Consider the following 112,739-nt stretch of genomic DNA (forward strand, 5'->3'; position numbering starts at 1 on the left):
ACACACCAACGCCGAACACATCGCACATTTTCGCCAGCGTCTGCGTGTCGCGCACGCCGCCCCAGTAATGGTGGTCGGCGAGAACAATCTGCACGCTGTTCTGCGCGACACTGCGACGGAACTCGTCGAAGTCGGTGACCACCATGTTGGTCGCCAGCGGCAGACCCGTGCGTTTGTGCAGCTCAGCCATGCCGTCGAGACCCGGGGTCGGGTCTTCGTAATACTGCAGATCATCGCCGAGCAATTCAGCCATGCGAATCGAGGTTTCCAATGACCAGTTGCCATTCGGGTCGATGCGCAACGGGTAACCGGGGAAGGCTTTTTTCAGCGCCTTGATGCACGCCACTTCATGCTCTGGCGGCAACGTACCGGCCTTGAGCTTGATGCTCTTGAAGCCGTATGCCTCGATCATCCGCGCAGCCTGCGCAACGATCTGTTGCTCGCTGAGCGCCTCGCCCCAATTGTCCGGTTTGTACGGCGAATCGACATGCTGCGCGTACTTGAAGAACAGGTAAGCGCTGAACGGCACTTCATCGCGAATCGCGCCGCCGAGCAGGTCCACCAGCGGCACGTTCAGGTAATGCGCCTGCAGATCGAGAAACGCCACTTCGAACGCCGAGTAGGCATTGCTCACCGCTTTACTGGCGTGGGAACCGGGCGCCAGTTCAGCACCGGCGAGACTGGCAGGTTTATTCGCAGCGACGGTGGCCTGCACGATCGCGCGCAACTGGTTGAGGTTGAACGGATCGAGACCGATCAACTGCGCCTGCAACTGCTGCTGAATCGCCAGCGCCGGGGCATCGCCATAGCTTTCGCCGAGGCCGATGTAGCCGTTGTCGCTTTCGATCTCGATGATCGAACGCAGGGCAAAGGGTTCGTGGATGCCGCTGGCGTTGAGCAGCGGCGGATCGCGAAAGGCAATCGGAGTCACAGTTACGCGGGTGATTTTCAAGATAACGCTCCTGACAGATCGACAATCAATTCAATGGCTCGCGGCCGGGCTGGCCGTCGCAACAACGGCGGTGACCTCATGCGGCTTTGCGAGGTTTTTGCCTTTCGCGCCAGGCGCCGTGCGGGCAAAAAAGATCACCACCGCAGCGACCAGTGACGTCGCCGCCAAGCCATAAAGTCCGCCCTCGATGGAGCCGGTGGTTTCTTCGAGGATGCCGAACGCCGTCGGCGCAACGAAACCGCCGAGGTTGCCGATGGAGTTGATCAAAGCGATCACCGCAGCGGCGATGCGCGCATCCAGATAGCTTTGCGGGATCGGCCAGAACAACGCCGACGCAGCCTTGAAACCGATAGCGGCGAAGCAGATGGCGACGAAGGCGAAGATCGGCCCGCCAGTGGTCGACATGAACATGCCGATCGCTGCTATCACCAGCGTCAAGGCAACCCACGCTTGCTGGAATTTCCACTTGCCGGCCATGGCTGCGAAGCCGTACATGGCAACAATCGAAATGATCCACGGAATCGAATTGAGCAGGCCGACCTGGAAGTCACCGAGATTGCCCATCTTCTTGATCATGCTCGGCAGCCAGAACGTCGCGCCGTAAATGGTCAGGGCAATGGAGAAGTAGATGAAGCAGAACAGCGCAATCTGCCGGTCCGCCAACAGCTTGAACATCGACGGCTTGGCCACCTGCGAGGACTCACGAGCGCGCTGCTCTTCAGCAATCGCCGCCACCAGCGCTTCGCGTTCTTCTTCGCTCAGCCACTTGGCCTGACGCGGATGCGATTGCAGCCAGAACCATACGAATGCGCATAGCACCACCGACGCCGCGCCTTCGATCAGGAACATCCACTGCCAGCCGTGCAACCCCAAACCACTGATGTGCAGCAGCGCACCGGACACCGGGCCGGAGATCACCGAGGCAATCGCCGAGCCACTGAGAAACACCGCCATGGTCTTGCCGCGCTCGGAGGCCGGTAGCCATTGGGTGAAGTAGTAAATGATCCCCGGAAAGAACCCCGCCTCGGCCGCGCCGAGAATAAAGCGCAGCACATAGAAACTGGTTTCACCTCGGACGAACGCCATGGCCATGGCGGCGGCGCCCCAGGTGAACATGATCCGTGTCAGCCACACCCGTGCGCCATAACGCTGCAGAAGCATGTTGGACGGCACTTCGAACAGCGCGTAGCCCACAAAAAACAAACCGGCACCGAGGCCGTAAGCCGCCGCGCCGATGCCTAGATCGGTTTCCATGTGACTGCGCACGAAACCGATGTTGACCCGATCGATGTAGTTGACGATGAACATCACCACGAACAGCGGCAGCACGTGGCGCTTGACCTTGGCGGCGGCACGGGCGAGTACCGTGACGTCCAGCGAACTCTGGAGGGTTTTCAAGGGGCGACTCCGATCTTGTTTTTTTAGGGATGGCGTAAAGCGATGGACCGATCATGGACGGCGACTATTGATCCCGTCTAATCTAACTTGGCATTCGATTGATACCCGGATTAGATCAATGTTCGAACTGACCCAGCTGCGCTGCTTTACTACCGTCGCCACCGAACTCAACTTTCGCCGCGCCGCCGAACGGCTAAATATGACGCAGCCGCCGCTGAGCCGGCAGATTCAGTTGCTCGAGCATCACCTCGGTGTCGAGTTGTTTACCCGCAGCACTCGTAGCGTCGCGCTGACCGCTGCAGGCCGGGCGTTTTTCATCGAAGCACAGAACCTGCTGGAGCGTGCGCAGCAAGCGGCCGTCACCGCCAGGCGGTTTGCCGAGGGCGATATCGGTTCGGTAAACATCAGTTTTGTCGGCAGCGCGGTGTATGAGTTTCTGCCCAAGGTCATTGCCGAGGCACGCCTGAAACAGCCGCAGGTGAAAATCGATCTGTCGGAGATGAACACTTACCAGCAGCACGAAGCCCTGCGCGCCCGCCGCATTGATCTGGGCATCGCCCGTGCGCCATTACTGGAGCCGGGCTATGCGACTGAATGCCTGGTGCGTGAACCGTTTGTACTGGCAGTGCCGAGCGGTCATCCCTTGGCAACAGCGACTGAAGTGGCGGTCAGTGATCTGGATAAACAACCGTTCCTGATGTATTCCCACGCCGCGTATCCGCCGTTCAACGAACTGCTGACGGGGATGCTGCGCTCGGCCCGGGTTGCGCCGGATTATGTGCAGTGGCTGGGCTCGTCGCTGACGATTCTGGCACTGGTGAATGCGGGCATGGGCCTGGCGCTGGTACCGCGCTGCGCCACCAGTGTGGTGTTCAAAAATGTAGTGTTTCGCGATATCGATTTGGGCGAAGGGGTGCAGAGCGAGCTGCATCTGATCTGGCGGGAGAACAACGACAACCCGGCGTTTGCGATGTTACTGGAAGCGATTCGCCGGGCGGTGGCTGAGGGTTGGGGCTAAGGAAATACTAGCTCTTCAAGGGTGGCGGAGCGCTCGGTGCCTTGGGCTGCGCATTTGCCACTGGCTTGCCATCTTTCGTGTAGCGACGCGCTACCCATTCCGGCATTGGTTGCGGTGCTCTGGCTGTCATAAAGAAACCTCCGATTTCGGGCCGAATTCGACCCACTTGACCTTCCCAGAATCTATCAGCAAAAACTCAGCGCCAAAAGGCACTTCTGCCCCTTCCGCATCCAGCCAACAGGGATTCTGCATGACGAACTGGCCACTGCTGGATTCCGGTGGCCACTCCACGGGCCAGCCAAACACGCGCCTTTCATCGATCAAATGCAGTGTGACCAGACGATGGTGCTGGGCAAAAATGCTGAACCATTCGCTGGGGTAGGAAGTTTGTTTCGTGACATTTCGACTGCGTAACCAGCCATGCAATTTGTCATTCGTGGCCAGGTAGCAGGAAAGCAACCCGAGCGTCACCGACACAACGAATGCCCACATCGTTTCGGTCTTGGCATCCCAGCGCCCGACAGAAAGACCTTTCGAACCCACCCAAAGACACAGAGTGCCAATCCCCAATACCGCCCCATGAATCACAAACGTAAAAATCAATGCCTGCACAATCTGCCCAAACGTATCGGGTCGTTTGAAAGCCGTCAGCGAATAAAAAATCCACGCCGACAAAAAACCGGGAATCAGGTACTGCAACAGCGGAATAACTTCTTTGACCAGATCATCCATGATCCGAGGCTCCTTGAAAGACCGGCCGATCTGACTATCGACCGCCCAGCAAAAGCCTAGTGCACACGGAGGAAACCCTTCATGCGCAACTGTCACCGCTCATTTCGCGAATCAGATCCCACCTTATCAGTCTCCAGGCAGGCAAAAAAAAGCAGAAACCGACGATACGGCTTCTGCTTTTTTTGTCTCTGCAGGCGTCGTTACAGGCAGTCACGCACCGATTGGCGCAACGACCCGGACTTGGCCCACGGCGGCCCCTGATACAACGAAACCCGGCTGCCATCCTTGTACTTGACGATGTCGAGGATCTCGTCCGCCGTGATGATGCTTGGCGCCGTGATGCGGTAGCCGTTGGAAATCGATGTCTGCGAAGTCTTGGCCACATCCTTCTGCCACAACGGTAATAAACACGCAGCATAGTCCTTGGGCGACTTGGCGCTGGTCTTGCTGATATTCGGCTCACCCGGCACCAGCGATGCCGGCAACGAGCAACCCGCCAACAGGGTCAACGCCAGAGTCCCGATCCATATCCGCATGGTGTATTCCTGATCTGAAAAAGCTGAATGTAGCGCGTAACCGGGTGCACATCCATCGTGGCACCGCGCCCTTGGCGCAATCTGCACAACTTTTCACAACCGTTCAGCGTACTGACGAACAGGCTTTGCCCATCGACGAAAAATGCGACTACTCTTTTCTACCGAGAATGTTCTGGAGGTGATCATGCGGCTCAATGAATACGAACACGAACTTCAACGCGACCTGCAAAGCGTTGCATCGGACTTGAGATGGTCGGCGGTCGACCTGAAACGTATCGCAGAACAACTGCGCAAATCCGGCAATGAAGCAGATGCGCAAAGCGTGCTGAGATCCTGTGAGGTGCTGCAAAGCGATGAAGAACGGCTGCAACTCTATGCCAAGGAAGTGAAAGCCCGCGCCATCAGCCGAACCAAGGTCCACTGAGACCCACCCGCCTACCTCAAACAAAAGCCCCGACACATGCCGGGGTTCTTTCGTTACAGCCTGCCTGTCAGTGGGTTTTGTGACTTTGCGCGCGCGTCGAGCGTTTTTTGTAGCCAGGCAGTGCGGCGGCATAGGCCAGCGCTTCCTCCCGGCTGCCAAACGACGCCAGCCGATCGCCCTGGGTGCAAACCCGCCATGGGCCATTGTTCACGCTCAGCACGTCATAGCCGTTCATGTGCATCTTGTTCAACATCGGCATGCTCATGGACACCTCCATTTTTTGCTAACGGTCAGATCCCGCTTCACGATTTTACCTTACACCCTGACCCGCCCGAAATGCCGACCGGATGTCGCCAGCCGCAACAGTCAAGGATCTGGCACTTTTCAAAATAGCGAACGCTCCAAACTCCCATGAACCTTTGCCACAAGGCTCGGCTCAAATATTGCAGTTTTATTTCTATTTTGTGACAAGCAGTAAAAACAGGTAACAGATGAAAGTACGTGCAACCGTTATATGCGAACAGGATCGCCACATTCTCCTGGTACGCAAACCCCACTGCCGCTGGACATTGCCCGGCGGCAAGGTCGAGCACGGGGAAACCCGAGCGGAGGCTGCCGTGCGCGAACTCCAAGAAGAAACCGGCCTGGACGCCGACGATGTGTTGTACTTAATGGAATTGCAGAGCGGCAGCACGCGGCATCATGTCTACGAGGCGTCCGTGCTGGACTTCGAGCAAGTGCGTCCACAGAACGAGATCATCGATTGCATCTGGCATCCACTGGACGCAGTGCGCAATCTGAACACCAGCGAAGCGACGTTACGCATCGTTCAAGCGTTTCAACGGCGTTTATGAGGCGTTAGCCAGCGAACGCGCGGCGGCCCGCGCTCATTTCGGTACGCAACTCACCGATGAAGTTGGAAATGTCACGGATCGTGACGAGGTGTTCCGGGGAAACGCCATTGAGTAGCAATTCGACACGCCCGCTGTCTGGCTCATAAACCTTGATTTGCAGCAGGCCCTGCGTACTTGGTATGCAATCGCACTTGAACGCAGGAAAGCCGGATTCGACAATCCGGCAGATATCGTCAATGGCAAGCATGAGTGAACGCCTCACAGGCGATGAGTCGGTCGACCGGTTGAGCATAGATGAGCAATACCTGTCTTGCTCAAGACAAAAATGCCAACCGGATCACAACTTTCATCCACGCCCTCAGTGCGCGTCATGATCCCAGATCCAGTTCCACATCCCCGGCAAATTCACCGCCTCCGAGCTGCTCTCCACGGTGCGCGCCAGTGCGGCTTTCTCCAGCGCGGCGTGATCATCATAGAAAGGCTTGTCCGCCAGCTTCACGCCCGTGGCGGCGGCGCTATCGAGCAGAATCTGCAGGTATTCGCGCGTGTGCCGCGCGGTATAGCGATTCAGATCATGAAACGTCACTACTACCGGAATCACCCCGTCAACGGTCGGAAATTCGCCAAGGGCAATCCGTTCACGAACTTCTGATAATTGTCGCAGCATGTTTGCCCGACGCCTCGGGCTGGCATTGAAGCCCCAGATCTTGCCATCGTTGGCACTTAAATCCGTGAGCAACACATGCAAATCATGCTGTTGATAAGCGGCAAAGGTACGTTTGTCGTAATTCCAGAACGGCGGGCGCAGCAACTTCGGCGGCGCGCCAGTGATGGCAGCGATATCAGCCGTGCCGTTGGTCAGCGATTCTTCGAGTTCCTGCGGATCGAGCAAGCGATGATTGGTGTGCCAGTGGGTGGCCGTGTGAAACGCCAGTATGTGGCCTTCCTCATGCTCACGCCGCATGATGCCGCGACCGATGTCACTGTTGCCCGCTCGCGGCGCGCGCGTCTGCACGAAGAACACCGCTTTGATATTCGGCATCAGCGGATTGTCCTTGAGACTGTCGAGCACCGTGGCCGACGGATTCCACAAACTCGAAGCGCTGGGGCCGTCGTCGAACGTCAACAGAAAGCGCACCGGTGCCTGGGTTTTCAGGCGCGTTTCGGTTTGCGCGGTCATTTCGATCGGGGCGGCGATACAACCGGTCAGCCCGAGAGCAATCAGCGCGGCACAAAGAAGTTTGAATCCGGATGTCATGTTTTGCCTTGAGCACGGCGGCTGCCGTCATGTGATCGATTGGCAAAACTCCCTCGCCCTTATCCATCCCTGCGCTCGGATATTCGAGCCGAGGTTGGATAAGGTACACAGGGTTTGGTTCCGGCGCTCGCTCAGTGAGCCAATGCTTGTTGAAAAGACGTGTCGATAATCCCGGCGGTGGCCAACGGTGCCGGCAGCGCCTTCACTTTGAACAGGAAATCAGCGGTACTTTGCAGATCCGTCGCAGCCTGCTGATCTACCGGCCCAACCGTCATGTGCGCCTGACGCAACCAGTGGCGCGACACCTGCTGATCGAGATTGGCTTTCTTCGCCCACAGATCGGCGTATTCGTCCGTGTGGCTGTCGACCCACGCCCGAGCCTGTTTCAAACGACCGAGAAAATCCTCAATCGCTGCACGTTTGCTGTCGATCGACGGCGTTGACGCCGCGATTGCACTGAGCCCCGGCATCAGGTTTTTTGCGGTCAGGATAGGCCGCGCACCGGAGAACACGATCTGCTGGGAAATGTACGGCTCCCACACCGGGAAAGCGTCAATGCTGCCCTGTGGCAGGGCTGCGGCGGCATCGATTGGCATCAGTTTGACGAAGTCGACGTAGTTTTCCGGCAGACCGCCCTGCTCAAGTGCACGCAAGGTCAACTGCTGGCTCCAGGCGCCAGGCCAGTAAGCGACCTTTTTGCCTTTCAGATCGGCGATGGTTTTCACCGGCGAATCCTTGGGTACCAACAACGCGATGGTGTCCGGATTCTGCCGCGACACGCCAATCAGTTTCACCGGCGCCTGCTTGGCAGCCAGAAACAGAAAACCGGAATCGCCCAAAAAGCCCAGGTCCAGCGAACCGGTTTGCAACGCTTCCGCCAAAGGTGCGGCGGCCTGGAAGTGCTTCCAGTCGACCGTATAAGGCGCATCGTTCAACACACCGGACGCCTCTACCGAGGCACGGATGTTGTAATAGTTCTGATCACCGACGTGCAGGACCAAAGTCTCGGCTGCGTAGGAAAGTGGCGAAGTAAACAGTGCTGCGCTTAACGCACCGCGTAGGAAACGAGAAAGCTTCATGGCGAGTCCTGCAAAGGGAAATTGCATAGACCATAACGCTCTTGTTTCTTGGTTTTTAAATTCGATTAATGCATAAGCTCATCACTGTCGATTTCAACTGTTGGCGTAGCAACAGTGGCAAATCACAGTGTTGCCCAATCAACAGTCAAAACCCACCTTCGTGCCTTGAACCCCTTATAAGCCGGCACTTTCAAGCACATGGCACAGAGCCTGCAATATTCCAATCATGCAGGAAGCATTCGATAAAAATATCTTTTTGGACATAAGAAACCTGTGCCTTTGCCGGAGCGCCCCATGACATCGTTCTTTCCTCGACTAAAAACCCTGCTGGCCGCCAGCGCAGTGGCACTGAGCCTGCAACCGCTCGCCCACGCGGCTGAAACCGCGCCGGCAGAAGTGCATCTCGACTACGCTTATTACTCGCCGGTCAGTCTGGTGCTCAAGCACTTCGGCTTCCTCGAAAAAGCCTTGCCGCAGACCAAGGTCAGCTGGGTACTGAGCCAGGGCAGCAATCGCTCGCTGGAATACCTCAACAGCGGCGGCGTGGATTTCGCTTCCAGCGCCAGCCTTGCTGCAGTGCTGAGCCGCGCCAACGGCAGCCCGATCAAATCCGTCTATGTCTATAGCCGCGCCGAATGGACAGCGCTGGTGGTGCGCAAGGATTCTCCTTACCAGACCGTCGCCGACCTCAAGGGCAAAAAGATCGCCGCCACCAAGGGCACTGATCCGTATCTGTTCACCCTGCGCAGCCTGCAACAGGCCGGGCTGAAAAAAGACGATGTGGAACTGGTTCACCTGCAACATCCGGACGGCCGCACGGCGCTGGAAAAAGGCGATGTCGACGCCTGGGCCGGACTCGATCCGCACATGGCCGCCAGTCAGGTGCAGGCCGGTTCGCGCCTGCTCTATCGCAACCCGGCGTTCAACAGTTACGGCGTGGTCAGCGTCACCGAGCAGTACGCCAAAGAGCACCCGCAAACCATCGACACCGTGATCAAGGCCTACGAACAGGCCCGCGACTGGGCGCTGAAAAATCCCGATGAGTTCGCCGCCCTTCTCGCCAAGGAGTCCGGCTTACCGCTGGATGTGGCCAAGTTGCAACTGTCGCGCACTGACCTGAGCAGCCCGCAACTGAGCCAACAGGACATCAGCGCCTCCAAGGCTGCAGCGCCGATTCTGGTCTCCGAGGAACTGGTGCGCCGTGGGGTGAATGTCGATCAAGTCATCGATCAATTGCTCGACAGCGGTGTGCAGCAAGCCGTCGCCCACCAGTAACCGATCAGCCTCGCGACAAATCCGCGCCCGCCGCGGATTTGTCGTGAGCGGAGCCAAAACCATGACCACTCGCAGCAAAGACTTGCCCGCGCCACTTGCCGTACCGCGCCAGCGTCCTGCGCGTTTAAATCCGACGTGGCAGCGCCGCTGCAAAGGCCTGGCCCTGCCGTTGCTGATCATCGTGGCGCTGGAAATTATCGTCCGCATCGGTTGGCTACCGTCCTACCAGATGCCGGCGCCGAGCGAAATCGCCCTGACCCTCACTGACCTCGCTGAAGGTGCGCTATGGAAACACATCGGCGCCAGCCTGATGCGCGTGTTGCTGGGGTTTGCCATTGGCGCCAGTCTGGCGCTGGTGTTTGCCGCCTGGGTTGGCTTGAGCCGCGAAGCCGAGGCCTATCTGGAACCGACCTTTGCCGCCCTGCGTTCCATTCCGAGCCTGGCCTGGGTGCCACTGCTGCTGTTGTGGCTGGGCATCGACGAGACGTCGAAAATCGTCCTGATCGCCATTGGTGCGTTCTTTCCGGTGTACGTCAACGTGGTCGCAGCTATTCGCGACATTGATCGCAAACTGGTGGAAGTCGGCCGCATCTATGGCTTCAGCCGCTTGCAACTGGTACGGCGAATATTGCTGCCGGCCGCCCTCCCCGGCCTGTTCACCGGGCTGCGAAGTGGCATGAGCCTGGCGTGGATGTTTCTCGTCGCAGCGGAGTTGATCGCGGCCACCAAGGGTTTGGGCTATCTGCTCAGTGACGGCCGGGAAACCTCGCGGCCGGACATCGTGCTGGCCGCGATCATCGTGCTCGCCTTGCTCGGTAAATTCAGCGACGGCTTGCTGGCCATGCTCGAACGCCGCTGGCTGAGCTGGCGTGACACGTTCACCGGACAGGGCGCCAGCGACTAAGCTGAAATCTGCAACCGGAGATCGGACCATGTGCGGAAGACTTTCGCAGTACCGTGGCATTCACGACTTCGTCGCGGTGCTGAGCATTCCCGACGCGTTGATCAATCACGTCGGCGCAGCGCCGCTTGATCGCTATAACGCGGCGCCGACCACTGCGCTGGCCGTCCTGCATCAACAAGGGCAGCACCTGCATGCCGACAATCTGCGCTGGGGCTGGCGTCCGCATTGGGCCAAGGATCGCCCGCCACCGATCAATGCCCGGGTCGAGAAAGTCGCCCATGGCCCGTTCTTCCGGGCGATCTGGCGACATCGTTTGATCGTGCCCGTGGACAACTGGTTTGAATGGGTCGATAGCGAGGATAAAACCCGACAACCTTGGCTGATTCGTCGGGCGGACCACGGTGCAGTTTTCTGCGCGGCCATCGGACAATTTCCGACAGCCGAAACGCCGGCTCGGGATGACGACGGTTTCGTGATTGTCACCGCCGATGCCGTCGGCGGCATGCTCGATATCCATGATCGCCGACCAGTAGTGTTCCGCGCAGAGTTGGTGCCTGAGTGGCTGGATCCGGCGACGCCGGTTGAGCGCGCCGAACAAATGCTGCTGTTTGAAGCTGAAGGCAGTGAAGTATTCGAATGGTACAAAGTCGGCAAAGCTGTTGGTAACGTACGCAATCAGGGGGCCAGTTTGATTATTGAGCAGACTTAAACATTTGCCGACTTCACGCGTCTATCAATGTAGAAGCTGCCGAAGGCTGCGATCTTTTGACGCAGCGTTATAAGGAATAAAACTATTGCAAACTTTAGCAACTCATAAAGCGAATCACTGCCGTTACAAACCCTGTTTCATTTTTGAGACGGCGCACATAAAACACACGTTCGAATGAACTAACCGCCTGTCTGACATTTCAACCGTCATACATACATTTAGATGCACTACAGATAGCATGCGCGCCGCATTTCCATTTGGTATACCAGTTGACCAAAGAGTCAACAAACCAGGAACCCCTAACGTCTACAAGCCTTGCAGAGAAATAAGTTGCGCGACGATTTTGCAATCAAACAGGTCAGCGGCCTGGAGTGTATTTATCTGTCGATGACAGAACGCTTTGAACTCGACTGTTTTATCGGCCACTACATCAAGACCCGAAACCTGCGTGCCGTACCCGATATCGACCATATCCTGCGCACCACTCTTGAAGGGTATCCTGGCCACGCGCCGGTGATGGTCAACGAGCTGAATGCGTGGATTGATCGAACCTTGGGATATCGGGCCACACACCCCGATTTCACGCAGCTGGACGATCTTTGAAACCGTAAAAAAGCCCCGCACTTGCGGGGCTTTTTCGTAGAAGTCACTCAAAATTTGCGGTCAGGATCCGAAAGCTCTCGGCCATCATCGTGCTTCCAGGTCTGTTCCTTGTGCTTTTCACGCTCTATTTCTTCTTGCGTCGGTTCGTCCGTGTCTTCGTCATCCGTGTCTGGATGCTTTTGCTCAGTCGCCATGTGCACCTCCCGTTATCAGTCTTCATCCCTAAAGCGTAGAACAGACAACTTACAGCCACCAGCGCAGCAAAAAGAAGAACGCCATGCTCAACAGCATGCTGAGCAAAGTATTGCGCGTGTAGATGACAAGAGCGATCGCCACCAGCGAACTAAGCAGGTACGGATTATCCCACTGCAGATTCAGTTGTTTGTCGGGCATGAAGACAATCGGCCCGCAGATCGCGGTGAGCATCCCCGGTACCGCAAAACCGAGAAACTGCCGCGCGTTGCTGCTCAGCCGCAAGGGTAAGCGCGGTTCGAGAAACACGTAGCGATTGAGAAACACCAGAAGCCCCATGCCAAAAATCACCGCCCAAACCATCATGTGCGCTCCCGATACAGCTTGTTGCAGATAAACCCTGCGGTCATTCCGGCCAGTCCTGACAACACCAGCGCCGAACCCCATTGCCAATAACTGAACAACACCGAACAAAACAGCGACACCGCCACACACACTACGGTTGGTACGTTACGCACCACCGGCGTGATCAACGCGATAAACGTGGCGGCAATCGAGAAATCCAGCCCCAGGTGCTCAAGCCCCGGAATGCTGCTGCCGAGGACGATGCCGGCGAGGGTGAACAGATTCCACGCGATGTAGAACGTCAGGCCGACGCCCAGCGCATACCAGCGGTTGAACTGCTGGCGATCATGTTGACTGGTCAGCGCAAACAACTCATCGGTGAGCAAAAAGCCCAGTCCCATGCGCCAGCGCCCCGGCAGCGGCGAGATCACCGAACGCATGCTCATGCCATAGAGCAAGTGCTGCGAGGTCAATAGCAGCGTGGTCAGCAGAATCGAAAAAATCCCCGCGCCGCCCTTGAGCATGCCGATCGCCACCAATTGCGCCGCGCCGGCAAACACAATGCTCGACAAGCCCTGCCCTTGCAGCGGCGTGAGCTTGGCTTCGATCGCCATGGAGCCGGCCAGCAGCCCCCAAGGCGCGGTGGCCAGCGACAACGGCATGATCGCCGCAGCGCCGCGAAGGAACGCACTGCGCGGCATAAGTGAATCAGACATAAACGTTCTTCAACCAGGAAAACGGTTGGAGACTGTGCCAGCCATTTCGCCTTTTTGGCTTGAACAATCTTGCGCACTTGTGGGAATCGGCGGATGCGCGCGTAATCCGCTGACTTTCGCACTGACCTTCAATGCCCTGAGCGGCGTAACATAGCGCCATTCACAACCGCGTCAGGGAGACGACATGCTGTACCGAATCGCAGCCGACGGGCTGGTGCTGTTTCATTTGTGCTTCATTCTGTTTGTGCTGTTCGGCGGGCTGCTGGTGCTCAAATGGCCACGGGTGATGTGGCTGCATTTACCGGCCGCCGCCTGGGGCGTGGCGGTCGAGGTGCTGCACCTGACCTGCCCGCTGACCTACTGGGAAAACCTTATGCGCCACGCCGCCGGGCAGACCGAATATGCCGGCGGCTTCATCGAGCATTACATCTGGCCGATCATCTACCCGGCCGGGCTCACCCCGCAGATCCAACTGGCGCTCGGCAGCGTGGTGCTGGCGGTCAACCTGCTGGTGTATGGCCGCTTGATCCGTTTGTGGAAGCGGCGTCGAGCGCTGTGATCAGCGCGACGTCGGCTTCAACGCCTCCAGCCAGGCCGGATCCAGGCGCGTCTGCTCGGTGTCGAGTCCCTGCGCCTGCATCCGCTCTTTGTGTGCTTCGGCTTCGCGCCACAGCTGCCCGTGATCGCTGGAGTTGCCGTCCAGTTCGTGCATTTGCATCAAACCCAGATGATAGAAGCGCAAAACCTTCATCGCCGTCGGATCGTTTTGCTCCACCGCCGCAGTCACGTTATGCATCACATTGGTGATGCTCATAAGACTGCGCTTGAGTCGCCAGCTGTACACCGCCGGCGCCATCCAGCTCTGATTCCAGAAGCGCCCGCGCAATAACGCGGCGGTCAGCAAAAATGCGACAAACACCCCGCCGACATTGAAGCGCAGGTTATCGCCGCCGGGCTCGCCGAACAACGCCACCGCGACGCTGGAAAACAGCATCGCCAGCACCAGGAACAGCACGGCGATGATGACCGTGCTGCGTCGGGTCTGCTGGCGAAAGGTGGCGGCGTCCATCGGCTGAATCTCGAACATCACAAATGACTTCCTTGAGCGACAAAAGGGCTAACTGAAAAAACCGGCCGGCGCATTATCGCCTCTACCGCGGATTTAGCTATGCTGGGGCTCCTTTTCATCTTTTCAGCGTCCAACGGGGACATGGCGGTACAGCGCAGATCGTGCCATCTTCATTCATGGATACACACTATTCGGATGCCATCGCCTAGTCTTGAGATGACATCGTTTTAAGGATCATTGCATGACCCAACGACACGTAATCAATGCCTCGGTCAGCCCGAAAGGCAGTCTGGAAACCCTTTCTCAACGTGAAGTTCAGCAACTGAGCGAAGCCGGATCCGGCAGTACCTATACCCTCTTCCGCCAGTGCGCCCTGGCCATCCTCAACACCGGCGCCCATGTCGATAACGCCAAGACCATCCTCGAAGCCTACAAGGACTTCGAAATCCGCATTCACCAACAGGATCGCGGCGTACGCCTGGAACTGCTGAACGCTCCGGCCGACGCGTTTGTCGACGGCGAAATGATCGCCAGCACCCGCGAAATGCTCTTCAGCGCCCTGCGCGACATCGTCTACACCGAAAACGAACTCGACAGCCAACGCATCGACCTGACCACCTCGCAAGGCATCAGCGACTACGTCTTCCACCTGCTGCGCAACGCACGCACCCTGCGTCCGGGCGTCGAGCCGAAGATCGTGGTGTGCTGGGGCGGCCACTCGATCAACACCGAAGAATACAAATACACCAAGAAAGTCGGCCACGAACTGGGCCTGCGCAGCCTCGACATCTGCACCGGCTGTGGCCCCGGCGTAATGAAAGGCCCGATGAAAGGCGCGACCATCGCCCACGCCAAACAGCGCATTCACGGCGGTCGCTACCTGGGCCTGACCGAGCCGGGGATTATTGCGGCTGAAGCGCCAAACCCGATCGTCAACGAGCTGGTGATTCTGCCGGACATCGAGAAACGTCTGGAAGCCTTCGTGCGCGTTGGCCACGGCATCATTATTTTCCCGGGCGGCGCCGGTACGGCAGAAGAGTTCCTTTATCTGCTCGGCATCCTGATGCACCCGGACAACAAAGGGCTGCCGTTCCCGGTGATCCTCACCGGGCCGAAACATGCCGCGCCGTATCTGGAACAACTTGACGCCTTCGTCACCGCCACACTCGGTGAAGCGGCCAAGCAGCATTACGAAATCATCATCGACGACCCGGCCGAAGTGGCGCGGCAGATGACCCAAGGCCTGAAAGCGGTGAAGCAGTTCCGCCGCGAGCGCAACGATGCGTTCCACTTCAACTGGCTGCTGAAAATCGACGAGGGCTTCCAGCGCCCGTTCGATCCGACCCACGAAAACATGGCCAACCTGAAACTGCACCGCGACCAGCCACCGCACGAACTGGCGGCCAATCTGCGCCGGGCGTTCTCCGGGATCGTCGCCGGCAACGTCAAGGACAAGGGCATTCGCCTGATCGAAGAACACGGGCCGTACCAGATCCGTGGTGACGCCGCGATCATGCAACCGCTCGATGCCCTGCTCAAAGCCTTCGTCGCCCAGCACCGGATGAAACTGCCGGGTGGCGCGGCGTATGTGCCGTGCTATCGAGTGGTGGCTTAACTCTTTCGGTTACCACGCTACAAATGTAGGAGCGAGCCTGCTCGCGATAGCGGTATATCAGTCACTTTTGATTTCGACTGACACACCGATTTCGCGAGCAAGCTCGCTCCCACAAGGTCTGGATGTGTACACAAAATCTGCATTCACCCAATCAACTGTGGGAGCGAGCCTGCTCGCGAAGAGGCTGCCAAGCACACCTCAAATTTCTGACCTGTCCGCCAACCGCGCAGCCAACGCCTTGGCCTGCAACGCCACATCCGTCACCGCCGTACTCTCCCACCACATCCCGCGCAACGGTGGCCCCATGGCAAACAGTCGGCCAGCCGCGCGTCCCTCGGCATCCAGCACCGCGCCATCCCCGGCCGCCGCGATCCCCAACGCCAATGGCCCCGGTTGCACCAGACCACGCGCCAGCACCTGCTGCGGCAACGGTCGCGCCACCCGGCGCCAGTCGTATTCGATGCCACTGGAATTGATTAATGCAGCACCCTGCACCACGCAAGATTCAGACTCGCCGCGACGCCTTATACGAATCCGGACACCATCCTCCGGACTTGACTCAAGCCCTTTGAACGACGCTGCCTGAATCCGCAATCGCCCTTCGTTGTGCAATCGCTCAACCAGCTGCGCACTCAACGGCGGCGAACGGTGATGATGACTTTCCCACCACGGACGTACATGCCGTACGAATTGTCGCCGCTGCAGGTCAGTCGCCTGACTCCACAAACGAGCGATGTGCACCCGAACCGTGTCCAGCGGCGCCTGCCAATCGATGCCTTGTGCGATGGCGGCCAGGCATTGCCGACGCAATTCACCTAACAACTGTCGTGGTGTGCGCAGGCTGTGATCATCGCCAAGAAAATCCACCCAGGCCGGCGGCTGTCGGCGTACATGGGGCAACAAGCCGTGCCGGGAAAATACTTCGATCGGGCCTCGATGCCCGGCTTGCTCCAGCGACACCACGGCATCGACCATGGTCAGGCCGGAGCCGATGATCAGTACGGTCGATTGCGGATCGAGTTGACGCATCAACGTGACATTCCAAGGATCCAGAGCGGCCGCGTTAAGGCCACTGGAGGCTTTCTGCGGCGTTCGCGCAGCCGGAAACATTCCGGTCGCCAGTACCGCATAGCCACCGCGCAATGACTGACCATCGCTCAACGTCAGTTGCACTGAACCGGCATCAACTTGCAGGTCGACGACTTCCGCACGAATGTGTTCAACACTTGAACCATTCAGCGCCCCGACTCTGCGCGCCTCGGCCAGGCGCTGCTGCACATAGACGCCGAACAATCCACGCGGCGGAAACAGTTCGCTGACCGGCACATCCTGCTCGGCGGATTCAGGCCAGCCACCGCCGGCAATGTGCTCGGTCAGCCATTGCGTCAAATCATGAGGGTTATCCGGATCAACACTCATGCGCGCAGCGTTGCCGTTGAGCGTGTGACCCAGCTCGACCGCGCTGTAAGCTTCACCCCGCCCCAGTTCGGCACGCGGCTCGATTACCAGAATCTTGCGCCGGCCGGGTAGACGCAGCAATTGCACAGCCAGCATCGTGCCGCTGAGGCCGCCGCCGATAATCAGGATGTCTACGCTCTGACTCATTCAAATCACCACATTGCGAATAAACCGAGCCGCAATATCCCCATCGTTGCGATAGGAATGCGGCTGGTTGCTGGCAAACATGAAAAACTCACCTGTGCCAATGTGCTGAGGCTGATCACCGAGCATCAAGGTCAGGCAACCTTCAAAGACGAAAATCTGCTCGCTCCAGCCTTCCGAATCCGCTTGCGACGGATAGACCTCGCCCGGTTGCAGGCACCATTCCCATTGCTCGACTTCGCGAGTCGCCGTGGCTTTGGAGAGCAGCACGGCTTTGCTGCCCGGGTGGGTTCCTGCCCATGCCACCTCGTTGATGCGGCTCGAGTCGCGGGCATCCGGTGCCTGGATCAGATCGCTGAACGCCACATCGAGCGCTTCGGCAACGCGGTCGAGGGTGGTCAGGCTGACATTTTTGTCACCCGCCTCAATCGCCACCAGCATGCGCCGGCTGACCCCGGACTTTTCTGCCAGCGCGGTCTGGCTCATATCGGCGGCGTGCCGCAGACGCCGGACGTTCTGGCTGACGTGTTGCAAAACAGAGGCGCGTTGCGTTGAATCTTTGTGCACTATATTGCTCACTCGGTGAAGTTGGGCAGTATACTGCGCAACGTTGGGCGCATTGTGCGGCCTCCTTTTTATAGTGCGCAAGGTCATGACGTCGCAGAACAACTCCCCCGCCTCCCTCCGTTTCTCTCGCTTCAGCAAAGCCGAGTGCGTGCTGGTACTGATCACCATGGTCTGGGGCGGCACTTTCCTGCTGGTTCAGCACGCGATGACCGTCAGCGGCCCGATGTTTTTTGTCGGCCTGCGTTTTGCCGCAGCGGCGTGCATTGTCGCGTTGTTTTCCTGGCGACATCTACGTGAGCTGACCCTTTTCGAACTCAGGGCCGGTGCCTTCATCGGTGTGGCGATCATGCTCGGTTACGGCTTGCAGACGGTCGGGTTGCAAACGATTCCGAGCAGTCAATCGGCGTTCATCACCGCGCTGTACGTGCCGTTCGTGCCGTTGCTGCAATGGCTGGTGCTCGGCCGTCGGCCGGGACTGATGCCGAGCATCGGTATCATGCTGGCGTTTACCGGTTTGATGTTGCTGTCGGGTCCGTCCGGGGCGGCGCTGAATTTCAGTCCCGGTGAAATTGTCACGTTGATCAGCGCCATCGCCATAGCCGCCGAGATCATTCTGATCAGCACCTACGCCGGGCAAGTCGATGTGCGCCGGGTGACCGTGGTGCAACTGGCGGTGACGTCGGCACTGTCCTTTTTGATGGTTGTGCCGACCGGTGAACTGATTCCGGATTTCTCCTGGACCCTGCTGGTGACAGCGCTGGGGTTGGGCGCAGCGAGTGCGGCGATTCAGGTGGCGATGAACTGGGCGCAGAAGAGTGTTTCGCCGACTCGGGCCACGTTGATCTATGCCGGTGAGCCGGTGTGGGCGGGGATTGTCGGGCGGATTGCCGGGGAGCGGTTGCCGGCGATTGCACTGGTGGGCGCGGGGTTGATTGTGGCGGCGGTGATTGTCAGTGAGTTGAAGACCAAGGGTAAGGCCGCAGAAACCGATGTTGAGCTGCAGCGAGAAACGCAGGGCTGATCGGCAATACCTTCAGCGCCTGCGCCAACGCTTTCGCGAGCAAGCTCGCTCCCACACTGGAATGTATTTCAAAATGTGGGAGCGAGCTTGCTCGCGTAAGGGCCATCTGCCACACCTTCCCTTGGCCTGAAATAACGCCAAACACAAATTTTGAGACTACTTTGTAGGATTCTGAGACATCCTGGCGTTTGGTGATCAGGGAGCTGGCACGTATGATGCTTCACAAACTTCCGCAGATTAGAAGCCTATGTCCCTGATAGTTCTACTGCTTCTGCCATTCATTGGCAGCTGTCTGGCAGCGGTGCTGCCACACAACGCGCGTAATACCGAATCCCTCCTGGCAGGCCTGGTCGCTTTGATCGGCACCGTCCAGGTCGCGATGTTGTACCCGCAAATTGCCCACGGCGGCGTGATCCGCGAAGAGTTCATGTGGCTGCCGAGCCTGGGGCTGAACTTCGTTCTGCGCATGGATGGCTTCGCCTGGTTGTTCTCGATGCTGGTACTGGGCATCGGCACGCTCGTTTCTCTTTATGCCCGTTATTACATGTCGCCGGACGATCCGGTGCCGCGTTTCTTCGCGTTTTTCCTGGCGTTCATGGGCGCCATGCTTGGCCTGGTGATCTCCGGCAATCTGATTCAGATCGTGTTTTTCTGGGAACTGACCAGCCTCTTCTCGTTCCTCTTGATCGGCTATTGGCACCACCGCGCCGACGCCCGCCGCGGCGCCTACATGGCGCTGATGGTCACCGGCGCCGGCGGATTATGCCTGCTGGCGGGGGTCATGATTCTCGGCCATGTCGTCGGCAGCTATGACCTCGACAAGGTCCTGGCCGCCGGCGACATGATTCGTGCACACGCCCTCTACCCTATTCTTTTACCCCTGATTCTTATCGGTGCACTCAGCAAAAGTGCACAGTTCCCTTTCCACTTCTGGCTGCCCCACGCAATGGCGGCGCCGACCCCCGTCTCCGCATATCTGCACTCGGCCACGATGGTAAAGGCAGGAGTGTTCCTGCTTGCGCGGCTGTGGCCGTCGCTGTCCGGCAGCGAAGAATGGTTCTACATCGTCAGTGGCGCCGGCGCGTGTACGTTGTTGCTTGGCGCGTACTGCGCGATGTTCCAGAACGATCTCAAAGGTCTGCTCGCTTACTCGACCATCAGCCACCTCGGTCTGATCACGCTGTTGCTGGGTCTGAACAGTCCGCTGGCGGCGGTAGCAGCGGTGTTCCATATTCTCAACCACGCGACCTTCAAAGCCTCGCTGTTCATGGCCGCCGGCATCATCGACCACGAAAGCGGCACCCGTGATATCCGCAAACTCAGCGGCCTGATCAAACTGATTCCGTTCACCGCGACGCTGGCCATGGTTGCCAGCGCCTCGATGGCCGGTGTGCCATTGCTTAACGGTTTCCTGTCGAAAGAAATGTTCTTCGCCGAAACCGTGTTCATCAACGCCACGGCGTGGGTCGAAGCGGCGCTGCCGATTGTCGCGACCATCGCCGGTACATTCAGCGTTGCCTACTCGCTGCGTTTCACCGTCGATGTGTTCTTCGGTCCACCGGCCACCGACCTGCCGCACACCCCGCACGAGCCACCGCGCTGGATGCGTGCGCCGGTCGAGTTGCTGGTGTTCACTTGCTTGCTGGTGGGGATTTTCCCTGCGCAGATCGTCGGCCCGTTGCTCGCCGCCGCCGCGTTGCCCGTGGTAGGCGGCACGCTGCCGGAATACAGCTTGGCAATCTGGCACGGCCTGAATGCGCCGATGATCATGAGCCTGATCGCCATGTCCGGCGGTATCGTCGTCTATCTGTTGCTGCGTAATCAGCTCAAGCGCGGGCGCTTCAAATATCCGCCACTGGTGGGGCGCTTCAACGGCAAGCGCCTGTTCGAGCGCAGTCTGGTGGTGATGATGCGCATGGCCCGGCGCGTTGAACGGCGCCTCGGCACCAAGCGTCTGCAGATGCAATTATTCCTGATGGTATTGGCGGCGGTGCTAGCCGGCCTGATCCCGATGTTGCACAGCAGCTTGAGCTGGGGCGACCGGCCAAAGATTCCCGGCTCGATCGTTTTTGTGACCCTGTGGTTGCTGGCTATCACCTGCGCCCTCGGCGCCGCGTGGCAGGCCAAGTATCACCGTCTCGCCGCTTTGACCATGGTCAGCGTCTGCGGCCTGATGACCTGCGTAACTTTCGTCTGGTTCTCCGCGCCCGATCTGGCCCTGACACAACTAGCGGTCGAAGTGGTCACCACCGTGCTGATCCTGCTCGGCCTGCGCTGGTTGCCACGCCGTATCGAAGAAGTCTCGCCACTGCCAAGCAGCCTGCGCAAGGCGCGGATTCGGCGTCTGCGCGACTTGCTGCTGTCGATTGCCGTCGGCGGTGGCATGGCGCTGCTGTCCTACGCGATGCTGACGCGGCAGACGCCGAACGACATCTCCTCGTTCTACCTCAGCCGCGCCATGCCCGAGGGCGGTGGCAGCAACGTCGTCAACGTGATGCTGGTGGATTTCCGTGGCTTCGACACCCTCGGCGAAATCACCGTGCTGGTCGCCGTGGCGCTGACCGTGTTCGCATTGCTGCGGCGCTTCCGCCCGCCGAAAGAAAGCCTGCAACTGCCCGCCCAGCAACGTTTGCTGGCACCGGACGTGGTCACCGACCTGGTCAACCCGCGTTCGGCCAGCGACACCGCGCTCGGCTTCATGATGGTGCCGGCGGTGCTGGTACGTCTGCTGCTGCCGATTGCGCTGGTGGTGTCGTTCTACCTGTTCATGCGCGGACACAACCAACCGGGCGGCGGTTTCGTCGCCGGTCTGGTGATGTCGGTGGCGTTCATCCTTCAATACATGGTCGCCGGCACACAGTGGGTCGAGGCGCAAATGAGCCTGCGGCCATTGCGCTGGATGGGTACCGGGTTACTGTTTGCCACCGCCACCGGGCTGGGGGCAATGGTTGTCGGCTATCCGTTCCTGACCACCCACACCTGGCATTTCAGCTTGCCAGTACTGGGTGACATCCATGTCGCCAGCGCGCTGTTCTTCGACATTGGCGTGTATGGCGTGGTGGTCGGCTCGACGCTGTTGATCCTCACCGCCCTCGCCCACCAATCGGTGCGGGGTCACAAGACCGCATCGCTGCCCAAGTCCGTCGCCAGCAAAGGAGCCGTCTGATGGAAGAAGTCATCGCAATCGCCATCGGCGTGCTCGCCGCGTCCGGCGTCTGGCTGATCCTGCGACCACGGACGTTCCAGGTGGTCATGGGCCTGTGCCTGCTGTCGTACGGCGTCAACCTGTTCATCTTCAGCATGGGCAGCCTGTTCATCGGCAAGGAGCCGGTAATCAAGGATGGCGTGACCCAGGATTTGCTGCACTACACCGACCCGCTGCCACAGGCACTGGTGCTCACCGCGATCGTCATCAGCTTCGCCATGACCGCGTTGTTCCTCGTCGTTCTGCTCGCTTCACGCGGCCTGACCGGTACTGACCACGTCGACGGCCGGGAGCCTAAGGAATGATGGCGATGACTCACCTGATCGCCGCACCGATCCTGCTGCCGCTGCTGACCGCCGCCATCATGCTGATGCTCGGTGAACGGCACCGGCCGCTGAAGGCGAAAATCAACCTGTTCTCCAGCCTCGTCGGCCTGTTCATTTCGGTGATGCTGCTGCAATGGACGCAAACCACCGGCGTGCCCGGCTCCATCGGTGTGTACCTGCCGGGCAACTGGCAGGCGCCGTTTGGCATTGTGCTGGTAGTCGATCGTCTGTCGGCGCTTATGCTGGTGCTGACCGGGATCATCGGCGTCAGCGCCCTGCTGTTTGCCATGGCCCGTTGGGACGGTGCGGGTTCAAGCTTCCACGCGCTGTTCCAGATTCAGTTGATGGGCCTGTACGGCGCGTTCCTGACGGCGGATCTATTCAACCTGTTCGTGTTCTTCGAAGTCCTGCTGGCCGCGTCTTACGGCCTTTTGCTGCACGGCTCGGGTCGGGCGCGGGTGTCGTCGGGGCTGCATTACATCTCGATCAACCTGCTGGCCTCGTCGCTGTTTCTGATTGGCGCGGCACTGATCTACGGCGTCACCGGCACGCTGAACATGGCCGATCTGGCGCTGAAGATTCCGCTGGTGCCGGAAGCCGACCGTGGCTTGCTGCATGCCGGCGCCGGGATTCTTGCCGTCGCGTTTCTGGCCAAGGCCGGCATGTGGCCGCTGAACTTCTGGCTGGTACCGGCCTATTCATCGGCCAGTGCACCGGTGGCCGCGATGTTCGCGATCATGACCAAGGTTGGCGTCTACACGCTGCTGCGTCTGTGGACACTGTTGTTCTCAGGGCAGGCCGGAGCGTCGGCATTCTTCGGCGGCGACTGGCTCATTTATGGCGGCATGGCGACCATGGTCTGCGCCGGCCTGGCAATTCTCGCCGCGCAACGCCTGGAGCGCATGGCCAGCCTGAGCATTCTGGTCTCGGCGGGGATTCTGCTGTCCGCCGTTGGCTTTGCCCAGCCGAACCTGATCGGCGCGGCACTGTTCTATCTGGTCAGTTCGACCCTGGCGTTGAGCGCGCTGTTCCTGCTGGCCGAGTTGATCGAACGCTCGCGTTCGGCCAACGAGATCCCGCTGGAAGACGAAAGCGAACTGCTGCCACGTCCGCAGGAGTCCCTGCAACCGCCCAAAGGCATCAACCTCGATGACGAGCAGAAAGCCGTGGTCGGTCAGGTCATCCCGTGGACCATGGCGTTTCTCGGCCTGAGCTTCATTGCTTGCGCGCTGCTGATCATCGGCATGCCGCCGCTGTCGGGGTTCATCGGCAAACTCAGCCTGATCGGTGCTTTGCTCAATCCGCTGGGCCTGGGCACCGACGCGCCGATATCCAACGCTGCATGGGCGTTGCTGGCATTGCTGATTCTCACCGGGCTGGCATCGCTGATGGCGTTCTCGCGTCTCGGCATCCAGCGCTTCTGGACGCCGGAGGAGCGCCCTTCACCGCTACTGCGCAAACTCGAATGCGCGCCGATCTTCCTGTTGCTGGGGCTGAGCATCGTCCTGACTTTCAAGGCTGAACCCCTGTTGCGTTATACCCAGGCCACCGCCGAGGCGCTGAACAATCCGCAGCAATACGTGATGGCGGTGCTCGGCACCCGTGCCGTACCGAGCCCGGAAGCCAAATCGGCGATGCTGGAGGTGCAGCCATGAAGCGTGTGTTTCCTGCACCGTTGTTGTCGCTGGCGCTGTGCGCCTTGTGGCTGACCCTTAACCTGTCGGTCAGCCCGGGCAATCTGCTGCTCGGCGCAATATTGGGTTTTGCTGCACCGTTGATGATGCGCAAACTGCGCCCGAAACAAGTGCGCATTCGCCGTCCGGGAACGATTCTGCGCCTGTTTCTGCTCGTGGGCCGTGATGTGGTGATTTCCAACCTGATCGTTGCGTGGGGCGTGCTCAATGCTGGTCGGCGCCCTCCGCGCTCAGGCTTTGTCAAAGTCCCGCTGGACTTGCGCGATGCCCACGGCCTGGCGACCTTGGCGATGATCTGCACGGTGGTGCCCGGCACAGTTTGGTCGGAGCTGTCGCTGGATCGCAGCATTCTGTTGTTGCACGTCTGGGATCTGGATGATGAAACGCAATTCATCGAGCACTTCAAGAGCACCTACGAGCGGCCGTTGATGGAGATTTTCGAATGAGCCCATTACTGTCGAACGCAATCCTGCTGACGCTGTTCCTGTTCTCGCTGGCGATGGTGCTGACGCTGGTACGTCTGTTCAAAGGGCCGTCGGCGCAGGATCGGGTATTGGCGCTGGACTATCTGTACATCGTCGCCATGCTGATGATGCTGACCCTGGGCATTCGTTATTCCAGTGACACTTACTTCGAAGCGGCGCTGCTGATTGCGCTGTTCGGCTTCGTCGGCTCGTTTGCCCTGGCGAAATTCCTGCTGCGTGGCGAGGTGATCGAATGAATGCTGAATTATCGCTGTGGGTCGAGATTCCAGTGGCGATCCTGCTGGTGCTCAGCGGTCTGTTTGCGTTGATCGGTGCGATCGGATTATTGCGCATGAAGGATTACTTCCAGCGCATGCACCCGCCGGCACTGGCTTCGACGCTGGGCGCATGGTGTGTCGCACTGGCGTCGATCATCTGCTTTTCGGCGCTGAAATCCGGGCCGGTCATACATGCCTGGCTGATTCCGATTTTGCTGGCGATCACTGTGCCGGTGACCACGTTGCTGCTGGCGCGGGCGGCGTTGTTCCGTAAGCGTATGGCTGGGGATGATGTGCCGGCTGAGGTCAGTAGCCGGCGGACTGAAAGCGGTAGCTAGTCCAGAGTTTTCGGTGTCTGGACTGGCCCTTTCGCGAGCAAGCTCGCTCCCACATTTGGAATGCGTTCCTCTGTGGGAGCGAGCTTGCTCGCGAAGGGGCCAGCCAAGTCATCACAAATTTTAGATCAGTTTCAAACCCAAGCCACCGCCAACAGCCCCGCCCCCAACACCGCACACAACGGCGAATACACCCAGGTGTCCAGCCGCGCAAACCGCGAATCCTTCACCTCCTTGAAGAACCCGACCAGATTCGAATCACCAATCGCCCGGGCAAACATCAACAGCGCAATCGCACTGATCACCCATTGCAGTGCCTTGTGACTCACCGCCGGCATCCCCCAGCCAACCCGCATACACACCAACGCAGCAATCACCAGTAACGCCGCCGCCACGATCAATGTAAGCCAGCCTGACGGCTTGAACGCCGGCCGCACCGTTGCGACAAAACCGCGCACCGGCACCTGCGGCACCACCACCGCTGCCGCCCACTGCCCACCCAGCGCCCAATACACGTGCATCAAGGCGATCACCGCGAAAGTAGTCACCAGCCATTGAGCCAACACAAAGGTCATGGTTGAAATCCTTGGAAAGGGATTTGAACAAATCATCCTAGTCGGATTTTTTTCAAGTGCACGACCGATCAGCGGTACGGTAAAGTGCCGCCCCATGAAATTCTCCCGTTCCGATCGCTCACTGCTGGCCTGGATGCTCTATTGCTGCGTCCTGTTCAACGTGTTCGCCTGCAGCATCGGTCACGGACAAATGGTCGGTATGCAGCTGAACGGTATCGGCGGCCAGTTCTGTACAGTCGACCCGGCCACTCAAGCGCCGCTCGCCAGCAACCCCACCGAAGAACAACTGCCGACCCTGTCCAAGGCCTTCGGCTGCCCGCTGTGCTCGGTCGGCGGCGGCATGGGCCCGGCGTTCAACTCCAGCCTGACGCTGGCGATCCTGCCGGAACAACACAGCCCGCCGCTGGCGCCCATCGTCAGCGCCGACCTCCCTGCCCGCTTCACCTGGCCTTCGGCCAACCCTCGCGCCCCGCCGCTCGCCTGAATGTCCCTGCCTTTTTGATTTGTCAGCCCACTGCGCCAACGCGCGGCGTTCGCCTGTGCGCTGACTCCTAGACAAGCATTCAGGATTCAATGATGAAACAACTCACTCTACTGGCGAGCCTGTGCGGCTGCCTGTCCGTCAACGTCTGGGCGCAATCCACCGTGGATCTGGCGCCGATCACCATCGACGGCGAGTCCGGCGCGGAACCGGGCCTGAGCCTCGACCAATCCAGCGGCATGGCCTCGCGTCTGGGTTTGAGCGTGCGTGACACACCGGCTTCGGTGGCCATCGCCAATCGCAACGATATCGAACGCCACGGCGCGCAGAACTTCCAGGACGCCGCCAACACCTTGCCCGGTGTCAACGCCAGCGCGCCGCCGGGTTTCGGCGGGTTCGTTTCCTATCGTGGCTTTACCAGCAGTCAGATTACCCAGATGTTCAACGGCATCAACGTATCCGGCGGCCTCGCCCGCCCCGTCGATTCGTGGATCTATGACCGCGTTGAACTGGTCGGCGGCCCGTCATCGCTGATCAATGGTGCAGGCTCCGTCGGCGGCTCGCTGAACTATGTGACCAAACTGGCGACCCGCGATGAACAGGCCGTTGAAGGCCGGGTCAGCTACGGAACCTACGACACCACCGAAACCGCTTTCGGCCTCAATCATGCACTGACCGAGCCGAGCGCCGACGTGCAGCACTACGCGCGACTCGACGTCAGCCACAACACCAGCAACGGCTACATCGACCGCCAGGAGCGCGATGCCTGGAGCGTGGCGTTCTCGCTGCTCAGCGACCTGACGCCCGACCTGTCGCACACGTTGGCCCTGGAATATCAGGATGAACATGAAGACAGTCCGTACTGGGGCACGCCCGTGCTCAATCCCAAGGCTGGCGAGTTGAAGATCGATAAACACAACCGCTTCAACAACTACAACGTCGAGGACGGCCGGTACGAGCAGCGGACGATCTGGGTCCGTTCGATCATCGACTATCGGATCAACAACAGCACCACCCTGCGCAACACGCTGTATCACCTCGACAGCCAGCGCGATTACCGCAACCTCGAAACCTACCAGTACAACGCCGACAACACGGCGGTGAACCGTTCGACCGCCTATCAGGTACGCCATCAGGGCGAGCAGAACGGCAACCAGTTCGAACTGCGTCACGACAACACGCTTTTCGGTCTCGACACGACGTGGTCGGGGGGCTTCGAATACAAGGTCAACCAGACCACCAACTCGCCGCTGAACATCAAAGGTGCGAGCACGGTAGACCCGAACAACTACCCTCCGGGGCATTTCTACGACATTCCCGGCACCAACCCCAAACTGGTCAGCGACAAAACCAACGCGGTCACCACCAAGGCGTTGTTCGTGGAGAACCGTCTGGCGTTGACCGACAAACTGTCGCTGCTCACCGGCCTGCGCTATGACGACATTGATCTCGACGTGACCAATCATCGCACTGTCACCGCCGCCAATCCCAAGCACCTCAAGCGTAGTTGGGAGCCAGTCACCGGCCGCGCTGGTTTGACCTACCAGTTCATTCCCTCGGCCAACGTCTACGTGCAATACAGCACCGCCGCCGAGCAACCGAATGGTACGCAGGACTTCGACGTCTCTACCGGCAAGCAATGGGAAATCGGCAGCAAATTTGATTATCTGAACGGGCGCGGCTCGGCGACGATTGCGGCCTATACCATTGAGCGAAAGGACTTCGCCGTGACCGATCCGCTGGACCCGACCACCAGCATTCCGGTCGGCCAGCAGACATCGAAAGGCGTAGAAATCGCCAGCTCGCTGCGGATCACCGACAAGTTGTTGGCCGAGGGCAACTTCGCCTGGGTCGATGCGCAGTACGATGACTTCACCGAAAAGAATGCTGCCGGCGTGGTGGTGTCACGCAAAGGCAACACGCCGACCAACGTGCCGGATCGCGTTGGCAATCTGTGGCTGACTTATGATTTTTCGCCGCAGTGGCAAGGTGGAGTAGATGCGCGATATGTGGCGTCGGTGTATGCGGACACGGCCAACACCATGACCGTGCCGTCGTACACCTTGTTTGGCAGCTTCCTCAGCTACAAGGTCGATTCGCACACCACCGTCACCGGGCGCGTGCGTAACCTGACCAATGAGGTGTATGCCGAGTTTGCGCATGTTTCGCCGGCGTATTACCTCGGAACACCACGTACCTTCGAATTGGCGGTGATGACGAAATTTTAAGAGCTTCGCGAGCAAGCTCGCTCCCACAGTGTTGTGAACGACACATATCCATTGTGGGAGTGAGCCTGCTCGCGATGAGGCCAACCGCATCAACCCCTATTCAGATCAGCCGAAACCTTCTCCGCCACATCCTTCGGCAACCAGGCCTGCCACACGTCCGGGTGCGCCTTCATGAAGGCCACCGCCGCCTCCCGTGGCGCCGTGTGCTTCTCACTCATTTCCGCCAATGCCTTGTTCAATGGCTCAATCGGGAAATCCACCTTGCTGAAGAAATCGGCGATCTGCGGATACTGCTTCTGAAACGGCGTCGACACACCAATCGACAGCTTCGACGCCAGCGACCGGGTCGGTTTCGGATTGGGATTATCGGCATCGGTCAGCGTCTTCCACGCTTCGGCGTCAAACGGCGGCTCTTCCAGTTGCACCAATTTGAATTTGCCCAGCAGCGGCGTCGGCGACCAGTAGTAAAACAGCACAGGTTTGCCACGACGAATCGAAGAGCTGATCTCGGCATCCAGTGCCGCTCCCGAACCACTGCGGAAGTTGGTGTAATCGTCCTGCAGACCATAAGCCGTCAACTTCTGCTTATTGACCACTTCCGACGTCCAGCCGATCGGGCTGTTGAGAAACCGCCCCTTGCTCGGATTTTCTGCATCCTTGAACACGTCCTTGTACTTCTTGAGATCACTGACACTGCGCAGGTCCGGCGCCAGCGGCTTGATGCCTTTGGCCGGGTCGCCCTTGATCACGTACTCCGGCACCCACCAGCCTTCGGTAGCGCCCTTGACCGTGTCACCGAGGCTGACGACCTTTCCTTCGGCCTCAGCCTTGACCCATACCGGACTGCGCCCGGCCCACTCTTCGCCAATGACCTGAATGTCATTGTTGGCCAATGCGGTTTCCAGCGTGATGGTGGTGCCAGGCAAGGTGTCGGTTGGCAAGTCGTAGCCCTTCTCGACGATGATCCGCAACACATCAGTAATCAGGCTGCCGCTTTCCCAGTTCAGGTCGGCAAAATGGATCGGCGCCTGGGCGGCCATCACCGATGGCGCTGAAGCCAGCAAACCAAACGTGGCCACGCTGGCGGCCAATAACCGTCGAAATCCGTTCATGCATTGCACCTCGTGCTGTTCACAGCAATGGCAGGATGGCCTGACATAAGACCGCAAGCCTCTGAATACTCAGTCAACTGACTGTAGCCGAGGTTCCTGCTTTTTCCGGGTCATGCTGCGGACGAGGTTATGAATCAGACTTTTCCTGCAGGCTTTGCAGCTCGCGTCTGACCATGCTGGCGTATTCCGCGGGACGCAACTGATAGATCTGCGCAGCCAGCCAATTCAGCCAGGCGCCTTGCAGTCCAGCCTTGGCGGCGAATAAACGCCGAGCCTCCTCGCGTGCAGTGTCGAGGTTCTGCGCATGGAAATCCGCGCGGCTCACTCGCTGGCCTTGAAGGTCACCAGTTCACCCTTGCGCCACTTGGCGGCTTTGGCGGTGACGGCTTTCAGCGTTTTGGTCAGGCCTTCCTGCAATTGCTGATGGGCGGCGAACACGGTCACCACGCTGTGGCCTTCCTTGAACAGGATCGCGTGCCCGTCGGCGGTGTCGACAAAGGCGTAATCGCCCAGTCCATAGACCGTCAGTTTGATTTCGCGAAAACGGATATCCATCTTGCCGCCTTCGCGGCTGGGCAAGACCGATGCACTGAAATGGTCGCCGACCTTGAGCTTGAGCCCTGGTTTGTCATCGACCACCAATGCGCTTTCGGTGTCGATCTCGGCCACGTAAATGCCTTCGGCGTTTTGCTCGGTGATGTAAACAAAACGCGACTGAAACAGCTTGACCAGCTTTGCACGCAAATCACCCAACACGAACAAAGCATGCATATCGAGATTACTGACTGCCAAAGAAACATCCCCACATCTGAAAAAACCGCACGCGGAAAACGCGCACGGCAAATAAACGGCCAGGCCGATGTCACTGCAAATAAATCAATAAAGCCCGAATCGAGCAGAGTGCTCATTCAACGCGAGGTTGCCAAGACTACTGGATTGTCACTCGCGAAACTCATCCCGATGTCGCCAAAGCTTGAAGGAAAAATCTTCGTTAGCGGCGAGAGCAGTCTGACTACGAACTTTAGGGAAAATTCTCACGAAAAAAAGCACTTTTCCGACATATCGCAAGCGAAAAATTGCTTTAGATAAGCCCTGTCGTCAACAGGTACTGGCGATTCTAGAGCAGCGATGCTCATTACGACTACCCGCAACGGCCTTTAAATCCCGGCCGACTGATGAAAAGGACTTCATATGTGCACTCTGACTCACTTTGCCATGACTGCTGACGACCGGATCAAATCACCACTGATACTGAGTGCCACTGACTTCAACGACCATTGCCCACGTTTTCAGGTCGTGCCCGCCGGCAACGCGTTCTTTCACATAAAGGAAACATCGACCGGACGCGTAAGAGGTTTCCGCGAAGATCACAACGAGGCCTGCGCCCTTGCCCGCTCACTTGAGTCGAAGATCGAACTCCTGGCGAATGGCTGCCTCAGATAAAGAGAGAGATCGACCGCGCCATACCGGCGCCCACCGAAGGAGTAGACGATGGAACTGCCAGCATACGATCTGAAAACCCTGTTCGATCAACTGGGACTGCCTTCAGAAGGTAACGCAATCGACGATTTCATCGAAGCGCATCCACTGGCCCCCGAGACCAAACTGATCGACGCCGACTTCTGGTCGCCGCAACAGGCGCAATTGCTCAAGGAATGGTTGAGGGCCGACGGTGAAGAAGCGGTGATGGTCGATGAACTGAATGTGCGCCTGCATCGCGGCAAGTAATCCTGATCAGTGCAGGCTGTCACCCGGCTCGGCGTGCAACTGTGCGAGCCAGGCAGCCTTGCACTCCTCGGCCTCATCGCGGCTGGCAAACGCGGTGCCGCGACGCTCGCCATTGAGCAATACTACCCAGCAGACGCTTCGACCCATTGCGCGCAAACCGGCAGGCACGCCACTGCCGATCATCACGGCGACATCAACTCTGCACTGCATGCAGCCCTCCAAAAATCATTAGCAACCTAACTAAGTGGCCAGATTAATGGTTTCTTGCAGGCGGAAACAGCAAGCTCCGTGCACAGATTCATTGCATCAGAAGTAACAATCCCTCAACGCGGATTTTCCGGCTTATAGCCCAGACGCAATCCCCCCCAGTGCCGGCCCTTGATCATGATCGGCACCGACAGATCATGCATCAGCTCACCGGTGTCGCGGGTGTAGGTCTGCAACAACACCGGTTGCTGATGGCTGCCGCAGCGAATACCGGTGCGATCCGCGAACTTGCGTTTGGTGCGATTGTTCACCGCGTCGACCTGCGCATCGCCGGTCAACGGCTGACTGAACAATTGATTGTGCGTCGGCACATAACCCTGCTGCGTGCAGGCGATGGCAAACACCAACCCTTCGTGACGCGGCAACAATGGCTCCTGAATCGCCGGCAGCACCTGATCGGTGTAGCGGTCAAAACGGGTTTGAAACTTCGCCGGATGGGTATTCGGGATCGGCTGATACTGACGGTCGAACAAGTCCTCAAGGCTGATCCGCCCCTGCTCGACATCCGCCTCGAACCGCGCGGCAATCTGGCTCGCCCCTTCGCGGGCCAGATCGTAGATGCGCTGGTGATAGTCATCCAGTCCGACCTCGGCCAGACGCTCGCTGATGGTTTCCGCCTGCCCTTCCATCTGCACCGCCGCTTCAGCGAGGCGGCGAGTCTGTTGATCGCTGATCGCCAGGTCGCTGCGCATCTGTTCGATGGCCTTGAACAGGCTATCGAGTTGTTCGCGATTGGTTTCCGCGCCCTGGGCGATTTCACCGACCTGAGTTTCCACTCCGGCGGCCAGTCGCGCGATGTTCTGCAGATGCTGGCCGGTGTGTTCGACCTGCTCGACACCGATCTGCAGATCACTCGACAGCTGGCGAATCTGCTCCACCACCTGCGCCGTGCGTTGTTGAATGTCGGCGACCATCTCACCCACTTCACCGGTTGCCGACGCCGTGCGCGCCGCCAATCCGCGAACCTCATCCGCCACCACGGCAAAACCGCGGCCATGCTCACCGGCCCGCGCCGCTTCGATCGCCGCGTTCAATGCGAGCAGATTGGTCTGGCTGGCAATCGACTGAATCACCAAAGTCACGCGCTGAATATCGTCACTGCGCAGGCTCAAGGCTTCAATCAATTCACGGCTGGCATTGGCGCGCTGACTGAGCTGATGCATGCGCGCGATCGAATCCACCAGTTCCGTACGCCCCGCCGCGCTGCTGTGATGCGCCTGACTCGCTGCTTCAAGTGCGGCACGGCTAAGCTGCGAAGTCGCATGTTCGGTCGCGATCATCACCTCGGCATTGCTGACGATTTGCGCCGCCGCATCCAGTTGCGATTCGAGTTTGCTCGCCAGTTCCTTGACCGAAAACGCCACGCCTGCTGCCGACAACGCGTTATGACTGGTGGTGTAGGAAAGGTCGCGGGTCAGGTCGGACATTGCGCTGCCGGTATCGGCAGGCTGGGCATCGGGGATAGCGCGGGAGCGCAGGCGCGGCAGCCAGACAATCAGCACCGCCAGTGGCATGCCAATGTACAGCGACCATCCACCCAGCGTCATGCCGGCCAGCAACAGCATCAGGGCGATGCTTTGCAGGGTCGGAGCGATCCAGCGGTTTTTCGGCAAAAGCACTGGTGCAGGCAGAGCCCCAACCAGAGATCCATCTCTCGTCATATCAACACCCCACGCTTGTTCTCATTGTTGTGACTGCATTAAACGCCACTACAACGCCATTATCCATGGTCCGTTAGTCGCGGGGTCTGTGGCAGGTCAATGAAATCGCGCGGAAATATTGCGGACGATAAAAAGCTTCGCGGGCAAGCCCGGCTCCCACTGGTTCGGTGTTGAACCTGGTGGGGCGGACTTGCCCGCGATCACAGCGCCGAAAAAATCAGGCCTGACGCTGGTGCTTGTCGATCTGCTCGTGACGCTCTTGAGCTTCGATGCAGTATTTGGTGGTCGGGCTGATCAGCAGACGCTTCAGGCCAATGGCCTCGCCGCTGTCGTCGCACCAGCCAAAGCTGTCTTCCTTGATGCGCTCGAGGGCTTGTTCCAGTTGCGGCAGCATGCGCTGATCGCGATCGATCGCGTTCACCAGCCAAGTGCGCTCTTCTTCAACCGAAGCCGCGTCCGCCGGGTCAGCCGGGGTGTCCAGGCTTTCGATGGCGATACGATTTTGCTCAATGCGCTCGTGGGTTTCGACTTTCATGTTCTGCAGCAGCTCAGTGAAGAAAGCGTGCTGCTCTGCATTCATGTAGTCATCTGCCGGCATGGCCAGCAACTTGTCCTTTGTCATTGATATCTCTATAAAAAAACGTGCATTAAGGCGAATTAGGGAGCGTTTCGGCGAACCGCGTGCGGTCGGCGAAAAGGCATCGTTTATTGCAAATGCCACCCGGCACTCAATTTACGAGGGGCGGCAGTCTAAGGCCCGAATGAGGCCTCAGCAACTGTAAATACAGGGAATTTGTCCGACAACGTCCGGAAACTGCTCTGACACAGCGTTCACACGGCCATCGGAGTGCGTTTATAGCAAGAAATTCAGTCGAGCGGCTGTATATAGAAGACAAACGGCTAACCACCCAGCGTCCAGACGCAATTTTTTACCACGCACTGCATCGTTTCAGCAAAGCAGAACCGCAAAAGCCCCCCTACTATCAGGCTCACCGTGTGATCAAACAGCCTGAAGGATGACTTATGCCCCGCCCCGATCTGCCGGCCACCGACGAGGTTTCACTCGCCAGCCCCCCGATCAATGCCGAGCGCCTGCTGCAACTGATCACCGACGAATACGACGCCCTGCCGCGCCAGCTCAAACGCATCGCCAGCTACATCAGCCAACAGAGCGACCGGATCATGGTCGACCGCATCAGCGACATATCCCGCGAGTGCGAAGTGCACCCGTCCGCCATCGTGCGCTTCTCGCAACGCTTCGGTTTCAGCGGCTTCAGCGAAATGCAGGCGCTGTTCCGCAGCGCCTACACGCACAAAGCCTCGCCGGTGCAAAACTACCAGCAACGCATCCGCAGCATGATCGCCAACCAGTCGCAGCAAGCCAGCGCCGGCGACCTCGCCCGCGAATGCATCGACGCTACACGCTCCGGCATCGAACGCCTGGGCCGTGAACTCGACGACGCCGCGTTTGAAAAAGCCGTGGACCTGATCGTCAACGCCGACAACATTTATGTCGTCGGCGTGCGCCGCTCCTTCGCCGTCGCCGACTACCTCGTTTACAACTTGCAACACACTCAAAAAAAAATTCACCTGGTGTCCGGGCTAGGCGGTAGCTATCGAGAACAAATGCGCAGCGTGCGCGCGAACGATCTGGTCATCGCCATCAGCTTCGTACCCTACGCCAAGGAGACCCAACACTGCCTGCGTTTCGCCCGACAGCAGCAGGCCAACACCTTGATCCTCACCGACAGCCACCTCTCACCGCTGGCAAAACTCGCCGACAGCATATTGTTGATAAACGAAGGCAGCGCCCTCGCCTTTCGTTCGCTGAGTGCGACGTTGTGTTTGTGCCAGGCGTTGTTTGTGGCGGTGGCGTATCGGCTGGAACTGAATGTTGATGAGATTCACGAACAACCCGGCTTCGACGACTGACAATTGCCTCAGCGTCGGCTAGGTTATGCCTTCCCACCGGTTTGACTTGAAGGAACGCGTCATGAAACTGATCGGCATGCTGGACTCCCCTTACGTGCGCCGCGTGGCTATCTCCGCCAAACGCCTTGGCATCGACCTCGAACACGAGTCAGTCTCGGTGTTCCGCCACTTCGAGCAATTCCAGCAGATCAACCCGGTGGTCAAAGCCCCCACGCTGATCCTCGACGACGGCGTGGTCCTGATGGACTCGACCCTCATCCTCGACTACCTCGAAGCCAGCTCCGGCAAAAGCCTGCTGCCGACCGACCTGAAACAACGCGCCCAAGCCCTGCGCCTGATCAGCCTCAGCCTCGCTGCCTGCGAAAAAGCCGTGCAGCTCTATTACGAACGCAACCTGCGCCCGGCCGACATTCAGTACCAACCGTGGGTCGAACGCGTCGAAGGCCAACTCGCCGCTGCGTTCACCGCCCTCGAGCAAGAACTGGAAAAAACCGGCCTGCCCACCGACGGCACCCTCACCCAGGCCGGCATCAGCCTCGCGGTTGCTTGGAGCTTCACCGACCTCGTCGTCCCCGACCAGATCGACACCCGCCGCTACCCCCACATCGCCCAATACACCGCCTACGCCGAAACCCTCGAAGCGTTCGTCAGCACCCCGATGACCTGACCATGAGCACCACCGACACCGCCGCCCCGGCGTTAAAGGAAATCTTCAACGCCGAGCGCTTGCAACACATCGCCCGCGAAATGAGCGCCGTGTACCCGGCGTTCAAAGCCAAGGCGTTTCTCAAACACGCCCAGCACGGACTCGCTGAATTATCAGTGATGCAACGCATGGCGCGTGTCAGCGAAAGCCTGCACGCCGTGTTGCCGCTGGACTACGAAGATTCCCTCGAAGTGCTTTTCGAACTCGCACCAAGGCTGAACAGCGGATTCGTTAGCATGTGTTTGCCGCACTACGTCGCGAGCTACGGCGGGCATGCGTTCGACACCTCCATGGACGCCCTGAAGTACTTCACCACCTTCGGCTCCTCCGAATTCGCCATCCGCCACTTTCTGCGCAGCGATCTGGAACGCTCGCTGGAACGGATGCACGACTGGACCCGCGACGAGAACCACCACGTCCGACGACTCGCCAGCGAAGGCAGCCGCCCTCGCCTGCCTTGGTCGTTTCGGTTGGACGCGGTGCAGGCCGATCCGCAGTTGGCCGTCGGGATACTGGATCGGTTGAAGGCGGATGAGAGTTTGTACGTGCGCAAGTCCGTGGCGAATCATTTGAATGATGTGACGAAGGTGCATCCGGAGTGGGTGTTGGACACGATTGAAGGTTGGTCGCTGGAGAACAAGCACACGGCGTGGATTGCGAAGCATGCGTTGCGGAGTTTGATCAAGCAGGGGGACTTGCGGGCGCTGACGGTGATTGGTGCCGGGGCGAAGGCTGAGGTTGAGTTGTTGGATGTGCGGGTTGAGCCGGCGGTAGTGCGGTTGGGGGAAGCGATTACGTTGTCGTTTGTGGTGAAGTCCACGGTGGCGCATGAGCAGCGGTTGGTGATTGATTATGCGATTGACTATGTGAAGGCGAATGGCGGGGTTTCGGGGAAGGTTTTTAAGTTGAAGACGGTGGGGTTGGCGGGGTTTGGGAGTGAGGTTGTGGGGAGGCGGCAGGTGATTAAGGATTTTACGACGCGGAAGCATTTTGTGGGGCGGCATGGGGTACGGGTTATGGTTAATGGGGAGGTATTGGGGAGTGCCAAATTCGACATCGTCGCTGATTGTTACCGCTAATGGATTCCGCTGATCTGGCAGTACTCGGACTGATAGGAAATTACGGATGGGGCAGCTTTCGGCCAAAAGCGGTCATACGGCTTCATGGAACTCCGACAGGGAAAGACATGTAAGCTGCACTTTTGGTCTCTAGCCGGCGTAATCCAAGCAATAAGAAAAACAATCCGAAAACTTCAATTTACGCAGCGATGAAGGTTTGCGCGGATACCGCTTGGAGGATTAGGTATCTTGTACTGATATAGTGGACACTTAAAATTAATATGACAATGAGGAGCCTGCAGCCTACCTGCTCTCGTTACTTTGTTTTGGTGTTTTTGGTTGCTTTTATTAATAGGAACATCATTATAGGCTGGAAGTTTGACTGTTATTGCGCTGGGGTGCAACTCCGCAGATAAGTGACGAGCAGAGCATTCATGAGTCTAGCTGTGTCTGTCGCGGCAAGTATCGAAACAGGACAAGCAAAAATCTAAGCGTTTCGTTATTATCCGCTTTTACATGAGCTCAGTAGGAGTGGTAAAGGTGACGTTACGGCAAAGCTCAGGGAGCGGAAAGGATCAAAATGCTACCCATGTCGATGGTTTCGAGGTAGCTAACACGCAAGCTGGCCACGATGCTGCAATATCCACTTATAGTGAAGATTACCTTGGCCGCTGGCCGATCGCACATTCAATGTATAAAACCATTAAAGCAGCACATGGTGGATATTCTACGCGCATCGGGTTATACGGAGAGTGGGGCGCGGGCAAGACGAGTTTACTGAACCTTTTGCGTGATATCGCAGTGGCGCAAGGTGATGTGGTAATCCATGTTTCCGCCTGGCGTGCGGCTGAAGCTGACAGCTTTATGACTGCTCTTAGCCGTGAAATGAATGCAGAAATAAAAAAGCGTAATAAAAAAATCTCGCTGAGGTTTAAGCTCCAGCGACTTGTTCACAAGTTGTCGTTAGGTTATGTCAGCATTGCTGAAGCAACAGGACAGGCGGCAGGAAAGCTTGACGGTGAACTATCTCAGATGATCACAGCCGGTGCGGCGTTTACAGGTGCAATTGCTAAGTCTGTGGAGCAACGTTTGAGCTTAAGCTCAGAGACGGTTGAGCAACTCCGGGAATTACTGAAAGAGCATCAGATTATTGTATTTGTTGACGATCTGGATCGTGCAGACCCTAGAATACTTCCTAAAACCCTTATGACTCTACGCGAATACTTGGACTGGCCGGGATTTGCTTTCGTGCTGGCTTTTGATAAAGAAATAATTACTCGCTCTCTCGATGATTACTCTGCTGCATTTTCATCCGCCCGTCAGCCTTTTTTGGAAAAAATAATCGATGTGGCTTATGACCTGAAAGTACCACCAAAACATTTATCAGTACGCATGGCCGAACAGGTGCTGGAACAGTACTGCGAATTCATTCCATTAAATGCAAGGAATGCTGCCGCTCAGTGGTTCCCCGATAACCCAAGGCAAATAAAAAGCATTGCACGCGAATTGAGCGCTCTTAGACAATCAGCAGTGCGTCATGCAGAGGGTGAGTTGAGATGGGAGGCAATCATCGTTCAGACTTTGTTTAGGCGTGAATCTGAAGCGATGGTAGAGATTGTTGAGCGAACCATGCTGGGCAAGGGGAAGCCATCGTTAGGAATTGCGTTTGACCGGGAGAAAAAAACTGAAGCTGCTACTTTATTGAACAACGCTATGAGTGCATCGGGTTGCGAACAGGGTAGTCGAGAATATGATCGCTTGTATAAATTGATCGTTAAACTTCAAGGATTGCGATCGTTTCAAGACCCAGAACACATAACTTATGAGATGCAGTTGGGGACGCACGCACCTTGTTTTACACAACAAGAGATTGGCCAGTTAATTGAGAAATGGAGTGCAGATATTGATGACCAATGTTTGGTTGACGCATTAGAGCTATCCGCAGAGCGAGCGTTTGCGAGCTTGCTCGAAACTTCGCTTAAATTGTTAGACATGACACTAGATCAATACGTCATCTGTACTCGCCAGCTAACAATCCCAAAGGTAAAGGCGGACAGGGATAGCTCGCTTGATATGGCAGAGCGAATTGCTAAGTTTCTCATTAATCTGATTAAGCAAGACAAGATAGGTGAGCTCGTGCGTGCCTCTGGTAATTTAGAGTTTTGCAGTCGCGCACTCGAAGTAAGCATTGAGCTTTCAAAGCATTATAATGCTGATGAGGCACTACTGCGCGTACTAGAGGGGCAACTTGTGAGGCTCACGACGGAGCGCTGCTCAAATAAAGTATTATTGTTCTATCGGTGTTTTAGATATGATGGGCAGTCGGGGCTACCAGAGCTTGCCGTGATCGTTCAGCATCTAACGGCGGATGCAGCAGTGGATAATGCCTTGGAGTTATTCACGACAGCCAATGGTATTTATTTATCTCAGATGGAAGGAGAAGAAAATCAACGTGCAGCGTTGCTTCGCCATAAGGACTCATTGCTGTATTCTCACAGCCACAAATCGAAGCTTCTAGATGTATGGAGCGGTGTCGATTCTTCAGAACAACAAAGTATTCTTGCAAAAAACTCTTTGGATTATCTGAATATGTTAGCCAATCGGATGGTAGGGTTTTCATCGTTTCCCACTGAACACATGGATATAATCGAAGCATGCTGGGGGGCAGTTACACGAGAGCAATGGCTATCAAGCGGAATCGGAGATTTAGAATCATTGAGATATCAACTTCGAGTTTGGGGAGTTGATTTGAAAGAATTGCCGTTACCAGAAACTGAGGGCAAATTCTCAAACTTGAAAGATAATAAGTTTTCGGTCCGTTAACCGCCTCGGTTATTCTGGATCATTTGACGTTAGTGGCTCATGAAGCCTGATCTGAATATCCACTCCTGGCCGAAAGCAGCCTCTCAAGAACGACCGCTTTCGACCAGAAGCGGACGTAATGGCGTTTGTGTAGTATCTGCCTCTCTTCCCACCTATATGAGATGCCGATGTCTAGCCGACACTCCCCATCCCCTACAAGAGCTGTCCTAGATCTGCAAAACGCACGTTCGCTTTTGGGAAAACGGCTGAGCGTGCTGCTGCACGACCAGTACTATTTCAACGACGAGAAAGATCTGGGAGACATAGGTTCTCTAGAGTGGCGTTTTGGCGAAGGAGAAGTTCTATCCATGTATCTCTTGAGTGATGGCGAGAGGGTAGGTGCGGACTTGTTTCCTTCTGATACGCCGGCTCCCTTCGAGATAGAGCCAAACGTGACCTGCTCCTGGAAGAGGGAAAACCTGCTTGCGGATCTGTCAGCAACCCACCTTGAGAACACAAAAATTTGCGCAGTTGAGGGAATTCTTGACTCTTTCAACGGACAAGAGCCTTGGCTAGCCGGATTCAGAGTTACGCTCGAGACCGGTGACTCGTTGATCTACCTTAACCAGGGCGACGATGCCGTCGTATTGATTAATGTGCTACCGCCAGTAAGTGTAGGCCTCGAAACCCGCTTCGTTACCTCAATTTAATGACAGCTATGGGTCGACTGCGGACCTTCCCAAAGACAGCAATCGGCCATAAGCAGACTGTCAGCAATCGATTGCTAATGCTCATTGGCCGGTTCAGGCCTTTCTCGACCACAATAAAACGGCAAAAAAAGCCAATGCTTGATTATGAAGCAGTTAAATCCAGAACATTTACTAAAAGAAAATGTACATGAAGAAGCTGAGTAATGATTTCAGTGGAGCACTCCGAACGTTTGCGTACTACATGGCAAGTGGAAGCCACTACATGCTTGAAAACGTGGAGTACATCGACATTTATGGCTCTGAGCCGAGTGCAATTGAGATGGTCTTCGCGATATTCGCGAACGTCATAGAGATGGACGGTGAAGGCAACGTGCTCAATTTCACCTACGCCCAAAGGAGAGCGACTGACTACTTAAGGTCATACTGCGACCCATCTTTCAAAGTAAAGCCGCCTCTTGAAGACTGGGAAACTGAGTTATATGGGCCGCCCTCACTCGGACGCTAAGACATTGTTTTAGCTCGCAGACACGAGGGCCGAATGGCAGCTATTGGCCGAAAGCGGTCGCTTCGTGAACGGCTACTTTCGGCTAAAAGCAGTCACTACTAAACCTTTACCAATCCAGCTATAAGTAAGAACGGGATGACACAGTTAGTCCAGTCGTGACTCAATTAGCTTTCTCAACGGCATCAAATCGTCGCTGAATCCTTTTGAAATAACGCGGCACATTTGTTGCAATACCTGCTCTTTATCTAAGCCTATATGAGATGCTATCTCAAAAAATTCATCATGCTTTCCCGCCTGCAGGCCGTACTCAAGAACTTCTAGTACCCGGTCCTCTTCTAAGTCTAGGGCGGTAGAGACAACTGCAGGAACCTCCATACATTTTTGAATTATCCACGCTTCTGGCCATGTGCTTCCTGGCAAATATTCAATCCTGCTAGAAAACCACTCCGCAAACTCTTTGCTAGGATTTTCCGCCATCTTTCGAGCATGATTCAGATTATCTGATTGGAGCTTTCTTTGATCCCCATCAAATATCGCGATTGTTGGCCTTTCCTCTCCACGCACATTAAGTGCAGCGAGTTGTTTTGCTATTGCGGTAGCCGATCCAATTACAGATATTTTAAGTCGGGAACGAACATGAGATGGCAGACATGCCTGAACAAGCGTGCGCGCTACCTCATCCTCTACAAACACATCTAGCTCTTGATTTTCTTTTGCTCCAAGCTTCGAGAAGGCAAAATCAGGCGAGATTCCTGAAGTTAGTTTAGTTTTGCCCCTTATCGACTCTATGAAATATCTTGCGTCGTCGGGTAAGCATTGAAAGATTTCCTTTGAATGAGTGGTGCAAATAACTTGAGTACCAGTTTCTTTGCAAACTTCTTTAAGCTTAGTCATGAAATTTCGTTGCGCTTTTGCGTGCAATCCGAGTTCGATTTCGTCGAGAACTAGAAGGGTATTTCCTTGGCAAGAGTATATTATGGAAAAAATTTCAAATAGTGCATTTTCACCAGCGCCCATATTAAATCCAGAATAGATTATGTCGCCTACCGTTACCACTGGCAGACTATAGCGAGCATGCTCTAAGTGAAGATACTCATCGTATTTTTTTCCAAGAATAAACCCTACGGCATCTTTAACCTTTCCCTCCCAACCCTTGGCTGCAATATTTTTAAATGACTTTGAGTAAGATCTGGATTGACTTCTTTCAGCGTGCGGAACTATCCTTTCAATGCCTAAAAAAACTACATTTTTATGGACTCTTGAGTCATAGTTATTCCACTTTCCACCTTTGTTTTTCTTTCGGCTCTGATATCCAATCCCTTTTCCTTCAGGAGTACGTTCATCTTTTGAAAGAAAATCCAAGGCAAAAAAATAATGTAACTCTATTCCTTGCGGCGGGACCTCATTGGTGTGCTGCAAAAAAAAATCAGAGAATGTGTAGTAGCTGTTTTTTCTTTTCGCTAATTTAAACCCTTTTTTACTATTGTGATAAGCACAGCAAGCCAAGGCAAGAATAGTAGATTTTCCTGAACCATTCGCACCTGCAAATGCAGTTATAGGGTAGTCAAAACTAACGTCTAACGCGCTTATTCCGCGAATTGCACCTTCAACGATAGTTATTTTTCGCAATAGTCTCTTCGAGTAGTCATTGGCAAACCATTGCCGAAGCTCTTTATCCAATTTGCTTTCACGATATTTCACGCGGCTACTCTTCTAAGGAATTTTCGGCAGGCAGTTTGGCCATTAAAGATTACGCTAATGGTTTCGGCGTGGATTGTCTAGAGAGTGATTCGGTAGATCAAAAAACTAATTGATTGAGCTTGAGAATCGGCCCCTGACCAGCCCGATTTTGGCCGTTTTTTGCGTATCTCGACGTACAGAAAACGGCCAAAACTGTTGCTCACCCTGATTAAGGAGCTAGAGGCGATTCAGACGGGTTGTTGAGGAAATCCTGCATGACCACGTGGTGCTCAGATCACGAAAAAATGATACGGAGGAAATTGGATTTCTAGAAAAATTCTACTACAGTCAGTTCGCTATCATCACCAAAATAAAACAAGTGTAAAAGGAGAGCTATCTTGGGGGATTGTCAAATTACCTGTATCACGTTATCTGGAACTCGATCTCATGACCGTATAACTCAGATTGGTAACGCATCTGTACCTTGGTATCTCACAACCGCAGACGCAGTGCAGAGAATTGACGCAAAAACCGATACGTTTTATGTGATGGACGCATCGGGGAGACGGGCTAACGTGGGGGTTGTCCGCCCCTCTCAAGGATTACCCTATCTACGAACTTATGCTGATAGCGTTTGGACTGACAACCTATTGAGTCTAGGAGTCTGTTAATGGTTTAGTCCAATAGTTGCGCGACACGCTAAAATATTTAATCACGTGATCGTATTCTGTACGACTGCTTTTGGCCGAAAGCGGACCTTCGTTGAAACCAAATTTGACGCGGTAGCTGTCAAAGATGATTACTCAAAACAGCGCCACTGAAAGACAGGCAAGAGAAGTGTCTCCTGCCTGCTGCTACCAACTCCCGTACGGTATGCCGTGTTTCTCGATATACCGCTTGGACTTTTCGCTTACGGGATACGCATAGCGCCCTTGGTTCTTACCTTGACTAGGCCCTAGCGGTTCAACTTCTGCTTGTGCTCTGGCGACCTTGACAGGACGATGGCACTCGTCCCGGACAAAAACCTGTACAACGCCCCCTGGAGCCAATCCCAGATAAATAGATGCGCTATAGCTGGCCTGCTGCTCCGGTGTTTCCGGGCACCGCTGACTGACCGATTGCACCATCAGCTGCCTCGCCTCTTCAGGCACTTCTAACCAAACCTTATAGGTCTGCGGCTCGACAATGGATTGCCAGCGCACGTAAATGCGTTTGGGCAAGCCAGCGCCAATCACTGGTTTCGCAGCCGCGCCTACCGCATGCCAACCGCGCGCGGACTCTTTGCCATTTTCTGGCTCCCCACCAGCGGCCGTCCCTCCTCCTGTGCGCGTGAATAGCTTGCCGTTTATGTCTTCAACGGCACTGTCCTCAACCCAAACCTTCATGTAATAGGGTTCGGTGAACGCAAGCTCCCATGAGTCGGATTTCGGGTCGTTTTTTCCGGATAGAGGATAGGCAGACTGGCAGCTGCTCAGGAACAACACGCATACCGCAACAATGCATTGTTTCATTGGTTTACCGCTTACCAACTACCGTAAGGAATTCCGAATTTTTCGATATACCGCTTGGACTTTTCACTAATGGGATAAGCGTAACGACCTTGGGTTTTCCCCTGACTCGGCCCCAACGGTTCGATTTCGGCCTGCGCTTTCGCCACTTCGACCGGATGGTGACATGAGTCTCTTACCCAAACCTGGATGGCCCCGCCGGGAGCTAAACCCAGATAGACCGAAGATATATAGGTAGCTGTCTGGTCTGGAGTTTTCGCGCAGCGTTGATTCACCGATGTCAGCATCAGTTGTCTGGCCTCTTCGGGTATATCCACCCAGGCTCGATAGGTCTGAGGTTCTACGATGGACTGCCAGCGAACGAAGATCCGTTTCGGGAGATCAGCACCCACTACTGCTTTCGCGGAACTGCCCACACCGTGCCAGCCTCGCGCCGACTCTGTTCCATCTTCTGGCTGCCCACCCGATGCGGATCCCTTTCCCGTACGAAGAAACGTCTTTCCTTTGATGTCTTCAACGGCAGTGTCCTCAACCCAGACCTTCATGTAGCGAGGCTCGGTAAACCCGAGCTCCCACCATGGTGATTTGGGGTCGTTTTTTGCTGATAGCGGGTCAGCGTGACAACCGCTCACAAATAGGCTGCACAGCAGGGTTGCAAGTAACTTCATTACCAAAGCGTCCAGTCAGGTACGTGCGGATGTTTTACGCGTATTGCATCTGACGTGGGGGCGTTGATATATACCGCCTTCACGCCACTCCCGTCTCGTCGCCCAAGTGGGTGGTTCCAGTTGGCGGAGGTATGGATGTATTTGAGTCTTAGCATTTGCTCGTCTTGCTCCGTGGTGCTGTAGTCCCCTGAGACAAATCGATCGCATAAGGCTCGGAGTTCCGGTGGAACGGCAAACTCTTCAGTTTCAGGAATGTCGTTGAAGCGCACTCCTTTTGCTTTCGCCTGTTGATGCATCACCCGTAGACATACTCTCGACAGCATTCCGCTCACAGGACGCTTGAGCTGTACGGCAGCATAGACGCGCTTGACGCCCGGACTCAATCTGTCCTGCGGACTACTCGGTATCAGAAGTGCAGGAGGCGTAACGATTTCCAGCATTTCAGCGGGCCAGCCTTTGTCGAGCCACTGATTTCTGACATCTTCCGCGTCTCGGTAAATCGAGGTGCTGACGACATCTGTGTGAAGGGAGACTTCAAGAGTTTGCATCGGGCTGACGAGTACACACTCATTGGCCTCTTCAAGATAACCCCCACCAATATCGGAATGTACGCCAGGCAAAACAATTTCCTGGTGATCCATTGCTACTCGACTGAGGGCGAAATTACCTCTGCATTCATCTCGCGCGACCAATTGGACAACATCCGTGAAAAACCGCCTGTCCAGGTAAAGCTTGATACCTGTCGCGACAGCGCTTTTGATGTTCCCAAAATTCGACCAGCCAGCAATTGAAGGCACCGTATCGAACAGGCCTATAAAGCCCATGTTGATATCGCTTTTATATTGCTCGCTGAAGGTCGGACTGAAGCGATCAGAATCGCTGCGAAGGATCTCTCCTAATGGGCCTTGTTTGCCGCGTACGATTTCATTTGCGAAGTGTCGCGCGGCGGCTGCACCACGACTGAAGCCGAAAGTGTCGAAGGTAAGCGATGTAATTTCGCTGCCCGGATTTTCGTCCAATGCCTCCTTGATACGTTGCTTTATCAATACAAATGAAGATTGAACGCGGCCTGCAACACCCGTTTCGCCTCGCCCGGCGCCCGCTCCCAACGTACTGTCCTCTTCTCCTGCACGGGTGCCAATACCTTCGACATACACCATGCGGAAAGCTTGCTTGCGTGGTCCCACGCCTTCAGCTACTTCAGGCGTGTCGTACAGGTCACTCAGCTTTTTTACATTGCTGACATCATTGCCGTAGCTGCTGTCCGGATCACTCATATACGGCTTGCAGCTAGCATCGATATCTTTGGCGGCGATGGGGTGATGCGCACCGCAAAGTAAGCCTGCGGCAGCGTTATTCGCATTATTCCCAGTGCCATCAAAGAAAACCCCAATCCTCAACGCAATCCCGATTTTCTCAGGTTCGCGCGCAGGTTCTTTCCCGTGTTTCTCATATTCCGCCCAACGCTGGGCGTGAATATCGACGGGTTTGGCTTCTTCGTAGCGGTGGTTTTTCGGGGGGTTGGGTACGTAGCCACTCATCCGTGATTCCTGGTTCTGATCCTTGAGAACGGCCCGAAGGGTGACAGCCGAGGCTGGGGGGCGCAAGCCGTGGCCGTTTGCCAGCTGGGGTGTGGCTGCGGGGTTCGACGAGGGTTTCCCCTCGTCGAGATCGGGTTGGTTAGCTGGCTATTTCGACGTTATCCAGCACTTGGTTGACGGCGATTTCGCCGAGCATCACGACTTGGGCGATGCCCAGCGCGGTTTTGCGGTGGGGGGTGTCGAGCATGGCGGCGAAGTTGAGGAGCATTTCGCTGGCGGAGCCGAGGGTTTCGCTGGCGTTGGCGAGCAGGGATTCGCTGTCGTACTTCGGGTTGGCGAGGTACATGCGTTCGGGTTGTTGAGTGCTGGCCATGATTTGGCTGGCAGGTTTGAGGTAGTGGTCGAGGGCGCGTTCGGCTGCTTCGTGGAATCGCTTGGAATCGGGGGATTCGTAGGGGGATGTGGGGTCGGTTTCGGGTGGGTTGGGTGTTGGTTTGATCATTGATGAAGCTCCTACGTCAAAAAAAGGAGCCATCACTCTCGCTACCAAACGAGGGTGGCGGCCATGCGCAGGTTGGTAGACCGGGACGTAGAAAACCGGCGCGCCCGAAGACGCCCTGTGCATGACCACCATAAAAGCCGTGTCGAACAGACACTGCGAATCATGATGCTTATGCAATCTACGAAAACTCAGGGCTACCAAACCCGATCGCTGTTTTTCAGCGACCGACAGACGATAGAACCCGCGACCTAGACGCACAAGCCGGCGGATTCTGGCTTAGTCGTAGGTAACGGCGCAAGGCGTTGTAGGGTTTCGGTGGTTACTTGAGGATTCGTTTAAACAGTGGTGGTTTTAGTGTTTATTTCGGTCAGTGGTTGATGGGGTGACTGGGCTGGCGTCTTCGCGAGCAGGCTCGCTCCCACAGGTTTTGGTGTTGGGCTTGAGGTTCGCGGCGGCCGGGCTGGCGTCTTCGTGGGCAAGCCCGGCTCCCACAGGGATTGGGGGATGGTTAGGGTCGGTGGCGTGTCATGTTGATGAGGGCGGATCGTCCACCATTTGGCGCCGGGCGCTCTTCGATGGAGTACGGCACGAAGCCAAGTTTTGGGTAGAGCAACAAGCCTGCGGTGTTTTCGTTGAAGCAGGAGAGTTGCACTTCCTTGGCCTGGTATTTTTCGAAACCCAGCGCGGTCATGGTTTCGACGATGTATCGCGCAACCCCCTGACCTCGGGCGTATGGCGCGACGATGACGTTGCCGATGCAGCAGATGCCGTCGTGCTCAGCGCGGTAGAAGTTGGCGAAGCCGACGAACTCGCCGTTAGCCAGAAAAGCCGTGGAGTCGAAGCGCTGGCTGATTGCGCTGTGCATCTGCTCTTCCGTTAGCGGGAAGTTGGCTTTCGGGAACATGAAGAACAACTCTTGTTCGCCCTGGGGAAAGCTGCACAGGGTGTTGACGTCGTCGGCCGTCACTGGCCGGTGGGAGAGATTCATCGCTGCCCTGCCCTCACTTTTTACCCGCCAGATGATGCGCAACCAGGGCGTTGGCATGACCGTGGCCCATGCCGTGTTCTTCCTTGAGCCACGCCACCAGTTCCATGTGTTTCTTGTCGCTGATGCCGGCGAGCAGGATCAGCCAGTGATCGATGGTCTGGCCGTATTTTTTCTCGATGGAGGGGAAGTACGACGCCGGGCCTTTTACCTTGTTGTCTTCGCTCATGCTGCAAGCTCCCTGTGGTCACGACGGAGGGTCGGCGGACGCTCCTTGTCGGCAGGTCATAGAGTGGACGCGAGAGACTATTCCGGCAAGTGGCCCGGCCAGCTCAGTTCACGCCGACCTTGACCGGAAACTCTGATGACCAGGACTCCTGCCCAGCCTTCAAAATCGGCTGCGCCGGGTAACGGTATTCGCTGAGGGCCTTGACCACCGCTTGGTCCACGTCGTTGTTGCCGGAGCTTTCGACCAAGGTGATGTGCGGCACCAGCGAACCCGGTTTGCCTTTCGCCTCCAGCGTGACGGGTTTGCTCGCGGAGCCGGGTTTGATCTGTCTGTTCAACAGCAACTCGGTATCGTGTATCGCTGCTGCGAGGCTGTTGCCGACGCCGTCGTACCATTTTTCGTTGTAGCGCTGTGTCTGCTCGGTGGTCAGCGTCAACACCTGAGCGCGGACCCGCTGCACACCGGCCCATGCCTCGTCATCGATGCGCTGAGTGGCATTGAGGTAATGCGTCATCGCCCCGGACAGATCCTGTGGGCCACCTCGACCTTCCTCCATCAACCGTGCCACCGCGAACTCGCTGTAGGTGCTCTGACGATGCGTGAGCGCCAATTGATAAAGCCGTCGCGCTTCGACAGCATCGGGCGCCTGACCGCTGCCCTCATCGGCCATGCGCGCCAGTTGCTCATACCCGGCGCCATCCACGACAGCGACAGACTCATACAGGGCTCGGGCCTTGCGCACATCTGGTGATAAGCCGCCACGACCGAACTCATACAACACGCCAAGCGCAATCTTGCACTTGAGGTTGCCGTTGCTGCTGGCTTCGCGAACATAGTCGAGGTGTTCAGTGGAAAGGTCTTTCACACTCGAGAACACCATGCAGCGGGTGCCGGTGAGGCTTTCTTCCTGAGGATTGGGTGGAGTGGACTTGCAGCCTGCAACGAGGATCGCGATGGCCAGAAAAGCAACCGCCTTATTCATGTGATTCATCCGGAATTCGTCCTTGAATGGCACGCTTGGAAATGATTTTGGCAGGGTGGAGGCTTACTTGTTTCTGCTCTCGTTGAACCTCTGCAGCGGGCTCTTACCGTCCGTCCTGACAACCGGGATCGCCTGATAGCTCTTCTGGCCTGGTGGCAGGATCGGGTCGCCGGGAAAGCGATAGTCGCTAAAGGCTTGCATGACTCTCTGATCAAGGGCGATATCGCCCGAGCTTTGTCGTATCGAAACCACCGGTGCCAAGGCGCCGGGGGTGTACTCCAGTTGCACTTGCACCGATTTGCTCGCAGATGTCGAGTTGACGTTGTTCTCCAGAGATTTCTCTATGACTTCAACGCGTTTTCTGAGGCCGCTCTGCACACTGCCGACAAAAATTTTGTTGTAGCGCTGTTGCTGCTCGATCGTCAGAGCCAAGCCTTTGCCGCGCAGGCGTTCAATGCCTTGCCAGGAAGCATCGCCGAGGTATTGCGTGGCGTTGAAGTAATGCGTCAACGCGCCTTGCAGATCCTGCGGGCCGCCTCGCCCTTCCTCCATGTATTTGGCCAGTTTGGCTTCACTGCGCCGCTGTTCGGGCTTGCTCACAGCACGCTGATAATACTGCCGTGCATCAAAGTCATTGACCGGCCCGCCGATGCCTTCCTCGGCCATGCGCCCAAGTTGGCCGTAGGCGCCGGGGTCTTTATCGGCTACGGATTGATAGAGGGCTTTGGCTTTGGAAATGTCCTGGGGCACACCGCGCCCCTTCTCGTACAGATCGCCCAGCATGATCGTGCACGGTAGGTTACCGCTCTTACTCAGATCGCGGATGTAGCTGACTTCCAGCGAGCTAATGGATTTATCGTCCCAGTAAGCGAAGCAGCGCAGATTGGAGAGATCTGCGGTCTGGGTATAAGAACTGCTGCTTTTGCAGCCAGCAACGAGGGCAGTAAGCGCCAGTACAGCAACAACCTTGTTCATGAACGGCATCCGTTGAAATCGTGCAGATTTCATCGGCCGGCAGGCGCTAAACCTGAGGGCGTCGGTTACTCGACAACTTCAGAAAAGCCCGTTGGAGCAGGCTTGCTCGCGAAGACGTCGTGTCAGCCAAGATCATCAACACCATCGCCACGCAGTTGGGCGGGCGGATCACTTTGGTCAACCGCGCTGAGGGCGGCCCGCGTGCGACCTTGTCGATTACCGACGGGCAACCGCGCCCAGCATCGCAACGCAGCACCCGCGAGCCGCCGCAGAGTTGAGTCCGCCCTCCCTTGTCGAGGGACAGCCTTAAATCGAACGCTGATTCACCCGCGCCATCAATTGCTCGGCACTTTCCTTGCGCTCGGAGTAGCGGTCGACCAGATGCGCCTGTTGATCGCGCAGCAGCACGGTGAACTTCACCAGTTCTTCCATCACATCCACCACACGATCATAGAACGGCGACGGTTTCATCCGCCCGGTGTCGTCGAACTCCATGTAGGCCTTCGGCACCGAGGATTGATTAGGGATGGTGAACATGCGCATCCAGCGCCCCAACACGCGCAACTGGTTGACCACGTTGAACGACTGCGAACCGCCGCAGACCTGCATTACAGCCAAGGTCTTGCCCTGGGTCGGGCGCACCGCGCCGAGTTCCAGCGGGACCCAGTCGATCTGCGCCTTGAACACGGCAGACATCGCGCCATGACGTTCGGGCGAACACCAGACCTGGCCTTCCGACCACAGCACCAGATCGCGCAGTTCCTGCACTTTGGGATGGTCGACCGGGACGTCGTCGGGCAGTGGCAGACCGGACGGGTTGAAGATGCGCGTTTCGGCGCCGAAGTGTTCGAGCAGGCGCGCGGCCTCCTCTACCAGCAAACGGCTGAACGAGCGTTCGCGGGTCGAGCCGTAGAGCAGCAGGATGCGCGGTTTGTGCGCGTCCGCTTGCGACGGTTTGGCGTTATCGAACAGATTGAGATCGAGGTTGGGCAGTTCTGACATAAATCCTCCTTAAAGCGTGCCGATGCGGTCGAGCTCAGCCTTGAGTTGATCGCGGCTGAGCGAGTGGAAAGGCAGATCGAGGAAGGCCTGACAGCGTTGGCCGATGCGCATAAGGGTGGCGTGAAAAGCCGCGTCGACAGTGGCTTCGTCGCCCTTCACTTCGGACGGATCTTCCAGCCCCCAGTGGGATTTCAGCGCCGGGCCGAAGTACACCGGGCAGGTCTCGCCAGCGGCTTTGTCACATACGGTGATGACGATGTCTGGCGGGTTGCTTTCGAAGGCGTGGTTGCCCTTGCTGTGCAAACCATCAATGGCGATGCCATGCTTTTGCAGGGTCAACAGGCTGCGCGGCAAGACCTGGCCTTTGGGAAAGCTGCCGGCACTCACCGCTTCGAAACCTGGCGGCGCCAGATGATTGAACATGGCTTCAGAGAGGATGCTGCGGCAGCTGTTGGCCGTGCACATAAACAGGATTCGCATGGTTCTCCTTCCTCAGCAGCACGCGGTTTCACGGACAGGACGACCGTCCATATTCTGCAAACGGGCGGCGTTGTCCTTGAGCCAATCGGCATTGGCTTTGGAGGTGACTTGCAGGATTTCGCGCACCCACGCCGGCAGCTCCGGATTGAGCCGGTAATAGACCCACTGGCCCTGACGGCGATCGAGCAGCAAGCCATTGCTGCGCAGTTGCGCGAGGTGGCGGCTGATCTTCGGCTGGCTGTCGCCGAGTGCGCACATCAACTCGCAGACGCAGAGTTCACCTTGATCGGCGATGAGCAGCATGGCGCGGACGCGGGTTTCGTCAGCGAGGCTCTTGAAGACTTCGGTGGGGGTGATCATGGGACGGGCTCGATACATACGGAAATTCGAATATACGGATATCCATATGTAAATCAACCCGGAGATGACACACATATCGAGTGATATGCGCATACCCCCTGTGGGAGCGAGCCTGCTCGCGAAGGCGGTGGGTCAGGCGAGATTTGCGTATCAGATACACCGCTTTCGCGAGCAGGCTCGCTCCCACAGGGGGATTTGGATGCGCCTGGTTTAACCGCGTAAAAGCCCCTGCTCCGCCTCACACAACCCCACCACATAATCCCAGACCACCCGCAGCCGCACCGACTTGTGCAACTCGCGCCGCGTGCTGATCCAGTAACTGCGCTCAATACTTTCATCCGGCAGCAACGGCACCAGATCCGTATCCGACTCGGCCATGTAGCAAGGCAGCACGGCAATGCCCAATCCCGACCGCGCCGCTTCCTGCTGAGCAATGACGCTGGTGCTATGGAACACAACCCGAGGGCTGCGGCAGAAGCTGTTGAGAAACATCAGTTCCTGACTGAACAGCAAATCATCGACATAACCGATCCACGCATGCCGCCCGAGGTCTTCGCGGCTTTGCAGTGGTGGTGCTTTATCGAGATAGCGTTGGCTGGCGTACAACGCGAGTCGATAGTCCGTGAGTTTGCGCGTCACCAGCATGTCTGCCGCCGGGCGCTCCAGATGAATGCTGATTTCCGCCTCACGGTTAAGGATGCTGACAAAGCGCGGCACCGCGACCAGTTCCACCTCCAGCCCCGGATAGCGCTCGAACAAGCCGATCATGCGACTGGCGAGAAACTTGATGCCAAGCCCTTCGGTGACGCCGACACGAATCTTGCCCAGCGGCGCGGTGGATTGGGTGATCTCTTCCTGGGCCAGCAACGCAACGTTTTCCATCGCCTCAGCATGTTTAAGCAACGCCTCCCCCGCCGGGGTCATTTCGTAGCCTTGCGCGTGCTGGACGAACAGCGCAGTGCCGAGGCTTTTTTCGATGGCTTCGATATGGCGGGCGACGGTGGCGTGGGTGGTATTGAGGCGGCGCGCGGCGGTGAGCAGGCGACCGCTGCGTTGCAGTTCGAGAAAAAACCGCAGGTCGTTCCAGTCGAACATGGCGTGTCCTTGTCGGCTATGGTCTATGCAGGCTGTTTGAAAACGCACAGCGGCTGCGCAAAAACTAACATTCTTTTAACGAAAGCTAACAACTAGAGTGTCCGACAATAAAAACAAAAAGCGAGGTCAGGGAATGCAGACTTCCCTCGATGAATACGACTACATCGTGGTCGGCGCCGGCCCTGCCGGGTGCTTGCTGGCCAATCGGCTGTCGGTAGATCCGCAGCAGCGCGTGTTGTTGCTCGAAGCCGGTGGGCGCGACAACTATGCGTGGATTCACATTCCTGTCGGTTACCTGTTCTGCATCGGTAACCCGCGCACCGACTGGTGCTTCAAGACCGAAGAACAACCGGGCCTCAACGGCCGCGCGCTGAGTTATCCGCGCGGCAAAGTGCTGGGCGGCTGTTCGTCCATCAACGGCATGATCTACATGCGCGGCCAGGCCAACGACTATGACGGCTGGGCGGCCGAGGGCAATCCGGGCTGGGCCTGGAACGATGTGCTGCCGCTGTTCAAACAAAGCGAAAACCACTTTGCCGGTGCGGCTGAATTTCACGGCGCCAAGGGTGAATGGCGGGTCGAGCAGCAGCGTCTGTCGTGGCCGATTCTGGATGCCTTTCGCAGTGCGGCTGAGCAAAGCGGCATCGCCAGCATCGATGACTTCAATCAGGGCGATAACGAAGGTTGCGGCTACTTTCAGGTCAATCAGAAATCCGGCGTGCGCTGGAACGCGGCGAAGGCGTTTTTGAAACCGGTGCGCGACCGGGCGAATCTGACGGTGCTGACCGGGGTTGAGGTTGACCGGGTGTTGCTGGAGGACGGCCGCGCAACAAAAGTCAGTGCGCGTCATGAAGGTCAGACCAAGCAGTTCAAGGCGCGCAAGGAGATCGTCCTTTGCGCCGGCGCGGTCGGATCACCAAGCATTTTGCAGCGCTCCGGGATTGGTCCTCGGCCATTGCTCGAACGCTTGGGCATCGGCGTGATTCATGAACTGCCGGGCGTCGGCGGTAACTTGCAGGATCACCTGCAATTGCGCCTGATCTACCAACTGGAAAATGCGCGCACGCTGAACCAGATTGCCGGCAGCGTGTGGGGCAAGATGGGCATGGGCCTGCGTTATCTGTATGACCGCAGCGGGCCGCTGTCGATGGCGCCGAGTCAGTTGGGCGCGTTTGCGCGTTCGGGGCCGGAGCAGACCTCGGCGAATCTGGAATATCACGTGCAGCCCTTGTCGCTGGAGCGTTTTGGCGAGCCGCTGCACAGCTTTCCGGCGTTTACCGCTTCGGTGTGCGATCTGCGTCCGCAGAGTCGTGGACGCATCGATATTCGTTCGGCGGATCCGCAGGAGGCGCCACTGATTCAGCCCAACTATCTCAGTCATCCTGAAGATCTGCGCGTGGCGGCAGATGCGATTCGTCTGACCCGCCGCATCGTCAGCGCCCCTGCCCTGCAAGGGTTCAAACCAGTTGAGTACCTGCCGGGCGCCAACCTGCAAAGTGAAGAAGAGTTACAGGAAGCAGCAGCGAAAATCGGCACGACGATTTTCCATCCGGTCGGCACCTGCCGCATGGGCAATGACGGTGATGCGGTGGTCGACGCACAGCTGCGTGTACACGGCGTGCCCGGTTTGCGCATTGCCGATGCGTCGATCATGCCGCGCATCACCTCGGGTAACACCTGTTCGCCTACGCTGATGATTGCCGAGAAAGCGGCACAACTGATCCTCAGCCCCAACACCAGGAGCAGCACCGCGAAATTGGAGCTGGCCCAAACCCTGTAGGAGCTGCCGAAGGCTGCGATCTTTTGACTTTGGATTTTCCAGATCAAAAGCAAGATCAAAAGATCGCAGCCTGCGGCAGCTCCTACAAGGGACCGCGTTTAATTCAAGGCATCACCCGGACACGCAACACCAGTGGAACAACAAAAACAATCACTGTGAGGGATACCGATATGTCAGAACACGTTCAGCCGCTGGACGCCGTGCGCAGCGCCGAGACCAGCCCGGATACACGCAAAGTCATCTTCGCTTCCTCACTGGGGACGGTGTTCGAGTGGTATGACTTCTTCCTCTACGGCGCCCTCGCGGCGGTGATCAGCAAGCAGTTTTTCGCCGGGGTCAACGACACCACCGCGTTCATCTTTGCGCTGATGGCTTTCGCCGCAGGCTTTATCGTGCGGCCGTTCGGGGCGCTGGTGTTCGGTCGGTTGGGGGACATGATCGGGCGCAAATACACCTTTCTCGCGACGATCATTCTGATGGGCGTGGCGACGTTCTGCGTCGGTCTGCTGCCGACCTACGCCAGCATCGGCATCGCCGCGCCGATCATTCTGGTGGTGCTGCGCATGCTGCAGGGCCTGGCGCTCGGCGGTGAATACGGCGGCGCTGCAACCTATGTGGCCGAGCATGCGCCAATCGGCAAACGCGGTTTCCACACCAGCTGGATTCAGTCCACCGCGACCCTCGGCCTGCTGCTGTCGCTGCTGGTGGTGCTCGGTTGCCGCTACTTCACCGGCGATCAGTTTGAAGTCTGGGGCTGGCGCATTCCGTTCCTGCTGTCGATCGTGCTGCTGGGCATCTCCACCTGGATTCGCCTGAGCCTGCACGAGTCGCCGGCCTATCTGAAAATGAAAGAGGAAGGTAAAACCTCGAAAGCGCCGATCCGTGAATCCTTCGGCAAATGGGAGAACCTCAAAGTCGTGCTGATCGCCCTGTTCAGCATCAACGCCGGGCAAGCGGTGACCTTCTACGCGGCGCAGTTCTACGTGCTGTTCTTCCTCACCCAGTTCCTGAAAATGGACCCGGCGGTGGCCAACACTTTGTTGATCATCAGCGTGGTCATCGGCGCACCGTTCTTCATCTTTTTCGGCTGGCTGTCGGACAAGGTCGGACGCAAACCCGTGCTGATGCTGGGCTTGCTGCTGGCCACGGCGCTGTACTTCCCGATCTTCAAATCCCTCGCGCACTACGCCAACCCGGCGATCGATCAGGCCAGCCGTCAGGCACCGATCACCGTGCTGGCGGATCCAGCGACCTGCACCTTCCAGTTCGACCCGGTGGGCAAAGCCAAATTCGACAGCCCGTGCGACAAGGTCAAAACCTTCCTGGTCAAGCAAGGCCTGCCCTACTCCAGCGCCGCTGCGCCTGCAGGCAGCGCCGTGCAAGTGAGCGTCGGCGACGTCAAGCTCGATGGCTTCGATGAGGCCGCCCTGCGCGGCGCAATCACCCTCGCCGGCTACCCGCAACAGGCCGATCTTCAGCAGATCAACAAACCGATGATCGTCGCCCTGATCGTGGCGCTGATCATCATCTCGGCCATGTGCTACGGCCCGCTCGCGGCGCTGATGGTCGAACTGTTCCCGACGCGCATTCGCTACACCTCGATGTCGCTGCCGTACCACATTGGCAACGGCTGGTTTGGTGGATTTCTGCCGACGGTGTCGTTTGCGTTGGTGGTGTACACCGGGGACATCTTTTATGGGCTGTGGTATCCGGTGTTGATTACCGGGGTGAGTTTGGTGGTGGGTATGATCTGTTTGCGTGAGACGAAGAATATCGATCTCGACAAGAACTGAAACTCAACCAGACACATCAATCGGCGAGGGCTTTTACCCTCGCCGTTTTTTTTGCTCAGGCATCAGCCTTGATCACCTCGAACTTCACCTGATCGGGATAAAACGCCACGTAGTCCTTTATCGGCCCGACCGATATTTTCGGTTTCTCATAAGTCCACACCGCGTTCGCCCCTTCATGCCCCGGCACTTGCAGGCTGAAGTAATTGGCATCGCCCTTGTACGGGCAATAACTGGTGTGGTCGGTGCGGGCGAAGTACTTTTCGTCGATGTCTTCGCGAGGGACGTAATAGACCGGCGGGTAATTGGCTTCGTTGAGGATCAGTACGTGGGAGGACGCGGCGACCTGGATGCCGTGGAATTTCACTATCAGGCAGCCGGGAAGTTGTTCGAGGGCAATGACGGGACTGGGGCCGGAGGCTTTCATGGGGGTTCTCCTGAATACGGCGAAGAGACCGGTTCAGGTATAACCCATCGGCTCTGGTTGGGGTGGTTTTACAGCCGAACGGCCAATCAACTTCAAAAGCCCCTCACCCTAGCCCTCTCCCGGAGGGAGAGGGAACCGATTGGGGGATATTGGCGAGATTCACCGACTTGAACGATTGGCTTTGAATCCATAATCGACTCGATTTTTCAGGTCGATGGATTTCGCCAGACAACTCGGTCAGTCCCCTCTCCCACTGGGAGAGGGTTAGGGTGAGGGCCGCTTTCAGGCATCACGCAACAATATCAGTCGCCACCGCTTGCCCCACCACACCCACGGCAAAGTCCACCGAACCCTGCCCCGTCAGGTCAACCATCAGGCTGGTCTGATTGGTCTGCGCGAAGTAAGTCAGGATCGCATCGCCCGCATGCCCGGTGAAGCCGCTGACAAAGTTCAGCGACGCCGCGCCCGTGGCGAAACCGGCGATCCCCGACAGATCGATCTTGTCCAGGCCGCTGGTGAAATCCATGATCCAGTCCGGCGCGGTCATGGTTGAATCGCTGGCGGCACCGAACACGAAGGTGTCTGCGCCTGCACCGCCCCACAAGGTATCGCCACCGCCACCACCATAAATGATGTCGTTACCGGCACCGCCGACCAGTTCGTTGGCAACGGCGTTGCCGATCAGCAGGTCATTGCCTGAACCGCCGATGGCATTTTCCACGGTCACGCCGTGCGCGATGGACACGTTACCGACCAGACCGCCAACATCGGAGAACGAGCCTTCATTGAGGTTGATCTTCTGGTTCTGGCTGAAACCGGAGAAATCCAGCGTGTCATTACCGCCGCCATCCCACACCGAGAAAACCACCTTGGAGGACGCCGAAGTGGCGCTGTAGAAATCGCGCTCGGCGTTGGAATTGAAACCGTACGTGGTGTCATCGGCGCGGGTCGCGTAGTTGGCGCCATACAGCTTTTGCACCGCGACGATATCGTCGAGCAACGGCGCCGAGGCGTACGTGTCGCTGCCGTCCTTGCTGAAGTTCTGGTCGGTGTTGGCTTCGCTCCAGTAGCTCATCAGGCTGTAGCCACGGGTATCTTCAGCGTACTTGGCGTCGTTGTAAGTCGGATTGCCGTTACCGGCGTTGTAGGCGCCCGGGTGAGAAAGACCGAGGGTGTGGCCGATCTCGTGGGTCAGGGTCTGGCGCCCGTAGTTGTTGGTGTCGGGAGTTTTGTTGACCTGATACTGATCGTTGATCAGGTACCACGACTGGCCGTCATAACCGCCGCCGCTAGGCAGATAAGCGAACGCTGCTCCACCGGTGCTGACATCGTAGTTACCGAAGGTCATGTGGCCATCGCCACCCTTGCCTTCGGTGAAGGTGACATTGGCGACGTCGGCCCAGGATTGCATGGCCAGCACGGCCTGAGCCTTTTGCTGGGCGCTGAACTCGCTGAAGTTGCCCAGTTTGACGTTGTAGTTCGCCGGTTTCTCGGTCAGGAAGGTGTAACTGAGGTCGATCTTGCCGTCAGCGTTCTTGTCGCCCCACGACAGGCCTTTGCGCAGGATTTCATCCGCAGCCTGATCGGCAGTGAATGAGGGTTTGCCGTTGACCAGCCCGACGCCACGGTCATATAGATGGCTGAAGGTATCGATTTCGTCGAAGGCGCTGCTGGTTTTCGATTTGGCTTGAGCCATGATGGACGTCCTTGTTTCTGAGTAGTCAGTGTCGACAGACCACGGCGATCTTCTGGCGAGATCGTCCTGTCACTCGCATGTTTGAATCGGCGAAAAACCTGACACAGGCGCAAACCGGGCGCTAATCAATTTTTCGATAGCCCTGCCTGCGTCCCTGTATTACCCGTCACCTGCTGCAATGCTTTTTATCTGTATATCCATACAGATAAAAGTTGCCCCTGAGGCCAAGTCCGGCCATTCTGTGCACCTGTTCCGACCTTGATCGACGATGGTGGCTATGCGGCTGTACCTCTGTGAAAAACCTTCTCAGGCCAAAGACATTGCGGCCGTGCTCGGCGCCAGGCGTCGGGGCGACGGCTGCTGGCTGGGAACGGACGTCACGGTGACCTGGTGCATCGGCCACTTGCTCGAAACCGCACCGCCGGATTCCTATGACGCGCGCTACAAGCGCTGGGTTCTGGCCGATCTGCCGATCATCCCGGACAAGTGGAAAATGACCGTCAAGCCGCGCACCGCCAGCCAGTACAAAGCGGTCAAACGGCTGCTCGGCGAGGCCAGCGAGCTGATCATCGCCACTGACGCCGACCGTGAGGGCGAGATGATCGCCCGAGAACTGGTCGAGCATTGTCGTTATCGCGGGCCGATCCGCCGCTTGTGGCTGTCGGCGCTGGACGAAGCCTCGATCCGCAAGGCTCTGGCCGCCCTGAAACCCGGGGCAGAGACGTTCAGCCTGTATCACTCGGCGCTGGGCCGCTCGCGGGCGGACTGGCTGATCGGCATGAACATGAGTCGACTGTTCACCCTGCTCGGTCGACAATCGGGTTATCAAGGCGTGTTGCCAGTAGGCCGGGTGCAGACACCGACCTTGCGCCTGGTGGTCGATCGCGATCGCAGCATCGCCGATTTCGTGCCAGTGCCATTCTGGGCGATCGATGTCGATCTGCTGCACAACGGCATTCCGTTCACCGCACAGTGGCGCGCGCCGTCGGATGCCTGTGACGATCAGGATCGCTGTCTGAATCAGGCGTTGGCCCAACAAGCCGCGACTGCGATGAAAGGCGCTGCCAATGCCCGGGTGGTCAAGCTGAAAACCGAGCGCATGCGCGAAGTGGCGCCCCTGCCCTTCGATCTCGGCACCTTGCAGGAAGTCTGTTCGAAGAAACTCGGCCTCGGCGCGCAGGAAACCCTCGACATCGCCCAGGCACTCTACGAAACCTACAAAGTCATCACCTATCCGCGCAGTGATTGCGGCTTCTTGCCGCTGAGCCAGCACAGCGAGGCGCCGGGGATTCTCACTGCGCTACGTCAGGCCGATCCGGGTCTTGAGGCGCTGCAAGGCTTTCTCGAGCCCCAGCGCCGCTCCCGGGCATGGAACGACGCCAAGGTCAGTGCGCACCACGGCATCATCCCCACCGCTGCGGCGAAAAACCTCGAACGCCTGAGCGGCAAGCACCGCGCGGTCTACACGCTGATCCGTGCGCGCTACCTGGCGCAGTTCCTGCCCAATCACGAATACGATCGCACCCAGGCCGATTTCGATTGCGCCGGTGAAGCCCTGCGCGCAGTCGGCAAGCAGATCATCGAACCGGGGTGGAAACGCGCGCTGCCCGAGGCACTGGCGCCGGCCAAGGGCCGCGAGGCACCCGCGCCGCAAACCTTGCCGACACTTGCGCAAGGGGTTGAGTGCGCGGTGGCTGACGTCAAGTTCAAGGATCTGTGGACGCAACCGCCCAAGCCCTACACCGAGGGGGACCTGATCAAGGCGATGAAAAACGTCGCCAAACTGGTCGAGGATCCACTGCTCAAACAGAAACTCAAGGACACCACCGGGATCGGCACCGAAGCCACCCGCGCCTCGATCATCCAGGGTTTGCTGGACCGTGGTTATCTAGTGAAAAACGGCAAGGCCCTCGCCGCCACCCCGGCCGCGTTCAGCCTGATCGATGCGGTGCCCCGCGCGATTGCTGACCCCGGCACCACGGCAATCTGGGAACAGGCGCTGGACATGGTGCAGAGCGGCGAAATGAGTCTTGAAGAGTTCGTCACCAAACAAGCGGCATGGATGAGCAAACAGGTGACGCGCTGCTCCAGCCTCAGCCTGACCATCAGCGGCCCGCCACCGGCCGGTAAAGCGGCGGCCCCGTGGAAGAAAAAACGCAAATCGACCCGCAGCAAAACCACGGGTACGACAAAACGCACAGCGAAACCGTCAGGCAAATAAAACCCGCTAGTGTTTCTGCAAGGCTCAGCACTTTCAGGAACCCTGCGCATGGCCAATATCGAACTGCACCCCGCCCAGCGCGATGAGCTGGATATCATCGAAAACCTCATGCAGTTCTACATGTATGACTTCAGCGCATGGCTGCCGCTGAAGTTCGGCGAACACGGCTTCTTCTCCATCCAGCCAAAAATCGACTACTGGCGCCACCCGGCCACCCAACCCTTCCTGATCCGCGTCGATGGCGAACTCGCCGGTTTCGTGACCGTCGATAACGAAATCCACATCGCCGGGACCGAACACAACATTGGCTATTTTTTCGTCGCCCGACGCTTTCGTGGCCAAGGCGTCGCGCAGTTTGTCGTCTCTGCCCTCTTGAGCCACATCCCCGGTCAATGGCAGATTTTCCATATCGACGCCAACCTGCCGGCGCAGCGCTTCTGGGCCAGGCTGATCCCTGTATTGAGCGGTGGCGATTTCACCCGGCAGCAGCGTGAAGTGGACGGCTATCCGTGCACGTTCTACCGCCTGCACACGCCCTTTTCCGTTGCCTGAACGGATTCTTTCTCATTCCAAAACAGCTTTGTCCGACAATATGTAGTGAGCAAAAATAATCACTACAAAACCGTTGACGGCATCGTTTTGCTTTTGCATGATGAAGACGTTCCCCGATCGGGAACATCGGTAACACGCTTGAGCAAACTCGTCTGACCGCCGAGTTGTTTTTTCCGGATACACGCTGCCCACAAGGCAGATTGAAGAAGCTGACCTGGCCTGAACGTCCAGTACAAGGACGAGAAGCGCTGGCGAAAATTCTCAAGACGCTTGTGGTCGACACGGTAAATGTCGTCAAGGAGCCTCCCGGTTTTCGCTGCTTCTCCTCGTTGTGACGCTATTGCGTAGCAGTTATTCAACACGACTACATGCAACAGATGCACGACCCCGTACTTCACACGGGCGAGCGCTGACGTCCTGGTTTCGGTGCCAGGGATCAACTAACCGATGGGCTACCTGTATTAGCGAATCAACTTTGAAAGATCACCAGACTGGTCAAGGGGCAAAATCATGAATTTGAACAATCAACCAACTATCGAAGAACTGGCTCGTATGTTCGCTGCGCAAAAAGACAGCCACGACAGCCATATTCTGTGGATCAGCAAGTCGGGCCAAGTGCATATCGACTGCCTGGCGCCCCATGCTGGCGAAGAAGAGTTCGACCGCAACCATCAGAACTTGCTGGCCCGCCTGAAGATGTACCGTCGCGGCCACGGTTATGTTGGCAAGAAAGCCGCGGCCGACAAGGACTTCATCGGTAATGTTCTGCAAACGCTGAAACAGGCGTGGGATTCGATGCAGAACCACAATGAAGTTCGGGTGATTGATCGGTTCTGCTGAGTTAGTCATCAAATAATTGAAAGGCCTGCTTCCTTAAAGGAAGCAGGCCTTTTTTTGTTCGCTTGCATTGATTTGGCGTGACTGGAATTTTTGCCCCTCACCCCAGCCCTCTCCCGAGGGAGAGGGAGCCGATCGAGTTGTATAAAGTCATCCGTCAACCGGACACACCGAGTTGATTTTGGATTCAGCAGAGCACTTTCAGGTCGGCGTATTCGTCCAACATCCCTCGGTCAGTCCCCTCTCCCACTGGGAGAGGGTTAGGGTGAGGGGCTTCCCATGTCCAACACCAATTCCACAAACGCCACCGCCGCCGCACTGTGATAATTATTGCGCCGCCGCAACAACGCCGCTCCACGCTGCGGCGCTTCACTCTCCACGCGCAACCGGCGCAACGCCCGATCCTCCGTCGCAATAGCCTGCGGCAACATCGTCGCCAGCGGCGAATGCCGCACCACTTCCAGCAACGTACTCACCGAGTTCACCTCGATCCGCACCTGCGGCGTAATCCCGTGCTGCCGGAAATACTCATCAACCGATAACCGCGTAATAAAGTCCGGCGCCAGCAAGGCGAAATTCAGCGAAGCGATGTCTTCCGGCGTCAGCACCAACGTACTGTCATACAGCGGATGCTCACGCCCGACCATGATCCCCAAGGTTTCGGTAAACGCCGGAATGCACTCGATCTCCGGACTGCGCACCGGCGTAAACGCAATCGCAATATCCAGCGAGTCATCCGCCAGCCCCGCCTCGATGTCGTCCATCGACAGCTCGAAAATCTGCAAATGAATCCCCGGATACCGCGCGGCAAAATCGCGTACCAATGGCCCGACCAGATAGGCCATGAACGTCGGCGTCATCGCCAGACGTAACGTCCCGCGAGACAAATCCTTCACGTCATGCAACGCGCGTTTACCCGCCTCCAGCTCCACCAGCACCCGCCGCGCGCATTCGATATAGGCCTCGCCGGCATCGGTGGGTTTGACCGTACGCGAAGTGCGATCAAACAAGCTCACCCCAAGGGTTTCCTCCAGTTGGCGAATCTGCTGCGACAGGGTCGGCTGCGACACATGCAACGCCTCGGCGGCACGGGTAAAGCCGCCGTGATCGGCAACGGCCAGCAGATAACGCAAATGTCGCAGCAGCATGGGAATCACCTTCTATAGGCAGTACTTATGCCAAGCATTGTATATCGGTCTTGGACGCTATGGATCAATCGGCAGAAGATCAATCCCACACAGCAAGCCAACCCCTGAAAGGAGTGACACCATGCAACAGTCCCACGCCTACAACGACACCAGCCTGGCCCTGACCACCCGCGTTCTCGACGCCAAGGCACGCAAAGATCTGTCGTGGCAGGATCTGGCCGACGGCACTGGCCTCAGCCTGGCATACGTCACCGCCGCCCTGCTCGGCCAGCACCCGCTGCCGGAAAACGCCGCCCAAGTGGTCGGTGACAAGCTCGAACTGAGCGCTGAAGACGTCGCGGCGATGCAGATCATCCCGCTGCGTGGCAGCCTCAGCGGTGTGCCGACCGACCCGACCATCTACCGCTTCCACGAGATGATCCAGATCTACGGCACCACCCTCAAAGCCTTGGTTCACGAACAGTTCGGCGACGGCATCATCAGCGCGATCAACTTCAAACTCGACATCAAGAAAATCGAAGACCCGGAAGGCGGCTCCCGCGCCGTGGTCACCCTCGACGGCAAGTTCCTGCCCCTGCGTCCGTTCTGATCCGCACCGGCCCGCACCCTGCGTGCGGGCCAACCCACCTCGAATGGCTACCCGTCACCCAACACATCTGGAGGCTGCCCCATGCAAAAAATTCTGTTGATTCTGGCCCTGCTCGGCGGCGTTTGCGCCCAGGCATCTGCCGCTGACGAGGCCGTCGCCTACCGCTACGGCATGCAACTGGATATCGACCAAGTGCTGAGCATTACCCCGGTTGCCGACGTGTGTGGCGTGGTGCCGGTGGAGATGACGTATCTGGACAGCCACGGCGGCAAACACATTCTTCAATACAGCGAATTCGGCAGCGGTTGCTCGAACTGAGAGGACAACACCATGAAAAACCTGATTGATGGCTTCCTGAAATTCCAGAACGAAGCGTTTCCGCAACGCACCGAACTGTTCAAACACCTGGCGACCACGCAACAGCCCGGCACCTTGTTCATCACCTGTTCCGACAGCCGTGTCGTGCCGGAACTGCTGACCCAACAAGAACCCGGCGAGCTGTTCGTGATCCGTAACGCCGGCAATATCGTGCCGTCCTACAGCCCGCACCCGGGCGGGGTTTCAGCGACGGTGGAATACGCCGTGGCGGTGCTTGGCGTGACCGATATCGTGATTTGCGGGCATTCGGACTGCGGCGCGATGACCGCGATTGCTCAGTGCAAATGCATGGATCACCTACCTGCGGTCAGCGGCTGGTTGCAGCATGCCGAGTCGGCGAAAGTGGTTAACGAGGCGCGATCACATGCCAATGACGCGGCGAAATTGAGTTCGATGGTGCGGGAAAACGTGATCGCGCAACTGGCGAACATTCAGACCCACCCGAGTGTGCGTCTGGCTCAGGAGAAAGGCCTGCTGAACCTGCACGGCTGGGTGTATGACATCGAGACCGGCTCGATCGATGCACTGTCCTCGGACCGCCGCACGTTTGTGCCGCTGGCCGAGCAACCGGCGACTTGCGCGATCCATGCACAAACCACCCACGCCGCCTGAGCAACTGATCGTTCCCACGCTCTGCGCGGGAATGCCTCAGGGGCTGCGTTCCCACGCTGGAGCGTGGGAACGATCATTGTCCGCCAGATCAACGTTTTACCGTGAGATCGACCTGGGACATACGGCTACGAACAGTGAATACACCGTCACCGGAAAGAATCGCACTGCGCGCAAACAAGCGCCCACTCTCCCAGTTCGAAAGCCCCAGTTCCGGCTTGTTCAGCGCGTACTGCCCATCGACCCAACGGGTAATGCCATTGCCCACGAACGGCGCATTCACCGCGTTGTAAAAACGCTCTTGTACGGCGGCATCTTCACTGATCAACGACACGGTAAATTGCGGGCTGTAGCGGTTGAACAGCGCAATCGCCTGATCCAGATCGTCGACAATCATCAGGCTGACTTCCGGGGTTTCTTCCCATTCCCACTCGCGGCCCAGCGCCGACTCCGCCAAGGGCTCAGCCAGTGCTTCAGTCTGATAACCCTCAGCGCGATAAACCTCGACGGTCGCGTTTTGCCATTCACTTGGCAGGCAACTTTCACTGCCTTCAACGATGTGCAATTTACAGCCCTGGCCACGCGCGATGCCGGCCTGCTGCAGCGCATCGAGAAACAACGGCACCAGTTCCGCCGCGCGATCACGCTGGATCAGGCACACGTTCAACGTATTGCAGACCTTGCGGTCCAGCGAGTTGCGTACCACTGCGGCAAAGCGTTTGGCATCGGCATCACGATCGGCAATCAACCACGCGCCCCCCGTGCCGTGCAGGCTGACAGCGGTGCCGGCCTGCTGGGCAATACTGCCCAACTGACTGACCGCACGACCCGAGCCGCGCGCGACGGCCAGCGACAAACGCCGGTCAGCAAACATCGCCCAACCGGCGGCATGATTGACGCTTTCCACCAACGACACCGCACCGGCCGGCAGACCGGCATCGGCCAGCGCCGGATTCAGCGCGTGTGTGACGATGGCTTGCGCGGTGCCCAAGGCATCGCTGCCGATGCGCAGCACGGCGGTGTTGCCGGTGCGCAAGACACCGGCCGCATCGGCGAACACGTTCGGCCGACCTTCAAAGACAAACGCGACAATGCCCAGCGGCGAGACCACTTGTTCGACCTTCCAGCCGTCATGCTCGACGCTGCTGATGACTTTGCCGCGCGTGGCTGCGGCATCACGCCAGGCGCGCAGGCCGGCAATCATATCGCCGCGCATGCGCTCATCGGCAAGCAGTCGGGTGGTGGAGCGGCCACGCGCCTTGGCCCGTTGGATGTCGGCAAGATTGGCGGCTGCGATGTGCGCCCAGCACTCCGGGGTTTCCAGGCGTTGCGCAAACAGGTCGAAAAACTGGCTGATCGCCTCATCGGACACCGCCGACAACGCAGTGAATGCCGCTGCTGCGCGCTCGATCGCCACGGACGCCGCTTGCTGATCCGCTACGGGGATCAACAGCAACTCGCCACTCACCTGCTCCACCAGCAAATGGTCACCGGGCTGAAAACGCGCGGCCAGTTCGGGGCTGACCACGGTGACGCGGTTACCAGCGAAAGGGATCGGCGTGCCAGCGACTAGACGTTCGAGCGCGAGAGACATGAAGCGGATTCACCATGCAGGGAGCGGCCGGAAAATGTATAGGAACACAATCCTCCAAAGCAACCGCTAACCCTGTGGGAGCGAGCTTGCTCGCGAAAGCGGTGGATCTGATAGATCAATGTTGGCTGACCTGACGCCTTCGCGAGCAAGCTCGCTCCCACAGGGTTTTGTGGTGTTTGTGTGACCGGGTCAGAAGACTGACCAGCCAATCCGCGCGCTAAGCATCTCCAGCGCCGCCATGCCCGCCAGCGAATTCCCCGCCGCATTCAACTCCGGCGACCACACGCACACCGTGAACTGACCCGGCACCACCGCGACAATCCCGCCGCCGACGCCGCTCTTGCCCGGCAAGCCAACGCGATACGCGAAGTTGCCCGCCTCGTCATACAGCCCGCTGGTGGCCATGATCGAGTTGACCTGCTGGGTTTGCCGGCGCGTCAGGATCTGTTCGCCGCTGTGTTTGCAGAAACCGTCGTTGGCCAGAAAGCAGAACGCCCGCGCCAGATCGATGCAGTTCATCCGCAACGCGCAGTGGCTGAAATAGCTGCGCAGCACCGCTTCGACGTCGTTGTGAAAGTTGCCGAACGACTGCATCAGATACGCCATCGCCGCATTGCGCGCGCGGTGTTGGTATTCGGAGTCGGCGACTTTGCCGTCGATCATGATCTGCGGATTGCCTGACAGGCGCCGGACGAAATCACGCATCGACAGGGTCGGCGCGGCAAAGCGCGACTGGTTGATGTCGCAGATCACCAGCGCGCCGGCGTTGATGAACGGATTACGCGGCCGACCGCGCTCGAATTCCAGTTGCACCAGCGAGTTGAACGGCTGCCCGGACGGCTCGTGGCCGAGGCGTTCCCAGATCGCTTCGCCGGAATGATCGATCGCCTGCACCAGGCTGAACACCTTGGAAATACTCTGCACCGAGAACGGTGTCTCGGCGTCACCGGCGCAGTACATCTCGCCGTCGTTGCTGTACACGGCGATGCCCAGCTGATTGGCCGGCACGGTGCCGAGGGCGGGAATATAGTCAGCCACCTTGCCCTGCCCGATCAGTGGGCGGACAGCGTCAAGAATCTCGTTCAACAGCGCTTGCATGCCGGGTTCCGAAGTCTCGCCCCATGGGATTGCGGGGACACTGGGGCTAGACGCTGCGCCCGCCCGTCGAATCACACCGACCGCAATCGCGCGGAGTGTTCTAGGCTCAACCGCACATTCAAAACGGGAGAGCACCCCATGCATCTCGAAGGTTCCTGCCATTGCGGCGAGGTTACATTCAGCCTCACCAGCGCCCACCCCTACCCTTATCAACGCTGCTATTGCTCGATCTGCCGCAAGACTCAGGGCAGTGGCGGTTATGCGATCAACCTCGGCGGCGACGCGACCAGCCTCAAGGTACGCGGGAGCAAACACATCAGCATTTACCACGCGAAGATGAAAGACGCCGGCGACCAGCGCGCCCATCGCAGCACCGCCGAACGACATTTCTGTTCACTCTGCGGCAGCGGCTTATGGCTGTTCAGCCCGGAATGGCCGGAGCTGATCCACCCGTTTGCCTCGGCCATCGACACGCCGTTGCCAGTGCCGCCAGAACACACGCATTTGATGCTCGGCTCGAAAGCACCCTGGGTCGAAGTCGAGGCCAGAACCAAAGACAAACAATTCGACGTCTACCCCCAAGAGTCCATCGCCCAATGGCATGAGCGCCTCGGTTTGACCCGATAGATGCATGGCAAACCTATATCCCTGTGGGAGCGAGCTTGCTCGCGAAGGCGGCGTAACAGTCAGTATTTGCATCGACTGACACAGCGCCTTCGCGAGCAAGCTCGCTCCCACATTACCAACTCCATAGGGCTTTAAATCTTTGAGCTGTTCAGTTCCCTTTTCCCGCACTCGTTCGGTTAACCCCTCAGAAGCACTTCAACTACCGATCGATTCGATGCAAAGGGATCTCCATGTCGCACGTCCGTTTCGCCCTGTGCCCGTTGGCACTGGCCCTGCTGAGCATTTCTGCCAACGCCGCTGAAAAAACCGACCAGACCTTGCAACTGGGCGCCACCAACATTTCCGCCCAAGGCCTCGGCGCCACTACCGAAGACACCCGTTCTTACACCACCGGAGCTATGTCCTCGGCCACCGGCCTGCCGCTGTCGATCCGCGAAACCCCGCAATCTGTGACGGTGATCACTCGCCAGCAAATGGACGATCGCGGCGTGCAGAGTGTCGGTGATGCGCTGCGTAATACCCCCGGCATTTCCATGCAGAAGTACGACAGCGACCGTACCGAATTTTCCGCCCGCGGCCTGGCGATCACCAACTTCCAGTACGATGGCATCAACATTCCCTACGACGGCGTGTACGGCGAGAACCCGAACAACGGCGATGACGCCGCGAGCATCGATCGCATCGAAATCATCAAAGGCGCCACTGGCCTGATGACCGGTTCCGGCGACCCGTCGGCCACGGTCAACCTGATCCGCAAGAAGCCGACCAAAGAGTTCAAGGCTTCAATCAGCGGCACGGTCGGTTCGTGGGATGCCTACCGCACCGTGGGTGATATTTCCGGCTCGCTGACCGACACAGGCAACGTGCGCGGACGATTCGTCGGTGCCTATTCCGATCAGAATTCCTACCTCGATCACTACAGCCAGCGCAAAGACCTGTTCTACGGCATCCTCGAAGCCGACCTGAGCGACGACACCCTGCTGACCTTCGGCGTCGACAAATCCAGCACCACACCACGCGGTTCGTCGTGGACCGGCAACCCGGTGTATTTCGCCGATGGCGGGCGAACCGATTTCGGGCGCCACTTCAACTCCGCCGCTGACTGGAGCCGCCGCGATTTCGACAACATCACTTACTTCGCCTCCTTGGAACAGGCGCTGGCCAACGACTGGAGATTCAAGGTCAGCCTCGACCAGAAAACCACCGATCACGACACGCGCCTGGCCTCGGCCAGCGGCGGCAACCCGAACCGTGCCAGCGGTGAAGGGATGTTCATGTATTGGGGACGGTGGGAAGGTCATCGCGTGCAGAACACCGCTGACGTCAACGTCTCCGGCCCGTTCACCCTGGGTGGTCGCGAGCACGAACTGATCGCCGGCGTGATGACCTCGCACTCGCGCCAGACCGGTTCGACCTACGACACCAGTGCGTTTTCCGAAGTGCCGGGGAGCATCTACGACTGGGACGGCAATTTGCCGAAACAGGATTTCCCGAAGAACGGCAAGTACGAGCGCACTCAGAGCCAGAACGGCATTTATCTGGCCACGCGCCTGCGCCCGACCGACGATCTGTCGGTCATCCTTGGCAGCCGCTTGAGTACGTTCAAATACAACGAAGACTACCGCTACAACCCCGGCGCCGGCCTCGACGACACCCACACCAGTTACAAGGAACACGGTGTTGTTACACCGTACGCCGGGGTGATTTATGACCTCGACGACACCTACTCGCTGTATGCCAGCTACACCAGCATCTATCAGCCGCAAACCTACAAAGACGCCAACGGCTCGACCCTCGCGCCGGTCGAGGGCGACAGCTATGAAACCGGTTTGAAAGCGGCGTATTTCGACGGCCGCCTCAACGCCAGCCTGGCGTTCTTCCGCATCGAGCAGGACGGCGTTGCCGAGTCGATCGGCACCAACGCGGTGACCAACGAAGGCATCTACAAAGCCATCGATGGCGCCACCACCAAAGGCGTTGAGCTGGAACTGGCCGGCGAGCTGGCCGCAGGCTGGAACGTCTCCGCCGGGTACACCTTCGCGCGCACCCGTGATGCCGATGACCAGCGCATGTTCGGTTATCCGTTGTCGACCACCAAACCAGAGCACACGGTGCGCACCTTCACCACTTACCGTTTGCCCGGCGTGCTGGACAAGGTCACCGTCGGTGGCGGCGTGAGCTGGCAGAGCGCGTTCTACGGCAAGATCTACAGCGCCCCGGCCGGCGACTACACGCGGATCAAACAGGGCGGCTACACCCTCGTCGACCTGATGAGCCGCTATCAGTACAACGAGCACCTGAGCTTCACGGTCAACGCCAACAACGTGTTCGACAAGCGCTACCTGACGGGTCTGGGCAACTTCGACACGACGTTCTACGGTGAGCCGCGCAATTTGATGCTGACCACCAAGTGGGATTTCTGATTCCGGGCTGAAATAAACAGCGCCATGGATGGCGCCTTCGCGTGCAGGCTCGCTCCCACATTGGATTTGTGAACGCCGCAGATCACTGTGGGAGCGAGCTTGCTCGCGAAGAGGCCGGTGCAGGCCCCAGCATTAATCCAGATGCGCCCAGGTCATGCGAAACGACGCCCCGCCCCAAGGCGAATCGCCCACTTCAACCTGCCCGCCATGGGACTGCGATACCCGGCGCACCAACGCCAGCCCCAAACCAAACCCACCGGTGCGGCGATCCCGGCTGGCATCCAGTCGCGAAAACGGCTCAAAGATCTTCTCCCGCCCGTCTAGCGGCACGCCCGGCCCATCGTCGTTGACCCGCACTTCGTAATAATCACCGCTGCGCACCAGCGTCACTTCAACCCGTTGCTCGGCATAACGAATCGCATTGCGCAGCAGATTGATCACCGCCCGCGCCATGAATCGGGGCTCGATGCGCACGGTGTCGAGCCGGCAATCACCAATCAACAACTGCACACCGGCCGCTTCTGCCTCCAGCGCCACGCTGCCGACCACACTGTCGAGCCAATTGGCAGCCTGGATGTTTTCACGCTTGATCACCGTCGCGCCGCGCTCGAGGCTGGCGTAGGTCAGCAGTTCCGAAACCATTTCCTCCAGCTCGCCGAGGTCGGCGTACATGTCGGCAATCAGCTCGCGGTTCTGGCTGGGGTCCGATTGCTGTTTGAGCTGATCGAGTTCAAACGACAGCCGCGCAATCGGCGTGCGCAGCTCGTGGGAGACAGCGTTGGTCAGTTCGCGCTGATTGGCGATCAGCCCTTCGATGCGCGCTGCCATCAGGTTGAAGTGCTCGGCCAGATCGCGGATGTTCGAGCGCTTCGACAACTGGATGCGCACCGACAGATCGTTGTCGCCGAAACGCTCGGCGGCCAGGCGCAGTTTCTCCAGGTCACGCCAGTGCGGGCGCACCCAGAAAAACAGGACGAAGCCGATCAGCACGGCAATCATCAGGTAGGCGCCGGCGATGTAGAACGGCATCAGACTCGGTTCGGCCGGTAAGCGGATGCTGAGCAATTGCGGGCCATCGTCAATCGCGGAAATGTACTGGGTGTACTTGTCACGAATCACCAGCAGCCCTTGGGCCAGCTCGGCTTTTTCCTCGTCGCTCAGGGCCAGTTCACCCGCATCGACCAGCGTCAGGCCCAAGCCATAATGCGGGCGAATCGTTTCCAGCTGGTTTTCCCGGGCCGGGCCATCGAGGTCACGCAACTGCTGAGCCAATGTCCACGCTTGCCCTCGCACAGCCTCGCGGTTGTAGTCCTGCATCTGATAATCGAGCAAGGCATCAAAGGTGCGTTCGACCGTCTGCAACGCCAGCACCAGACCAATCGTCATGACCAGAAACAACCCGAGAAATAACCGCAGCATCTACAGCTCCCACGCGAACGGATTGAACAGATAACCCTTGCCCCACACGGTCTTGATACACATCGGCTCGCGGGGGTTGTCCTTGAGCTTGTTGCGCAACTTGCTGATGTACACGTCGACGCTGCGGTTGAGTCCGTCGAAGGCAATCCCGCGCATGCGATTGAGAATATCGTCGCGCGACAGCACTTTGCCGGCCGCGCTGGCCAGCAACCAGAGCAGCTCGAATTCCATGGTGGTCATTTCGATGATCTCGCCCGCCAGACGCACTTCACGACAACTGCGGTCGACGCTCAACTGGCCGAACTCCAGAAAACTGACCACATTGCTGTCCGGCACCTGTCGCCGTTGCAATGCTCGCAACCGGGCCAGCAATACGGGTGGCTTGATCGGCTTGATCACATAGTCATCCGCGCCGGATTCCAGGCCGAGAATGTGGTCGAGATCGTCCTCCTTGGCAGTCAGAATCACAATCGGCGTGTCCGATACACTGCGAATCTCGCGGCACACGTGCAAACCGCTCTGCCCTGGCAACATCAAGTCGAGCACCACGACGTTCGGCTTGAACTCGAGAAAGGCCGCCACGGCCAGATCGCCGCGCAGCACGGTGCGTACTTCGTAGCCGTGCTGTTCGAGAAAGTGTGCGATCAGCGCTGCCAGACGCTCATCGTCTTCCACCAGCAGGACTTTGCCAAAACCCAGGTTATCCATAACGTCCGTCTGCCGCTTATGTGTGAAGTGGTCGGCATTATGGCGGCTTTCGTGGCACAGGCGTTTGTTTCAAGCAGCAAAAACCGGCCACTGGGGCCGGCTTTGGGTGATGTTTCATACTCTTAAGAGTTTTTAACAATCTTATGCAGGGACGCCGCTGTGGAAGCGGAACTCGTCGTCCGGCGACTCGATCAGTTCCTGCTCGGCGGCACGGACCTTGTCGATGACCTGAGCAATATCCTTCGCGTCCCCATACTGGTAGGCGAGTTTCAGATAACCCTGAAAATGCCGCGCCTCGCTTTTCAGCAGACCAAAGTAGAACTTGCCAAGTTCTTCGTCCAGATGCGGTACCAGTGCTTCGAAACGCTCGCAACTGCGCGCTTCGATAAACGCGCCAACCACCAGCGTATCGACCAGTTTCACCGGTTCATGGCTGCGCACCACCTTGCGCAAGCCCGAGGCATAACGGCCGGCGTGGAGCTGGCGCAGTTCGATCTTGCGCCGTTTCATGATGCGCATGACCTGCTCGTGGTGCACCAGTTCTTCCCGGGCCAGACGCGACATCATGTTGATCAGGTCGACGTGGGAATGGTACTTGGCAATCAGGCTCAGGGCGGTGCTGGCAGCCTTGAACTCGCAGTTCTTGTGGTCGATCAGCAGGGTTTCCTGATCGGCCAGTGCGGCCTGAACCCAGGCGTCGGGGGTGCGGCAGCCAAGGAATTCGTGGATTTCGGGAAGGATCATGGGGCTCACGGTAAAAGGTGTTCGAGCGAAGGGCGCCGATTATACCGGCCTGTCCGCAGACCACCAGCCGCGCGCGTTGATATGCATCAAGTCGCGCACGATCGAGCAGCAACTATAGTTGTGCAACGCCGTGCCTTTTCTTTGCTGGAGACTCCGCTCATGCAAGCCATTCGCAGCATTCTGGTGGTCATCGAACCCGAACATTCGGAAAGCCTGGCGCTCAAGCGCGCCAAGTTGATCGCCGGCGTGACCCAGGCCCATCTACACCTGCTGGTGTGCGACAAGAAGCACGACCACGCAGGCATGCTCGGTGTGCTAAAAGCCGCGCTAGTGGCCGACGGCTACAGCGTGACCACCGAGCAGGCGTGGAACGAGAGCCTGCACGAAACCATCATCGATGTGCAGCAGGCCGAAGGCTGCGGGCTGGTGATCAAGCAGCACTTTCCTGACAGCTCACTGAAAAAAGCCCTGCTGACCCCGGCGGACTGGAAGCTCTTGCGCCACTGCCCTACCCCGGTGCTGCTGGTGAAAACCGCAGGTTCCTGGAAGGACAAGGTGATTCTGGCGGCGGTTGATGTGGGCAACGCCGACGGTGAGCACCGGCACCTGCACACGACGATCATTGATCATGGCTACGACATCGCCAGTCTGGCCAAGGCGCATCTGCACGTGATCGCTGCACATCCGTCGCCGATGCTGTCGGCGGCCGACCCGACGCTGCAACTTAGCGAAACCATCGAAGCGCGCTATCGCGAGCAGTGTCGGGCGTTTCAGGCGGAATTCGATGTCGATGATGAGCACCTGCACATCGAGGAAGGCCCGGCGGATGTGTTGATTCCGTTCATGGCGCACAAGCTGCAAGCGGCGGTGACGGTGATCGGCACGGTGGCGCGGACCGGGCTGTCCGGGGCGTTGATCGGCAATACGGCGGAAGTGGTGCTGGACGAGTTGGAGAGCGATGTGCTGGTGCTCAAGCCGCAGGAGGTTGAGGATCATCTGGTGGAGTTGGCGGTGAAACATTAAAGATCAAAAGATCGCAGCCTTCGGCAGCTCCTACAGGTAGAACGCATTCCCATGTAGGAGCTGCGGCACGCTGCGATCTTTTGACCTTCAGGCGCCGAAGGCGTCTTTCAAGAAGCCCGGGGCAATGTAGCGCTGGTAGTGCGCTTCCGACAGCAGGAAGAATTCCCGATCAATGGCATCGCGCAGTTCCGGCAGGTTCCAGTCGCGAAACTCCGGCAGCAACACCATCCCGTAGGCTTCCAGATTAATGATCACCCGCGCGCCACGGGCGATCAGCTGATACGCCCAGCAATATTCCGACTGATGCGGCACGAAGCGGATCTTGCGCTGTTCCAGCTGCTCGCGCAGGCGCGCCGAATCGAAAATCTCGACCTTGGCCGCCATCACTTGTGACAGCAATTGCTCCAGACGCAACCATACCGCGCGCTTTTCCTCCTCGTTGTACCCATTCCAGTGGATCACTTCGTGGTGGAAACGCTTGCAGCCACGGCACACCAGATCACCGTAAACAGTGGAGCAGAGGCCGACGCAGGGGGTCTTGATGGTCTGATTGGGCATAAGATAGGCAAAACACTGAAACGCGGAACAGGTCGGCATGTTAGCCCTTTGTCGGGCATTGATCACCCCTCAAACATCAGGGTCTCAGCCGCACAGCGCGTTTGCCCCGGCCGCGCGCATTGCCACGAAAGTCCAATAGAGCGCGACTTACCTTTAAATTTTTTTTGCCGTAGAATCAGCCAGCCTTTTAAGGCGCCAATGTCCGTTAGAAGCTGTTTTCAAAGCGTCACGAGCACAGTCGTTCCTTCAGAGCGGTGTTGGCGAGGGATTTTTCCAGCGGGGAAAAATCCAGCGCCAACCCTCATCAGCTCCCCGTTCTGCAGGCGTAAAACTTTGAAAGCAGCTTCTGTAAGGAATTGCCGGTAATTCTGGCCGAACGACCCACAACGTCGTGAGGAGCATGAGTACGGCAATTTCGGGATGAGCGTCCCGGACACCCATTTGGGACCACTGATGAGGGTAATAACTGTGCTTGAAGCCTACCGCAAACATATCGAAGAGCGTGCAGCCCTGGGTATCGTTCCCCAGCCGCTTAACGCCGAACAAACAGCAGGCCTGGTCGAGCTGCTGAAAAACCCTCCGGCTGGCGAAGAAGAATTTCTCGTTGACCTGATCACCAATCGCATTCCACCAGGCGTGGACGAGGCGGCCTATGTAAAAGCCGGCTTCCTGTCTGCACTGGCCAAGGGCGAAGTATCCTCCCCTCTGCTGGACAAAAAGCGCGCTGTAGAACTGCTCGGCACCATGCAGGGCGGCTACAACATCGTCACTCTGGTTGACCTGCTGGACGACGCCGAGCTGGCGCCAGTCGCTGCCGCGCAACTCAAGCACACCCTGCTGATGTTCGATGCGTTCCACGACGTCGCGGAAAAAGCCAAGAACGGCAACGTTCACGCTAAAGCCGTGCTGCAATCGTGGGCTGACGGCGAGTGGTTCAAGAACCGTCCGACCCTGGCCGACAAGATCAGCCTGCGCGTATTCAAGGTAACCGGCGAAACCAACACCGACGACCTCTCCCCTGCTCCTGATGCCTGGTCGCGTCCAGACATCCCGCTGCACGCCCTGGCCATGCTGAAAATGGCCCGTGACGGCATCGTTCCTGATCAGCAGGGCGCCATCGGCCCGATGAAGCAGATCGAAGAAATGCGCGGTCAAGGCTTCCCGATCGCCTACGTCGGTGACGTGGTCGGTACCGGTTCGTCGCGTAAATCGGCCACCAACTCGGTACTGTGGTTCTTCGGCGACGACGTTCCTTACGTGCCGAACAAGCGCGCTGGCGGTTTCTGCTTCGGCAGCAAAATCGCTCCGATCTTCTACAACACCATGGAAGATGCCGGCGCCCTGCCAATCGAGTTCGACGTTTCCAACATGAACATGGGCGACGTGATCGACCTGTACCCGCATGCTGGCAAAGTCTGCAAACACGGCACCGACGAAGTCCTGACCACCTTCGAAATGAAAACCCCGGTGCTGTTGGACGAAGTCCGCGCCGGCGGCCGTATCCCGCTGATCATCGGCCGTGGCCTGACCGAGAAGGCTCGCGCCGAACTGGGTCTGCCACCGTTCGACCTGTTCAAGAAGCCTGATGCACCGATCGAAAGCACCAAGGGTTACACCCTGGCGCAGAAGATGGTCGGCAAGGCCTGCGGTCTGGCAGAAGGCAAAGGCATCCGTCCTGGCACCTACTGCGAACCGAAGATGACCACCGTGGGTTCTCAGGACACCACTGGTCCGATGACCCGTGACGAACTGAAAGACCTGGCGTGCCTGGGCTTCTCGGCTGATCTGGTAATGCAGTCGTTCTGCCACACCGCGGCGTATCCAAAGCCGATCGACGTGACCACCCACCACACCCTGCCTGACTTCATCATGACCCGCGGCGGCGTTTCCCTGCGTCCGGGCGACGGCATCATCCACTCGTGGCTGAACCGCATGCTGCTGCCAGACACCGTCGGTACCGGTGGTGACTCGCACACCCGCTTCCCGATGGGCATTTCGTTCCCGGCCGGTTCCGGTCTGGTTGCGTTTGCCGCTGCCACCGGCGTTATGCCGCTGGACATGCCGGAATCGATCCTGGTGCGTTTCAAAGGCAAAATGAAGCCTGGCATCACCCTGCGTGACCTGGTTCATGCGATTCCGTACTTCGCCATCCAGAACGGTCTGCTGACCGTCGAGAAGAAAGGCAAGAAAAACGCCTTCTCCGGCCGCATCCTGGAAATCGAAGGTCTGGAAGGTCTGACCCTGGAGCAGGCGTTCGAACTGTCCGACGCCTCGGCCGAACGTTCGGCTGCCGGTTGCACCATCAAGCTGTCGAAAGAGTCGATCACCGAGTACCTGAACTCCAACATCACCCTGCTGCGCTGGATGATCGGCGAAGGTTACGGCGATGCGCGTACTCTGGAACGTCGCGCTCAAGCGATGGAAGCCTGGGTGGCCAACCCGGAACTGATGGAAGCCGATGCCGACGCCGAATACGCCGAAGTCATCGAAATCGATCTGGCCGACATCAGCGAGCCGGTACTGTGCGCGCCGAACGATCCGGACGACGCCCGTCTGCTGTCCAGCGTTGCTGGCGAGAAGATCGACGAAGTGTTCATCGGTTCGTGCATGACCAACATCGGTCACTTCCGCGCTGCCGGTAAACTGCTGGATCAGGTCAAGGGTCAGCTGCCAACCCGTCTGTGGCTGTCGCCGCCGACCAAAATGGACGCTCACCAACTGACCGAAGAAGGCTACTACGGCATCTACGGCAAGGCTGGCGCACGCATGGAAATGCCAGGCTGCTCGCTGTGCATGGGTAACCAGGCACGCGTTGAGCCGAACAGCACCGTGGTGTCGACGTCGACCCGTAACTTCCCGAACCGTCTGGGCGACGGCGCGAACGTCTACCTGGCTTCGGCCGAGCTGGCGTCCGTGGCTTCGATCCTGGGTCGCCTGCCGACCGTCGAGGAGTACATGGAATACGCTGGCAAGATCGACAGCATGGCGGCCGATATCTACCGCTACCTGTCCTTCGACCAGATCGCCGAGTTCCGTGAAGCTGCTGCGAACGCCAATATCCCGGTCGTTCAAGCCTAACGTTGCAACGCAATGAAAAAACGCCGCCCATCGTGAGATGAGCGGCGTTTTTTTATGCCTGATGGAGGGTGGTTGCCTGTTCAGGCCTCACCGCTTTCGCGAGCAGGCTCAGCTCCCGAGCCAAAAAAAACCGCTGTGCCCGGGCAGGCACAGCGGTTTTTATCGATTGAATCCGTGTTACATCGTCAGCTTGTAAACCAGTGCCGAAATCGCTACCAGACCTACCGCCGTAACAAACACGTTAGACGCTTGGCCACGATAGCGCGCCATCGCCGGAACCTTGCGAATCGCATACATCGGCATCAGGAACAGAATCGCCGCGATGACTGGGCCGCCGACGGTTTCGATCATGCCCAGAATGCTCGGGTTCAGGGTCGCCACGACCCAGCAAATCACCAACATGAACGCCGCCACAATGCGATCCAGTGCCTTGGCGCCTGGCCGTTTGCCGCTCTTGACGATCAGTCCTTTCAGGCCTTCGCTGGCACCGATGTAGTGGCCGAGGAACGACTTGGAGATCGCCACAAACGCAATCAACGGTGCCGCAAAGGCGATGGTCGGATTGCTGAAGTGGTTGGCCAGATAAGACAGGATCGACAGATTCTGCTCTTTGGCTTCCGCCAATTGCCCTGGCGACAACGTCAGTACGCAGCTGAACACGAAGAACAGCACCATCACCACCATCAACGCGTGTGCGCGGGACAGGATCTGCGAGCTGCGCTCTTCAGCGTGGACGCCATAACGACGTTTCTGATCAACCGCAAATGCCGAGATGATCGGCGAGTGGTTGAACGAGAAGACCATCACCGGAATCGCCAGCCACAGCGTATGCAGCAGTGCGGACGGCGCCGGCACCTGCGATGCCGTGGTCAGGATGCCGCCGTTCCAGTGCGGAATGAGGTAAACGGCGAGGAACAACAGCGCGACAATAAATGGATAGACCATCAGGCTCATGGCCTTGACGATCGCCTGCTCGCCGCAACGTACCACGGCCAGCAAGCCGAGGATCAACACGAACGACAGCAGCGCGCGCGGTGGTGGCGTGATGTGCAGTTGGTGTTCGAGGAAACTGGCGACCGTGTTGGTCAGACCGACGCTATAGATCAGCAGAATCGGGAAGATCGCGAAGAAGTACAGCAGCGTGATCAGTGCACCGGCCTTGATGCCGAAATGTTGCTCGACCACCTCAGTGATGTCGGCGCCCTCGCGACCGGACAGCACGAAGCGGGTCAAGCCACGGTGTGCAAAGAACGTCATAGGGAACGCGAGCAGCGCAAGGATCACCAGCGGCCAGAAGCCACCCAGACCTGCGTTGATCGGTAAAAACAGGGTACCGGCGCCGATGGCCGTCCCAAACAGTCCCAACATCCAGGTGGTGTCCTGGCGATTCCAGCTCGAAAGTTCAGCGGGTGCTGCTGCATCAAAGCGCTCTTCGACGCTATTGGCCTGATCATTCATCCGGTCGGATCTCCGCATTCCGGTCACTTGCCACTCGGTCAGGACGCGTCGGAAAAAACCGACAGACATGCTCCGGCCGAAACAGGGGCGCGATTCTCCGTGATAAATGAGCATAAGCAAAGACTTAGCTGAGGAATGGTTGTGCGGAGCAGATCAGTGGGGTGTCGTTTTCGGGAAAATAACTGTCGGTGACAGGTAGGTACTGTGTCGTTTTCTGGCAAGCTCCAATGTTTGATGCAATCGCGAGGACTTGATCAGATTGATCGTGCCAGGATGAATCCGAGCGACATGCAAAAAATGCCGAACGCCAGCATCCCCCAGATTGGATACATATCGTCCTTGTCCTTGATACGCATTCTTTCGACCGACTCATCGTACTCCCGGTCCGATAGTTCAATCATAGCCTTGCGGTCAAATGTGCTCATGTTGATTTCCTTTTTGGGTCATGGGTCTGACTGTTGTGAAGCGTGATCACTCAAACCTTGAAAAAAACGCCTACTACCGCAGTGATTGCGGTCACCACTCCAGCCAATACCGCGAGTGGATAAAAACTCGTCTCTCTCTTTAGCTTTTTTGCTTCCGCCAGAAGCTTTTGTCTTTCTGCCACGAGTTTCCGTGTTTCATTCAGGAGCCTTTGGAGCTCCAGGTTTTCGCGATCGTCCTGAAGCATGCGCCTTCCTTGGCTATTGGCAGTGACTGGCCGGACTGCTTTGTGCCCTCATGATTTCCTAATCATCTCGCGCCAGATAGCGGATGAATCCGGCGGTTTCGTAGGCAAAATCCGTGAGTAAAGTAGGCAGCCTCATACAGAGATCTTTTAGAAAACACCTCGCGATCAAGTACCCGTGCCTTTCAATTTGGCCCACATGATCTAGCGTGAGATGAGTCCCCTGCCCTGCGGAGCCTTCCCATGCCACTGGTTCGCGTCGACATCAAACAAAACCCCGACCCCGATTTCGCCAAACGCATCGGCGAGCAGATCTATTCAGCCCTGCGCAGTTGTATCGATGTGCCCGAGCACGACAACTTCCAGATCCTCACCGAGCACGACAGTCAGCACTTCGTCTACGACCCGCAGTATCTGGGGATCCAGCGCAGCGATGGCGTGGTCTTCATTCAGATCACCATCAGCGAAGGACGCACGGTGGAGAAAAAGCAGTTGCTGTTCAAAACCATCGCCGAAAGCCTGCACACACAGTTGGCGGTGCTCCTGGAGGATGTGTTCATCAATCTGGTCGAGGTCAAGAAAGAGAACTGGTCATTCGGCAATGGCATCGCGCAGTACGTCACTTGATCCGCTCGTTGACAGCCCGATACCGGGGCCAGCATGATCGGCCCATGAACATTCGCGCGCTGCAACTCACCCGTACCACCACGACCGCCACCGGCGGATCGTGGTGTTTCTGCCTGAGGTAAACCCAGCGCAGCAAACCCAAGGCCCCGCCAGCAATGGACGGGGCCTTGTAGTTTCTCCCGTCCGTGCGGCATCTGCAGCACCCAAGGAGAAACACCATGCCCGCAGCACTGTTGATCATCGATATGCAGGTCGGTCTGTTCCACGGACCGGAAAACCCCTACCAGGGCGAACGGATTCTGGCCAACATCCAGCGTCTGATCGCTGCGGCCCGCGCGAATCAAGTGCCGATCTTCGCCGTCCGCCACACCGGCCCGGACGGCTCACCGATTGCCGCTGGCAGTCCTTTCTGGCAACTACTGCCAGCGCTCGAGCTGGACGCTGACGTCGACACCCTCTTCGACAAATCCCGCCCGGATGCTTTCCATGGCACTGACCTCGCGCTGAAACTCGAAGCCGCGCAGGTAGACGACCTTTATGTGGTCGGCATGAAAAGTCAGTTCTGCATCGACAGCACCTGTCGCAGCGCTGCCGATCTGGGCTTCAAACCTTTGCTGGTCGCCGATGCCCACACTTGCATGGACACTGCCGAGCTATCGGCCGAAGCGATCATCAAACATCACAACGCTACGCTCGGTGCCGCCTTTGCACGATTAATTGACAGCGCTGAAGTGACGTTCTAAGGAAATCCACTCCGAAGTTGACGCAACTTGCCTTGCTGCGGTTGCGTCAACCGGACATTTGTCACGGTATCCTCCGTCCTACAGCATCGTGTAACTAATCAAGGGTGCCAGCGACTTTAACTACAGACAACGCCAACAAACAAGCAAATCGGACCTCAACTTTTCAGAATACTCCTACAGCCTAAACAGCCAAAAAAACTCACAACAAAATATTACTTAAAACCGAATACCAGCCATTTGTTACAAGCAACTACCCAGCCATTGAACAATATTCCATGGCAGGTCTATATTTTTATCGCCCCGAATTCGAAGAATAATAATTGAAGTGTGGTCAAGAGGACACAGCATGCAAAAGTACATGATGACCGGCCTGTTGTTGGCCGCACTGCTAGCCCCGCTCGCCAGCGCCAATGCCGATGTCCGCGAGCTGGCTTCTTCGCCGCGATGGCTGACCACCAAGGTCTACATCGACGGCGCCCCGGAAACCGACGTCAAAGCGAAGTACCCCGGCGTCGTTGGTATATCGACGTGGGATCCCGAGCGTAATCGATACGAGTTCTTTTACGCCGATACCGGCGAATCAAAGTACAACAACGGTGGTGGCGGTTATTTCTTTGTCACCGGCGATCAGCAACAGCACATTCTTGTGCCGGATATCGGCCCCACCAAAACATGGGTCAGACGTCTGGAAACATTGAACAATCAAGAGTTCACTTATTCTCGGGAAGTCCCTCGCGACATGGTCGAAAACAATCCTCTCGTTCGCATTCATGTCGTTCACGCGCCCTACACCGGGACGGTAGAAACCAAGTCCGCCATCAAACAATAAGACCAGGAGTTCGATATGCAAAAGCCACTTAAAACCCTGCTGATGTCGACGTTACTTGTCTCTTCGGTCTATTGCGCCGGGGTCAGCGCACAAGCCGCCACCCAACCCGCAAAAAATGCTGTCGCCACCGCCGACAACGCGATGATGCTGACCGTGTTTCTGAAACATGATCAAACCCGTCCGTTGAGTGAACTCAAGGCTCAGCTTGCGCAACAGGGTTTCCATAAAGCGTTCCCCCCGGCCGGAGTCGAAGTGGTGAGCTGGAACATCATGATGGGGATCGGCCAGGTCGTAACCGTGCGCTTTCCTGTCTCGCGTCTGGCGGAAGTGAACCTTGCGCTGGAAAACACCGCATGGGGCAGTTACCGCACCGAGTTCTATCCGACCTACGATATCAAGCCGCTCGCGATGGCTGAGCAAGCCAAAGCCCAAGCGGCCCAATGATACCGACAGCACACCGGATCACCGGTGTGCTGGCAGCCTTGCTTCTTGTCCGAAGCCGTCCAGAATCAAAGCACCACTGCGCCAATGACAACGATTGCCAAGTCGCTGCGGATTCAGCACTCTGAAACGACTTTCGCGACCAATCCGCCGACGTTCACAGGAGCCGCGCAATGCCCGCAACCGTTCTGGTACTGGTTGAAACCATCAATGACTATTTGCCGATCCTCGAACATCAGGGCTTCCACCTGATTCTCGCTCCCACACCCGCCGAACGTGCGCAAGCCATCGCCACCCATGGCTCGCGCATCGACGCGGTGCTGACCCGTGGCCCGTTGGGCCTGACCGCCGATGAAATCGCCGCCCTGCCCGCGCTGAAAATCATCACCGTGATCGGTGCCGGTTACGAGCATGTCGACCTGCAAGCCGCGAGCAACCGCGGCATCACTGTCACCAACGGCGCCGGGGTCAATGCCTCGTCGGTGGCCGACCATGCGATGGCGATGCTGCTGGCGCTGGTCCGTGACATCCCGCGTTGCGACGCTGCCGTACGCCGTGGAGAGTGGCCGAAGATCATGCGCCCGTCGCTGGCCGACAAACGCTTGGGGATTCTTGGACTCGGCGCAGTGGGCATGGCGATCGCCAAACGCGCGAATCTCGGCTTCGACATGCAGATCAGCTATCACAGCCGTCAGGTGCGCAACGATGTGCCGTACGCGTTCTGCTCGACGCCGACCGAACTGGCGCGAGCATCGGACTTTCTGATCGTCGCCACGCCCGGCGGCATCGGCACACAGCATCTGGTCACCCGTGCGGTACTCGATGCGCTCGGCCCGAAAGGCTTCATCGTCAACATTGCCCGCGCCAGTGTCATCGCTACGGCGGATCTGATCACTGCCCTCGAACAACGCAGAATTGCCGGTGCCGCACTCGATGTATTCGATCACGAGCCGCAAGTGCCGGATGCGCTGAAAACCCTGAGCAACGTGCTGCTGACACCACACGTCGCCGGCCTGTCACCGGAAGCGACGCAAGGCACGGTGGAGTTGGTGGGCAAAAACCTCGTCGCGTTCTTCTCCGGCGAGCCGGTGCTGACGCCCATTGCACTGCCACCAAAACTCAACAACCAGCGCGTGCACTAAAGCACGCCAAGCAACGTCCACAAACGCCGCGATTCAGCGTCGGCGCTGATCAACTCACCGAGCAATTCGCTCAGCGGCTTGTTGCCCCACTCGACCCCGCGCCGGATCAGATACGGCACCGGGCTGTGGGGTTCGGTACGGGCGAGGTATTCGGCGATCAGCAGTAGTTGGCGATACGCCTCTTCACGATTGGCCGGCTCACGAAAGGCCAAGGCTACCGGTGCGGGTTCTTCTGGCTGCGCAACGGCGTCGGGTGTTTCGACCAGCGGCGGTGGCGGTGCCGGTTGTTGTGGGTGCATGGCGATAAACTCCTGAACCAGTTTCAGCAGCGCCTGGATGGTGTCCTGCAAGGGGCGCAATCCCGGCGCCTGATCCCCCAGATAGGCATCACTCCAGGTGTTGAGCCGTTGCAAGTGTTGCAGGCTCAGGAGCAGATTGCCCTGAGTGCGCAGCCAGAACGCCAGCGGCGTGGCGCGGATTTGTTCGTTGAGTTTCTTCTGTTCATTGCGCGCGGTTTCCGCCGAGGTCTTGGCGTTCTTGCTGTCGTTGGTCTGCACTTGCTGCACCTGCAAGCGCCGCCAGACTTCCAGGGTGTAAGCCTCGAAATCGTTGTTGCGGCTACCGAACAACGGCACCCGCGTGAGCAATATTTCACTGTACCGGCGCACCAGCCATTCCAGCGGAATCATCCGCCATGACTGGTCGCCGTCCTCGGCCTGCGGGTGCAGGTGCTCGGGAAAGCGCTCACACAACCCGGCGACCAGCGCCAGACTGCCGGGCAAGCCGTCCAGCGCTTGCAAGTGCAGCCACGCCTCGCCGAGCCAGGCGCTGAGCATCAGGTCCTTGCTGCGTTCCAGCAATAACGTCGTCGTGAGTTTTTCGACGTCCGGCCAGTTCGCCCGCTTCAGTGTCGATTGCCACACCCCGGTCGGCAGGCTGGCGTCGTCTTCGCGACGCAGGTCGCGCAACTGGTCGAACTCACGTTCATAGCGCAGATCGACGCCGCACGGCATATCCGCGCTGAGCGGTGTGAGCAGTTGGTCAATCAAGTCCGGCAACGTCGTCGATGGCAGGCTCACAAGTCTTCCTTCTGCGATTCAAGGGCGGCGGTGCTGCCGGTCACCTGAAACGGCGAACGCGGCGCGCGAGTTGGCAACGGCGCGATCGACAGCGGCAGTTTCGAGCCCTGGCTCATCAGCGACAGGCGCACGAACATCCGCGTGAAGTCGCTGGTGACGCTGTCCGGCGCCCCGGTCACGGGTAAACGCAACGTCAGCGGGAAATCGGTGTAATCCACGTTTGGCTGACGCTGCACCGAGAAATGCGCGCGCAGCAGGCGCAGCAATGACCATGGCCCGCCGTACTCCCAACCGGCCTCCAGATCACGCACCACCAGATTCGGTTGCAGTGGATCATTGACCGGCCGCTCCTTGCCGTTTCGCGCCCAGCGCAGGGTCAGGCGGATAGGCTGGCCGACCATCCAGCGCAGGTTCGGTTGCTCGGCTGCCGGATAGTTGATTTGCTGATTGCCGGCGAGCAAGCCCCAGGCAATCACCTGATCGGCGCCCAGCTCATCATCGCGATCGGTGCGCCAGCGCACGTCCAGCTCGACACCAAGGATGCCACTCTTGTCACGCACGAACAGCGGCGTCAGCCAAGTGCCGGCCTGCTTCAAGCGGTTGAGAAAATCCGCCGCGGCCAGGCGTTCCGGGGTCTGGTTGGTGGCAAGGCCGGCCTGCGCAACAGGCAGTTTTTTGTCGATCAGTTGCAGAAAATATTCGACCCGCGCCGGATCGGCATCCTGCATCTGCACGCCGTTGGCGAACGGAAAGCGATCCGCCAGATATTGATTGAAGTAGTTGGCCAACTCATTCCACGCCGCAGCGGCCTGTTGCACTTGCAGCAACTGGCAACGCTGCATGGCCTCCTGCTGTAACTCCATCGCGCGCATCGCCAACGTGCCGCGTCCGCCGGCGACGTTGGCGGTCTGCAACATTTGCAGGCAGGAATTGACGTCCATCTCGACGAAATCGCGGCTGACCAGTTGCTCGATCTGTGCCGGCGAACTGGCCGGGTTGGCCTCTTTATATTTGCGCAGTTCGTCGTTGAGCGCACTGAACTGCGTCACGCGTTCGTAATCCAGTGCCGACAGATTGGCTTGCTGTGTTGTCAGCCACTGCAACGAAGACGTGCGCCGCTCAGTGATGCCGAGCATGGTGTTGAACTGCTGCTTGAGGCTCAGTTTCAGATCCTGCACGTCGCTGGCGCCGAACAGTTCCAGACCGAGGTTTTTCGAGCCGTCCCACTGGCTGATCTCGGCCCGTCCGCCGAACAGTGGTTGCGCGGTGATTTCATCCAGACCACCAATAAGCTGCGCCATGGCGCGGCGATTGAGCGCCGCTTGCAGGCGGGTGGATAGATCCGCGCGATGCACCTCGACGAAAGCCTTTTGCAGGGCCATGGCTTGCTCGGCCTGCACATTGAACACAGCGTAAGGATGCGCCTGATCGTTGTGATCCTTGAGGCTCAACCACATCGCCTGGGCGGCGGCACGCTCGGCGGCTTTGAGCACCGCAACGCGATAGTCCGGTGGAATGCGTGGCAGTTCTTCGGCGATGTAGCTGTTGTAGTCGGCGAAATATTTCAGCGATTCATTGAGGTCATCACCGTCCACGGTCTGGCCTTGCATATTGACGTTGTCTTCGCTGGCACGCAGGGCGACCGAAACGAAGTCACGCTTGAACAGCGCCTGTATCGCGTTATCGAGTTTCACCACTTGCTCTTGCAACGCCAATTGCCCGCTGACTTGCTGTACCAGCAAATTGTCCCGGGAGCCGACCTGGGCGATCCATTGATCGCGGAAACTCTGCTGCAAGCGTGACGCTTGCGTGTCGAGGTCTTGTTGGACTTGCGCGCCCAACAATGTGCTCTTGCCCACTTTGGCGAGAAAGTCACCATAACCGGGCACCAATTCCTGGCCTTTGCCACGGCTCCACGTTGCATTGGTCAGGGCAATCGCCGCTTGCAGATCGTCGACCAGCGCGGTCAGCTCTTCGAGCTCGCCCAGGCTGTTGCCACTGCCGGCCTCCAGTTGATCGAGGTGCAATTTGAGGTAACCGGCCTTGCTGACAAAGTTGTCGGCGAGGAAATATTGATCCAGCCAGCGCTGCATCAATCCGGAAAAATTGCTGACGATCAGCGGCCGGTCGACGCTCAGGTCGAGTGCCTGCAAGCTGCCGTCTTCGCCGGCCACCAGCAACCGATTGTAGAAGTTCGCGTAGGGCAAGGTGCCGGTGTTGAGGTTCAGCGACAGCGCGGTGTTGCTCAGTTGCACCAGGTCGTCCAGTGGCGCGCGCTGATTGTTTTGCAGCTGATTGAACAGCTGATTCTGCTGCTCCAATCGCAGTGCCCGATCCACCAGATCGGTCGCCTTCAGATAGTTCTGCCACTGCGCCGGGTCGTCGCTTTCGACACTGCTGCGCCGGTCGGTGCTGCGGATCGCCTTGATCTGCGTAAGCTCCGCGTTCAGCAGGTCATGCAGCGGCACCACCATATGACGCTGGGTGGATTGCAAGACTTCCTGCTCGAGCTGGTTGTCGAGCGAGGAAAACCACGACGTCGGGAATACCAGCGAGACAAAGCTCCAGTGCGGCGCGCGTTCCAGTACGCGCCAGAAGGTCTGCACGTTGCGCCGGGTCGAGTCGACCCGCTGCGCTTCATCGCTGATCGCCACGTAGCCCTTTTGCGCGCCCTGCATCTGCCGCGCCAGTTCGTGAGCATCCTTGACCGACGCATGCCAGACCCACAGCATCGCCACCGCCCAGACCACCCCGACGACCAGCGCGATCCCGGCAGTCAGCCGCTGCCAACGCTGGCGCAGACGCAACAGGCGCGGTACGCCGTGCGCCAGACCACGCTCACCGACCAGTCGCTGGCGCCACAGCTGTCGGGCAAAAGCGCTGCGCTGCAAGCCGCTGTCATCCACGGAAAACCCGTCCTGCGCATCCTCCCCGGCCACATTGGCGGTGAAATACACACCACGGAAACACGGTGCCTCACCTTGCGCATTGCCCTGAAACACCGGCTCCAACACGTTCTGCAAACCGCGCCGCAAGGTTTCCAGACGATCCGGCAAGGCATACAGATCCGCACTCAACTGACCGGACAACGTGCCAATTTCAATCACCGCTTCGGCCACCGCGCGGTGCAGACGATCCAGCGCCTGATCGCTCCACTGGCCTTGCCAGACGGCTCGCGCGCATAGGGTGACGACCAGCCCAAAGTGGCTTCGCGGGCCTCTTGCGGCAAGGCGCTGATCAGATCCTGAACCCCCGGCAATTCCTCAAGCCCGGTGACAATCACATACACCGGGACACTGAGCCCGAAGCGTTGCAGCAGGTCGATAAAGCGCCGACGCGCGGCCAGACCCAACTGAGTTGCTTGCTCAAGATTACTTAGCCGACTGACTGGCACCGTCCAGACCACTGCGTCCAGCGGCCGTTTACTGCGCAGCCGCAGGATCAGGCCGAGCAGCCGCCACCAGCTGCCGCGTTGCAAGTGCATGCCGTCGTCCGGCAGAAACAATGCTTGCGGCACCACCAGCACAGCCCCTTCGGGGTCCGACCACCAGCGACCGAACCACGCCGGTTTATCGGTCGGTTGCAGGCGCCATTCTGTGACCAGTTGCGTGCCTTGGACTTCGTCGCCGAGCATCAGCAACCATGGCATCTGATAGCGGTCGAGATTGCCCTGGTCGCGTTCCATATGGCGCACGGAGGCATAGAAACTGCGGATCGCTGCGCCACTCTGGGTGCGCAACCACCACACCGCCACCACGATGATCACCAGCAACAACAGCAGCGCGATGCACCACGCAACGATCGTCAGCGGGCTCATGAGGCTTGCTCCGGCGCACTCACCCTATCGCCGCTTTGCAGTGCCGGCGCCAACTCCTGGCCGATGTCCCGCCACAACCAATGCCCCAGCGCGGTCAACAACAGCACCATCGCCAGAATACCCAGTGCCAGACGAAAGCCATCCGGCAGCGCCGTGCGCACCGGCAGTTGCAGCGCCGGTGTTTGTGAGGGCTGCACCAGGCGCTGACTGACATCGGCGTAACTGGCTTCGTCTTGCCAGGCCAGGTTGTACAGCGCCAACCGCCATTTCTCCAATTGCGCCTGACTGTGTTCACCGCGCAGACGGCCATGGAAACCGAGGATCAGACACTGCAGGTACACGTTGGCCAGATCGCGAGTGGTCGGCTGCTGTTCTTCGAGCAAGGTTTGAATCGCTGCGGGTACTTGTTCGCCCGCCTGACGGCTGGAATACAGCCGCGACTCCAAGGGTTTTTCCTGCCACGCGGCTTGGCCGGGCCATGGCGTGAACAGCAGGGTTTCGTCGACCAGCGCGACAAATGCATATACCAATGCTTTGACCTGTTCGGTCGCCGAATCGCCGACCCGCGAATAGGCCGTGCGCCACAATCGCTGCGAAGCCTGAGTCGAGAGTTCGACAACGGTCTCGACCAGCGCCGCTTCGTCCTCGCTGTCCTTGGGCAATTGCAGCCAATCCTGTTGCCATTGCTGCCAGGTCTGACGGAACGCGCTGCTCAACGGTGCGTCCTGCAACCCAAGGCTTGCGGCACTTCCCTGCGACATACGGCGTTCCTTGTGTGATCAGGCACTTTCATTGTTCTGGGCGATAAACAGCACCACTTGCCATGGACTGCTGGTCAGCTTCGCCGCCGGTGCAGCAATTATCAGCGGCAGTTGCGCGTCGAACCACGCGCCCTGGGCGGTGATCACAAACAGGCGCGTGTCTTCGCCGACGCTGTAGGCAACCTGTTCGCTGCGGCTCATGGCCTGATGGGATAACCCGCTCATGCGCTGACGGCTGAGCAGCGCAATGTGCGGCGCCGAGGCGATGATCGCGCCACGCAACCAGTCGATCGCGGCTTGCTCACTGGCACCGTTAGGCATGCGCAGACCGATGACCAGACGCTGACTCGGCTGCTCGTCCGGCAACTGAATCGAAAAGCTCTGCTCACTGCGTTCGAACGGCAAGCTGCGATAACCGGCCCGAATCATTTCCAGGGTGGTTTCCAGCCATTGCAGCACCGCGTCGTAACCGCGCTGCAATTCGACAAAATCCAGCGGCGCAAAAGCCGGCACGCCGGCCAGCGGATCGAGCGCCGACCACGCGCCGGCCAGCCCGAGCAGTTGTACGTGAAGCGTTTGCGGATGGGCGATGCGACTGTTCAGCGTGCCTTCGACTTCCGGCAGGCGCGCCCATAACGCGGTCAACTGACGGCGAATTTCCAGCGCGTCGTCCTGATTGCCGGCCTGCTGCGCCTGACGCAAGCGGCCGCCGAGAAACAGGCATTTCTCCCGCGCCCGCGCGCAGAGCCCGGCGATGCGTCGGCCGAGCGCCGATTCCGGCAACAGGGTTGGCGTCGGCGGGGTGTAAGACAACGGCAGAAACCCACCACCCTCCTTGCGAATTTTCAGCAACGGCAGGCAGATTGAATCGGCTTTGTTCAGTTGCGTGCACAAACGCGGATTGGGTCGCCACACGGTAATAGATTCGGGAAATTCACCGCTGGTGAGATCCGGCAACGCCTCACCCACTACCGATTGCATCCGCCCCTTGAGCGGCAGCAATTGCCCGGCGCGCCACATCGGGCTGATTGCCAGAAATACCGTGACGGTGGCATCGTCGGCGGCATCGATCGCCGCGCTGACATCCAGTTCCAGCGTCGGCCCGATCCCGGCCTGCAAATCCACGGGCAAGCCGTCGGGCATCGTCCCTTGCAGCGACACCACCCGCACCACCCCGGCACTCAGCGCCGAAGGATCGAACTCCATGTGGCTGACGCCCCAGAACCACGGGTTGCACGCCTGCGCCAGGTGCGCACCGAGCGCTTCGGCCCGCAGCCCCTGCAACTGAAAATGCTGCGGCAACAATTGCATGCCTTCATGCCAGCAAACCGCGTCAGGTAGCAGACTCATACGACTCCTTTCGACCCTGCCGCAAGCCGGCGGCGAGCGGTGTTTTCAATTTTCCCGGCTGACCAGATTCATCTCGCGACTGTCGAATTTCAGCCATGCCTCGCGTTGATCATCGAGGCGTAATCGGTGCGCTCCGGGTGTGTTATAGCTGGCGAAGACCAAAAGTCCAGCGGCCTTCTTGCCCCCCAATGGGAAGGGTTGGCGGTCGATGAATTGCCCCGGCACCAACTCCAGTCCCCACACGCTCATCAACTGACGATAGTCGCGCTGATACTGTTCGCGCCCGGCGAACCACTGGCTGGCACTGATGCCCGACAATTGCTTGAGCAGGTCGGGGTCGGCGACCGCGATGAAATCCACGGCAATCGGCGTGTCGTCGTTGGCTTTTGGCGCGACGTCGAGGGTCAGGCTGTCGAGGTCCACCTTCGGCCCGAAAAGAGAACAACCGGCCAGGGACGCAAACAGCAGTGTTAGAAAAAGTCGTCTACGCAAAATGAATTTTCCTTTTCACAAGCCTGTCCAAAAATGTTTTTGCTTGCTTTTTTATAGACCTGTTCTAGCGTCTTGGGTAGTTCGGTTCCTACAGCCGAATCAAGAAGGTTTGTCAAAGGAACGACAGGTCATCTGCCTCCCTTTCTAACCTACGGTCCAGCAAGGGAAAGCGATGAACGGGCCTCCCCGATGCATTGCGCCCGCTCATCGCATCGGAGTCCGCCGTCATGGCAGAAAGTACTCAGCACAAGCTCGACCGGGTGCGCCCGCCCCGAGTGCAAATCACTTACGACGTCGAAATCGGCAATGCCATCGAGAAAAAAGAATTGCCACTGGTGGTCGGGATCCTCGCTGACCTCTCGGGCAAGCCGCTCGAACCATTGGCAAAACTGACTGACCGGCGGTTTACCGAAATCGACCGTGACAACTTCAACGAAGTGCTCGCCTCGATCAGCCCGCGTGCCACGCTGCAGGTCAACAACACCCTGAGCGGCGACGACAGCAAGCTCAATATCGAACTCAACTTCAAACACATCGACGACTTCGATCCGGTCAAAGTGGTGGAGCAAGTCACCCCGCTGCGACGCCTGTTCGAAGCCCGCCAGCGCCTGCGCGATCTGCTGACCAAACTCGATGGCAACGATGATCTGGACAAGCTGTTGCGCGACGTCATCGCCAACACCGAAGGCCTGCAGGAAATCAAATCGGCCCGCCCGGACACCGCTACCCCGGCCGCTGACGCCGAGGCCCCGGCCGAACCGCAAGCCTGATCGTTCACTTAATCGAGGGGAGAATTCGCCATGCCCGCTTCAGCTCAGAAACAAGCCAGCGACAGTACGACCGAGACACTTTCCCTGCTCGACCAGATCATTCTCGACGGCCGCATGGCCCACGATGACAGTCAGCAGGATTACGCCCGCGACATGCTCGCGGAGTTCGCCACCCAGGTCCTCGACGAAGGCATGGCCATCGACAAGGACACCGTGGCGATGATCAACGACCGCATCAGCCAGATCGACGAGCTGATCAGCGCCCAGCTCAACGAGGTTCTGCACCACCCCGACCTGCAAAAACTCGAAGCCTCGTGGCGCGGTCTGCACATGCTGGTGCAGAACACCGAAACCAGCACCCGGCTGAAACTGCGCCTGCTCAACGTGACGCAGAAAGAGTTGCAGAACGACCTGGAGAAAGCCGTCGAATTCGACCAGAGCGCACTGTTCAAGAAAATTTATGAAGAGGAATACGGCACCTTCGGTGGCCATCCGTTCAGCCTGTTGGTCGGTGATTACACCTTCGGCCGTCACCCGCAAGACATCGGCCTGCTGGAGAAACTGTCGAACGTCGCCGCCGCGGCTCACGCGCCGTTCATTGCCGCCGCCAGCCCTCGTCTGTTCGACATGAACAGCTTCACCGAACTGGCGGTGCCGCGTGATCTGTCGAAGGTGTTCGAGAGCCAGGAGCTGATCAAGTGGCGCTCGTTCCGCGAGAGCGAAGATTCGCGCTACGTCTCGCTGGTACTGCCGCATTTCCTCCTGCGTCTGCCCTACGGCCCCGACACCTCGCCGGTGGAAGGCATCAACTACGTCGAAGACGTCAACGGCACCGACCACAGCAAATACCTGTGGGGCAATGCCGCGTGGGCGCTGTCGCAACGCATCACCGAAGCCTTCGCCAAGTACGGCTGGTGCGCGGCGATTCGCGGCGCTGAAGGCGGCGGCGCGGTGGAAGGCCTGCCGGCGCATACCTTCCGCACCAGCTCCGGCGACCTGTCGCTGAAATGCCCGACCGAAGTGGCGATCACCGACCGCCGCGAGAAGGAACTCAACGACCTCGGCTTCATCGCCCTGTGCCACAAGAAAAACAGTGACGTCGCGGTGTTTTTCGGCGGCCAGACCACCAACAAATCCAAGGTCTACAACACCAATGAGGCCAACGCCAACGCGCGGATCTCGGCGATGTTGCCGTACGTGCTCGCAGCCTCGCGTTTCGCCCATTACCTGAAGGTGATCATGCGCGACAAGGTCGGCAGCTTCATGACCCGCGACAACGTGCAGAGCTACCTCAACAACTGGATCGCCGACTACGTGCTGATCAACGACAACGCGTCACAGGAAATCAAGGCGCAGTACCCGTTGCGTGAAGCGCGCGTGGACGTCACCGAAGTCGCCGGCAAGCCCGGCGCCTATCGCGCGACGGTGTTCCTGCGGCCGCACTTCCAGCTCGAAGAGCTCACCGCGTCGATCCGCCTGGTGGCGACTTTGCCGCCACCGGTTGCTGCCTGACCTGCTTTGCCCTCGCCGCAGCTGCGGTGGGGGCTTTCTCTATCTAGCGCGACACCTTTCAGGAGTTTCAAGCGATGGATGCAATCATTCTCGACCTCGGCGGCGATATCAAAGGTGACAGCCTGCTCGAAGGTTTTGCGGACAAGATCGAAGTCATGTCCTACAGCCACAATGTGGCGATGCAAGTGACCAACGATGTCAGCAACTCGGAGCGAACCTCCGGTAAACCCCATGTCGGCGAATTCACCTTGACCAAGTTCATCGACAGCTCGACGCCGTCACTCAACGAATACTGCTGCGCCGGCAAACCGATCCCCGAAGCCATCATCACTATCGGTCGCAACGCCGCCGAGGGCAGCGGACAGTTGATGCCTTTCATCGTCTACACCCTGACCAACGTGGTGATTTCCAACGTCAGCGTCAGCGGCGGCACCGGCGGCAAACCGGTGGAAACCCTGTCGCTGAACTTCACCAAGATCAAATGGGAACTCACCGCACAAAAAGACGATGGCACCAAAGAAGGCACCGCCGCGTCGACCTGGGACATGGCCGCCAACAAGCTTGTCAGCTAACCGGACGCCCCGGCCATGGCTGGCACCGGCATCCTACCTCCGCTGCTCGAACGCCTCGCCTCCAGCGAGGCCGACAGCACGCGGGCGTTCGATCGGCAGGATTTGCTCGACTCGGTGCACGCCGAGCTCGGGCGCCTGTTCAACACCCGCCGTGGCCCGCGCACGCTGACCCAGCCGCCCAGCGTGATCGATTACGGCATCGCCGACTGGAGTGCACTGCAACAGCAACGCAGCGATGACCGTCGGCGGCTGGCACGGGACATCCGCGAAGCCATTACTCATTTCGAACCGCGCCTGATTCTCGGCGAAGTTCAGGTCAATCCTGTGCCCGAACAACCGCAACGAATGAGCATTCGCTTGATCGGCGAGTTGCGCAGCGGCGAGCAACACTGGCCGGTGGCATTTGTCATCGAGCCCGGCGGGCAAGGGCTGGAGGTGCGCTATGAGCGACTCGATTGACCCGCAACTGCTCGATTACTACCAGCGAGAGTTGACTTGGCTGCGGCATGCCGGCGGCCAGTTTGCCGAACGTTATCCGAAAGTCGCCCGGCGCCTGCAGTTGTCCCCCGGCGAATGCCCCGATCCACATGTCGAGCGGTTGCTCGAAGGTTTTGCCCTGCTGGCCGCACGCCTGCAACGACGGCTCGATGACGATTACGCCGAGTTCAGCGATGCGTTGCTTGAACAGCTTTACCCGTTGGCCATGCGCCCGTTGCCGTCCTGCGCCATCGTTCAGTTCGAACCTGATCCAGGCAAAGGCAACCTTGACGAGGGCTATCCCCTGCCCCGCGACACCCCCCTGTTCGTGACCACCGGCAAAGGTGAAAGCATTCACTTTCGCACTTCGTCCGCTGTGTGTCTGTGGCCGATCGAAGTCAGCGAAGTGCTGTTGCTTGGCGGCGATGAAGCGCAAGTGCTGACCGGTGTCGCGCAATCACGCTCGGCACTGCGCCTGAGCTTGCGCTGCCTTGGCGAAAGCCAATGGGCGGAACTTGGCATCGAGCAATTGCGCATCCATTTGGCCGCGTCGCCAGTGGTGAATGCCGCCCTGTATGACTTGCTCGGCGCCCATGCGGTGCAAGTGCTGGCCGGGTCGCCGGGCAGCGTGCCGATCGTACTCAAAGGCCTGCCGAAAACCGTCGGTTTCAGTGATGACGAAGTCATGTTGCCGGATGAAGACGGTGTTCATCCGGGCATGCGTTTGCTGGCCGAGTACTTCGCCTTCCCGGACAAATTTCATTTTTTCGATCTGCCGCTGAGCGGTGTCGCCAGTGACTGTCAGACGCTTTATCTGTACATCGTGTTCGACCGGGCGCCGGGCTGCCGCCTGCACTTGCAGGCCAGCGATATCGCTCTGGGCTGCGCGCCGGTGATCAACCTGTTCCCGCGCACCTCCGAGCCGCTGCGACCGGACGGCACCCGCAGCGAGTACCGTCTTATCGCCGACAGCCACCGCGAAAACAGCGTCGAAATTCACAGCATCCGAGGCATGCGTGCCAGCTCCAGCTCCGGCGTACAAAGGCTGCCAGCCTATTACGGTAGTCAGCACAGCGGCGGCGATCAACAACGCTACTGGCATGCACGCCGGGTCAGCGGCATGACCGCGAACCGGCTCGGCAGTGACCTGTTGGTGAGCGTGGTCGACACCCGCTTCGAACCGCAAACCGATCTGCCCGACTACAGCCTGACGGCCGAGTTGCTGTGCACCAACCGGCACTTGGCCCAAAGCCTGCCCGCCGGGACACCGCTGGGTTTCGAACGCCCTGGCCCAGTGGCATGGGCTCGCCTGCGCAACCCGCCGAGCCCGCAAAGTCTGCCGCGCCTGGACGGCGATTCACGCTGGCGGCTGGTGTCGCAACTGACTCTCAACCATCTGTCACTGGTCGAAGGTCCGCAGGCGCTCGATGCTCTTAAAGAGATCCTGCACCTGCACAACCTGCGCGATGAAACCAGTGCGGTACGGCAGATCGAAGGCCTGCTGAGCCTCAGTTGCGAACGGGTGATCGGCCATGTCGGCGGCGATGCGTGGCGCGGTTGGCGCAATGGTCTTGAAGTGCAGTTGCAACTTGATCCACAGCATTTTGTCGGCAGCAGCGCGGTGCTGTTTTCGGCGGTGCTCGCGCAGTTCTTTTCGGTGTACGCCACGGCCAATCGCTTTGTGCGCACGGTGTTGATGCAGGAAGACAAGGAGGTCAAGGCATGGCAACCCCAAGCCGGCATGCCCCTGTCCCTCTGACCCTGAGCCAGCGCCTGCGCCGTGATCCGCAGGCGTTCGAGTGGCTGCAGGCGTTGTTGTTGCTCGAGCGCGAGCAGCCGCAGGCGCAATCACTCGGCAGCGGCACGTCGCCGCAAGCGGAAGCATTGAAACTGCGCGGGCCTCTGACGCCGATGTTCGCCGCCAGCCAGATCGAAAGCCTGCGCGAGGTGCCGGGTGAATCGCTGACCCTCGACACGCCGATCTTCGGCCTTGGCGGGCCCGACGGCCCCCTGCCCTATGCTTGGCAGGAATGGCTGCAACAACGGGCGCGAGCCAAGGATCATGCGCCTGCCGAGTTTCTCGATCTGTTCCAGCATCGCCTGCTCAGTTTGCTTTACAAGGTCATGCGCAAGCACCGCATCGCCATCGGTTTTGTCACCCCCGGCGCGTCTCCGGTACAGGCGCAACTGCGCGCGCTGACCGGACTGTTGCCAAAGTCTTTGCAGGAACGCCAAGCGGTTCCCGATTGTGCGGTGCTGGCCTGCACCGCGTTGTTTGCCGATGGCCGCCGCTCATTGGCCGGGTTCGCCGCGATTGTGCGCGAACAGTTTGCCGTGCCGGTCGAGTTGAGCGCTTACGAAGGTGCGTGGCGCGAGATTCCGTCGGCGAGCCGCAGCGTCATCAAACCGGGAGGGCGCAATCTGCAACTGGGGCGCAACGCCGTCGCCGGCACGCGGGTCTGGGATGAACATGCAGGTATTCGTCTGACGCTCGGACCGTTGCCCTCGACGCAAGCCGGGCGATTCCTGCCGGACGGCGAAGCGCATCCGGCGCTGGCCAGCCTCGCCGCGCTGTATTTCGGCCCGGATCTGGACGTGACGCTGGTGCTGCTGATACGCGGAGCCGGACCGCTGAAACTCAATCGTCAGACGCCGGCGCAGGTCACCTGGAACGGCGGTCTGCAGCGTCAGGCCAGCCTCGCTGTACAGCGTATCGAAACCCGTCTTCGCCAGCTGGAGATCACCTGAAATGGAACTGGCCAGCCTGATCGGACGCCTCAACCCGGACAACCGCCGCGCCCTTGAACGCGCCGCGCAACGGTGCTTGCAGCGCGGCCATCACTTTGTCGAAATCGAGCATCTGTTGCTGGAACTGCTCGACATCGAGGGTGGCGATCTGGCTTTTCTGTTGCCGCGCTTCGGCCTCGAACGTGATGCGCTGACAGCCGAAATCAACAAGGCACTGGATCTGTTCAAGGCTGGCAGCACGCGCACGCCAGCACTGTCGTCACACACCCTGGGTTTGCTCGAAGACGCGGTGGTGCAGGCCAGTGTGCTGGGGCTCGACAGCATTCGTTCCGGGTTGCTGTTGTTGGCGCTGGTTGATCGCGATGAGCGCCGCAGTTTGCTGCTCAACAGTGCCTCCTCGTTGCTGCGGATCCCCAAAGAAGCATTGCGCGCGAACCTGTTGGAATGGACGGAAAACTCTCGCGAGCATGTCGGCCCGCGCGCGGTGTCTTCTGCAAACCCGGCACCACGCCAGGACTCAGTGCTCGATCAATACACCCAGGACCTTACCGCCGACGCCCATGCCGGGCGCATTGATCCGATCGTTGGCCGCGACGGCGAGATTCGCCAATGCATCGACATTCTGCTGCGGCGTCGACAGAACAATCCAATTCTGGTCGGCGCGCCGGGTGTTGGCAAAACCGCCGTGGTCGAAGGCCTGGCCCTGCGCATTGCCGCCGGGGACGTGCCGCCATCGTTGCAGAAAGTCAGTTTGCGCGTTCTGGATCTGGGTCTGTTGCAGGCCGGCGCGGGGGTCAAAGGTGAATTCGAACAGCGTTTGAAAGGCGTGATCGATGCGGTACGCAGCGCCGACAAACCGATCATCCTGTTTATCGACGAAGCGCATACGTTGATCGGCGCGGGTGGTGCCGAGGGTGGCAGCGATGCGGCCAATCTGCTGAAACCGGCTCTGGCCCGTGGTGAGTTGCGCACCCTCGCCGCGACCACCTGGATGGAATACAAGAAATACTTCGAGAAAGACCCGGCCCTCGCCCGCCGCTTTCAACTTGTTCAGGTTGAGGAACCGGACGAAACCACTGCCGTGGAAATGCTCCGTGGCGTCGCCGCCAAACTCGAACAGCACCACGGCGTGCAAGTGCTCGACGCGGCAATCCATGAAGCGGTGAAGCTCTCGCACCGCTACATCTCTGGTCGCCAGTTGCCGGATAAAGCCATCAGCGTGCTCGATACCGCGTGCGCCCGGGTCGCCCTCGGCCAGCACGATACCCCGCCACCTCTGGAAAGCCTGCGCCACCGACAGAACAGCCTCAAGGATGAAGTCGAACGCCTGCGCCGCGAACAGGCCACCGGCCTCGATCACCGTGAGCGCATCACCCTGCTGGAAGATGAATCGAAAACCAATGTACAGGCCATCCGCGAACTGGAAACCCGCTGGGGCGAGGAGCGCGTTGCCGTGCGCGAACTGCTCGAAACACGCCGCGAATTGCTCGACTTGAGCGAACGCGCCGACAGCGACAAACCCGATGAAGCCACCGACAGTCGCATCGATCATCTGGCTGCCGAGTTGTTGCGCCTTGAGGCCGGGCTGGATGCGATCCGCCAGGACGATCCGTTGGTGCCCGAACAGGTCGACGCGAAAACCGTCGCCGCCGTGATTGCCGGCTGGACCGGCATCCCCGTCGGCAAGATGCTCGCCGACGAAGCCCATGCCGTGCGCACCCTCGGCACACGCATGGGCCAACGAGTGATGGGCCAGAGCGCCGCGCTCAACACCATCGCCCAACGTCTGCAGGCTTATCGCGCCGGCCTCACCGATCCGCAAAAACCGGTCGGCGTGTTCCTGCTGGTCGGCCCTACGGGTGTTGGCAAAACCGAAACCGCGTATGCGCTGGCCGATGCGTTGTATGGCGGCGAACGCAACCTGATCAGCATCAACCTCTCCGAATATCAGGAAGCCCACACCGTCAGCCAACTCAAAGGTGCCCCGCCCGGATATGTCGGTTATGGCAGCGGCGGCGTGCTGACTGAAGCGGTGCGGCGCAAACCATATTCCGTGGTGTTGCTGGATGAGATCGAAAAGGCCCACCCGGATGTACTCGAAGCGTTTTACAACGTCTTCGACAAAGGCTTGATGGAGGACGGCACCGGGTTGGTGGTGGACTTCAAGAACACCGTGATGTTGGCCACCAGCAATGTCGGCGCTGAGTTGTTGCTCGATACGCCCGTTGCGCAACTCGGCTCGGATACCTTCAACGAAGCCCTGCATAAAGTCTTGTTGCAAGCCTTCCGCCCGGCGTTTCTGGCACGGATGACCGTGGTTGCGTATCGGCCGCTGGATGAGGCGACGCTGGAAGGGATTGTGCTCGCCAAACTTGAGAAGTTACGTGGTCGCTATAAGGCGGCCACCGGAAAGCAGTTCGAGTTCGATTCGGGAATTGTCAAAGCGGTGCTCGCCAAGTGCAGCGCGGCCGGTGCGCGGGATGTCGAGAATGTATTGATGACCCAAGTGACCGGGAAGCTGGCGGAATGGGTTTTAGAGTGACGTCAAAGACAGACGAATAGGGGAAAAACAGGACATGGCTAGTTCACCGATCATCACCGCCCGCTTTCCGAGCAACGGCCACCGGGAATGGGTTCACTCGGACCTGACAATGCACTATTCACGGAAAATTGATCTGGTGCCGGAAACGACGCAGCGCTCATTCCCTTTGACCTGGCATCACCAGATACCCTTCAACAGTTTGAGAGATTTCTGGAACTGGCTGTATGTCATTGCCGATGACGATCTGCTGGACATGTGCGTGGATCTTTTCAGCCAGCGAGCCAAAGGTGGGCGATTCCCGGAGATCAAGAGAAAACTGAAAGTGATCAAGACCACCTTGATGCCTACCTTGCAGCTGGAAACCCAGACCTATTCGCAATGGAAAGCGGTGGTTGCGCAAATCGCCAATGGTCTTCTTGCTCCCGCCGATGAACTCGACGGCGAGGAACAGTCCGATCTCTTTGAAGCTATTTCATGGTCATCGTGGAATATTCTCGAAGGCCCGCTCCCCCAGCATCGCAGTGATGATCCAGGCGATGCCAACGTAGACGACTTCAGCCATTTGAGAGAAATAAAGTTCTCGAAACACTTCATAAAAACCGCCGAGTTATATGCCTCCATGATTCTTTTTATCAATGAGATGAATGCCCAGCAGAACCAAAACTACAGTAAAGCCTGGGTCAAGGATCGCGCCAAAAAACTGCTCACGATCCTGACCGGTGCAGACCAGCTTCTGTTCAGCGTCAAGATCACTTTCTTCAATAAGAAGCACTGGAGCTACCAGGAGCAGATGACCGGACGCACGCCCGTGAGGGCGACTGTTCTTGACAATGGCGCGACGTGGTACCGGTGGCGTCGGTGCATCTAGGTTGGCTGAATGTAGCGCAAACGCAGGGAGGCTTGTATGTATTCGATCATGATCTGGAATGCTCAACATTTCGACAATCAGAAGAGCAACCACTCACAGGCCTATACCGACAAAAAGAAGTTTCTGGATTTCTATATCGCGCAAAAAAAGCCTCACATCATCGCCCTGTTCGAAGCAGGAAAAACCGGAAACATCAATGAAAGCCTGATTGCCGACCTGACCGGCAGCTACACGGCGATCGCCACGTTGACGCAGGAAGGTGGCAAGAAAAAACACACCACGCTCGGCTCGATGGTGCTGTTGCGAAACGACATCAGTACTGAATTCGATAACGTCACCGACAATTACATTCTGTCTCATACGGAACAACGCGCGCCGTTGATCATTCGCCACATCGAATCAACCTTCGGGTTCGCGTTCTATCACGCCAACGCCTCGTTCATGGCACCGGGCAATATTGTCGACACGATCGGCTTCATCCAGGACAACAAAGCCATGCTCGGCATCAAGAATCTGCTGTTTTTTGGTGGTGACTTGAACCTCATCCCGACGCAGGCCTACGCCGAAATAAAAGGCATGAACCGCTTGGTGCCGTCCAATCCGGGTTACACCCACTTGAGCATTAAAAATGTCACCCTCGCGCAGGCTGCCCATGAACTGAGCATCCTTCAAGGCTACGGCAAAGACACCCACCTCACGGCCAAGTCGTACTTGCCGCAGTACATGTTCGACCAGGGCATCGAAGCCTGTGATCTACAACCCGTGCTGTTGTTGCTCGACTATGCCTACGTCATGCATGCACAGCACTGGCGTGCGGAATGTGATGCGAGCCTGCAGCAGAACAGTGATTCGTGGGGCAACATCCTGGAAATCGCCCCGTATTGTCTGGGTCACCCGATTCGCAGCGACCATTTCCCCGTCATGTTTTACCTGAACGCAGCACTTGGCTAACTCCGGATACAAGGAAGATCATGCCTATTTCCAGCTACAACGCCAAAGATCTGGTGCTCTTTTCCACCATCATCAACTCGGCGACTCGACAGAAAAACTGGGACAGCGAACTGAGTGACAAGGCCGTCGGGACCAAAGTCGAAGAAGTTCAGTGCATGAAGATCGATGAACGCCTGTTCATCGCCTGCAACTATGGGGAACACGCCAGAGTCGACAAGTTCTTCCAGGCATTTGGCGTGACCAACCTCGACACCTTCCTGCAATGTATGCGGTTCTGCCACGCGCTGCTGAAAATGGAGCACACGACGAAGACCCCCTCGCTGGGGCGTGCCTTTACGGCCGATTACAGCGGCCCGGAAAAAACCGCCTGTACTTACGCGGCGGCAAGTACGGCAGTGACAGATCTGAGCGCTGAAGAGTTGACGCTCATTCGCAACATGATCAAGAAGAATCCGACAATCCCGGTCGACACCCAGGCGCAACGCATACTGTGGGCGGTGAGAAAACTCACCGACGCGGGGGTTGCCACCGGCTTGACCAAACCTGCCGGCAGCAAGAGCTTGATGACCAAAAACTACAACACCAATACCAATGCCATCAACTTGCTCAACGACAGCTTGCCGTCGCATGCAGAGTTGAAGCTTTTGCGTCTGCTCACCCAGACCAAAATCGGCGCGTCCCCGCTGAATGCTCACCAGACTGCCACGATTGGCGGGATAAAACGTGCATGCGAGTCCTGTGCAAGATGGATTGCCATCTATGTGAAGTGGATCAAGGCGCAATTCGATGTAGATATTGAACTGCCTGCTACGGACACCCGCACCAGTGCATCGGGCGACGGTGACCGACCAAAAATCGAAAAAGACCACGTTGAAGAATATGGCGAGTATGTCGTCGCGCTGTTCAATGGCGTGAAGAATAACAACTTCGCCGATCTTCCCGCGGCTGACGCGCCGTGGGTTCTGCCAGCACCGGAAGAAGAACAGTAATCACGCTCACCGATCGTTGGGGTTAATCAATGCCACGTGCCACCGACAGCAATACAACGCTCTCCCTGACCGCCGCCGCATTGTCGGCGCTTTATCCTGAGTCGCTGTCCGGTGAAGAAGCCCTCAATGGGCTCGGTTCGCAAATCCTCAACGGTCTAAACGACGGCGCCTCGCTCACCCTCACCAGCGCCGTTGCCACCCACGTCACCACCGCTCTGCACAACGATGAGCAGTTGCGCGCGCTCGACGCAATGGTCGCGGAAATTCGCCAACTGCCCGCCGACGCCACCGCCGAGCGTTATCAACTCGTTTTACGCCCGTGGTTATGGTGGCTGACCCTCGCCAGCAACAACCGCGTGTTCCAGAACCTCGCAACTTCAGACATCGCCACCACGATCTTCAAGGCCCACGGCTTCAGTGATTTCAGACTTTCGCTGACCGGCAGCTACACACCCCGCGAATATTGCGTGCAGTACAGCGAAACGGATTTCGCCTTCGTCTCGCGACTGCTGGAGGAAGAAGGCATCTTCTGGTTCTTTACCCACGATGACGGCAAGCACACGCTGGTGCTCGGCGACAGCAATGACGCGTTTGTGCAGATCCCCAACGGGCCGAAGGTCAAGTATCTGGGCCAGCAGTTGGGCGAGCGGGAGTTGCACGGCATTCGCTCCGGGCAAGTGTGCCTGCAAGCAGTGGCCGGAGTGTATCGGGCGACGGATTACGAGTTCACCACTCCGACCACTTCACTTTACGGCCAGGCCGAAGCGGTCGCCGGGCCGCGTTCGATCTACGAGCACCCGGGCGGCTACAACGCCAAGGCGCGCGGCGATGCGTTGACCAAGCAACGGGTTGACGGCTTGCGCAGCGAGGAGAAACGTTATGTCGGCGAAAGCGACTGCCGTTGGCTGATTCCGGGGCACTGGTTCACCCTCGACGGGCACGATGACCCGAGCATGAACATCGATTGGGTGGTGACGCGGGTCACCCATGACGTCAGCCATGAAAGCTATCGCAACCGCTTCGAAGCGATCCCGAAGGCCACGCCGTATCGCCCGCAACGGGTCACGCCAAAACCGCGCATGCACCCGCAGACCGCGATCGTAGTGGGCAAGTCCGGCGAGGAAATCTGGACAGACGAGTACGGCCGGATCAAGTTGCAATTCCCGTGGGATCGCGACGGCAAGAACGATGAAACCAGTTCCTGCTGGGTGCGCGTGGTGTTGCCCTGGAGCGGCAAGGGATTTGGCATGCAGTTCATTCCGCGCATCGGCCAGGAAGTCATCGTCACGTTTATCGATGGCGATCCGGATCGGCCGCTGGTGACCGGTTGCGTCTACAACGGTGACAACGCCCTGCCCTATGCGCTGCCGGCCAATCAGACGCAATCGGGGATCAAGACCCAGTCGTCCAAGGGTGGCGGTGGCTTCAACGAGTTGCGCTTCGAAGACAAGAAAGACGCCGAAGAAGTGTTTTTGCAGGCGCAGAAGGATCTGAATATCAACGTGCTCAACGACACCACGGCCACCGTCGGTCACGATGAAACCCTCACGGTGCAGAACGCCCGCACCCGCACGGTCAAGGACGGCGACGAGACTGTGACCCTGGAAAAAGGCAAACGTAGCGTAACCATTCAGACCGGCAGCGACAGCCTCGATGTCAAAGACAGCCGCACGGTGACGGTCGGCGCCGACCAGAACCACAGCACCGGCGGCAACTACACCGACAAGGTCACCGGCAATTACAGCCTGACGGTGGACGGCAACCTGACAATCAAGGTCAGCGGCACCCTCACCCTGCAAAGTGGCGGCAGTTTCACGATCAAGAGCGGCGCCGATCTGGCGACCTCGGCCAGCACCTCGATCACGCACAAAGCCGGCACCGCGCTGACCAATCAGGCCGGCACTTCTCTGGACAACAAGGCCGGCACCACATTGACCAACGATGCCGGGATCAGCCTGACCAACAAGGGCGCCGCCTCGCAGACAGTCGATGGCGGCGGCATGCTGACCATCAAGGGCGGGCTGGTGCAGGTCAACTGACAGGGAAAAGCCATGGCGATCACACCGCTGGATCTGCAACAGGATGACAAGCAGCTCAAGGGTCGTTTGCAGGACGGTCAGCTTGATGGGCCGTTGAACATCAAGGATGACGGGCGCAAGCAGGCGGACCTGAGTTACAGCCAGGGCGAATTGCAGGGCACGTCGCTGCTCTATCACCCCAACGGCAAGGTCTCGGCGCAGATGCCGTTTGTGCGTGACAAGCTGCAGGGCGTCGCCAGTTTTTACGCGCCGGAGGGATTTCTACAGCGCAAGGCAACCTATCGGCGCGGGTTACTGCATGGCGAAGCGTTCAATTACTTCCCGGATGGGCAAGTGGCGGAGGCCGAGTTTTATCGCGATGGCGTGCGGGAGGGGCGTTATCAGCGTTTTCATCCCAATGGCAAACCGGCGCTGGAAGCGCGCTATGTGAACGGACAGTTGCTGGAGCCGGAGCAAGGCTTTGCCGAAGATGGACGGCCACTGGGCGCGGATGGCAAGCCGATTTCGCGGGTGCGTTGGTGGTATCGGCAGTGGGCGGATCCGCAACAGGCCTGAGAACCTTGAAGAGCCCCTCACCCTAGCCCTCTCCCAGAGGGAGAGGGAACTGATCGCGGGATATTGGCGAGTTACGCCGACGTGAAAGACCTGCTGTGAATCCATAATCGACTCGGTCGTTCAGGTCGATGTATCTCGGCAGACACCTCGGTCGGCCCCCCATCCCTCCCCGAGTGGGAGGGAACTGATGGGGGGAGATTGGCGAGTCACGCCGACGTGAAAGACCTGCTGTGAATCCGTAATCGACTCGGTCGTTCAGGTCGATGTATCTCGGCAGACACCTCGGTCGGCTCCCTCTCCCTCAGGGAGAGGGCTGGGGTGAGGGTTCAGCGGTTCAGCGGCTCACGGAATCAGCATCTGCATCTGTCCCGGCACTACAATCTTGATCACCCCCGCCCAGTTGCACATCAACGTCGAGTTGGCATCGATCGCCGGCATCCCGCCCAGCAACAACGTCGGCGCCCCGCCGGGAATCCACGGTGTGGCCGTCGCCGGTATACACGGCATCGGCGTCAACACCCCCAACGCGGCCGCCGTCGCAGCGGCCACCATCGGGTTGGCCAGGCTCATGCACACGCCAAACGGCAGGATATTCACCAGCGGGATGTGGTCCATGATGTTCGCCGCCGGCATCCCGCCGGTCAGCGTGCGGTTCACTGGCAACACATTGAGCATCGACGGCGCAGCGCCGAAGCTGCATTGCAGCGTGGCCGTGGCACAGACTTGCGGACAGCCCATTTCAACGCTCCTTATCGACCATGGCATACCCGCTAAACCTTAGTCTGCCGCAGCCCGTCGCGCACATTCCCAAAGGTGATTATCCGGCAACACGCTAACCTATAAGACCGACCCGCGCTTGTGACCGCCCGAGCGCCCCATTAGATTAGCCAATGATGTCTGGCCTCCAAAATAAGCAGAAGGGATAAGCATGGCGCTTACTGACCAGTCCACCCGTATCCGCTCCGGCGAAGAACTTGATGCCAGCCTGATCGATCCGTACCTCAAGACGCACATTCCGGGCCTGAGCGGCACGCCTGCGATCAGCCAGTTTCCCGGCGGCGCGTCGAACCTGACCTACCTGCTGGAATACCCGGAACAGGAATTCGTCCTGCGCCGCCCGCCGTTTGGCCACAAGGCCAAATCCGCCCACGACATGGGCCGCGAATTCCGCATCCTCAATCAATTGCGCGACGGTTTTCCGTATTGCCCGAAAGCCTACGTGCACTGCACCGACGAATCGGTGATCGGCGCCGAGTTCTACGTGATGGAACGGGTCAAAGGGATCATCCTGCGCTCGGAACTGCCGGCGGAACTGGGCCTCGACTCAGCGAAAACCGAGGCGCTGTGCAAGAGCTTCATCGACCGTTTCGTCGAGCTGCACCGTGTCGATTACAACGCCTGCGGCCTCGGTGATCTGGGCAAACCGCAAGGCTACGTCGCGCGCCAGATCAAAGGCTGGAGCGAACGCTACGAAAAAGCCCTGACCCCCGACGCGCCACACTGGGAAAAGGTCAAAGCCTGGCTCAACGACAAAATGCCGGCCGACCACCCGACCTCGAGCATCGTCCACAACGACTACCGCTTCGACAACGTCATCCTCGACCCACAGAATCCGATGCAGATCATCGGCGTGCTCGACTGGGAACTGACCACCCTCGGCGACCCGCTGATGGATCTGGGCAACACCCTCGCCTATTGGATTCAGGCCGATGACCCGGCGCCGGTGCAACTGATGCGTCGCCAGCCGAGCCACGCACCGGGCATGCTCACCCGCCGCGAGTTCGTCGATTACTACGCCAAGCGTTCGGGCATCCAGATCGACAATTTCGACTTCTACTACACCTACGGCCTGTTCCGCCTGGCCGGCATCGTGCAGCAGATCTACTACCGCTTCTACCACGGCCAGACTCAGGACAAACGCTTCGCGCAGTTCATTCACATGAACAAACTGCTGGAGCAGATGAGCTTGCAGGTCATTGCGAAATCGAGCCTCTGACGGCCCACACCCAGGAACCCTTATGTCCAAGACTCAGTTGTTCGACCTCGACGGCAAGATCGCTTTCGTCTCCGGCGCCAGCCGTGGCATCGGTGAAGCCATCGCCAAACTGCTCGCCCAGCAAGGCGCCCACGTGATCGTCTCGAGCCGCAAACTCGATGGCTGCCAGCACGTTGCCGATGCGATCATTGCCGCGGGCGGCAAAGCCACCGCAGTGGCCTGCCATATCGGTGAAATGGAACAGATTGCTCAAGTGTTCGCCGGCATCAAGGAACAGTTCGGCCGCCTCGACATTCTGGTCAACAACGCCGCGACAAATCCACAATTCTGCAACGTGCTGGACACCGATCTGAGCGCATTTCAGAAGACCGTCGACGTCAACATTCGTGGCTACTTCTTCATGTCGGTTGAGGCCGGCAAGCTGATGCGCGAAAACGGTGGCGGCAGCATCATCAACGTCGCATCGATCAACGGTATTTCGCCGGGGATTTTCCAGGGCATCTACTCGGTGACCAAGGCCGCGGTGATCAACATGACCAAAGTCTTCGCCAAGGAATGCGCGCAGTTCGGCATCCGCTGCAACGCCCTGCTGCCGGGCCTGACCGACACCAAGTTCGCCTCGGCACTGGTGAAGAACGACGCGATCCTCAAGCAGGCGCTGACGCAGATTCCGCTCAAGCGTGTGGCCGATCCGAGCGAAATGGCTGGCGCGGTGTTGTACCTGGCCAGTGATGCGTCGAGCTACACCACGGGTGTTGCGCTGAATGTAGACGGTGGGTTCCTGTCCTGATCCCACTCGGGACTTGAACTGATCTTGTCCCTGTAGGAGCTGCTGAAGGCTGCGATCTTTTGATTTTGATTTTTTACAAACAACATCAAAAGATCGCAGCCTTCGGCAGCTCCTACAGGGATTTGTGTATCAGGCAATGACTTTCGGTAGTTGCCAGCCGAAATGCACCGACAGCAATCGCAGAATCAAACACGCCGCCCCGGCCAACAGCGCCGCCGCGACCGGCGAAACGCCCAGTCTGCGCGCAACGATCAACACCGCCGCGCCAACAAACGCCGAACTGGCATACAAATCCGCCTGCAACACTACTGGTATCCGCGCCAGCACAATATCGCGAATCACCCCACCGCCAACGCCCGTGATCGTGCCCATCAGCATCGCCACAAACGGCGTGATGCCGAAATTCAAGGCCTTCTGCGCACCGGCCACGGCAAACAGCGCCAACCCCGCCGCGTCCAGCACAATCAGGGTTGAACCGGACCAGCCCAGCACCTGTTCATGAAAGACAAACGCCCACCCGCCCATGAAAAACGCCAGCGCCGGATAGCGCCAGTCGGCCACAGCATTGGGTGGCGTTGCACCGATCAGCAGATCACGGGTGACCCCGCCGCCGAGCGCGACGATAAACGCAATCACCATCACCCCGAGCAGGTCGAGTTGGCTGCGCATCGCCGCGATGGCACCTTCCACGGCAAACACCGCCGTACCGGCAAGGTCGGCCACCAGCACAATCCGCTCAACCCGGGACTTACGCCCGGCCGGCGCTACTGCGTGACGCAACGGGTTGTGGTGATGTGTCGAGTGACCTGCCCGTCGACGTACATGTCACCGGCAACCTCAGTGTTTTCGAGAACCTGACACGTGCGCTCCGGCGGTGGCGGTGGCGTCACTGGCGGAGGGGGTGGAGGACTGGCACAGCCAGCCAACAGCACTGCAAAAAAAGCCAACGGCAACACGCGTTTCCCAAGATGGTTCATAGGACGACCCGCGATGAATGGAAGAGCAACTCCCGCGACCCAACCGACCACGGAAGACCTGACCACTCATTCTTTATAGCCGAGACACCCGCAAGCGCCAGTGAATCGGCTGTATCGTAAGGATATGGCTGTCGATTTTGCGTTGGGATTCGAAAGGGTTCGCAAATTGAAACGTGCCGGGCAGACAGGCTTGCTCCCATAGTGGGCTGGTTACATCTGGCAGAGTTTGGTGGGTTGTCGGTCGCCATCGCTGGCAAGCTGCTCCCACAGGGATTGGTGCATCTGGCAGAGATTGGTCGGCCGTCAGGCCGCCATCGCGAGCAGGCTCACTCCTACAGAAAAGCAAAAGCAAACCGCATCCGCTTCTCACCACTCAACAGGATGAGCGTTAGCTCGGCTGCGGCTTTTGATCTTGATCTGGAAGCCCGTCGGCAGGCTGAGTGGAGGGATTGATCCGGGGGTGGGAGCGCAGCGACCGTTCGACGAAGTCGAACACATCGAGAGGAGGTGCAGCGAAGCAAACCGTAGGCGATGCCCCCGGATCGATCCCGGAGCGAAGGAACCCCGAGCCCCAGCGAGCGGGCCGAACGTCAGGGCACAGACCTTTGGTTCCTTTGGGGCGTTTGCCAAAGGGACTCGCTGTAAAAGCGAAACCGCCAGCGGCAGCACCCACAAAAACGGATATACACCCCAAACCCCAAGAGCCTGGTCGGCTCAAAGGCCGCCAAGCCCTAAGCCAAATCAGGATCAAGAGAAGAACGCAAAGAGTTGCTCTCCAGCTCATACCGCAACTCTTCAATCAAAGCATCAACTGACTCAGGCGTACGCAGCGCATCAAGCTTCAACCCACTGATCACCAGATCCACCTGCCCCGACACCGGGTGATAAAGCTTCACAGTCAGCGAATGATCACCATCCACCAGACATTCACACGCCAGCGGCGAAAAACTGCGTTCAAGCTGCGAGCGCAACTGCGCAAGATTCATCATCAGACTGTTCCTTTAACGACTGCGAAGGGCCGCGATCCCGAGCCAAAAAGGCTCGTATCGCACCCCACCAGACTAAGAACAGACCTCACCCGCCAACACCTCAATTTGCACCATTCGAACTAGTGCATTTGCACCTTATCGCTGGCCCTTGCCCCCCGACTCCCCGGAAAACAATCCACGCTCGCGCGCCCAGACAATCGCCTCACTGCGGCTGTGCACATCCAGCTTGGAATACACCGTCGCCACATGATTTCGCACCGTGTTGGGCGCCAGTTTCAGCCGCGCTGCGATCTCCTTGTCCGCCAGCCCTTCACAGATCAACCCCAGCACATCACGCTCGCGCGCCGTCAGATCAGTGAACGACACGCTAGGCAATTGCGGCGAGTTAACCTTCTTCACATTGGCCAGCTTCTCGATCAACGTACGGCTGAACCAGGAAGCGTCCTTCATCACCTCTTCAATCGCCGCCACCAACTCAAGTTCGGTGCGCTTGCGCTCGGTGATGTCCATCAACACCAGCAAATAACACGGCATGTCCTGAATATTCACGGTGTCGGCGGACAGCGCACATTCGAGCAGGTCCGCATCCTTCTTGCGCACCCGCACATCCACCCGATCCACCCGACCGCTTTTCGCCAGCGCCGCCAGCAACCGTGTACGCGCGCCGCTGTCATCGATGAAATCCAGCTGCGTCACGGTTTTGCCGAGCATGTCCTCGCTGTCGTAGGCCAGGGTATCGAGGAACGCCTGATTGACGTCGATCACCTGCTGCTCATCGGCACTACAGATAAGGATCGGCACCGGCGTCAAGCGAAATGCTTTGGCAAAACGCTCCTCACTCTGACGCAACGCCACCTCGGCCTTGTGCCGCAGCTCCATGTCGACAAAGGAAAACAGCATGCAATCCTCATCATTGAGCGTCAGCGGCTGGCCGGCGACGATCACTTGTTTGCTACCGCCATCGGGCAGGCGCAATTCGGCCTGCATCTGTGGAATGGTCGCCACATCACGCAGACGCTGAATCGCCAGATCCTTTTTCTCGGCCTGCTCGAAGATGTCGATTTCATAGGCCGAAGTGCCGATCACCTGCTCGCGGGTGTAGCCGGTCATCTCAAGAAACCCGGGATTGACCTTGATGTACCGCAAATCGCTGAGACGGCAGATCACCGCCGGCGCCGGGTTGGCATTGAAAGTCTTTTCGAAGCGCTGCTCGGCGTTGGCCCAGTCGGTGACGTCGCTCATGATCAGCACCAGCGACTCGGGCTGCCCCTCGCGATCGGTGAGAATCATGCTGCGCACGCTGTGCACCCAGACGCGTTCCGGATCGTCGGCCGGCGACACTTCGATCAGCACATCATTGAAACTCTCACAGCGCGCCACCCGGCTGATCGGATAGTTTTCGGCGGTGATCGAGTGATTATTGCGATAGCGCAGGTGGAACTTCTTGGCGTACTCGTCGGCATTGTGGCCCAGATCGGTGATCCGGCTGACACCGTGCATGGCCATCGCGGCTTCGTTGGCCCAGAGAATGCTCTGATCCAGCTCCAGCAGAATCACCCCGTCGGACAGCCCGGCGATGATCTGCTGCAACTGGCGGCGGTTGGTTTCGGTGGTCAGGACTTCCTGGCTCATTGGATCTCCACAAGTGATACGCCCATGTGAAGAGTACGACCGCACGCGCTTGCGATCGTGCCAGCGTTAAATTCTTGCAACAACGCAAATCCCCTGTGGGAGCGAGCTTGCTCGCGAATGCGGTACTTCATTCAAAACATTTTTCGACTGTCACTGTGCCTTCGCGAGCAAGCTCGCTCCCACAGGATTCAGTGTTGGCTTGAGGTTTCGACCAACTCGCGCAGCGTATCGAGAAACAGCTTGAGCACCGGCGAAGCATCGTCCGCCCGATAAGTGGCATACAAAGGCACCTCCGGCAACGCCGGGGTCAAGCGCCGAAACACCAACCCCGCCGGGGCCAATTGCTCGATGGACGCCGGCAACAGCGCCACCCCAAACCCGGCGCGCACCAGGCTGAGCAAGGTCTGCACCTCGATCACCTGCTGGCGAATCTGCGGGGTGAACCCGGCCTGAATACAGCACTGATAAAGGAAATTGGCAAACCGCGACTGCTTCAATTCCAACGCCACAAACGGCTCGCGGGCCAGATCCGCCGGCGCCAGAAACTCACGTCTGGCCAGCGGATGATCCGCCGGCATCACCACATGGATCGGCTCGTAGATCAGCAGTTCATTGCGCAACTGCGGATCGTCGTAACCGACACGAAACACACAGGCATCAATGCGTTTTTCCTTCAACGCCTTG

General features: G+C 58.4%; 115 protein-coding genes and 1 pseudogene (2 of these 116 only partly in view). 60 read left to right on the plus strand and 56 right to left on the minus strand.

The features are described 5' to 3' along the window. Together HUW52_RS19440 and HUW52_RS19445 are read right to left on the minus strand one after the other, a co-directional pair. On the minus strand, window positions 1-952 hold the 5' portion of the coding sequence (locus tag HUW52_RS19440) for a glucarate dehydratase family protein (RefSeq protein WP_175554615.1). It extends 323 nt beyond the left edge of the window; only the first 952 of its 1,275 coding nucleotides appear in the window; its start codon is at window positions 950-952; its stop codon lies off the left edge, out of view. 30 nt (window positions 953-982) lie between these two features. Then, window positions 983-2,350: an MFS transporter gene (locus HUW52_RS19445; protein WP_175554616.1), complete on the minus strand. Its 1,368-nt coding sequence runs from the start codon at window positions 2,348-2,350 to the stop codon at window positions 983-985. Between the two features lie 118 nt (window positions 2,351-2,468). Between HUW52_RS19445 and HUW52_RS19450 the strand changes: the two genes are divergently transcribed. After that, complete coding sequence (locus tag HUW52_RS19450; protein WP_175554617.1) at window positions 2,469-3,368, plus strand: LysR substrate-binding domain-containing protein; 900 nt, start codon at window positions 2,469-2,471, stop codon at window positions 3,366-3,368. A 126-nt stretch (window positions 3,369-3,494) separates the two neighbouring features. On the opposite strand, the gene HUW52_RS19455 is transcribed toward HUW52_RS19450, so the two are convergent. Next, complete coding sequence (locus HUW52_RS19455) at window positions 3,495-4,100, minus strand: DUF6338 family protein (protein WP_175554618.1); 606 nt, start codon at window positions 4,098-4,100, stop codon at window positions 3,495-3,497. Window positions 4,101-4,300: 200 nt separating this feature from the next. Further along, on the minus strand, window positions 4,301-4,636 hold the full coding sequence (locus HUW52_RS19460) for a hypothetical protein (protein ID WP_016983019.1): 336 nt from the start codon (window positions 4,634-4,636) through the stop codon (window positions 4,301-4,303). A 184-nt stretch (window positions 4,637-4,820) separates the two neighbouring features. On the opposite strand from HUW52_RS19460, the gene HUW52_RS19465 reads away from it, so the two are divergent. Then, a complete protein-coding gene (locus HUW52_RS19465) occupies window positions 4,821-5,060 on the plus strand; it encodes a hypothetical protein (protein ID WP_016983018.1) in 240 nt (79 codons plus the stop codon). 67 nt (window positions 5,061-5,127) lie between these two features. Here the strand turns inward: HUW52_RS19465 and HUW52_RS19470 are convergent, their stop codons facing one another. Then, a complete protein-coding gene (locus tag HUW52_RS19470) occupies window positions 5,128-5,325 on the minus strand; it encodes a hypothetical protein (protein ID WP_034152400.1) in 198 nt (65 codons plus the stop codon). A gap of 226 nt (window positions 5,326-5,551) precedes the next feature. Here HUW52_RS19470 and HUW52_RS19475 point away from each other — a divergent pair, with 226 nt between their 5' ends. Then, window positions 5,552-5,914, plus strand: coding sequence for an NUDIX hydrolase (locus HUW52_RS19475; protein ID WP_016971919.1), 363 nt, complete (start codon window positions 5,552-5,554; stop codon window positions 5,912-5,914). 4 nt (window positions 5,915-5,918) lie between these two features. Here HUW52_RS19475 and HUW52_RS19480 read toward each other — a convergent pair whose 3' ends face one another. The 3 genes from HUW52_RS19480 to HUW52_RS19490 all read right to left on the minus strand — a co-directional run bounded on the left by HUW52_RS19480 (window position 5,919) and on the right by HUW52_RS19490 (window position 8,251). Beyond that, complete coding sequence (locus HUW52_RS19480) at window positions 5,919-6,161, minus strand: DUF1652 domain-containing protein (protein WP_016983016.1); 243 nt, start codon at window positions 6,159-6,161, stop codon at window positions 5,919-5,921. 111 nt (window positions 6,162-6,272) lie between these two features. Then, window positions 6,273-7,172, minus strand: a complete 900-nt coding sequence (locus HUW52_RS19485) for a polysaccharide deacetylase family protein (protein WP_175554619.1) — start codon at window positions 7,170-7,172, stop codon at window positions 6,273-6,275. 131 nt (window positions 7,173-7,303) lie between these two features. Then, entirely contained in the window at window positions 7,304-8,251 is a 948-nt protein-coding gene (locus tag HUW52_RS19490; protein ID WP_175554620.1) for an ABC transporter substrate-binding protein, read from the minus strand. Between the two features lie 294 nt (window positions 8,252-8,545). Here HUW52_RS19490 and HUW52_RS19495 point away from each other — a divergent pair, with 294 nt between their 5' ends. The 4 genes from HUW52_RS19495 to HUW52_RS19510 all read left to right on the plus strand — a co-directional run bounded on the left by HUW52_RS19495 (window position 8,546) and on the right by HUW52_RS19510 (window position 11,742). Further along, a complete protein-coding gene (locus tag HUW52_RS19495) occupies window positions 8,546-9,526 on the plus strand; it encodes an aliphatic sulfonate ABC transporter substrate-binding protein (protein ID WP_175554621.1) in 981 nt (326 codons plus the stop codon). 61 nt (window positions 9,527-9,587) lie between these two features. Next, entirely contained in the window at window positions 9,588-10,430 is an 843-nt protein-coding gene (locus tag HUW52_RS19500) for an ABC transporter permease (RefSeq protein ID WP_175554622.1), read from the plus strand. Between the two features lie 28 nt (window positions 10,431-10,458). Next, window positions 10,459-11,139: an SOS response-associated peptidase gene (locus HUW52_RS19505; protein ID WP_016983011.1), complete on the plus strand. Its 681-nt coding sequence runs from the start codon at window positions 10,459-10,461 to the stop codon at window positions 11,137-11,139. Between the two features lie 330 nt (window positions 11,140-11,469). Further along, window positions 11,470-11,742 carry a hypothetical protein gene (locus HUW52_RS19510; RefSeq protein ID WP_016983010.1) on the plus strand — a complete coding sequence of 91 codons (273 nt, stop codon included), beginning with the start codon at window positions 11,470-11,472 and terminating at the stop codon, window positions 11,740-11,742. Between the two features lie 47 nt (window positions 11,743-11,789). On the opposite strand, the gene HUW52_RS19515 is transcribed toward HUW52_RS19510, so the two are convergent. The 3 genes from HUW52_RS19515 to HUW52_RS19525 are packed head-to-tail and all read right to left on the minus strand — an operon-like array spanning window position 11,790 to window position 12,995. Beyond that, on the minus strand, window positions 11,790-11,936 hold the full coding sequence (locus HUW52_RS19515) for a hypothetical protein (protein ID WP_174244442.1): 147 nt from the start codon (window positions 11,934-11,936) through the stop codon (window positions 11,790-11,792). Window positions 11,937-11,985: 49 nt separating this feature from the next. After that, a complete protein-coding gene (locus HUW52_RS19520; protein WP_175555710.1) occupies window positions 11,986-12,297 on the minus strand; it encodes an AzlD domain-containing protein in 312 nt (103 codons plus the stop codon). Then, window positions 12,297-12,995: an AzlC family ABC transporter permease gene (locus HUW52_RS19525; RefSeq protein WP_175554623.1), complete on the minus strand. Its 699-nt coding sequence runs from the start codon at window positions 12,993-12,995 to the stop codon at window positions 12,297-12,299. Before HUW52_RS19525 ends, HUW52_RS19520 begins: the two co-directional genes overlap by 1 nt. Before the next feature lie 184 nt (window positions 12,996-13,179). Between HUW52_RS19525 and HUW52_RS19530 the strand changes: the two genes are divergently transcribed. After that, complete coding sequence (locus tag HUW52_RS19530) at window positions 13,180-13,554, plus strand: DUF2784 domain-containing protein (RefSeq protein ID WP_016983006.1); 375 nt, start codon at window positions 13,180-13,182, stop codon at window positions 13,552-13,554. Here the strand turns inward: HUW52_RS19530 and HUW52_RS19535 are convergent, their stop codons facing one another. Then, on the minus strand, window positions 13,555-14,082 hold the full coding sequence (locus HUW52_RS19535; RefSeq protein ID WP_175554624.1) for a DUF3087 domain-containing protein: 528 nt from the start codon (window positions 14,080-14,082) through the stop codon (window positions 13,555-13,557). It abuts the gene before it with no gap. 223 nt (window positions 14,083-14,305) lie between these two features. Between HUW52_RS19535 and ppnN the strand changes: the two genes are divergently transcribed. Next, complete coding sequence (gene ppnN, locus HUW52_RS19540; protein ID WP_008085844.1) at window positions 14,306-15,679, plus strand: nucleotide 5'-monophosphate nucleosidase PpnN; 1,374 nt, start codon at window positions 14,306-14,308, stop codon at window positions 15,677-15,679. A gap of 198 nt (window positions 15,680-15,877) precedes the next feature. Here ppnN and HUW52_RS19545 read toward each other — a convergent pair whose 3' ends face one another. Next, window positions 15,878-17,284 carry an FAD/NAD(P)-binding protein gene (locus HUW52_RS19545; protein ID WP_175554625.1) on the minus strand — a complete coding sequence of 469 codons (1,407 nt, stop codon included), beginning with the start codon at window positions 17,282-17,284 and terminating at the stop codon, window positions 15,878-15,880. After that, entirely contained in the window at window positions 17,285-17,848 is a 564-nt protein-coding gene (locus tag HUW52_RS19550; RefSeq protein ID WP_016983003.1) for a helix-turn-helix domain-containing protein, read from the minus strand. An 85-nt stretch (window positions 17,849-17,933) separates the two neighbouring features. On the opposite strand from HUW52_RS19550, the gene HUW52_RS19555 reads away from it, so the two are divergent. The 7 genes from HUW52_RS19555 to HUW52_RS19585 all read left to right on the plus strand — a co-directional run bounded on the left by HUW52_RS19555 (window position 17,934) and on the right by HUW52_RS19585 (window position 25,174). Beyond that, entirely contained in the window at window positions 17,934-18,869 is a 936-nt protein-coding gene (locus HUW52_RS19555; protein WP_175554626.1) for a DMT family transporter, read from the plus strand. Between the two features lie 247 nt (window positions 18,870-19,116). Continuing rightward, entirely contained in the window at window positions 19,117-22,035 is a 2,919-nt protein-coding gene (locus HUW52_RS19560) for a monovalent cation/H+ antiporter subunit A (RefSeq protein ID WP_175554627.1), read from the plus strand. Then, entirely contained in the window at window positions 22,035-22,379 is a 345-nt protein-coding gene (locus HUW52_RS19565; RefSeq protein ID WP_007910763.1) for a Na+/H+ antiporter subunit C, read from the plus strand. The genes HUW52_RS19560 and HUW52_RS19565 overlap by 1 nt, the downstream gene beginning before the upstream one ends. Next, a complete protein-coding gene (locus HUW52_RS19570; protein WP_175554628.1) occupies window positions 22,376-24,055 on the plus strand; it encodes a monovalent cation/H+ antiporter subunit D in 1,680 nt (559 codons plus the stop codon). Before HUW52_RS19565 ends, HUW52_RS19570 begins: the two co-directional genes overlap by 4 nt. Continuing rightward, window positions 24,052-24,540: a Na+/H+ antiporter subunit E gene (locus HUW52_RS19575; RefSeq protein ID WP_175554629.1), complete on the plus strand. Its 489-nt coding sequence runs from the start codon at window positions 24,052-24,054 to the stop codon at window positions 24,538-24,540. Before HUW52_RS19570 ends, HUW52_RS19575 begins: the two co-directional genes overlap by 4 nt. Further along, on the plus strand, window positions 24,537-24,815 hold the full coding sequence (locus tag HUW52_RS19580) for a K+/H+ antiporter subunit F (protein ID WP_007910754.1): 279 nt from the start codon (window positions 24,537-24,539) through the stop codon (window positions 24,813-24,815). The genes HUW52_RS19575 and HUW52_RS19580 overlap by 4 nt, the downstream gene beginning before the upstream one ends. After that, window positions 24,812-25,174: a Na+/H+ antiporter subunit G gene (locus HUW52_RS19585; RefSeq protein ID WP_016982998.1), complete on the plus strand. Its 363-nt coding sequence runs from the start codon at window positions 24,812-24,814 to the stop codon at window positions 25,172-25,174. The genes HUW52_RS19580 and HUW52_RS19585 overlap by 4 nt, the downstream gene beginning before the upstream one ends. Before the next feature lie 131 nt (window positions 25,175-25,305). Here HUW52_RS19585 and HUW52_RS19590 read toward each other — a convergent pair whose 3' ends face one another. Then, window positions 25,306-25,746, minus strand: a complete 441-nt coding sequence (locus HUW52_RS19590) for a DUF3995 domain-containing protein (RefSeq protein WP_175554630.1) — start codon at window positions 25,744-25,746, stop codon at window positions 25,306-25,308. Window positions 25,747-25,840: 94 nt separating this feature from the next. Between HUW52_RS19590 and HUW52_RS19595 the strand changes: the two genes are divergently transcribed. After that, window positions 25,841-26,230, plus strand: coding sequence for a DUF2946 domain-containing protein (locus HUW52_RS19595; protein ID WP_016982997.1), 390 nt, complete (start codon window positions 25,841-25,843; stop codon window positions 26,228-26,230). 92 nt (window positions 26,231-26,322) lie between these two features. After that, window positions 26,323-28,455: a TonB-dependent siderophore receptor gene (locus tag HUW52_RS19600; protein WP_175554631.1), complete on the plus strand. Its 2,133-nt coding sequence runs from the start codon at window positions 26,323-26,325 to the stop codon at window positions 28,453-28,455. 89 nt (window positions 28,456-28,544) lie between these two features. Here HUW52_RS19600 and HUW52_RS19605 read toward each other — a convergent pair whose 3' ends face one another. The 3 genes from HUW52_RS19605 to HUW52_RS19615 form a co-directional block, all read right to left on the minus strand. After that, window positions 28,545-29,567: an ABC transporter substrate-binding protein gene (locus HUW52_RS19605; RefSeq protein ID WP_175554632.1), complete on the minus strand. Its 1,023-nt coding sequence runs from the start codon at window positions 29,565-29,567 to the stop codon at window positions 28,545-28,547. 127 nt (window positions 29,568-29,694) lie between these two features. Beyond that, window positions 29,695-29,892: a hypothetical protein gene (locus HUW52_RS19610; protein WP_016982994.1), complete on the minus strand. Its 198-nt coding sequence runs from the start codon at window positions 29,890-29,892 to the stop codon at window positions 29,695-29,697. Then, window positions 29,889-30,338, minus strand: a complete 450-nt coding sequence (locus tag HUW52_RS19615) for a hypothetical protein (RefSeq protein WP_175554633.1) — start codon at window positions 30,336-30,338, stop codon at window positions 29,889-29,891. Before HUW52_RS19615 ends, HUW52_RS19610 begins: the two co-directional genes overlap by 4 nt. Here HUW52_RS19615 and HUW52_RS19620 point away from each other — a divergent pair. From HUW52_RS19620 to HUW52_RS19625, 3 genes are all read left to right on the plus strand, one after another. Then, entirely contained in the window at window positions 30,333-30,656 is a 324-nt protein-coding gene (locus HUW52_RS19620; protein WP_175554634.1) for a hypothetical protein, read from the plus strand. The genes HUW52_RS19615 and HUW52_RS19620 overlap by 6 nt on opposite strands. 102 nt (window positions 30,657-30,758) lie before the next feature. Further along, complete coding sequence (locus HUW52_RS30420; protein ID WP_016982992.1) at window positions 30,759-31,010, plus strand: hypothetical protein; 252 nt, start codon at window positions 30,759-30,761, stop codon at window positions 31,008-31,010. 48 nt (window positions 31,011-31,058) lie between these two features. Continuing rightward, window positions 31,059-31,295: a DUF2789 family protein gene (locus HUW52_RS19625; protein WP_016982991.1), complete on the plus strand. Its 237-nt coding sequence runs from the start codon at window positions 31,059-31,061 to the stop codon at window positions 31,293-31,295. 6 nt (window positions 31,296-31,301) lie between these two features. Here HUW52_RS19625 and HUW52_RS19630 read toward each other — a convergent pair whose 3' ends face one another. The 3 genes from HUW52_RS19630 to HUW52_RS19640 all read right to left on the minus strand — a co-directional run bounded on the left by HUW52_RS19630 (window position 31,302) and on the right by HUW52_RS19640 (window position 33,845). Next, window positions 31,302-31,505, minus strand: coding sequence for a hypothetical protein (locus HUW52_RS19630; protein WP_016982990.1), 204 nt, complete (start codon window positions 31,503-31,505; stop codon window positions 31,302-31,304). A gap of 113 nt (window positions 31,506-31,618) precedes the next feature. Beyond that, the gene (locus HUW52_RS19635) at window positions 31,619-33,223 is read right to left on the minus strand and encodes a methyl-accepting chemotaxis protein (protein WP_175554635.1); all 1,605 of its coding nucleotides are present in this window, start codon (window positions 33,221-33,223) and stop codon (window positions 31,619-31,621) included. 217 nt (window positions 33,224-33,440) lie between these two features. Then, the gene (locus tag HUW52_RS19640) at window positions 33,441-33,845 is read right to left on the minus strand and encodes a TraR/DksA family transcriptional regulator (RefSeq protein ID WP_003225981.1); all 405 of its coding nucleotides are present in this window, start codon (window positions 33,843-33,845) and stop codon (window positions 33,441-33,443) included. Between the two features lie 401 nt (window positions 33,846-34,246). Here HUW52_RS19640 and HUW52_RS19645 point away from each other — a divergent pair, with 401 nt between their 5' ends. From HUW52_RS19645 to HUW52_RS19670, 6 genes are all read left to right on the plus strand, one after another. After that, entirely contained in the window at window positions 34,247-35,155 is a 909-nt protein-coding gene (locus HUW52_RS19645; protein ID WP_175554636.1) for a MurR/RpiR family transcriptional regulator, read from the plus strand. Window positions 35,156-35,216: 61 nt separating this feature from the next. After that, window positions 35,217-35,822, plus strand: a complete 606-nt coding sequence (locus tag HUW52_RS19650) for a glutathione S-transferase (RefSeq protein ID WP_150751851.1) — start codon at window positions 35,217-35,219, stop codon at window positions 35,820-35,822. Between the two features lie 2 nt (window positions 35,823-35,824). Beyond that, window positions 35,825-36,940, plus strand: a complete 1,116-nt coding sequence (locus tag HUW52_RS19655; protein ID WP_175554637.1) for a DNA alkylation repair protein — start codon at window positions 35,825-35,827, stop codon at window positions 36,938-36,940. A 519-nt stretch (window positions 36,941-37,459) separates the two neighbouring features. Further along, entirely contained in the window at window positions 37,460-39,742 is a 2,283-nt protein-coding gene (locus HUW52_RS19660) for a P-loop NTPase fold protein (RefSeq protein ID WP_175554638.1), read from the plus strand. Between the two features lie 251 nt (window positions 39,743-39,993). Further along, window positions 39,994-40,431 (plus strand): hypothetical protein, encoded by a 438-nt coding sequence (locus tag HUW52_RS19665; RefSeq protein ID WP_256667856.1) that lies wholly within the window; start codon window positions 39,994-39,996, stop codon window positions 40,429-40,431. A 187-nt stretch (window positions 40,432-40,618) separates the two neighbouring features. Next, window positions 40,619-40,936: a hypothetical protein gene (locus HUW52_RS19670; RefSeq protein ID WP_034154003.1), complete on the plus strand. Its 318-nt coding sequence runs from the start codon at window positions 40,619-40,621 to the stop codon at window positions 40,934-40,936. 144 nt (window positions 40,937-41,080) lie between these two features. On the opposite strand, the gene HUW52_RS19675 is transcribed toward HUW52_RS19670, so the two are convergent. Beyond that, on the minus strand, window positions 41,081-42,637 hold the full coding sequence (locus HUW52_RS19675; protein ID WP_175554640.1) for an ATP-dependent endonuclease: 1,557 nt from the start codon (window positions 42,635-42,637) through the stop codon (window positions 41,081-41,083). Window positions 42,638-43,014: 377 nt separating this feature from the next. Between HUW52_RS19675 and HUW52_RS30825 the strand changes: the two genes are divergently transcribed. After that, window positions 43,015-43,287: a DUF3892 domain-containing protein gene (locus HUW52_RS30825; protein ID WP_086790955.1), complete on the plus strand. Its 273-nt coding sequence runs from the start codon at window positions 43,015-43,017 to the stop codon at window positions 43,285-43,287. A gap of 183 nt (window positions 43,288-43,470) precedes the next feature. On the opposite strand, the gene HUW52_RS19685 is transcribed toward HUW52_RS30825, so the two are convergent. The 8 genes from HUW52_RS19685 to HUW52_RS19720 form a co-directional block, all read right to left on the minus strand. Next, window positions 43,471-44,127 carry a DUF2931 family protein gene (locus HUW52_RS19685; protein WP_175554641.1) on the minus strand — a complete coding sequence of 219 codons (657 nt, stop codon included), beginning with the start codon at window positions 44,125-44,127 and terminating at the stop codon, window positions 43,471-43,473. A gap of 11 nt (window positions 44,128-44,138) precedes the next feature. Continuing rightward, window positions 44,139-44,792: a DUF2931 family protein gene (locus HUW52_RS19690; protein ID WP_175554642.1), complete on the minus strand. Its 654-nt coding sequence runs from the start codon at window positions 44,790-44,792 to the stop codon at window positions 44,139-44,141. Beyond that, entirely contained in the window at window positions 44,792-46,333 is a 1,542-nt protein-coding gene (locus HUW52_RS19695) for a DUF2235 domain-containing protein (RefSeq protein ID WP_175554643.1), read from the minus strand. The genes HUW52_RS19690 and HUW52_RS19695 overlap by 1 nt, the downstream gene beginning before the upstream one ends. A 139-nt stretch (window positions 46,334-46,472) precedes the next feature. Further along, window positions 46,473-46,835, minus strand: coding sequence for a DUF6124 family protein (locus HUW52_RS19700; RefSeq protein WP_175554644.1), 363 nt, complete (start codon window positions 46,833-46,835; stop codon window positions 46,473-46,475). A gap of 508 nt (window positions 46,836-47,343) precedes the next feature. Next, complete coding sequence (locus HUW52_RS19705) at window positions 47,344-47,823, minus strand: GNAT family N-acetyltransferase (protein WP_175554645.1); 480 nt, start codon at window positions 47,821-47,823, stop codon at window positions 47,344-47,346. A gap of 13 nt (window positions 47,824-47,836) precedes the next feature. Then, a complete protein-coding gene (locus HUW52_RS19710; RefSeq protein ID WP_175554646.1) occupies window positions 47,837-48,049 on the minus strand; it encodes a DUF4287 domain-containing protein in 213 nt (70 codons plus the stop codon). A gap of 103 nt (window positions 48,050-48,152) precedes the next feature. Continuing rightward, the gene (locus tag HUW52_RS19715) at window positions 48,153-49,031 is read right to left on the minus strand and encodes a tetratricopeptide repeat protein (protein WP_175554647.1); all 879 of its coding nucleotides are present in this window, start codon (window positions 49,029-49,031) and stop codon (window positions 48,153-48,155) included. Window positions 49,032-49,094: 63 nt separating this feature from the next. Next, window positions 49,095-50,015 carry a tetratricopeptide repeat protein gene (locus HUW52_RS19720; RefSeq protein ID WP_256667857.1) on the minus strand — a complete coding sequence of 307 codons (921 nt, stop codon included), beginning with the start codon at window positions 50,013-50,015 and terminating at the stop codon, window positions 49,095-49,097. A gap of 110 nt (window positions 50,016-50,125) precedes the next feature. On the opposite strand from HUW52_RS19720, the gene HUW52_RS19725 reads away from it, so the two are divergent. Further along, on the plus strand, window positions 50,126-50,284 hold the full coding sequence (locus HUW52_RS19725) for a hypothetical protein (protein ID WP_246376169.1): 159 nt from the start codon (window positions 50,126-50,128) through the stop codon (window positions 50,282-50,284). 28 nt (window positions 50,285-50,312) lie between these two features. Here HUW52_RS19725 and arsH read toward each other — a convergent pair whose 3' ends face one another. The 4 genes from arsH to HUW52_RS19745 form a co-directional block, all read right to left on the minus strand. Continuing rightward, the gene (gene arsH / locus HUW52_RS19730) at window positions 50,313-51,008 is read right to left on the minus strand and encodes an arsenical resistance protein ArsH (RefSeq protein WP_175554648.1); all 696 of its coding nucleotides are present in this window, start codon (window positions 51,006-51,008) and stop codon (window positions 50,313-50,315) included. Window positions 51,009-51,017: 9 nt separating this feature from the next. Then, the gene (locus HUW52_RS19735; RefSeq protein ID WP_175554649.1) at window positions 51,018-51,488 is read right to left on the minus strand and encodes an arsenate reductase ArsC; all 471 of its coding nucleotides are present in this window, start codon (window positions 51,486-51,488) and stop codon (window positions 51,018-51,020) included. A 12-nt stretch (window positions 51,489-51,500) separates the two neighbouring features. Then, window positions 51,501-51,848: a metalloregulator ArsR/SmtB family transcription factor gene (locus tag HUW52_RS19740; protein ID WP_110720477.1), complete on the minus strand. Its 348-nt coding sequence runs from the start codon at window positions 51,846-51,848 to the stop codon at window positions 51,501-51,503. A 210-nt stretch (window positions 51,849-52,058) separates the two neighbouring features. Next, on the minus strand, window positions 52,059-52,943 hold the full coding sequence (locus tag HUW52_RS19745) for a LysR family transcriptional regulator (RefSeq protein WP_175554650.1): 885 nt from the start codon (window positions 52,941-52,943) through the stop codon (window positions 52,059-52,061). A 133-nt stretch (window positions 52,944-53,076) separates the two neighbouring features. Here HUW52_RS19745 and HUW52_RS19750 point away from each other — a divergent pair, with 133 nt between their 5' ends. Beyond that, window positions 53,077-54,723 carry a GMC family oxidoreductase gene (locus HUW52_RS19750; protein ID WP_175554651.1) on the plus strand — a complete coding sequence of 549 codons (1,647 nt, stop codon included), beginning with the start codon at window positions 53,077-53,079 and terminating at the stop codon, window positions 54,721-54,723. Between the two features lie 170 nt (window positions 54,724-54,893). After that, window positions 54,894-56,516, plus strand: a complete 1,623-nt coding sequence (locus tag HUW52_RS19755; RefSeq protein WP_095047447.1) for an MFS transporter — start codon at window positions 54,894-54,896, stop codon at window positions 56,514-56,516. 55 nt (window positions 56,517-56,571) lie between these two features. Here the strand turns inward: HUW52_RS19755 and HUW52_RS19760 are convergent, their stop codons facing one another. Beyond that, window positions 56,572-56,940, minus strand: coding sequence for a DUF427 domain-containing protein (locus HUW52_RS19760; RefSeq protein ID WP_175554652.1), 369 nt, complete (start codon window positions 56,938-56,940; stop codon window positions 56,572-56,574). 289 nt (window positions 56,941-57,229) lie between these two features. After that, window positions 57,230-58,636, minus strand: coding sequence for a serralysin family metalloprotease (locus HUW52_RS19765; RefSeq protein ID WP_175554653.1), 1,407 nt, complete (start codon window positions 58,634-58,636; stop codon window positions 57,230-57,232). A 277-nt stretch (window positions 58,637-58,913) separates the two neighbouring features. On the opposite strand from HUW52_RS19765, the gene HUW52_RS19770 reads away from it, so the two are divergent. The 3 genes from HUW52_RS19770 (at window position 58,914) to HUW52_RS19780 (ending at window position 62,249) form a co-directional block, all read left to right on the plus strand. After that, window positions 58,914-60,857, plus strand: coding sequence for a DNA topoisomerase III (locus HUW52_RS19770; RefSeq protein WP_175554654.1), 1,944 nt, complete (start codon window positions 58,914-58,916; stop codon window positions 60,855-60,857). Window positions 60,858-60,905: 48 nt separating this feature from the next. Then, on the plus strand, window positions 60,906-61,409 hold the full coding sequence (locus HUW52_RS19775; protein ID WP_175554655.1) for a GNAT family N-acetyltransferase: 504 nt from the start codon (window positions 60,906-60,908) through the stop codon (window positions 61,407-61,409). A gap of 510 nt (window positions 61,410-61,919) precedes the next feature. Further along, a complete protein-coding gene (locus tag HUW52_RS19780; RefSeq protein WP_016982961.1) occupies window positions 61,920-62,249 on the plus strand; it encodes a hypothetical protein in 330 nt (109 codons plus the stop codon). 257 nt (window positions 62,250-62,506) lie between these two features. Here HUW52_RS19780 and cynR read toward each other — a convergent pair whose 3' ends face one another. Further along, a complete protein-coding gene (gene cynR / locus HUW52_RS19785; RefSeq protein ID WP_016982960.1) occupies window positions 62,507-63,394 on the minus strand; it encodes a transcriptional regulator CynR in 888 nt (295 codons plus the stop codon). 121 nt (window positions 63,395-63,515) lie between these two features. Between cynR and cynS the strand changes: the two genes are divergently transcribed. The 3 genes from cynS to HUW52_RS19800 all read left to right on the plus strand — a co-directional run bounded on the left by cynS (window position 63,516) and on the right by HUW52_RS19800 (window position 64,973). Further along, a complete protein-coding gene (cynS, locus tag HUW52_RS19790; RefSeq protein ID WP_175554656.1) occupies window positions 63,516-63,983 on the plus strand; it encodes a cyanase in 468 nt (155 codons plus the stop codon). An 81-nt stretch (window positions 63,984-64,064) separates the two neighbouring features. Further along, window positions 64,065-64,301 carry a DUF2790 domain-containing protein gene (locus HUW52_RS19795; protein ID WP_016982958.1) on the plus strand — a complete coding sequence of 79 codons (237 nt, stop codon included), beginning with the start codon at window positions 64,065-64,067 and terminating at the stop codon, window positions 64,299-64,301. Between the two features lie 12 nt (window positions 64,302-64,313). Further along, the gene (locus HUW52_RS19800) at window positions 64,314-64,973 is read left to right on the plus strand and encodes a carbonic anhydrase (protein WP_016982957.1); all 660 of its coding nucleotides are present in this window, start codon (window positions 64,314-64,316) and stop codon (window positions 64,971-64,973) included. Window positions 64,974-65,061: 88 nt separating this feature from the next. Here the strand turns inward: HUW52_RS19800 and HUW52_RS19805 are convergent, their stop codons facing one another. Continuing rightward, entirely contained in the window at window positions 65,062-66,564 is a 1,503-nt protein-coding gene (locus HUW52_RS19805) for an aldehyde dehydrogenase family protein (RefSeq protein ID WP_175554657.1), read from the minus strand. A gap of 189 nt (window positions 66,565-66,753) precedes the next feature. After that, entirely contained in the window at window positions 66,754-67,662 is a 909-nt protein-coding gene (glsB, locus tag HUW52_RS19810; RefSeq protein WP_016982955.1) for a glutaminase B, read from the minus strand. A 138-nt stretch (window positions 67,663-67,800) separates the two neighbouring features. Here glsB and HUW52_RS19815 point away from each other — a divergent pair, with 138 nt between their 5' ends. After that, window positions 67,801-68,289 (plus strand): GFA family protein, encoded by a 489-nt coding sequence (locus tag HUW52_RS19815; protein WP_175554658.1) that lies wholly within the window; start codon window positions 67,801-67,803, stop codon window positions 68,287-68,289. A gap of 230 nt (window positions 68,290-68,519) precedes the next feature. Then, window positions 68,520-70,712: a TonB-dependent siderophore receptor gene (locus tag HUW52_RS19820; RefSeq protein ID WP_175554659.1), complete on the plus strand. Its 2,193-nt coding sequence runs from the start codon at window positions 68,520-68,522 to the stop codon at window positions 70,710-70,712. 132 nt (window positions 70,713-70,844) lie between these two features. Here the strand turns inward: HUW52_RS19820 and HUW52_RS19825 are convergent, their stop codons facing one another. From HUW52_RS19825 to HUW52_RS19835, 3 genes are all read right to left on the minus strand, one after another. Then, on the minus strand, window positions 70,845-72,131 hold the full coding sequence (locus HUW52_RS19825) for an ATP-binding protein (RefSeq protein WP_016982952.1): 1,287 nt from the start codon (window positions 72,129-72,131) through the stop codon (window positions 70,845-70,847). After that, entirely contained in the window at window positions 72,132-72,839 is a 708-nt protein-coding gene (locus tag HUW52_RS19830; protein ID WP_016982951.1) for a response regulator, read from the minus strand. A 141-nt stretch (window positions 72,840-72,980) separates the two neighbouring features. Then, window positions 72,981-73,583: a tRNA-(ms[2]io[6]A)-hydroxylase gene (locus HUW52_RS19835; protein ID WP_016982950.1), complete on the minus strand. Its 603-nt coding sequence runs from the start codon at window positions 73,581-73,583 to the stop codon at window positions 72,981-72,983. A gap of 159 nt (window positions 73,584-73,742) precedes the next feature. On the opposite strand from HUW52_RS19835, the gene HUW52_RS19840 reads away from it, so the two are divergent. Beyond that, window positions 73,743-74,606, plus strand: coding sequence for a universal stress protein (locus tag HUW52_RS19840; protein ID WP_016982948.1), 864 nt, complete (start codon window positions 73,743-73,745; stop codon window positions 74,604-74,606). A gap of 87 nt (window positions 74,607-74,693) precedes the next feature. On the opposite strand, the gene HUW52_RS19845 is transcribed toward HUW52_RS19840, so the two are convergent. Continuing rightward, on the minus strand, window positions 74,694-75,164 hold the full coding sequence (locus HUW52_RS19845; protein ID WP_064117650.1) for a DUF1289 domain-containing protein: 471 nt from the start codon (window positions 75,162-75,164) through the stop codon (window positions 74,694-74,696). A 468-nt stretch (window positions 75,165-75,632) separates the two neighbouring features. Here HUW52_RS19845 and acnB point away from each other — a divergent pair, with 468 nt between their 5' ends. Next, the gene (acnB, locus tag HUW52_RS19850) at window positions 75,633-78,242 is read left to right on the plus strand and encodes a bifunctional aconitate hydratase 2/2-methylisocitrate dehydratase (protein ID WP_175555712.1); all 2,610 of its coding nucleotides are present in this window, start codon (window positions 75,633-75,635) and stop codon (window positions 78,240-78,242) included. Between the two features lie 177 nt (window positions 78,243-78,419). On the opposite strand, the gene HUW52_RS19855 is transcribed toward acnB, so the two are convergent. From HUW52_RS19855 to HUW52_RS19865, 3 genes are all read right to left on the minus strand, one after another. Next, window positions 78,420-79,700, minus strand: a complete 1,281-nt coding sequence (locus HUW52_RS19855; RefSeq protein ID WP_175555713.1) for an HAAAP family serine/threonine permease — start codon at window positions 79,698-79,700, stop codon at window positions 78,420-78,422. A gap of 254 nt (window positions 79,701-79,954) precedes the next feature. Then, window positions 79,955-80,125, minus strand: a complete 171-nt coding sequence (locus HUW52_RS19860) for a hypothetical protein (protein ID WP_016982944.1) — start codon at window positions 80,123-80,125, stop codon at window positions 79,955-79,957. Window positions 80,126-80,175: 50 nt separating this feature from the next. Next, the gene (locus HUW52_RS19865) at window positions 80,176-80,370 is read right to left on the minus strand and encodes a hypothetical protein (RefSeq protein ID WP_016982943.1); all 195 of its coding nucleotides are present in this window, start codon (window positions 80,368-80,370) and stop codon (window positions 80,176-80,178) included. 240 nt (window positions 80,371-80,610) lie between these two features. On the opposite strand from HUW52_RS19865, the gene HUW52_RS19870 reads away from it, so the two are divergent. The 5 genes from HUW52_RS19870 to HUW52_RS19890 all read left to right on the plus strand — a co-directional run bounded on the left by HUW52_RS19870 (window position 80,611) and on the right by HUW52_RS19890 (window position 84,149). Continuing rightward, a complete protein-coding gene (locus tag HUW52_RS19870; RefSeq protein WP_175554660.1) occupies window positions 80,611-80,994 on the plus strand; it encodes a tautomerase family protein in 384 nt (127 codons plus the stop codon). 218 nt (window positions 80,995-81,212) lie between these two features. Beyond that, window positions 81,213-81,737 carry a cysteine hydrolase family protein gene (locus HUW52_RS19875; RefSeq protein ID WP_016982941.1) on the plus strand — a complete coding sequence of 175 codons (525 nt, stop codon included), beginning with the start codon at window positions 81,213-81,215 and terminating at the stop codon, window positions 81,735-81,737. Between the two features lie 346 nt (window positions 81,738-82,083). Then, window positions 82,084-82,566: a DUF4822 domain-containing protein gene (locus tag HUW52_RS19880; protein WP_175554661.1), complete on the plus strand. Its 483-nt coding sequence runs from the start codon at window positions 82,084-82,086 to the stop codon at window positions 82,564-82,566. Window positions 82,567-82,581: 15 nt separating this feature from the next. After that, window positions 82,582-83,010 carry a hypothetical protein gene (locus HUW52_RS19885; RefSeq protein ID WP_175554662.1) on the plus strand — a complete coding sequence of 143 codons (429 nt, stop codon included), beginning with the start codon at window positions 82,582-82,584 and terminating at the stop codon, window positions 83,008-83,010. 170 nt (window positions 83,011-83,180) lie between these two features. Further along, window positions 83,181-84,149 carry a 2-hydroxyacid dehydrogenase gene (locus tag HUW52_RS19890; protein ID WP_016982938.1) on the plus strand — a complete coding sequence of 323 codons (969 nt, stop codon included), beginning with the start codon at window positions 83,181-83,183 and terminating at the stop codon, window positions 84,147-84,149. On the opposite strand, the gene tssA is transcribed toward HUW52_RS19890, so the two are convergent. The 5 genes and pseudogenes from tssA to HUW52_RS19915 form a co-directional block, all read right to left on the minus strand. Next, window positions 84,146-85,228, minus strand: coding sequence for a type VI secretion system protein TssA (gene tssA / locus HUW52_RS19895; RefSeq protein ID WP_175554663.1), 1,083 nt, complete (start codon window positions 85,226-85,228; stop codon window positions 84,146-84,148). The two genes, HUW52_RS19890 and tssA, sit on opposite strands and share 4 nt — an antisense overlap. Then, window positions 85,225-89,045 (minus strand): annotated as a pseudogene (locus HUW52_RS19900) (type VI secretion system protein). The gene tssA and the pseudogene HUW52_RS19900 overlap by 4 nt, the downstream one beginning before the upstream one ends. Further along, window positions 89,042-89,806: a DotU/TssL family secretion system protein gene (locus HUW52_RS19905; protein WP_016982935.1), complete on the minus strand. Its 765-nt coding sequence runs from the start codon at window positions 89,804-89,806 to the stop codon at window positions 89,042-89,044. The pseudogene HUW52_RS19900 and the gene HUW52_RS19905 overlap by 4 nt, the downstream one beginning before the upstream one ends. A gap of 18 nt (window positions 89,807-89,824) precedes the next feature. Then, window positions 89,825-91,156 carry a type VI secretion system baseplate subunit TssK gene (gene tssK, locus HUW52_RS19910; RefSeq protein ID WP_175554664.1) on the minus strand — a complete coding sequence of 444 codons (1,332 nt, stop codon included), beginning with the start codon at window positions 91,154-91,156 and terminating at the stop codon, window positions 89,825-89,827. Window positions 91,157-91,201: 45 nt separating this feature from the next. Further along, window positions 91,202-91,648: a hypothetical protein gene (locus HUW52_RS19915; protein ID WP_016982933.1), complete on the minus strand. Its 447-nt coding sequence runs from the start codon at window positions 91,646-91,648 to the stop codon at window positions 91,202-91,204. 227 nt (window positions 91,649-91,875) lie between these two features. Here HUW52_RS19915 and tssB point away from each other — a divergent pair, with 227 nt between their 5' ends. From tssB to HUW52_RS19975, 12 genes are all read left to right on the plus strand, one after another. Continuing rightward, complete coding sequence (gene tssB / locus HUW52_RS19920; protein WP_016982932.1) at window positions 91,876-92,418, plus strand: type VI secretion system contractile sheath small subunit; 543 nt, start codon at window positions 91,876-91,878, stop codon at window positions 92,416-92,418. 30 nt (window positions 92,419-92,448) lie between these two features. Continuing rightward, complete coding sequence (gene tssC / locus HUW52_RS19925; protein ID WP_016982931.1) at window positions 92,449-93,930, plus strand: type VI secretion system contractile sheath large subunit; 1,482 nt, start codon at window positions 92,449-92,451, stop codon at window positions 93,928-93,930. Window positions 93,931-94,004: 74 nt separating this feature from the next. Further along, on the plus strand, window positions 94,005-94,502 hold the full coding sequence (locus tag HUW52_RS19930) for an Hcp family type VI secretion system effector (RefSeq protein WP_016982930.1): 498 nt from the start codon (window positions 94,005-94,007) through the stop codon (window positions 94,500-94,502). A gap of 15 nt (window positions 94,503-94,517) precedes the next feature. After that, the gene (tssE, locus tag HUW52_RS19935) at window positions 94,518-94,961 is read left to right on the plus strand and encodes a type VI secretion system baseplate subunit TssE (RefSeq protein WP_175554665.1); all 444 of its coding nucleotides are present in this window, start codon (window positions 94,518-94,520) and stop codon (window positions 94,959-94,961) included. After that, window positions 94,945-96,738: a type VI secretion system baseplate subunit TssF gene (gene tssF / locus HUW52_RS19940; RefSeq protein ID WP_175554666.1), complete on the plus strand. Its 1,794-nt coding sequence runs from the start codon at window positions 94,945-94,947 to the stop codon at window positions 96,736-96,738. Before tssE ends, tssF begins: the two co-directional genes overlap by 17 nt. Continuing rightward, window positions 96,702-97,727: a type VI secretion system baseplate subunit TssG gene (gene tssG, locus HUW52_RS19945; RefSeq protein WP_016982927.1), complete on the plus strand. Its 1,026-nt coding sequence runs from the start codon at window positions 96,702-96,704 to the stop codon at window positions 97,725-97,727. The genes tssF and tssG overlap by 37 nt, the downstream gene beginning before the upstream one ends. Before the next feature lies 1 nt (window position 97,728). Further along, the gene (gene tssH / locus HUW52_RS19950) at window positions 97,729-100,269 is read left to right on the plus strand and encodes a type VI secretion system ATPase TssH (protein ID WP_175554667.1); all 2,541 of its coding nucleotides are present in this window, start codon (window positions 97,729-97,731) and stop codon (window positions 100,267-100,269) included. 34 nt (window positions 100,270-100,303) lie between these two features. Continuing rightward, window positions 100,304-101,137 carry a hypothetical protein gene (locus HUW52_RS19955; RefSeq protein ID WP_175554668.1) on the plus strand — a complete coding sequence of 278 codons (834 nt, stop codon included), beginning with the start codon at window positions 100,304-100,306 and terminating at the stop codon, window positions 101,135-101,137. Between the two features lie 36 nt (window positions 101,138-101,173). Beyond that, window positions 101,174-102,088: a hypothetical protein gene (locus tag HUW52_RS19960; RefSeq protein ID WP_175554669.1), complete on the plus strand. Its 915-nt coding sequence runs from the start codon at window positions 101,174-101,176 to the stop codon at window positions 102,086-102,088. A gap of 20 nt (window positions 102,089-102,108) precedes the next feature. Continuing rightward, window positions 102,109-103,077 (plus strand): hypothetical protein, encoded by a 969-nt coding sequence (locus tag HUW52_RS19965; protein ID WP_016982922.1) that lies wholly within the window; start codon window positions 102,109-102,111, stop codon window positions 103,075-103,077. A gap of 29 nt (window positions 103,078-103,106) precedes the next feature. Further along, window positions 103,107-105,116, plus strand: coding sequence for a type VI secretion system tip protein VgrG (tssI, locus tag HUW52_RS19970; protein ID WP_175554670.1), 2,010 nt, complete (start codon window positions 103,107-103,109; stop codon window positions 105,114-105,116). Window positions 105,117-105,128: 12 nt separating this feature from the next. Next, the gene (locus HUW52_RS19975; RefSeq protein WP_016982920.1) at window positions 105,129-105,671 is read left to right on the plus strand and encodes a toxin-antitoxin system YwqK family antitoxin; all 543 of its coding nucleotides are present in this window, start codon (window positions 105,129-105,131) and stop codon (window positions 105,669-105,671) included. Window positions 105,672-106,013: 342 nt separating this feature from the next. Here HUW52_RS19975 and HUW52_RS19980 read toward each other — a convergent pair whose 3' ends face one another. After that, window positions 106,014-106,409, minus strand: a complete 396-nt coding sequence (locus HUW52_RS19980) for a DUF4280 domain-containing protein (RefSeq protein ID WP_016985257.1) — start codon at window positions 106,407-106,409, stop codon at window positions 106,014-106,016. Between the two features lie 190 nt (window positions 106,410-106,599). On the opposite strand from HUW52_RS19980, the gene HUW52_RS19985 reads away from it, so the two are divergent. Next, a complete protein-coding gene (locus HUW52_RS19985; protein WP_175554671.1) occupies window positions 106,600-107,667 on the plus strand; it encodes a phosphotransferase family protein in 1,068 nt (355 codons plus the stop codon). A gap of 22 nt (window positions 107,668-107,689) precedes the next feature. Further along, window positions 107,690-108,457 carry an SDR family oxidoreductase gene (locus tag HUW52_RS19990; RefSeq protein WP_016985259.1) on the plus strand — a complete coding sequence of 256 codons (768 nt, stop codon included), beginning with the start codon at window positions 107,690-107,692 and terminating at the stop codon, window positions 108,455-108,457. A gap of 129 nt (window positions 108,458-108,586) precedes the next feature. Here the strand turns inward: HUW52_RS19990 and HUW52_RS19995 are convergent, their stop codons facing one another. From HUW52_RS19995 to HUW52_RS20010, 4 genes are all read right to left on the minus strand, one after another. After that, entirely contained in the window at window positions 108,587-109,237 is a 651-nt protein-coding gene (locus tag HUW52_RS19995; RefSeq protein WP_016987947.1) for a trimeric intracellular cation channel family protein, read from the minus strand. A gap of 928 nt (window positions 109,238-110,165) precedes the next feature. Beyond that, on the minus strand, window positions 110,166-110,423 hold the full coding sequence (locus HUW52_RS20000; RefSeq protein ID WP_016983290.1) for a DUF1652 domain-containing protein: 258 nt from the start codon (window positions 110,421-110,423) through the stop codon (window positions 110,166-110,168). A gap of 135 nt (window positions 110,424-110,558) precedes the next feature. Continuing rightward, window positions 110,559-112,055 (minus strand): helix-turn-helix transcriptional regulator, encoded by a 1,497-nt coding sequence (locus HUW52_RS20005; RefSeq protein WP_175554672.1) that lies wholly within the window; start codon window positions 112,053-112,055, stop codon window positions 110,559-110,561. A gap of 188 nt (window positions 112,056-112,243) precedes the next feature. Next, window positions 112,244-112,739, minus strand: the 3' portion of a protein-coding gene (locus tag HUW52_RS20010; protein ID WP_175554673.1) for a LysR substrate-binding domain-containing protein. Its footprint extends 398 nt past the window's final position; the window shows 496 of its 894 coding nt (coding positions 399-894); its start codon lies off the right edge, out of view — the gene reads right to left on this strand; the stop codon is at window positions 112,244-112,246.

Source organism: Pseudomonas sp. 43A (assembly GCF_013363935.1).
GTDB lineage: Bacteria > Pseudomonadota > Gammaproteobacteria > Pseudomonadales > Pseudomonadaceae > Aquipseudomonas > Aquipseudomonas crudilactis.

Excerpts from the sequence above, each read along its gene's own strand:
- tssB (WP_016982932.1), top strand. The coding sequence starts at position 91,876 with ATGGCAGAAAGTACTCAGCACAAGCTCGACCGGGTGCGCCCGCCCCGA.
- HUW52_RS19830 (WP_016982951.1), bottom strand. The coding sequence starts at position 72,839 with ATGGATAACCTGGGTTTTGGCAAAGTCCTGCTGGTGGAAGACGATGAG.
- HUW52_RS19715 (WP_175554647.1), bottom strand. The coding sequence starts at position 49,031 with ATGAATAAGGCGGTTGCTTTTCTGGCCATCGCGATCCTCGTTGCAGGC.
- HUW52_RS19515 (WP_174244442.1), bottom strand. The coding sequence starts at position 11,936 with ATGGCGACTGAGCAAAAGCATCCAGACACGGATGACGAAGACACGGAC.
- HUW52_RS19985 (WP_175554671.1), top strand. The coding sequence starts at position 106,600 with ATGGCGCTTACTGACCAGTCCACCCGTATCCGCTCCGGCGAAGAACTT.
- HUW52_RS19815 (WP_175554658.1), top strand. The coding sequence starts at position 67,801 with ATGCATCTCGAAGGTTCCTGCCATTGCGGCGAGGTTACATTCAGCCTC.
- HUW52_RS19855 (WP_175555713.1), bottom strand. The coding sequence starts at position 79,700 with ATGAATGATCAGGCCAATAGCGTCGAAGAGCGCTTTGATGCAGCAGCA.
- HUW52_RS19980 (WP_016985257.1), bottom strand. The coding sequence starts at position 106,409 with ATGGGCTGTCCGCAAGTCTGTGCCACGGCCACGCTGCAATGCAGCTTC.
- HUW52_RS19685 (WP_175554641.1), bottom strand. The coding sequence starts at position 44,127 with ATGAAACAATGCATTGTTGCGGTATGCGTGTTGTTCCTGAGCAGCTGC.
- HUW52_RS19555 (WP_175554626.1), top strand. The coding sequence starts at position 17,934 with ATGACGTCGCAGAACAACTCCCCCGCCTCCCTCCGTTTCTCTCGCTTC.
- HUW52_RS20005 (WP_175554672.1), bottom strand. The coding sequence starts at position 112,055 with ATGAGCCAGGAAGTCCTGACCACCGAAACCAACCGCCGCCAGTTGCAG.
- HUW52_RS19605 (WP_175554632.1), bottom strand. The coding sequence starts at position 29,567 with ATGAACGGATTTCGACGGTTATTGGCCGCCAGCGTGGCCACGTTTGGT.
- HUW52_RS19840 (WP_016982948.1), top strand. The coding sequence starts at position 73,743 with ATGCAAGCCATTCGCAGCATTCTGGTGGTCATCGAACCCGAACATTCG.
- HUW52_RS19480 (WP_016983016.1), bottom strand. The coding sequence starts at position 6,161 with ATGCTTGCCATTGACGATATCTGCCGGATTGTCGAATCCGGCTTTCCT.
- HUW52_RS19530 (WP_016983006.1), top strand. The coding sequence starts at position 13,180 with ATGCTGTACCGAATCGCAGCCGACGGGCTGGTGCTGTTTCATTTGTGC.
- HUW52_RS19735 (WP_175554649.1), bottom strand. The coding sequence starts at position 51,488 with ATGCGAATCCTGTTTATGTGCACGGCCAACAGCTGCCGCAGCATCCTC.
- HUW52_RS19505 (WP_016983011.1), top strand. The coding sequence starts at position 10,459 with ATGTGCGGAAGACTTTCGCAGTACCGTGGCATTCACGACTTCGTCGCG.
- HUW52_RS19495 (WP_175554621.1), top strand. The coding sequence starts at position 8,546 with ATGACATCGTTCTTTCCTCGACTAAAAACCCTGCTGGCCGCCAGCGCA.
- HUW52_RS19780 (WP_016982961.1), top strand. The coding sequence starts at position 61,920 with ATGAATTTGAACAATCAACCAACTATCGAAGAACTGGCTCGTATGTTC.
- HUW52_RS19500 (WP_175554622.1), top strand. The coding sequence starts at position 9,588 with ATGACCACTCGCAGCAAAGACTTGCCCGCGCCACTTGCCGTACCGCGC.
- HUW52_RS19820 (WP_175554659.1), top strand. The coding sequence starts at position 68,520 with ATGTCGCACGTCCGTTTCGCCCTGTGCCCGTTGGCACTGGCCCTGCTG.
- HUW52_RS19570 (WP_175554628.1), top strand. The coding sequence starts at position 22,376 with ATGATGGCGATGACTCACCTGATCGCCGCACCGATCCTGCTGCCGCTG.
- HUW52_RS19870 (WP_175554660.1), top strand. The coding sequence starts at position 80,611 with ATGCCACTGGTTCGCGTCGACATCAAACAAAACCCCGACCCCGATTTC.
- HUW52_RS19625 (WP_016982991.1), top strand. The coding sequence starts at position 31,059 with ATGGAACTGCCAGCATACGATCTGAAAACCCTGTTCGATCAACTGGGA.
- HUW52_RS19700 (WP_175554644.1), bottom strand. The coding sequence starts at position 46,835 with ATGATCAAACCAACACCCAACCCACCCGAAACCGACCCCACATCCCCC.
- glsB (WP_016982955.1), bottom strand. The coding sequence starts at position 67,662 with ATGCAAGCGCTGTTGAACGAGATTCTTGACGCTGTCCGCCCACTGATC.
- HUW52_RS19745 (WP_175554650.1), bottom strand. The coding sequence starts at position 52,943 with ATGTTCGACTGGAACGACCTGCGGTTTTTTCTCGAACTGCAACGCAGC.
- HUW52_RS19875 (WP_016982941.1), top strand. The coding sequence starts at position 81,213 with ATGCCCGCAGCACTGTTGATCATCGATATGCAGGTCGGTCTGTTCCAC.
- HUW52_RS19905 (WP_016982935.1), bottom strand. The coding sequence starts at position 89,806 with ATGTCGCAGGGAAGTGCCGCAAGCCTTGGGTTGCAGGACGCACCGTTG.
- HUW52_RS19580 (WP_007910754.1), top strand. The coding sequence starts at position 24,537 with ATGAGCCCATTACTGTCGAACGCAATCCTGCTGACGCTGTTCCTGTTC.
- HUW52_RS19655 (WP_175554637.1), top strand. The coding sequence starts at position 35,825 with ATGAGCACCACCGACACCGCCGCCCCGGCGTTAAAGGAAATCTTCAAC.
- HUW52_RS19640 (WP_003225981.1), bottom strand. The coding sequence starts at position 33,845 with ATGACAAAGGACAAGTTGCTGGCCATGCCGGCAGATGACTACATGAAT.
- HUW52_RS19645 (WP_175554636.1), top strand. The coding sequence starts at position 34,247 with ATGCCCCGCCCCGATCTGCCGGCCACCGACGAGGTTTCACTCGCCAGC.
- HUW52_RS19450 (WP_175554617.1), top strand. The coding sequence starts at position 2,469 with ATGTTCGAACTGACCCAGCTGCGCTGCTTTACTACCGTCGCCACCGAA.
- tssC (WP_016982931.1), top strand. The coding sequence starts at position 92,449 with ATGCCCGCTTCAGCTCAGAAACAAGCCAGCGACAGTACGACCGAGACA.
- HUW52_RS19845 (WP_064117650.1), bottom strand. The coding sequence starts at position 75,164 with ATGCCCAATCAGACCATCAAGACCCCCTGCGTCGGCCTCTGCTCCACT.
- HUW52_RS19890 (WP_016982938.1), top strand. The coding sequence starts at position 83,181 with ATGCCCGCAACCGTTCTGGTACTGGTTGAAACCATCAATGACTATTTG.
- tssI (WP_175554670.1), top strand. The coding sequence starts at position 103,107 with ATGCCACGTGCCACCGACAGCAATACAACGCTCTCCCTGACCGCCGCC.
- HUW52_RS19775 (WP_175554655.1), top strand. The coding sequence starts at position 60,906 with ATGGCCAATATCGAACTGCACCCCGCCCAGCGCGATGAGCTGGATATC.
- HUW52_RS19720 (WP_256667857.1), bottom strand. The coding sequence starts at position 50,015 with ATGCCGTTCATGAACAAGGTTGTTGCTGTACTGGCGCTTACTGCCCTC.
- HUW52_RS19835 (WP_016982950.1), bottom strand. The coding sequence starts at position 73,583 with ATGATCCTTCCCGAAATCCACGAATTCCTTGGCTGCCGCACCCCCGAC.
- HUW52_RS19960 (WP_175554669.1), top strand. The coding sequence starts at position 101,174 with ATGTATTCGATCATGATCTGGAATGCTCAACATTTCGACAATCAGAAG.
- HUW52_RS19800 (WP_016982957.1), top strand. The coding sequence starts at position 64,314 with ATGAAAAACCTGATTGATGGCTTCCTGAAATTCCAGAACGAAGCGTTT.
- HUW52_RS19635 (WP_175554635.1), bottom strand. The coding sequence starts at position 33,223 with ATGACGAGAGATGGATCTCTGGTTGGGGCTCTGCCTGCACCAGTGCTT.
- HUW52_RS19520 (WP_175555710.1), bottom strand. The coding sequence starts at position 12,297 with ATGGTTTGGGCGGTGATTTTTGGCATGGGGCTTCTGGTGTTTCTCAAT.
- HUW52_RS19760 (WP_175554652.1), bottom strand. The coding sequence starts at position 56,940 with ATGAAAGCCTCCGGCCCCAGTCCCGTCATTGCCCTCGAACAACTTCCC.
- HUW52_RS19755 (WP_095047447.1), top strand. The coding sequence starts at position 54,894 with ATGTCAGAACACGTTCAGCCGCTGGACGCCGTGCGCAGCGCCGAGACC.
- tssK (WP_175554664.1), bottom strand. The coding sequence starts at position 91,156 with ATGAGTCTGCTACCTGACGCGGTTTGCTGGCATGAAGGCATGCAATTG.
- HUW52_RS19465 (WP_016983018.1), top strand. The coding sequence starts at position 4,821 with ATGCGGCTCAATGAATACGAACACGAACTTCAACGCGACCTGCAAAGC.
- HUW52_RS19740 (WP_110720477.1), bottom strand. The coding sequence starts at position 51,848 with ATGATCACCCCCACCGAAGTCTTCAAGAGCCTCGCTGACGAAACCCGC.
- HUW52_RS19690 (WP_175554642.1), bottom strand. The coding sequence starts at position 44,792 with ATGAAGTTACTTGCAACCCTGCTGTGCAGCCTATTTGTGAGCGGTTGT.
- HUW52_RS19620 (WP_175554634.1), top strand. The coding sequence starts at position 30,333 with ATGCATATCGAGATTACTGACTGCCAAAGAAACATCCCCACATCTGAA.
- HUW52_RS19965 (WP_016982922.1), top strand. The coding sequence starts at position 102,109 with ATGCCTATTTCCAGCTACAACGCCAAAGATCTGGTGCTCTTTTCCACC.
- HUW52_RS19535 (WP_175554624.1), bottom strand. The coding sequence starts at position 14,082 with ATGTTCGAGATTCAGCCGATGGACGCCGCCACCTTTCGCCAGCAGACC.
- HUW52_RS19880 (WP_175554661.1), top strand. The coding sequence starts at position 82,084 with ATGCAAAAGTACATGATGACCGGCCTGTTGTTGGCCGCACTGCTAGCC.
- HUW52_RS19470 (WP_034152400.1), bottom strand. The coding sequence starts at position 5,325 with ATGAGCATGCCGATGTTGAACAAGATGCACATGAACGGCTATGACGTG.
- HUW52_RS19825 (WP_016982952.1), bottom strand. The coding sequence starts at position 72,131 with ATGCTGCGGTTATTTCTCGGGTTGTTTCTGGTCATGACGATTGGTCTG.
- HUW52_RS19955 (WP_175554668.1), top strand. The coding sequence starts at position 100,304 with ATGGCTAGTTCACCGATCATCACCGCCCGCTTTCCGAGCAACGGCCAC.
- HUW52_RS19990 (WP_016985259.1), top strand. The coding sequence starts at position 107,690 with ATGTCCAAGACTCAGTTGTTCGACCTCGACGGCAAGATCGCTTTCGTC.
- HUW52_RS19585 (WP_016982998.1), top strand. The coding sequence starts at position 24,812 with ATGAATGCTGAATTATCGCTGTGGGTCGAGATTCCAGTGGCGATCCTG.
- HUW52_RS19865 (WP_016982943.1), bottom strand. The coding sequence starts at position 80,370 with ATGCTTCAGGACGATCGCGAAAACCTGGAGCTCCAAAGGCTCCTGAAT.
- HUW52_RS19975 (WP_016982920.1), top strand. The coding sequence starts at position 105,129 with ATGGCGATCACACCGCTGGATCTGCAACAGGATGACAAGCAGCTCAAG.
- HUW52_RS19650 (WP_150751851.1), top strand. The coding sequence starts at position 35,217 with ATGAAACTGATCGGCATGCTGGACTCCCCTTACGTGCGCCGCGTGGCT.
- HUW52_RS19475 (WP_016971919.1), top strand. The coding sequence starts at position 5,552 with ATGAAAGTACGTGCAACCGTTATATGCGAACAGGATCGCCACATTCTC.
- HUW52_RS19805 (WP_175554657.1), bottom strand. The coding sequence starts at position 66,564 with ATGTCTCTCGCGCTCGAACGTCTAGTCGCTGGCACGCCGATCCCTTTC.
- tssH (WP_175554667.1), top strand. The coding sequence starts at position 97,729 with ATGGAACTGGCCAGCCTGATCGGACGCCTCAACCCGGACAACCGCCGC.
- cynR (WP_016982960.1), bottom strand. The coding sequence starts at position 63,394 with ATGCTGCTGCGACATTTGCGTTATCTGCTGGCCGTTGCCGATCACGGC.
- HUW52_RS19565 (WP_007910763.1), top strand. The coding sequence starts at position 22,035 with ATGGAAGAAGTCATCGCAATCGCCATCGGCGTGCTCGCCGCGTCCGGC.
- tssG (WP_016982927.1), top strand. The coding sequence starts at position 96,702 with ATGGCAACCCCAAGCCGGCATGCCCCTGTCCCTCTGACCCTGAGCCAG.
- HUW52_RS19525 (WP_175554623.1), bottom strand. The coding sequence starts at position 12,995 with ATGTCTGATTCACTTATGCCGCGCAGTGCGTTCCTTCGCGGCGCTGCG.
- HUW52_RS19545 (WP_175554625.1), bottom strand. The coding sequence starts at position 17,284 with ATGAGTCAGAGCGTAGACATCCTGATTATCGGCGGCGGCCTCAGCGGC.
- HUW52_RS19705 (WP_175554645.1), bottom strand. The coding sequence starts at position 47,823 with ATGAATCTCTCCCACCGGCCAGTGACGGCCGACGACGTCAACACCCTG.
- tssF (WP_175554666.1), top strand. The coding sequence starts at position 94,945 with ATGAGCGACTCGATTGACCCGCAACTGCTCGATTACTACCAGCGAGAG.
- HUW52_RS19575 (WP_175554629.1), top strand. The coding sequence starts at position 24,052 with ATGAAGCGTGTGTTTCCTGCACCGTTGTTGTCGCTGGCGCTGTGCGCC.
- HUW52_RS19710 (WP_175554646.1), bottom strand. The coding sequence starts at position 48,049 with ATGAGCGAAGACAACAAGGTAAAAGGCCCGGCGTCGTACTTCCCCTCC.
- HUW52_RS19600 (WP_175554631.1), top strand. The coding sequence starts at position 26,323 with ATGAAACAACTCACTCTACTGGCGAGCCTGTGCGGCTGCCTGTCCGTC.
- HUW52_RS19860 (WP_016982944.1), bottom strand. The coding sequence starts at position 80,125 with ATGAGCACATTTGACCGCAAGGCTATGATTGAACTATCGGACCGGGAG.
- HUW52_RS30420 (WP_016982992.1), top strand. The coding sequence starts at position 30,759 with ATGTGCACTCTGACTCACTTTGCCATGACTGCTGACGACCGGATCAAA.
- cynS (WP_175554656.1), top strand. The coding sequence starts at position 63,516 with ATGCAACAGTCCCACGCCTACAACGACACCAGCCTGGCCCTGACCACC.
- HUW52_RS19460 (WP_016983019.1), bottom strand. The coding sequence starts at position 4,636 with ATGCGGATATGGATCGGGACTCTGGCGTTGACCCTGTTGGCGGGTTGC.
- HUW52_RS19765 (WP_175554653.1), bottom strand. The coding sequence starts at position 58,636 with ATGGCTCAAGCCAAATCGAAAACCAGCAGCGCCTTCGACGAAATCGAT.
- HUW52_RS19560 (WP_175554627.1), top strand. The coding sequence starts at position 19,117 with ATGTCCCTGATAGTTCTACTGCTTCTGCCATTCATTGGCAGCTGTCTG.
- ppnN (WP_008085844.1), top strand. The coding sequence starts at position 14,306 with ATGACCCAACGACACGTAATCAATGCCTCGGTCAGCCCGAAAGGCAGT.
- HUW52_RS19770 (WP_175554654.1), top strand. The coding sequence starts at position 58,914 with ATGCGGCTGTACCTCTGTGAAAAACCTTCTCAGGCCAAAGACATTGCG.
- HUW52_RS19670 (WP_034154003.1), top strand. The coding sequence starts at position 40,619 with ATGAAGAAGCTGAGTAATGATTTCAGTGGAGCACTCCGAACGTTTGCG.
- tssE (WP_175554665.1), top strand. The coding sequence starts at position 94,518 with ATGGCTGGCACCGGCATCCTACCTCCGCTGCTCGAACGCCTCGCCTCC.
- HUW52_RS19455 (WP_175554618.1), bottom strand. The coding sequence starts at position 4,100 with ATGGATGATCTGGTCAAAGAAGTTATTCCGCTGTTGCAGTACCTGATT.
- HUW52_RS19485 (WP_175554619.1), bottom strand. The coding sequence starts at position 7,172 with ATGACATCCGGATTCAAACTTCTTTGTGCCGCGCTGATTGCTCTCGGG.
- HUW52_RS19750 (WP_175554651.1), top strand. The coding sequence starts at position 53,077 with ATGCAGACTTCCCTCGATGAATACGACTACATCGTGGTCGGCGCCGGC.
- HUW52_RS19615 (WP_175554633.1), bottom strand. The coding sequence starts at position 30,338 with ATGCATGCTTTGTTCGTGTTGGGTGATTTGCGTGCAAAGCTGGTCAAG.
- HUW52_RS19595 (WP_016982997.1), top strand. The coding sequence starts at position 25,841 with ATGAAATTCTCCCGTTCCGATCGCTCACTGCTGGCCTGGATGCTCTAT.
- HUW52_RS19590 (WP_175554630.1), bottom strand. The coding sequence starts at position 25,746 with ATGACCTTTGTGTTGGCTCAATGGCTGGTGACTACTTTCGCGGTGATC.
- HUW52_RS19490 (WP_175554620.1), bottom strand. The coding sequence starts at position 8,251 with ATGAAGCTTTCTCGTTTCCTACGCGGTGCGTTAAGCGCAGCACTGTTT.
- HUW52_RS19630 (WP_016982990.1), bottom strand. The coding sequence starts at position 31,505 with ATGCAGTGCAGAGTTGATGTCGCCGTGATGATCGGCAGTGGCGTGCCT.
- arsH (WP_175554648.1), bottom strand. The coding sequence starts at position 51,008 with ATGTCAGAACTGCCCAACCTCGATCTCAATCTGTTCGATAACGCCAAA.
- HUW52_RS20000 (WP_016983290.1), bottom strand. The coding sequence starts at position 110,423 with ATGATGAATCTTGCGCAGTTGCGCTCGCAGCTTGAACGCAGTTTTTCG.
- HUW52_RS19885 (WP_175554662.1), top strand. The coding sequence starts at position 82,582 with ATGCAAAAGCCACTTAAAACCCTGCTGATGTCGACGTTACTTGTCTCT.
- HUW52_RS19695 (WP_175554643.1), bottom strand. The coding sequence starts at position 46,333 with ATGAGTGGCTACGTACCCAACCCCCCGAAAAACCACCGCTACGAAGAA.
- HUW52_RS19930 (WP_016982930.1), top strand. The coding sequence starts at position 94,005 with ATGGATGCAATCATTCTCGACCTCGGCGGCGATATCAAAGGTGACAGC.
- HUW52_RS19795 (WP_016982958.1), top strand. The coding sequence starts at position 64,065 with ATGCAAAAAATTCTGTTGATTCTGGCCCTGCTCGGCGGCGTTTGCGCC.